Consider the following 115,343-nt stretch of genomic DNA (forward strand, 5'->3'; position numbering starts at 1 on the left):
CACCCGCCCTGCTGCTCAGTTTGTTAAAGAAGCGAAAGGCTTCACTTCTGAAATCACTGTAACTTCCAACGGCAAAAGCGCTAGCGCAAAAAGCCTGTTCAAACTGCAGACTCTGGGCCTGACTCAGGGCACCGTGGTCACCATCTCTGCGGAAGGTGAAGACGAGCAGAAAGCAGTTGAGCATCTGGTTAAACTGATGGCTGAGCTCGAGTAAGTTTACGGGTTCTTTTCAATATCAGTCACAAGTAAGGTAGGGTTATGATTTCAGGCATTTTAGCATCCCCGGGTATCGCTTTCGGCAAAGCATTGCTGCTGAAAGAAGACGAAATCGTCATTGACCGGAAAAAAATTTCTGCCGACAAGGTTGATCAGGAAGTTGAACGTTTTCTGAGCGGTCGTGCCAAGGCATCTGCGCAACTGGAAGCGATCAAAACTAAAGCTGGCGAAACTTTCGGTGAAGAAAAAGAAGCCATCTTCGAAGGGCACATCATGCTGCTCGAAGATGAGGAGCTGGAGCAGGAAATCATAGCCCTGATTAAAGATAAAGGCATGACGGCCGACGCGGCTGCGCATGAAGTTATCGAAGGTCAGGCAACTGCCCTGGAAGAACTGGATGATGAATACCTGAAAGAGCGTGCGGCTGACGTACGTGACATCGGTAAGCGCCTGCTGCGCAACATCCTGGGTCTGGCCATTATCGATCTGAGCGCGATTCAGGACGAAGTGATCCTGGTTGCCGCCGACCTGACCCCGTCAGAAACCGCACAGCTGAACCTGAAAAAGGTGCTGGGTTTCATCACTGATGCAGGTGGCCGTACCTCCCACACCTCTATCATGGCGCGTTCTCTGGAACTGCCTGCCATCGTGGGTACCGGTAGCGTCACTGCTCAGGTGAAAAACGACGATTATCTGATTCTGGATGCCGTAAACAATCAGGTTTACGTCAACCCAACTAACGAAGAGATCGAGCAGCTGCGCGCCGTTCAGGAGCAGGTTGCAACCGAGAAAGCGGAACTCGCTAAACTGAAAGATCTGCCAGCCATTACGCTGGACGGCCATCAGGTAGAAGTGTGCGCGAACATCGGTACCGTACGCGACGTTGAAGGCGCTGAGCGCAACGGTGCGGAAGGTGTGGGTCTGTATCGTACTGAATTCCTGTTCATGGACCGTGACGCGCTGCCAACTGAAGAAGAACAGTTCGCTGCGTACAAAGCCGTGGCTGAAGCCTGTGGCTCTCAGGCGGTTATCGTCCGTACCATGGACATCGGTGGCGACAAAGAGCTGCCGTACATGAACTTCCCGAAAGAAGAGAACCCGTTCCTGGGCTGGCGTGCAGTGCGTATCGCCATGGATCGCAAAGAGATCCTGCGTGACCAGGTTCGCGCTATCCTGCGTGCATCCGCTTTCGGTAAACTGCGCATCATGTTCCCGATGATCATCTCTGTTGAAGAAGTGCGTGCACTGAAGAAAGAGATCGAAATCTACAAACAGGAACTGCGTGACGAAGGTAAAGCGTTTGACGAGTCAATCGAAGTGGGTGTGATGGTTGAAACACCTGCAGCCGCAACAATTGCGCGTCATTTAGCCAAAGAAGTTGATTTCTTTAGTATCGGTACCAATGATTTAACGCAGTACACCCTGGCAGTTGACCGTGGTAATGATATGATTTCACATCTCTACCAGCCAATGTCACCGTCCGTACTGACGCTTATTAAGCAAGTCATTGATGCTTCTCATGCAGAAGGTAAATGGACTGGCATGTGTGGTGAGCTTGCAGGCGACGAACGTGCTACACTTCTGTTGCTGGGTATGGGTCTGGACGAATTCTCTATGAGCGCCATTTCCATCCCGCGCATTAAGAAGATTATCCGTAACACGAACTTCGAAGATGCGAAGGTGTTAGCAGAGCAGGCTCTTGCTCAACCGACAACGGACGAGTTAATGACGCTGGTTAACAAGTTCATTGAAGAAAAAACAATCTGCTAATCCACGAGATGCGGCCCAATTTACTGCTTAGGAGAAGATCATGGGTTTGTTCGATAAACTGAAATCTCTGGTTTCTGATGATAAGAAAGACTCCGGAACTATTGAGATTGTTGCTCCGCTCTCCGGCGAGATCGTCAACATCGAAGACGTGCCGGATGTAGTGTTTGCTGAGAAAATCGTTGGTGATGGCATTGCTATCAAACCAACTGGCAACAAAATGGTTGCTCCAGTTGACGGCACCATCGGTAAAATTTTTGAAACCAACCATGCGTTCTCTATCGAATCTGATAGCGGTATCGAACTGTTCGTTCACTTCGGTATCGACACCGTTGAACTGAAAGGCGAAGGCTTCAAACGTATCGCGGAAGAAGGCCAGCGTGTGAAAGTTGGCGACCCGGTGATTGAATTCGATCTGCCACTGCTGGAAGAAAAAGCGAAGTCTACTCTGACTCCGGTTGTTATCTCCAACATGGACGAAATCAAAGAACTGATCAAACTGTCCGGCAGCGTTACCGTGGGCGAAACCCCGGTTATCCGCATCAAGAAGTAATTCTTGCCGCACAAAGAAATGGCGCCTTCGGGCGCCATTTTTGTTTATGCGGGGAGAATAAGTTCGTCGTAACCTTTCGACTGGGTATAAACCATCACGTCCGTCACCCGGTCACCTGCTTTGCGAATCGCCTCAGCAATGGTTTTGCCTTCGACAATTCCGCTGACCAGTTCCGAACAGAACAGATCGCCCGTCCCTTTCAGATCGGTTTCGACACGAGGGTGCGCGCTCACGGTCACGCTTTCTTTACTCACCAGCACCACGTGGATATTCTCCGGGTCATCGGCCACCGGCGCACTGGTGATCGCAACCCATTTCAACGTATCTGAGAGCAACCCCTGCGCGGCGACAATCGCGCTTTCAGGAGTCCGGCACGGTTTGCCGCTTAACACTTCCAGCTCAAAGACGTTCGGCGTAATCCCCTGCGCCAGCGGCAGCAGGTGCTCCCGATACGCTTCAGGGATATCCGGTTTCACGTACATCCCGCTGTCGATATCGCCGATAACCGGGTCGACCAGCACCAGCAGATCGGGATGCTGCACTTTGATGGTCTTGAGCCACTGGGCCAGCAGTTTTATCTGGCTGGCACTGCCCATATAGCCGGTGGTGACCGCCTTAAGCTCGCGCAGGATCTCGCGCTCGTTCAGGGCCTTAAGATAGCCGCTAAACCACTCGTCGGGGATCACCCCACCGTAGAAGGTATCATAGTGCGGCGTGTTGCTGAACAGCACCGTCGGTACGGCAGTCACGTTCAGACGATGCGTGCGAATATTTGGTACAGCGATACTGTTGCCCACGCTACCGTAAACCACCTGCGACTGCACCGCGACAATATCGGTTTGCTGCGCCCGGGTATTATCCCGGAATAGAATCATCTCCATGACGCTTAAATCCCCGCCCCCTGCGAATAACTCTCTTCACCAAAGACGCCCGTAGAAAGGTAACGATCGCCGCGATCGCAAATAATTGCCACCACTACGGCCCCCGGGTTTGCCTTTGCCACCCGAATCGCCCCCGCTACCGCGCCGCCCGAGCTGACGCCGCAAAAGATGCCTTCGCGCACGGCCAGCTCACGCATGGTATTTTCCGCCTCGCGCTGGTGAAGATCCAGCACCTGGTCCACAAGCTGTGCATTAAAGATGCCCGGCATGTATTCCGCAGGCCAGCGGCGAATCCCCGGAATGCTGCTCCCCTCTTCCGGCTGCAAGCCAACAATGGTGACGGCTTTCTGCTGCTCGCGTAGAAAACGCGATACGCCGGTAATGGTGCCGGTGGTACCCATGCTGGAGACAAAGTGGGTGATGCGTCCGTCCGTTTGCTGCCAGATTTCCGGGCCGGTAGTGGTGTAGTGCGCGTACGGGTTGTCCGGATTGTTGAACTGATCGAGCAGTTTACCTTCACCGCGCTCGGCCATTTCTAACGCTAAGTCGCGTGCGCCTTCCATTCCCTGCTCTTTGGTCACCAGAATCAGCTCGGCTCCGTAGGCACGCATCGCGGCGCGGCGCTCCTGACTCATGTTGTCCGGCATCAGCAGCTTCATGCGGTAGCCTTTCAGCGCGGCGATCATCGCCAGCGCGATACCGGTGTTGCCGCTTGTGGCCTCAATCAGCACGTCGCCCGGCTTGATTTCACCGCGTTTTTCAGCCTGAACAATCATCGACAGTGCGGCACGGTCTTTCACCGAACCCGCCGGGTTATTGCCTTCGAGTTTGACCCAGATTTCGCTGCCGTTGTCTGGTCCCATGCGCTGAAGCTTGACCAGAGGCGTGTTGCCGATGGTGTTTTCGAGTGTATTCACGTTTTTTACTCAATAAAAAAAGCCGGGTGGCGCTTCGCTTACCCGGCCTACAAGACACAGTGATAACTGTAGCAAAACTACGTAATCCTAACCTATCAGGCCGACTCCGCCAGAGCAATATCCTCGCGCGTCTCGATACGCTCATTGCCATGATAAATACGGGCATGCTGCAGGCCCACAAACAGGCGCTCACCCCGGTGCGGCGGCTCTTCGTCACGCAACACCACGGTCAGCGGCTCGGTATACCAGCCCAGCGGCTGTACCACCAATTGGGTGTAGTGACCTTTAGGGCTAGCTTCCAGCACCTGTACCGGCAGCGGTGAATCCAGGCTAGTGCGACGGCTGACGTCCACTTCCCATGGACGCAGGAACAGATCGACAGGCCCCTGATGCGCGGAGGTATAGCCCAGCGGCCAGCGGTGCGCACCCACGTGGAACTGACCGCCGCGAATGGTGCCCTGCAGACGGTTCACCTCGCCCATAAACTCCAGTACAAAACGGGTCGCCGGTTCACGCCAGAGCTGCTCCGGCTCGTCAACCTGCTCAATATTGCCCTGGCTCATGACCACGACACGGTCCGCGACTTCCATCGCTTCTTCCTGATCGTGGGTCACGAAAACGCTGGTAAACTTCAGCTCCTCATGCAGCTGACGCAGCCAGCGACGCAGCTCTTTACGCACCTGCGCATCCAGCGCGCCAAAGGGTTCATCCAGCAGCAGAATTTGTGGCTCAACGGCTAAGGCGCGCGCGAGCGCGACACGCTGCTTCTGCCCGCCGGAAAGCTGGGCCGGGAAACGGTCTGCCAGATGCGCAAGCTGCACCATCTCAAGCAGTTTGGTCACTTTGGCTTTGATGGCTGCCGCATTTGGACGCTCGCGACGCGGCAGCACCGTCAGACCAAACGCGATGTTGTCGAACACCGTCATATGGCGGAACAGCGCGTAATGCTGGAACACAAAGCCTACCTTACGGTCGCGGGCATGCAGACGGCTCACATCGGTACCGTGAAAGCGGATATGTCCGCTGGTCTGATGCTCAAGCCCGGCGATAATACGCAGCAGCGTGGTTTTACCGGAACCAGACGGCCCCAGCAGCGCGACCATTTGTCCGGAAGGGATATCCAGCGAGATATCATTCAGCACCTGCGTGCGACCAAAAGACTTCTTAATATTGGCAATCTCAATGCTCATGATTTCCCTCCTGATGCTGACGTTTTTCCTGATTCTCTAAACGCCACTGCACCACACTCTTCAAAAACAGGGTCAAAATCGCCATCAGCGTCAGCAACGCTGCGGCAGTAAAGGAACCGACGGTGTTGTAGTCCTGTTCCAGTAATTCAATCTGTAACGGCAGCGACAGGGTTTCGCCGCGGATCGAGCCGGACACCACCGACACCGCACCAAATTCGCCAATCGCGCGGGCGTTGGTCAGCACCACGCCATAGAGCAGTGCCCAGCGGATGTTCGGCAGCGTGACGCGACGGAACATCTGCCAGCCGGAGGCGCCCAGCAGCACCGCCGCTTCGTCTTCATGGCTGCCCTGGCTTAGCATCACCGGCACCAGCTCGCGCACCACAAACGGACAGGTGACAAAGATAGTCACCAGCACCATGCCCGGCCAGGCGAACATAATCTGCAGGTTATGCTCATCCAGCCAACCACCAAGCGGACCGTTCGAGCCGTAAAAGAGCAGGTAAACCAGACCGGCAACAACAGGCGACACGGCAAACGGAATATCCAACAGGGTCAGCAGCATCTGACGTCCAGGGAAGTTGAAGCGCGTCACCAGCCAGGCCAGCAGCGTACCGAACACCAGGTTGACCGGCACGGTGATCAGCGCAATCAGCACGGTCAGCCAGATGGCGTGCAGCATATCCGGGTCCGCCAGATTTTCCAGAGCGGGCATAATCCCTTTACTGAATGCCTGGACAAAGATATAGACCGTTGGCACAACGAGAATAAGTGCGGATACCAGCACGCCCGTCCCAATCAGAAACCATTTTGCCCAGTTGATGCGGGGCGCATCGTAACGCTTCAATTGAGTAACTTCCGCCATCAGTGACCTACCACACGTCGACCAAAGCGACTTTGCAGAGTGTTAATCGAGTACAGCAGCAGCAGCGACGCGGCGAGGATCACCGAAGCAATCGCGCTCGCAGCCGGATAATCAAACTCCTGCAAACGCACAAAAATCATCAGCGAGGTCACTTCCGTTTTCCACGCGATGTTCCCGGCGATGAAGATCACCGCACCAAACTCGCCGAGGCTTCGGGTAAACGACAGCGCCACGCCCGCCAGCAGCGCCGGAGAAAGCTCTGGCAGCACAACCTTGCGGAAACTCTGCCAGCGCGTCGCACCCAGCGTTTCAGCCGCTTCTTCGTATTCCGGGCCTAAATCCTCCAGCACCGGCTGTACGGTACGCACCACAAACGGAATGCTGGTGAAGGCCATCGCCACCGCGATACCGAGCCAGGTATAGGTGACTTTGATATCAAACTTTGCCAGCCACTCGCCGTAAAAACCGTTAACCGAGAACAGCGACGCCAGCGTTAAGCCCGCAACCGCCGTCGGAAGTGCAAACGGCAGATCCATCAACGCATCAAGCAGCGTGCGACCCGGGAAACGGTAGCGAGTTAAGATCCACGCCATCAGCAGGCCGAACACGCCGTTAAAAATCGATGCCACAAACGCCGACAGCAGCGTGACCTTATAGGCCGCCACTACCTGCGGGTTGGTGATCACGTCCCAGTACTGGGCCCAGCTCATATCAGAGAGCTGCACCACCAGCGCGCTGAGCGGCAACAGCAGGATCAGGCAGACGAACAGCAGGCTGGTCCCAAGGCTTAAGGTAAAGCCCGGCAGCACGCGTTTTGTCGAGACTGCAAACATTATTTACGTCCCGCCGCCAGCAGTTTGTCTAACTCACCGCCGCTGACAAAATGCGTTTTCATCACGTCAGGCCATGAGCCGAAATGGTCTTCCACGCGGAACAAATCGGTCTGCGGGAATTTATCTTTCAGCTTGTTCATCACGTCCGGGTTGTTCACGCGGTAGTAGTAATCGGTAATGATGGTCTGCGCCTGCGGGCTGTACAGGTAGTTGAGATAGGCTTTTGCCGCTTTCTCGGTACCGTTTGCCTGCACGTTTTTATCCACCCAGGCCACCGGGAACTCGGCCAGGATGTTGGTTTTCGGGATAACCACTTCGAATCCCTGCGCTTCGTATTGTTTACGGATATTGTTTACTTCAGATTCGAAGCTGATCAGAACATCGCCAAGACCGCGCTCAGCGAAGGTTGTGGTCGCGCCGCGGCCGCCGGTATCAAACACTTCGACGTTTTTAAGGAATTGGGTCATGAACTGTTCGGTCTTCGCTTTATCGTTACCGTCAGCTTTATCCGCCGCGCCCCACGCCGCCAGATAGGTATAGCGGGCGTTACCGGAGGTTTTTGGGTTCGGGAAAATCAGTTTTACGTCGGAACGCACTAGGTCGTTCCAGTCGTGGATGTTCTTCGGGTTGCCCTTACGCACCAGGAAGCCCATGGTGGAATAGAACGGCGAGCTGTTGTTAGGCAGACGGCTCTGCCAGTCCGCCGGGAGCAGCTTGCCTTTGTCGTGCAGGATCTGCACGTCAGTCACCTGGTTATAGGTCACCACATCCGCTTTCAGACCCTGCAAAATCGCCAGCGCCTGCTTGGACGACCCTGCGTGGGACTGCTTGATGGTCAGCTTGTCGCCGTTATTGTCTTTCGCCCACTGCTGTTCGAACGGTGGATTAAGGGCGGCAAACAGCTCGCGGGAGACGTCATACGAACTATTCAACAGTTCAGTCGCCTGCGCCTGCGCCACCAGCAGTAAACCTGCCAGTGCCAGCGATCCTTTTTTTAGTACAGTAATGGCCATTGCGCACCCTTATAAATGTGATGACTATCTTATAGTCATAATATTTATAACGAGGTCGAAAGGAGTAACGGTTTTATATACCGTTTGGTGATTTAGAAGCAGAAAAGGGAATAAGGCATTAATCCCCTCTCCCCTTTGGGGAGAGGGTCAGGGTGAGGGGCATTACAGCGCCAGCAGACGCTCAACGGACGGGGCGAAGTAGTAGCCGCCGGTCACCGGTTTCGTGAAGCGCAGCATGGCGTCGCGCTTGCCGTCGGTATCACCAAACATGCTCAGTAACTGCTGTTCAATGTTATACAGGCGCGCACAGTAGGCGCAGAAGTAAAGGCCGTGCGTGCCGCTGGCCGTACCGTACGGCAGGCTCTGGCGGACAATCTTCAGCCCTTTTCCGTCTTCTTTGAGGTCAACGCGGGTCAGGTGAGAAGTAACGGGACGGTCATCGCCGTCGATCTCTTCGTTGGCTTCTTTGGTTCGGCCAATCATCATCTCCTGGTCGTGCACGCTCATGCGGTTAAGCTGCTTGAGGTTGTGCTCCCAGCGCTGCACGAACACGTAGCTGCCACCCGCGTCCACGCCGTCTTTGATCACCGCGACGTCGCGACGAATTTCCTCACCCGCCGGGTTTTCGGTGCCGTCAACGAAGCCGCTCAGATCGCGCTCTTCCACCCAGCGGAAGCCGTGAACCTCTTCCTGCACCTCGATGCTGTCGCCAAAGGCCTCAACGGCAGCCTGGGCTACGGAGAAGTTCACGTCATGACGCAGAGAAAGAATGTGGATCAGCACGTCGTACTGCGTGGCGGGTGCGAGGCCTTTGCCGTAAGGGATAAAGTCTTTTAACTCTTCCGCCCCTTCACCACCGCTCAGCTGACGCCAGACGTTATTGCCAAAGGCAACAACGGCGCCAAGGTGGGCTTCCGGGAATTTAGCCTGGAAGGTCGCCAGTTTATCAACGAACACTTTACTGGCCGCACGCAGGGCATCCACGTCCCCTTTAACGTTGGCTTCAATCCAAATCGCCGCGCGGCAATGTTCTGGCAAAATGCCACTCTGAACCTGAGACATCGCTCCTCCTGAAATAAAGATGCCACGTCAGTGTGGCATTGATGGCGGCTATTATACCCGGATTTCAGCAAGACGGTTTGTTCAGGCGCAAATTACTGCTTCCAGAGTATTTTGCTCACTTTCCAGTTTTTCAGCGTGTCGTCAGATGGCATTAACCCCTCCGGGCCGCTCCACTCACCGGTGAACAGGTAGCTGATGTGCTGGCTGCCTTCAGCCTTACATTCCACCGCAACCTTGTCGTCAGACGGCACGCTGGTGCAGTTGCCGAACGCCTGTTTATACAGTTCGTTAAACGGCGTACCCACTTTCACACCGGTTGCGGTTGGAATGTCTTCATCCATCACCGCAATACGGTTTACCGTGCCTTTATCGCCGTTAATCACCAGCGCCAGCGTGTCGCCCTTCATCGCTTCGAAGTAACGCACGATATTGCCATTTTCAGTTTTCATGCCGCTGCGCAGGCGATAATCGCTGCTCAGGGCATCCTGAATCGCATCCTGATCCAGCGCCGTTGACGCGGTAATTTTTCCTACGCCCTGCTCGGTCACTTCGGTTGAAGAACCAAACCAGTTCCACGGATAGGCTGCAGACCAGTTAATAGAGGAGAGCGTCGAACAGCCGGTTAACGCCAGCGGCAGAGCGCATAAAAGTAAACGCAGCGATTTCATTAAAACGTCCTTTCTGAGTAAATCAACGCTTGTTGGAGTGCGACTTCGACAAAAAGTGCCGAATTAATCATCCTGATGCCTAAAACAGGCGCGAAGGCGTGGATTGGTCAGCAGCCACAGCAGCGCCACGATATCGGCTACGACCAGCGCAATACCGATACCCGTGAGCGGCTCACCGTACCACCAGAGTACCGGCTGCCAGAAGAGCAGCGCAATCTGGGCAAGGATCAGCAGCCAGCGAAGCGCCCCCCAAAAGCGTGGGATCAGATGCCGCCGTCCGCTGACCAAAAACGCCAGCACGGCCGGAATGCCCGGCAGTAATCCAATCCAGAATGCATCGTGATCGGGATAGAAGAGATTCAGCAGCGTGTCGCCCTGCCCGCGCGACGCTCCGGCCATTACAAACAGCACCCAGGTGCGGGCCTGTAGCAGCAGAACGCACCAGAACAGAAAAGGCAGCCTGACGCGGCCCTGCGCGTCATAGTCTGCCGGATGGATCTCAGTACTCTTCATCTTCGATCAAACGCTTGCCCAGGGTCAGTACGTCAGCGTGCTCGTAGCCCAGACGCTCATACATGCCCAGCACCACGTCGTTATCTTCTCGCACCATAATCTGAATTTTCGGACAGCCGCGGGCGATGAGTTTCTTTTCCAGGCGATTGAGCAGCGCATTGGCAATGCCGCGCGCCCGGTATTCCGGATGCACGCCCAGATAATAGGCCGAGCCCCGGTGGCCGTCGTAACCGCCCATCACCGTACCGACAACCTCACCGTTCACTTCTGCGACCAGAAACAAACTGACGTCGTGATTCACCTTACGTTCGATGTCCATTTCCGGGTCGTTCCACGGACGCAGCAGATCGCAGCGCTCCCAAAGGGTAATCACCTCTTCGAAATCTTCCTGGCGAAAAACGCGTATCTCCATGGTATTAACCGCCTTTTTGGGTTTTAAAACAGTGATTATGGCGTGAACCCTGCGTTTAGCCAATAACCGGGGAAAATCTCGCCAAAATTTGGCATAATGTCACTTTGTCACGTATTGAAATGAAAAGTAAAACAATTATCAATAAGGACTGTCGTAACGGTAATCACGATACGATATAACACCAGGATCGCAATTTTTACTATTCAGGCCGCATGAGCACATTCAAACCATTAAAAGCACTCACATCGCGTCGTCAGGTTCTCAAAGCGGGGCTGGCGGCCTTAACGTTAACGGGCATCGCTAAGCAGGCTCAGGCAAAAGACGAGAGCACGCTTAAAACCAGCAACGGACACAGTAAACCGAAAGCCAAAAAGCCGGGCGCGAAGCGTCTGGTGATGCTCGATCCGGGCCACGGCGGCATCGATACCGGCGCCATCGGCAAAAACGGGTCGAAAGAAAAACACGTCGTGCTGGCGATTGCAAAAAATGTACGATCGATTTTACGCAGCAACGGCATTGACGCCCGCCTGACGCGCTCCGGCGACACCTTCATTCCGCTGTACGACCGCGTGGAGATCGCCCACCAGCACGGCGCGGATCTGTTTATGTCGATCCACGCCGACGGCTTTACCAATCCTTCTGCAGCAGGCGCATCGGTGTTTGCGCTTTCCAACCGCGGTGCCAGTAGCGCCATGGCAAAATACCTCTCCGACCGCGAAAACCGCGCGGATGAAGTCGCCGGAAAGAAAGCCACCGATAAAGACCATCTGTTGCAGCAGGTGCTGTTCGACCTCGTGCAAACGGACACCATCAAAAACAGCCTGACGCTCGGCTCGCATATTCTGAAGAAGATTAAGCCGGTGCACCGTCTGCACAGTAAAGGTACCGAACAGGCTGCGTTTGTGGTGCTGAAATCGCCGTCGATTCCCTCGGTGCTGGTTGAAACCTCCTTTATTACCAACCCGGAAGAAGAGCGACTGCTTGGCACCACGGCGTTTCGCCAGAAGATCGCCAACGCCATCGCTTCCGGCATTATCAGCTACTTCAACTGGTTCGATAACCAGAAAGCGCACTCCAGGAAACGTTGATGAAACCCGATGCAAAGCTGGTCAAAACTTTCCTGCTGCAGCTGCAGGATGATATTTGCCGGAAACTGGCCGCCGCAGACGGCGGTGAATTTCAGGAAGATAGCTGGCAGCGCGACGCGGGCGGCGGCGGGCGCAGCCGGGTGCTGCGTAACGGCGGCATCTTCGAACAGGCGGGCGTGAATTTTTCCCACGTTCACGGCGACGCCATGCCCGCGTCTGCGACGGCGCATCGCCCTGAGCTGGCGGGCCGCAGCTTCGAGGCGATGGGCGTCTCGCTGGTGGTGCATCCGCACAACCCGTTTGTGCCGACCAGCCACGCCAACGTGCGCTTTTTCATTGCGGAAAAACCGGGCACCGACCCGGTCTGGTGGTTCGGCGGCGGTTTCGATTTAACGCCCTATTACGGCTTCGAAGAGGATGCCGTGCACTGGCACACTACCGCGCGCGATCTCTGTCTGCCGTTTGGCGAAGACGTCTACCCGAAATTTAAAAAGTGGTGCGACGACTACTTTTATCTGAAGCACCGCGACGAGCAGCGCGGCATCGGCGGACTGTTCTTTGACGATCTCAACACGCCTGATTTTGATACCGCGTTCAGCTTTATGCGCGCGGTAGGCGAAGGCTATACCGACGCCTGGCTGCCGATTGTCGAACGCCGCAAAGACACCGACTACGGCGTGCGCGAGCGTGAGTTCCAGCTTTACCGTCGCGGGCGCTACGTGGAGTTCAACCTGGTGTGGGATCGCGGGACGCTGTTCGGCCTGCAGACCGGAGGTCGCACGGAGTCGATTCTGATGTCGATGCCACCGCTGGTGCGCTGGGAATACAGCTACGAGCCAAAAGAAGGCAGCCCGGAGGCTGCCTTGCGTGAGTTTATTCGGGTTCGGGACTGGGTGTAACTGCCGGATGGCGCTGCGCTTATCCGGCCTACTCAACCCGTAGGTCGGGTAAGCGAACGCGCCACCCGACTCACAATGCTTACAGCGGCTGCGTCTGCGCCTCAACCACCGCCAGCGCCACCATATTCACGATACGGCGCACGGAGGCAATCGGCGTTAACACATGCACCGGTTTCGCCACGCCCATCAGCACCGGTCCTACGGTCACCCCTTCAGAGCTGGAGACGCGCAGCAGGTTATAGCTGATACGCGCCGCCTCCACGTTTGGCATAATCAGTATGTTGGCCGATCCCTTCAGCGGGCTGTCCGGCATGCGTTCGTTACGGATGCTCTCCACCAGCGCGGCATCACCGTGCATTTCCCCGTCAATCATCAGCTCCGGCGCACGCTCACGCACCAGATCCAGCGTCTGACGCATTTTGCAGGCCGCCGCGGATTTAGACGAACCAAAGTTCGAATGCGACAGCAGCGCCACCTTCGGCTCGATACCAAAGCGGCGTACGGTCTCGGCGGCCATCACGGTGATTTCTGCCAGCTCGTCCGGCGTCGGATCGTCATTGACGTAGGTGTCAGCGATAAAGGTGTTGCCGCTTGGCAGCAGCAGCGCGTTCATCGCCCCGGCGGTATGAACGCCGTCGCGATAGCCGAAGATCTCCTGCACCACGCTAAAGTGCTCGTGATAATCGCCGATGGTGCCGCAGATCAGCGCATCCGCCTCGCCGCGATGCACCATGATCGCGCCGATCACCGTCGTGTTGCCGATCACCGCTTTCTGCGCCTGCTCCTGGGTAATCCCGCGACGCTTCATGATCGCGTAGTATTCGCTCCAGTACTCCTTGAAGCGCGGATCGGATTCGTTGTTAACGATCTCAAAGTCGACGCCCGGCTTAATCTGCAGGCCGAGCTTCTGAATGCGCATCTCGATGACGCTCGGACGACCAATCAGGATCGGCTTCGCCAGCCCTAAGGTGATCAGCTCCTGCGTCGCGTGCAGCACCCGCGCCTCTTCCCCTTCCGCCAGCACCACGCGTTTTGCGTCGGCGCGCGCCTGAGAGAAGATCGGCTTCATGAACAGGTTAGTTTTGTAGACGAATTCGGTGAGCTTATCGACGTAAGCGTCGAAATCCTGAATCGGTCGCGTCGCCACGCCGGAGTCCATCGCCGCTTTGGCAACGGCTGGCGCAATTTTCACAATCAGGCGCGGATCAAACGGTTTTGGAATGATATAGTCCGGGCCAAAGCTCAAATCCTGATCGCCGTACGCAGACGCGACCACTTCGCTCTGCTCAGCGTGCGCCAGCTCCGCGATGGCGTGAACGGCGGCAAGCTTCATCTCTTCGTTGATCGCAGTTGCACCCACATCCAGCGCACCGCGGAAGATGAACGGGAAGCAGAGCACGTTGTTCACCTGGTTCGGGTAGTCCGAACGACCTGTACAGATAATGGCATCTTCACGCACCGCTTTCGCCAGCGGCGGCAGGATTTCCGGTTCCGGGTTCGCCAGGGCCAGGATCATTGGCGCACGCGCCATCTTCTTCACCATCTCCTGGGTCAGCACTTTCGGGCCGGAACAGCCGAGGAAGATATCCGCGCCGTCAATAACGTCCTCAAGCGTGCGTTTGCCGTCGTCTTCTACCGCGTACGCCGCCTTGGTTTCCGCCATGTTCGGCTCGCGGTCTTTATAAATAACGCCCTTCGAGTCGCAGACCACAATGTTGTGCTTCTGCATACCCAGCGCCACCAGCAGGTTCATACAGGCAATCGCCGCCGCGCCCGCGCCGGAAACGACCATGCGCACGTCGGAGAGATTTTTCTCGACCACGCGCAGGCCGTTCAGAATGGCGGCGGTGCTGATAATCGCGGTCCCGTGCTGGTCATCATGGAACACGGGAATGTTCATACGCTCGCGCAGCTTCTGCTCGATATAGAAACATTCCGGCGCTTTGATGTCTTCCAGGTTGATACCGCCGAAGGTCGGCTCCAGCGCGGCCACCACGTTGATGAATTTATCGGGATCGAGTTCGTCCACCTCGATATCGAACACGTCGATACCGGCGAATTTCTTGAACAGAACGCCCTTCCCTTCCATCACCGGCTTACCGGCCAGCGCGCCAATGTTGCCCAGCCCCAGCACCGCCGTGCCGTTAGAAATAACGGCGACAAGGTTACCGCGCGCGGTGTATTTGTAGGCCGCCAGCGGATCTTTTTCGATCTCCAGACACGGCGCAGCTACGCCCGGTGAGTAGGCCAGCGCCAGATCGCGCTGTGTTGCCAGCGGCTTGGTTGGGGAGACCTGGATTTTACCGGGGACGGGGAACTCGTGAAAATCGAGGGCACTCTGTTTCAACTGCTCATCCATCTTATTTTTCCTTTCACGTATCGGTCAAAAGGGTGACGAAAGCGATCCTGATGCACACCCTGGTGTGCCGTCTAGTATCGCCTCAGGCCGTCTCCTAAACTTTGAAGGCTGCCAAACTCTCACCATCACACATTAAAAATTGTTATCAATTTATAACAGCCATGTTACCCGTCTCAAAAGCAATGCCTCCCCCGTCTGCTATGCTTTTTTGTTAAGTCCATCATGATTTTCTCAGAAGTGTGAACTAACGCACTCGATTAACTCTTTTATTTCCAAGGAGTAATGACTTATGAACCAGCTAGACGGCATCAAACAATTCACCACCGTGGTGGCAGACAGCGGCGATATCGAGTCGATTCGCCACTATCAGCCGGAAGATGCGACCACCAACCCTTCGCTGCTGCTCAAGGCGGCCGGACTTGCTCATTTTAATCATCTGATTGATGACGCCATTGCCTACGGTAAACTGCGCGGGAAAACGCAGGAGCAGCAGGTCGCCGAAGCCAGCGACAAGCTGGCGGTTAATTTTGGTGCAGAAATTCTGAAAAGCATCCCGGGGCGCGTGTCGACCGAAGTGGACGCCCGCCTCTCTTTTGATAAAGAAAAAAGCGTTAACAAAGCCCGTCGCCTGGTGGAACTCTACCAGGAGCAGGGGATTGATAAGTCACGCATCCTGATCAAGCTGGCGTCCACCTGGGAAGGCATCCGCGCGGCCGAGGTTCTGGAAAAAGAGGGCATTCACTGCAACCTGACGCTGCTGTTTTCGTTTGCCCAGGCACGCGCCTGCGCCGAAGCGGGCGTGTTCCTCGTCTCGCCGTTTGTCGGGCGCATCTACGACTGGTATCAGGCGAAACAGCCGATGGATCCGTACGTGGTGGATGAGGATCCGGGCGTGAAATCGGTCCGTAATATCTACGACTACTACAAACAGCACCGCTACGAAACCATTGTGATGGGGGCCAGCTTCCGCCGTACCGAGCAGATCCTCGCCCTGGCAGGCTGCGACCGTCTGACCATCTCCCCGAACCTGCTTCAGGAGCTTCAGGACAAAGAAGAGACAGTGATCCGCAAGCTGGTGCCGACCTCCACCGTTTTACCAAAACCGAAAGCCATGACCGAAGCGGAGTTCCGCTGGGAGCACAACCAGGACGCGATGGCTGTCGATAAACTGGCGGAAGGCATCCGCCTGTTCGCCGTCGACCAGCGCAAACTCGAAGATCTTCTTGCCGCCAAACTTTAACCTTGCCACGGAGTGAACTATGTCCCGTAAAGAGCTCGCCAATGCCATTCGCGCCCTCAGCATGGATGCCGTGCAGAAAGCCAATTCCGGCCATCCGGGCGCACCGATGGGCATGGCCGATATTGCCGAAGTGTTATGGAACGACTTCCTGAAGCACAACCCGAATGACCCCACCTGGTACGATCGCGACCGTTTTATTCTTTCCAACGGTCACGCATCGATGCTGCTCTACAGCCTGCTGCATCTTTCCGGTTACGACCTGCCGCTTGAGGAGATAAAAAACTTCCGCCAGCTGCACTCCAAAACGCCGGGACACCCGGAGATCGGCTATACGCCAGGCGTGGAAACGACGACCGGGCCACTCGGTCAGGGGCTAGCCAATGCGGTCGGGCTGGCGATTGCCGAACGCACGCTGGCGGCGCAGTTTAACCAGCCGGACCACGAAATTGTCGACCACTACACCTACGTGTTTATGGGTGACGGTTGCCTGATGGAGGGGATCTCCCACGAGGTCTGCTCGCTGGCGGGTACGCTGGGGCTCGGCAAGCTGATTGGATTTTACGATCACAACGGTATCTCCATCGACGGGGAGACCGAAGGCTGGTTTACCGACGACACGGCAAAACGCTTTGAAGCCTACCACTGGCACGTGGTGCATGAGATTGACGGTCACGATCCTGAAGCGGTGAAAAAAGCGATTCAGGAAGCGCAGAGCGTGAAGGACAAACCGTCGCTGATTATCTGCCGCACGGTCATCGGCTTCGGCTCGCCGAACAAGGCGGGCAAAGAGGAGGCGCACGGTGCGGCGCTGGGTGACGAAGAAGTGGCGCTGACCCGGCAGAAGCTGGGCTGGAAATACCCACCATTTGAGATCCCGAAAGAGATCTACAGGGCCTGGGATGCCCGTGAAAACGGTGAGAAAGCCCAGCACGCCTGGGACGAAAAATTTGCCGCCTACAAAAAAGCGCATCCTGAACTGGCGGCAGAGTTTTCCCGCCGCATGAGCGGCGGTCTGCCGGAAGACTGGGACGATAAAATCCAGGCGCTGATTGAAAACCTGCAGTCCAACCCGGCGAAAATTGCCACCCGTAAGGCGTCGCAAAATACCCTGAACGCAATAGGTCCTGTTCTGCCCGAACTGCTGGGCGGCTCGGCGGATCTGGCACCAAGTAACCTGACCATCTGGTCGGGTTCCAAATCGCTCAAAGAGGACATCGCCGGAAACTACATCCACTACGGCGTGCGCGAGTTCGGGATGACCGCCATTGCCAACGGCATCGCCCATCACGGCGGCTTCGTGCCTTACACCGCCACCTTCCTGATGTTTGTCGAGTACGCCCGTAACGCGGCGCGCATGGCGGCCTTAATGAAGGCGCGGCAGATTATGGTCTACACCCATGACTCCATCGGGCTGGGGGAAGACGGGCCCACGCACCAGGCGGTTGAGCAGCTGGCAAGCCTGCGCCTGACGCCGAACTTCAGCACCTGGCGTCCGTGCGACCAGGTCGAAGCAGCGGTGGGCTGGAAGCTGGCGGTGGAACGCCACAACGGCCCAACGGCATTAATTCTGTCACGCCAGAACCTGGCGCAGATTGAGCGTACCCCGGAGCAGGTGAAAAACATCGCCCGCGGCGGCTACATCCTGAAGGACAGCGGCGGCAAGCCGGACGTGATCCTGATTGCGACCGGTTCCGAGGTGGAAATCACGGTGAAAGCGGCGGAGAAACTGACTGCCGAAGGACACGCGGTGCGCGTGGTTTCCCTGCCTTCCACGGATATTTTTGATGCGCAGGATGAGGCGTATCGGGAATCGGTCCTGCCGTCCAGCGTCGCGGCGCGCGTGGCGGTAGAGGCCGGTATTGCAGACTACTGGTACAAATATGTGGGTCTGAAAGGGGCAATTGTCGGGATGCATGGTTACGGTGAATCCGCCCCGGCCGACAAGCTGTTCCCGTACTTCGGCTTTACCGTTGAGAACGTGGTGGAGAAGGCGCTGAGCGTGCTGTAGTGCGGTCTTCGTTGCCGGGTGGCGCTGTCGCTTACCCGGCCTACGGTTCGGTTTTTGTAGGCCGGGTAAGGCGTAGCCGCCACCCGGCACATTGCCACAGGCCGCAAGATTCGCAGGCCGGGTAAGGCTTAGCCGCCACCCGGCACATGGCCACAGGCCGCAAGATTCGTAGGCCGGGTAAGGCGCAGCCGCCACCCGGCACAATGCCACAGACCGCAAGATTTGTAGATACTGTTATGCCACGCAAGCATTTTCCTGATGCAGTGTGGCATCGAACGGGCGTCCTGATTTCAGAACGCCATACGCCACCTGCGCCAGCTTACGCATCATCGCTCCGATTATCAGCTTCGCTCCCTTACCGTTCTTTTCCAGACGCGCCCTGAATCCTTTTCCCCACTCCGTTTTGTACAGCGCCACCATCGCGGGCATATACAGCGCCCTGCGAAGCGAGACATGGCCAGCCTTACTCATCCTGCTTGCCCTGTTTACGCTGCTTCCGGATTCATGTTGCCGCGGTGTCAGCCCTGCGAACGCCGCGAACTGCCGCGCCTGCCCGAACCTGTCCTTCAGCCCCACATACGCCAGCAGCACCGCCGACGTCTTTTCACCGATACCCGGTATGCTGTCCAGCAGTTTTCGCCGGTGCTTCAGGTCCGGGTCGTCATCCGTCAGGTCCTTTATCTGTTTCTCCAGCCGCTTCAGCTCCGCTTCCAGCCACAGAAGGTGCGCATCAATGCTCGGCATCTGCACCTCCCGCGCCGTCTCACGGCGGTTCAGCTCCTGCGTGTGCATGTCCGTCAGGGACTGATGCCGCAGTACCAGCGCCCGCAACGCGCGCTCCACCGGATGCGGTGCCTCCCAGGCTGCCGGACGCTTCTGCCGGCAGAACTCTGCCAGCATACGGGCATCCACGGCATCGGTTTTACTGCGCAGGCCTTCGCTCTGCGCAAAGGCTTTACCCAGAGCCGGGTTGATGATGGATACGGTGAAACCGGCATCGCTGAGGGAAGCCGCGACGTCTTCCATATAGGTGCTGGTCGCCTCCATGCAGATGTGGGCCGGAGCCACATTATGGCTGCGGAGCCACCTGAGCAGCTCCTCGTGACCTTTAGGGGTGTTAGTAAACTTTTTGCTGCGGTGACGGCCATCAGGTCGCAACACATCGACATCCAGCTTAGCTTTGGAGACATCGATACCAATAAAGTGAAGTTCCTGTTCCATAGTGAAACCAACCTTGTGAATGCGGATTACCGGGAAAACCGGTCCATGATACTGTCCGGTTTGTCACTTGTGGAGAAGGGGCAGTCCACTGCAGGGATCTACAACACAGGCTCGAGGCCTAAGGCCGCAAGATTCGTAGGCCGGGTAAGGCGCAGCCGCCACCTGGCACAATGCCACAGACCGCAAGATTTGTAGGCCGGGTAAGGCGCAGCCGCCACCCGGCACATTGCCACAGGCCGCAAGATTTGTAGGCCGGGTAAGGCGCAGCCGGCACCCGGCAAAAAACTATCGCGTGATCCACAGCGTGGGCCAGGCATCTGGCCCGTTCCAGTTATCGCAGCTGGGCTCTTCCGCATAGCGGACCAGGCGGAAGCGCTGGCCGTCAAAACGCCAGCGCGTCTGGATCCCGCAATCCCCAATGCCCCGCCCTAACGCCAGCGTGGTCAGCTCACGCGTTTTCTCATCGAAGCTGGCATTCATCAGCTCCATCTCACTGCTGTCGCTTGAAGGGGTAAATGGCAGACGCAACCTGACGCTACGGGCAGAAAACGGCTTTTTGCGCGAAACTTGCCATGCCAAATCGACGGTGTTATACGCCCCTGCTTCACAGCTGACGATCAACAGCGCTTTGTCATCGGTTAACGCGGTCACGCGGACTTCACGGCGGTTCGGATCAAGCGAGCATTGACTGTTATTCATCCGCCAGGTGCCATAATCCAGCAGGTCGTTCAGCTCTTCATGGGTCAGCGGCGTCGGTGTCGGGTTGACGACCGCCACCTCTTTTAATGCGGGTGCGGGCGGCACGCTCAGCGGCGGACTGTTCCCTTTTTTTATCCAGGCTGTTCTGCTGCCGACGCGTTTTTGCTGGGCGTCGATAAACAGCAGTGCCGCTTTCAGGCCATCCAGTGAAATAACCTGCTTACCACCATGCAACGTCAGGGCGTGCCCTTCCTGAATGTTTTTCAAAAAAGCGGTAATGGTGGCGGCATCGTCAGTCTTCAGATGCCAGGGCGTTAATTGCCAGTGCTGAGGCGAAAGCTTAAGCGGTACGTCATCCAGCAGCAGTCGCGGCGCGATATCTGGCTCTTTCACGGCGGGGGCAGAAAGCCCACCGAGATCGATCCGCAGCGTGGCGTCTGTTTTCGCGCCCGCGCTGCGGCTGAGCGTCATGACCAGACCACGATGTTCACCGGTATTGCGCGCAACACAAAAATTCTGGTTATTGCAGGTGACCTGCCAGTCAGAGAAGGACTGCTGGGCAGGAGCAGCCCACACCAGTGGCGCAGGTAGCACGCAAAACAGGAAGAGAATAAAAACGCAGTAGCGCATGAATGGCACAATCCCGGAAACGAAAACGTCAAACTGGGCAGTATCTTCGTGTCCGAACCGGGCTTGCTCAATCGGATTTATCGGATAGATTTATCTGAAATGTAATCTATCACCGTTCGAAAGAAGGACTCATCATCCCGGTCGTTTGTAAGTACTGCAGCAATATTACGGCCTTACCGTCCCTGATCTCTCCACTTCTCACCATTGCCAGCGCCTGAGAAAACGGCATTTCCAGCACCTCAATATCCTCGTCCTCAACGCCACCGCCCCGGTGAGTACGCTGCGCATCGTTGTATTCCGCAATGAAGAAGTGGACAATTTCCGTCACGCCGCCTGGCGACATGAACAGTTCGAACACCTTTGTCACCTCACCCACTTCGAAGCCCGTTTCTTCAACGGCCTCTTTGCGGATACAAACTTCAGGCTCATCATCATCAAGCAGGCCTGCGCAGGTTTCAATTAATCGTCCGTCAGGATTACCATTCACCCATGTCGCCACCCGGAACTGGCGAATCAATACCACGCTCTGTTTTTCACGGTTGTAAAGCAAAATGGTTGCGCCATTGCCACGGTCGTAGACCTCGCGCTTGTGGCGGATCACTTCACCATTCTTACGCGTTAAATCATAGGTGATGTTACGCAGGACAAAGTAATTTTCGGACAGGATTTTGTCTTTAATAACGTCAATTTTGAGGGTCATACGGGCTCCACGACATAATGAGTGCATTTATACTACGCCGTGGAGCTCGCTTTGTCGCCGGTCGGATTTAGTGCGCCTGCGGCGCTGTTATCTCAAGCCAGTCGAGAATACCCTGCGCCGCATGGCGCCCCTCAGCCATTGCAGTAACCACTAAATCGGCACCGCGCACAGCGTCACCTCCGGCAAAAATTTGCGGGTTGCTGGTCTGGTACCGATAGTGTCCTTCGACAGAGGCAATGATGCGCCCCCAGTCATCCGTTTCCACGCCCTGGGCCTGCAGCCAGGGCATTGCGTGCGGGTTAAAGCCAAACGCCATAATCACCGCATCGGCAGGCAGGACGAACTCACTGCCTGCAACCGGAACGGGACGCCGACGCCCCTGCGCATCCGGTTCACCCAGTTCGGTGCGAAGCATCCGGATACCGTTGACCTTCCCGTCAGGGGCAAGCATCAGCTCGACGGGCTGGACGTTAAATTCAAACGCCGCCCCCTCCTCTTTCGCGTTCTTCACCTCTTTTTTCGACCCCGGCATATTGGCCTCATCCCGGCGATAAGCACAGGTCACTTTGGTAGCACCCTGTCGCAGCGCGGTTCGTACGCAATCCATCGCCGTATCCCCTCCGCCGAGTACCACCACATTCAGCCCCTGCGTGTCGATATACGGCTCCGAGGCGGTCGACGCAAGCCCCATCACATAGCGGGTGTTCGCCGCCAGGAACGGCAGCGCGTCATAGACACCCGGCGCATCTTCATGAGGGATACCGGCCTTCATGGAGCGGTAGGTTCCTACGCCAATAAACAGGGCATCATAATCACGCTGCAGCTGTGTCAGAGCGACATCGCGTCCCACTTCGCAGTTGAGTTCAAACCGGATCCCCATCGCGGTAAATATCTCTCTGCGCCGCGCGAGCAGGGATTTATCCAGCTTGAAGGCGGGAATGCCAAACGTCAGCAATCCGCCGATTTCCGGATGGCGGTCATAAACCGTCACGCTCACGCCGCTGCGCACCAGCACGTCGGCGCACGCCAGCCCTGCCGGGCCTGCGCCAATAATGGCCACCCGCTTGTCCACCGGGAGGACGTCGCTCATGTCCGGCGTCCAGCCCATCGCCAGCGCCTGGTCTGAGATGTAGCGCTCGATATTACCAATGGTCACGGAACCAGACTCATCGCGCAGCGTGCAGGCACCTTCGCATAAGCGGTCCTGCGGGCAAACGCGGCCAGTAATTTCCGGTAAACAGTTGGTTTGATGGGAGAGTTCTGCCGCCCCAGTGATATCCCCCGCGTTGACGCGCGCTATCCACTGCGGAATATGATTGTGCAGAGGGCAGGTCCACTCGCAGATGCTGTGCTCCCCGCAGGTCAGGCAGCGGGACGCCTCACGTTTGGCCTGTTCAGCCCGAAACGGCAGATAGATTTCATTAAAATGACAGGCGCGTTCTTGCGCCGGCAGCTTGTCTGGCTCGCCCCGTGGAGGGGTATTGTGCATCTGCTGTCGTTTGGTTTGCGGCTGAACCTGCTGCACCGCCTCGCCGTGCCACGGCTGCGCTTCCAGTCGCGCGGTGCGCGTGCGCCGCGCTTTCGACAGGTTATCCAGCACGGCGGGTGTGGCAAGCGTGAGCACGTCAGCCGGACAGTTTTCAATACAGGCAGGCCCCTTAGGCCGCGACAGGCAGAGATCGCATTTGTGCGCCGACGCTTTCACGCTCGCGCTATTCAGCGGCGTAACGATGATTTCCATCGTGCCGAACGGGCAGGCTACCACGCAGGCTTTGCAACCAATGCATTTATGTTGATTCACCTGTACGCTGTCGCTGTGCTTGCTGATAGCCCCGTTCGGGCAGCTGTGCGCGCAGGGGGCATTTTCACAGTGGTGGCAGGTAACGGGACTGTTCTTCCCCTCTGATTTGAGGACCGTAATGCGTGGATGAAAATGGTGCTCACTCAGAACATGTTGCTCATCGTTGTGCGCCATCACACACGCGACCTCACAGGCACGACACCCTATGCATTGCTGGCTGTTGGCCATAATAAAACGATTCATAACGACACCTGTTTTTGGTTCAATAACCTTATTCTTTCTATATGTACTGTATTTAGCCACGGTGACGTGTTCAGGCAATGTTCAAATGCCCAGAAAGCCGAACTATCTCCAGTGAACCTGTGGCAGATCAATTTATTCAGGAAGCTGATTTGTGACCGTTAAACGCCCTGTTTCCGGAAGCCTGGCTCGGGCTTTCTTTTCGATGATTGTGTTATCCGTTATGACCAGCGCCATCGCGCTGATGACCCTCGCCAGCAGCCAGCGAGACGCGGAGGCGATTAACATTGCGGGTTCGCTGCGTATGCAGAGCTACCGCCTGGGCTACGAGATGCAGCGCGCCAGCCCGTTACTTATGGAACACCGTGAAGCCTGGCAGCAGACGCTGAGCGCCCCTGCGCTGCGGACGTTAAACCGCTGGTATGTGCCTGACGATGTTAAACAGCGCTACCACCAGCTGCATCTTGCCTGGCAGGAGATGAGCCAGCGCATCGCCAGCGGCGACACCGCATGGTATCAGGCCCACATTGAGGATTTTGTCGGCCGTATTGATGCCTTTGTGCTGGCGCTTCAGCACTACACCGAACATAAAATTCAGCGGGTGATCCTGATGTCGCTGGCAGGCGGACTGAGCATTCTGCTGCTTGCGCTGGCTACGCTGCGGCGGATCCGCCGTCAGGTGGTACTGCCGCTGAACAATCTGGTCGCGGCCAGTGAACGTATCGAACAGGGACAATTTGATACGCCCGCACCGGATACCGCCCTGCCCAACGAGCTGGGCCAGCTTTCCCGCGCGTTTAACCATATGTCAGCGGAACTGCATTCGCTTTATCGCTCGCTGGAGCAATCCGTGGCGGAAAAGACGCAGCACCTGAATGAGGCGCACCAGCAGCTCGAAATGTTGTTCAAATGTTCTCAGGCGCTGAATACCGGACAGATAGACAGCCATTGTTTCAGGCATATTTTGCAGATCGTGCATGAATACACGCAGATAAATTATCTGGCGCTGCGGACCAGTGACGACTGGCAACTGTTCGAAGGAAGCGAAGTCGAAGGTGCGGAACTGCACAGTTTGCCTGTTCTGATGCAGGACACCCTGTATGGCGAACTGCGCTGGCAGAGCGAGACCGGGGGCGTGTCACTCCCGCTGATGAAGAGCGTGGCGACGATGCTGGGGCGCGGGCTTTACTTCAACCAGGCGCAAAAACACTATCAACAGCTGCTATTGATGGAAGAGCGCGCCACCATCGCCCGCGAGCTGCATGATTCGCTGGCGCAGGTGTTGTCCTATTTGCGCATTCAGCTTGCCTTGCTCAAACGCGCCGTACCGGAAGAGAATGCGCAGGCGCAGGCCATCATCACGGACTTCTCGCGCGAGCTTAACAACGCCTGGCACCAGCTGCGTGAACTGCTCACCACCTTCCGCCTGACGCTCAACCACGCAAACTTGCCCGCCGCGCTGCAGGAGTCTCTCGAGGGGTTGCAAACCCAGACGAAGGCGAAGCTGGTTCTCGATTGTCGACTCTCATCCCTGGCGCTGGATGCGCAAAAACAGGTGCATTTGCTGCAGATTGTGCGTGAAGCGGTACTGAACGCCATCAAACATGCCGACGCGAGCGAGATCACCGTCAGTTGCATTACCGCTGCTGACGGTACGCACAGCGTGGCTGTACGCGATAACGGTATTGGTATTGGCGAGGCGAATGAACCGCCGGGCCATTACGGGCTGAACATCATGCGCGAACGTGCGGAACGGCTTGGCGGAACGCTGCGCTTTTCTCAGCCGAAAAATGGCGGAACGGAGGTTATCGTCACCTTCCGCACGCCCACTGCGCTGGCGGGTAAATAACGGTAAAGGGGAAGGCGCAGGGAAAAGCGCATGATAATTTACATTATCTCCTTTATTTCTCCACGTTTGACCTGGGCCTAACCGCTAAAGTTATGCGGGCAATAAACAATAATGACGTGCAGCAAAACGAGGTCACACTTTCATGGCGAATTTCTTCATCGATCGCCCCATTTTTGCCTGGGTACTTGCCATTCTGTTATGTCTGACAGGTGTTCTGGCGATTACATCACTTCCTGTTGAGCAATACCCCGATCTGGCGCCGCCAAATGTGCGGGTCACAGCAAACTATCCTGGCGCATCAGCCCAGACGCTGGAAAATACCGTCACCCAGGTGATCGAGCAGAACATGACGGGTCTCGATAACCTGATGTACATGTCCTCACAGAGTAGCGCCACCGGTCAGGCCACGGTGACGCTGAGTTTTACGGCGGGAACCGACCCGGATGAGGCGGTGCAGCAGGTGCAAAACCAGCTGCAGTCGGCCCTGCGTAAGCTACCGCAGGCGGTGCAGAACCAGGGCGTCACCGTACGTAAAACCGGTGACACCAATATTTTGACCATCGCGTTTGTCTCCACCGATGGCTCGATGGATAAACAGGATATCGCGGACTACGTGGCGAGTAATATCCAGGATCCGCTCAGCCGCATTAACGGCGTGGGGGATATCGATGCCTACGGCTCGCAGTATTCCATGCGCATCTGGCTGGATCCCAACAAGCTTAACAGCGTGCAGATGACGGCTAAAGACGTGACTGACGCCATCGAATCGCAAAACGCTCAGATCGCCGTCGGTCAACTGGGCGGTACACCGTCTGTCGATAACCAGGCGCTGAACGCGACCATTAACTCTCAGTCTCTGCTCCAGACGCCCGAGCAGTTCCGTAATATTACCCTGCGGGTCAATCAGGACGGCTCTGAAGTCCGCCTGGGCGATGTCGCGACCGTGGAGATGGGCGCGGAAAAGTATGACTACCTGAGCCGCTTTAACGGCAACCAGGCATCCGGCTTAGGGGTCAAACTGGCTTCTGGTGCCAACGAAATGGCTACCGCGCAGCTGGTATTAGACCGACTGGACGAACTGTCGCACTATTTCCCGCACGGGCTGGAATACAAAGTCGCCTACGAAACCACCTCCTTCGTTAAAGCCTCCATTGAGGACGTGGTGAAAACCCTGCTGGAAGCGATCGGGCTGGTGTTCCTGGTCATGTACCTGTTCCTGCAAAACTTCCGCGCGACGCTTATTCCCACCATTGCCGTTCCGGTGGTGCTACTCGGCACCTTCGCCGTGCTGTATGCCTTTGGTTACAGTATCAATACCTTAACCATGTTCGCGATGGTGCTGGCGATTGGGCTGCTGGTGGATGACGCCATCGTAGTGGTGGAAAACGTCGAACGTATCATGAGCGAAGAAGGACTCTCGCCGCGCGAAGCAACGCGGAAATCGATGGGGCAAATTCAGGGCGCGCTGGTCGGTATTGCGATGGTGCTCTCAGCGGTGTTTATCCCAATGGCCTTCTTTGGCGGCACCACCGGTGCGATTTACCGCCAGTTTTCCATCACGATTGTCTCCGCGATGGTGCTCTCGGTGCTGGTGGCGATGATCCTCACCCCTGCCCTCTGCGCCACCCTCCTCAAGCCGTTACATAAAGGCGAGCATCACGGGCAAAAAGGCTTTTTCGGCTGGTTTAACCGCATGTTCAACCGCAATGCGGCGCGCTATGAGGCGGGGGTGGGTAAGATCCTGCATCGCAGCGCGCGCTGGATGGCGATTTATGTCCTGCTGTTAGGCGGAATGGTGTTCCTGTTCCTGCGTCTGCCAACCTCCTTCCTGCCGCTGGAAGATCGCGGCATGTTTATCACCTCCGTACAGTTGCCAAGTGGTTCTACCCAGCAACAAACATTGAAAGTGGTGCAGCAGGTTGAAAACTATTTCCACACCAAAGAGAAAGATAACGTTGTTTCCGTCTTCTCCACCGTCGGCTCGGGTCCGGGCGGGAACGGGCAGAACGTCGCACGCATGTTCGTGCGTCTGAAAGACTGGGATCAGCGCGACAGCGACACAGGCTCCTCGTTTGCCATTATTGAACGCGCGACGAAAGCCTTCAGCCATATCAAAGAAGCGCGCGTATTTGCCAGCAGCCCTCCGGCCATCAGCGGTCTGGGGAGTTCCGCCGGGTTTGATATGGAACTGCAGGATCACGCCGGAGCCGGGCATGACGCCTTAATGGCTGCGCGCGATAAACTGCTCGATCTGGCCAGCAAGGATCCACAGCTGACCCGCGTACGTCACAACGGTCTGGATGACAGCCCGCAGCTGCAGGTCGATATCGACCAGCGTAAAGCGCAGGCGCTGGGCGTATCCATTGATGACATCAACGACACGCTGCAAACGGCCTGGGGCTCAAGCTACGTCAACGACTTTATGGATCGCGGCCGCGTGAAGAAGGTCTACGTTCAGTCTGCCGCCAAATACCGTATGCTGCCGGATGATATTAACCGCTGGTATGTGCGTAATAACGCAGGTGGCATGGTGCCGTTCTCCGCCTTCGCCACTTCGCGTTGGGAAACCGGCTCACCGCGCCTGGAACGCTATAACGGCTATTCGGCGCTGGAGATCGTAGGTGAAGCCGCGCCGGGCGTCAGCACCGGTACCGCGATGGATATTATGGAAGAACTGGTGCAGCAGTTGCCAACCGGGTTTGGCCTGGAGTGGACGGCGATGTCTTATCAGGAGCGGCTCTCCGGCGCACAGGCCCCTGCGCTTTACGCCCTGTCGCTGCTGGTGGTTTTCCTCTGCCTTGCCGCACTGTATGAGAGCTGGTCAGTACCGTTCTCGGTGATGCTGGTGGTGCCGTTGGGCGTCATCGGTGCGCTGCTGGCAACCTGGATGCGTGGCCTGGAGAACGATGTTTACTTCCAGGTGGGGCTGCTGACTGTTATTGGCTTATCGGCCAAAAACGCCATTCTGATCGTGGAATTTGCCAATGAGATGAATGCGAAAGGTCAGGACCTGCTAGCCGCAACACTGTACGCTTGCCGCCAGCGCTTACGCCCGATTCTGATGACCTCTCTGGCGTTTGTCTTCGGGGTGCTGCCGATGGCGACCAGTTCGGGTGCCGGTTCCAGCAGCCAGCATGCGGTCGGTACCGGGGTGATGGGGGGGATGATTTCAGCCACGATCCTGGCGATTTATTTCGTGCCGCTGTTCTTTGTGCTGGTGCGACGTCGCTTCCCGTTGAAGGAAAAGCCTGAGTAACCAATGAAATAAAAAGGCGGCTTTCGTAGCCGCCTTTTTATTGTGTGATTCATTCACACTATGGTTATTTTACTTATTTAAGTGCGCTTGCAATTTTTACTGAATGTCATTTACGAAGCATGCCTTCGATAAAATCTTTCCAGTTCCCCAGTTCACGTTCAATCATAACAACCTCTCTTATTATTATGCGCATTCTACGGAAACGTATCATCATTGTGAAGACTATTTAACCAATTGCAGTGATTATACCCCGCTCCCCCCGGTGGATTTATGATAAATATGAACGCACTCCCTTAAATTTTGTGTGACCGCCAGCAATATTTTGAAATAACCATACGAGCAGGTGAGAAGATATTTAACCACTGAGTTTATTAGAGATTTAAACCTGGTAGACATCTATGCTTAAATGATGAAAGAATATTCAGCTTACAGATGTGAGGTGAATTAAGGAGAATTGTAAATCAAGAGAATTCCTGAATGTGTTATATTCCACTTAAGGATATATCTTCGAATTTATTGAACATTCTTTCTGCATAAGAACAAAAGGATTCACTATGGTTGTGATGTACGGCATTAAAAATTGCGACACCATCAAAAAAGCGCGCCGCTGGCTGGAAGCGAACAGCGTGGAGTACCGCTTCCACGATTACCGTGCCGATGGGCTTGATGCAGAATTTCTGCATAGCGCTATCCGCGAATTGGGCTGGGAAGCCCTGCTAAACACTCGCGGCACCACCTGGCGTAAACTGGATGAATCCGTCCGCGCCGGTATAACCGATGCAGACAGCGCGGCAAAACTGATGCTTGAAATGCCAGCTATTATCAAACGCCCATTGCTCTGCAAGCCAGGTCAGCCTATGCTGCTGGGTTTCAGTGAAACCCTTTATTCTGACTTTTTCGTTGAGGTGTAGTCTATGTCATGCCCGGTCATTGAGCTGACTCAGCAGCTTATCCGCCGTCCTTCCCTTAGCCCGGACGATGCAGGTTGTCAGGCATTAATGATTGAGCGTCTGCGTGCCATCGGTTTTACCGTTGAGCGCATGGATTTTGGCGATACGCAGAACTTCTGGGCCTGGCGCGGTCAGGGGGAAACGCTGGCGTTTGCCGGGCATACGGATGTGGTTCCCGCGGGTGATGCAGACCGCTGGATCAATCCACCGTTTGAACCAACCATCCGCGACGGTATGCTGTTTGGCCGCGGTGCGGCAGACATGAAAGGATCACTGGCGGCCATGGTCGTGGCCGCAGAGCGTTTCGTTGCCCAGCATCCTAATCATAAAAATCGTCTCGCGTTCTTGATCACCTCTGACGAAGAAGCCAGCGCCCATAACGGTACCGTGAAAGTCGTTGACGCGCTGATGGCGCGCAACGAACGGCTGGACTACTGCCTGGTGGGTGAACCCTCCAGCACCGAAGTGGTGGGAGATGTCGTGAAAAACGGTCGTCGCGGGTCCATGACCTGTAATCTGACCATTCACGGTGTGCAGGGGCACGTCGCCTATCCACACCTGGCCGACAACCCAGTGCACCGTGCCGCGCCGATGCTGAACGAACTGGTGGAGATCGAGTGGGACAAAGGCAACGCGTTCTTCCCGCCGACCAGCATGCAGATTGCCAACATCAAGGCCGGAACCGGCAGCAACAACGTCATCCCTGGCGATTGCTTTGTCCAGTTCAACTTCCGCTTCAGCACGGAACTGACCGACGAGATGATCAAAGCCCGCGTGATCGCACTGCTGGAAAAACACCAGCTGCGCTACACCGTGGAGTGGTGGGTGTCTGGCCAACCGTTCCTGACGCAGCGCGGAAAGCTGGTGGATGCGGTAGTGAATGCCATCGCACACTATAATGAAATTAAGCCACAGCTGCTGACAACCGGCGGCACCTCTGACGGACGCTTTATCGCCCGTATGGGTGCACAGGTTGTCGAACTGGGTCCAGTAAACGCGACCATTCACAAAATCAATGAATGTGTCAACGCGGCTGATTTACAACTGCTGGCCCGTATGTATCAACGTATTATGGAGCAGCTCGTCGCCTGACGACTGCTTAGAGGATTAGCGAATGGACTGGCTTTCAAAGTACTGGTGGATTCTGGTGTTGGTGTTTCTGGTAGGCGTGCTGCTGAACGTGATTAAAGATCTGAAGCGCGTTGACCATAAGAAGTTCCTCGCCAACAAACCGGATCTTCCGCCACATCGTGATTTTAACGACAAGTGGGACGATGACGACGACTGGCCGAAAAAGGACCAGAAGAAGTAATTGTTAACCCCCCCTCACCCTAACCCTCTCCCCAAAGGGGAGAGGGAACAAAACACCCCTCGCCCCTCTGGGGAGAGGGGCCGGGGGTGAGGGGCGTTTTTTCTCACATAAACTCTACAATATCATCATCATTCGGCTTACCACCGCTGAGCGCTTCGTCGAAGTAGTGCTTCGGCACGGTATAACGCAAACGATCGAGCGCAAACTGCATGCTGCGGTCGTCAATCGCGTGCCCCAGATCGTCAACGATATCCAGCGTGACGTCCCCACCAGCGCGGATAAGCGATTCCTGCGCGGCAACCGCATGTGAAAGCTCAATCACCCGGTCTTCACCACCGTGGATCAAATGAATGGTGGTCTGCGTCGTCACGCAGTCGGGCAACGTTGCGAAACGACCGTTAAAGGCAATCACGCGGGATACCAGCCCCGGCTGCGCTTTCACGCTCTCCAGCGACATAATTGACCCCTGTGAAAAACCAATCAGTGCGGTGGCGTCAGCGCCCACGCCGCTCTGCTGTTGCCAGTAGCGTACGGTGTCAATGAAAGTCGGCATGATGGCATCGATGCGGGCCTGACGGTTCTCTTCCGTCACACCCTGCACCGAAAACCACTGGCGACCTTCAGGGCCGCAAGGCTCTACGCCGCCGATGCTGACAATCAGCGCATCCGGGAAAACCGGCGCAAACCAGCTGCCAATTTGCCCCATATTGACGGCATTATCGCCAACACCATGAAACAGCAGCAGTAACTGTTTTGCCGGTTTTTCAGGGCTTTGAACAACAAAATGGTCGTGTTTCATGGCGATCTCCTTAAGTGATGAGCAGGATTCTACGCCTCTGTGGGGTAATGACCATGCCACTTTACTGATGAAGTCATTGAAAAAATTGCCATTGCATAATATCGTCTTTCAACTGCTGGCAGCGTGTTTCATCAAGACTTTCAAGCGCTTGTGCTGTTTCTTTTCGCAGGTTCGCCAGCAAGGATTTTCGCCCGGCATTATCCGTTTCCCCCGCCAATTTTCCGCGCAAAAGCGGGAGCGGCATGTCCACGTTTAACAGCAGGCGGGTTAACGCGGCAACGGAGGTCGAGAACGCCCGATGCGCAAAGGCAAACCCCGCCAGCTCCTGCCAGTCGTCATTATTAAGGGTAGCTTCCCAGCCCTCTGATACCGGGATCTTTTCGCCATTCCAGGCCGAGAGCACCCGGGCGTCACGTCGCAGACGCTGATGTGCCTGCGCGCACAGCTGATGCCCCGCCTCGCTGAGCGGCAGCAACGCCATCGCGGTGAAGCAGCCGCTGCTCGCTTCGCGGTGGCTGCCTATCCGCACCAGCACAAAGCCGCACTGCTGCCAGAAGCGCCACAGCTCGTCGGTATAGCCAAAACTCACGGAGAGATAATCCTCCCCGCTGGCGCTACGGATAAGCCGACGACCAATACCTTCCCGTTGACGACGGGGATGAACGGCAATACGTGTGATCCGTCGGCCCTTAAGTGTCGCCGCCAGAGGCGAGCCGCCGTGGGCAGCCAGAGACTGCGCCACCAGATTCCCACGAGGCCGACGAAAGCCCGCCCACACCGCGCGGCTAAGCCCAGGGGATAAGCCGCCCTCCTCCACCAGCCAGAGGGCACCGGCGAGGGTTGAGTCGGTTTCAGCAACGGTAAAATGTTGGCCCGGCGCGTCCATCATCCTGCGTAAATCAAGCGGGGAGGTGCGGTAATGCGCGGCACATAACAGCTCATAAACGCCAGCCACAAGCGCCGGATTGCTTTCCCACATCTGCGGCTCCAGCGACGCTAAACGCACGTCACCTTCCGGTTTCTGGTCGATGAGCGCATCGTCAAACAGCAGAATGTCAGACACCACCCGCTCAAGGGGGCACCCGGCCGCCCAGCGAACCGGTGTTGATAAGGTGAAAGACTGCAACCCGCTGAACCGGGCGCAAAACTTCAGCAGGAAACCGCGACCTGTTCCTTCATAACCCTGAACGGTAGTGGTCAACAGAACGCGGGGAAAACGTTCAACCAGCTTTTCAAGAAGCGGTCCCGGAATGGCGGCCGCCTCATCGACAATCAGCCAGTCGGCCTGCAGCGTCGAAGCGAGCAGCGCATCCGGTGCCATAAAGTGAAAATGCTCTCCCGCAAAACGGGCGATGACATCCGTTGCCCCTTTCGCAGGTGCAGTCACGACCGCAGTGCCCTGAATACGCTTTAGCAACATCCCTGCAAGCGCTGACTTTCCGCGTCCACGAGGTGCCGTGACCGCCACGACGCCAGTATTCATGGCCAGGAGTGTGCGCAGGATGTCAGCCTGCTCACGCTGCGGGTCGCCGCTGGCTGGCTGCCAGTCAGGGGTATCAGGAGGAAACGGAGGAAGCGTTAGCGGTTGGTTTTGGCACCACAGAATGGTGTCAGGGTCGGCGGCGATGGTGCGCTGGAAATGGTGCACAAAATGCGGCGTGGCGATAGGCTCGGCGCTGTCGCTCCAGCGAACAGCGTCGCCGTCCGGTGTTTCCGCCCAGACGGAGAAAGGCGGAACCAGCAGCACCAGCAGACTCCCGGCGCGCAGCGTTCCGCTGAGGGCGGCAAAGGCCGAGACGTCGAACCCCGCGCGAGCATCAAAAACCGCGTGCTGGAACTCACGCCCCAGCAGCCTGCTGATGGCTTTCGACGGGTGTTCATCCAGCCAGAGCCAGTCTCCGGGCTGGGCATCGCGCAGAGCCACCGCCTGCGTCAATGTCCAGTCCACATCTCCGCTGAGTACAACCAAACGACGATGACCTTTACGCCTGAGCTGGCTAATCAGATGTTCAAACGGCAACATTACATCGCTTTGCCGAAGGTATTACATTGCGCAGGGTCACCGCTGTCGAAGCCGCGTTTAAACCAGCTGTAACGCTGCTCCGATGTACCGTGAGTGAAACTGTCTGGCACCACTCTGCCCTGGCTTTGCTGCTGGAGACGGTCATCGCCAATGGCCTGCGCGGCATTCAGTGCCTCTTCAAGGTCGCCCGTTTCCAGAACACCCTGCTGTTTCATGCTATTGCCCCAGACGCCGGCGAAGCAGTCTGCCTGCAGCTCCATACGCACGGAAAGACGATTCACCTCCGCCTGGGAGGCATTCTGCTGAAGCTGACGTACTTTAGGCTCGATGCCGAGCAATTTTTGCACGTGGTGGCCGACCTCATGCGCGATCACATAGCCCTGAGCAAAATCGCCGTCGGCACCCAGTTTGCTTTTCATGTCATCGTAAAATGAGAGATCGATATAGACAGTGCTGTCCGCCGGGCAGTAGAACGGCCCCATCACGGACTGTCCGGTGCCGCATCCGGTGCGCGTCGCACCGCGGTACATCACCAGTTTCGGTTGCTGATAGGTTCGCCCCATTTTCTCGAACTGCTGGCCCCAGGTTTCTTCTGTGGTCGCAAGAATAACGGAGGTAAATTTGGCCGCTTCATCTTCGTTCGGGCTGATGGAGCGCTGAGAGTATTGCTGTTGCTGGAGAGGCTCTCCGGTCATCAAACCGGTGAGATCCACGCCGTAATACCCCGCGACCAGCACCACAATCAGCAGGATGATACCGCCCTTTCCACTGGGCAACCGGAAGCCGGGGCCGCCCATTGAAGGTCCGCCGCCGCCACTGCTGCGCCTGTCTTCTACATTGTCACTTTCACGACGCCCTTGCCAGCGCATAACCACCTCGAACTATTCCATTAATAATAGCTATGATCGTAGGCGGTTAATGACAGGATTACCATAGTAAACAAGGGTAAGACGCCAAAGGATACGAATATCCTTTGGCAATTGAGGAGATTAGTCGAGCTTAACGCCTAAACGGTGAGCAACCGCTTCATACGCTTCAATCAGTCCACCCAGGCTCTGACGGAAACGGTCTTTGTCCATTTTATCCAGGGTTTCTTTATCCCACAGGCGGCTGCCGTCCGGGGAGAACTCATCGCCCAGCACCACTTCGCCTTTGAACAGACCGAACTCCAGTTTGAAGTCGACGAGGATCAGCCCTGCGTCATCAAACAGTTTTTTCAGCACGTCGTTCGCTTTGTAGGTCAGCTCCTGCATGCGTGCCAGATTCTCTTTGCTCACCCAGCCGAAGGTTTCGCAGTAGGATTCGTTGACCATCGGGTCGTGCATGGCATCGTTTTTCAGGAACAGGTCAAACAGCGGCGGATTCAGTTCGATACCTTCTTCAATGCCGAGACGCTTCACCAGGGAGCCCGCGGCACGGTTACGAATGACGCACTCAACCGGAACCATGTCCAGTTTTTTCACCAAACATTCCGTATCGGACAATAACGCTTCCATCTGGGTCGGGATACCCGCTTCGGCCAGTTTGCTCATAATGAAGTGGTTGAACTTGTTGTTCACCATGCCTTTACGATCGAACTGCTCAATGCGTGCGCCATCCCCTGCTGACGTATCATTGCGGAACTCGAGCACCAACAGATCCGGGTTTTCCGTGCTGTATACGGTCTTCGCTTTGCCACGATACAACTCAGCTTGCTTCTGCATCTTCATTACTCCTGGTGTGATGATTTGTGTTCAAAACTGGGGATATTATGCCACGCACACGTTTGCGTGGCACGAAAATAAAAAGGGCTGGATTCACCAGCCCTTGTATTTATTTGCTGAATGCCGCCTGGAAGACGGCGACCAGCGCATCATTCTGCGACTGGGTCAGCGTGTGACCTTTCGGATCGATAAACTGCAGGCTACTGCGGTTATCGAGGTCACCTACCTGAATTTTGTAGTCACCAGAGGCAAGCTGCGGATCTTTCGCGCCCAGTTCCTGCCATGCGCTGTCAGACAACGGCTTGTAGGTTGCGGTCATGCTACCGGTTGAACGCGTGCTGTCGGTCACTTTCATGCCCACTTTTTCCAGCGTCGCTGGCAGACGCTGCCAGGTCTGGTTAAACGGTGCACGAACCACCAGCATTGGCAGGCCGGTATCATCCGCCGCGCTCTGCACGTCGAAGGACGAACCACTGCGGTTCTGCGCTGCGTTAGCGGCATCAGTCGCGTTCTTATCCAGACCCGCTGCAATGACGTTCAGCATTTCGGTGCTGTAACGCTGCATGGAGGCAGCATCAGCAACCGGTTTACCCGCCTGCTCCAGGTTTAACAGCTTAACGGTAACCGCCTGCTGATAACCCTGCGGCTTAACGGAGACTTGATAACGACCACGGTACTGCTGATCTTCATCCAGGCGGTTCCACTCGATCCAGTCCGTTGTTAACGTCTGGCTGGCATCATCGCGTTTATCAATCGTGTAGTTCTTCGACTGAATAACGCTGACAACCTGCGGCCACAGCGTGCTGTTGCGGCTGTTTTCAACCATCAGGGATGCCGTATCACCGGTAAACTGGGTACGCGCGCCGCTCACCAGCGCCAGAGGCTGAGCAGGTGGACGAATATCAAGCGCTTTACCGACAAGACCACTGCCGTTAGTGACGGGGATATTATAATCGCCGTTTTGAATCGGCAGGATCATACCAGCCGGTGCGTGAAGTTCAGCAAGCGGCGCCGCATCCAGATAGGATTCATCACCGCTCACCTGGCGCTTGTAGCGCGAGTCCGAACTACAGGCAGCGAGCAGCATAACAAGCGAAACACTCGCAACCTTCGCCAGGCGCGACTTCTGTACTGAATAAGCCATCAAATCTCCCTAAACTTTACAGCAAACCGGCATGCTTCAGCGCGCCAGCGACAATTTCACGACCGTGGTCGGTAATCGGTGTCATTGGCAGACGCAGCGTGTCGGATGCTACAAGTCCCAATTCCTTACACGCCCATTTCACTGGGATCGGATTGGGTTCGACAAATAATTTATTGTGCAATGGCATCAGACGCTGATTAATCACGCGAGCTTCATCAAAATGACCGGCCGCGGCCAGTTTGCACATTTCCGCCATATCGCGGGCCGCAACGTTCGCCGTTACGGAGATCACGCCATGACCACCGAGCTGCATAAAGTCCAGCGCGGTCGCATCGTCGCCGCTCAACAGGATAAAGTCGTCTGAAACCAGCTCTTTGATCTGATGAACGCGGCTTAAGTTCCCTGTCGCCTCTTTAATCCCGATAATATTTTTTACTTTCGAGAGACGGCCAACGGTTTCCGGCAGCATATCGCAACCGGTACGGGACGGCACATTATACAGAATTTGTGGCAAGTCAGTATGTTCTGCGATGGCTTTGAAATGCTGGAACAAGCCTTCCTGAGTTGGACGGTTGTAGTAAGGCGTGACGGTCAGACAGCCAACGATGCCGCTGTCGTTAAAACGTTGAGTCAGGCTGATAGCTTCTGCGGTTGCGTTAGCCCCTGTTCCTGCGATGACTGGGATACGTCCATCAGCCAGCTCCAGGGTCAGCATAACCACATCGCCGTGCTCTTCGTGGCTCAGCGTAGCAGATTCACCGGTAGTCCCTACCGAAACGATCGCCGAGGTTCCATTGGCGACATGGTAATCAATGAGCTTCTTCATGCTTGACCGGCAGACATTACCTTTTTCATCCATCGGTGTAACAAGCGCGACAATACTTCCCGTGAACATGAGCCATCCTCTGTGCGAACAAGAGCCTCAATGTTACGTTTGGAACTGTAATAAAAGCAAGCGACCTGAGGCGCTCAGGCGGTTGTATGCATGTTTTTTTTATGCTTTCCTTAGGAAGACTTAACCAAGCAAAGGAAGAACAGGTTTGACAACCTCATCACAACATTACCTGGTTATCACTGCGCTGGGTGCTGACAGGCCGGGTATCGTGAACACCATCACCCGCCACGTAAGCAGCTGCGGCTGTAATATCGAAGATAGCCGTCTCGCTATGCTTGGCGATGAGTTCACGTTTATTATGCTGCTTTCCGGCACATGGAACGCCATTACGTTGATTGAATCAACCCTGCCGCTGAAGGGTGCCGAGCTGGATTTGCTGATAGTGATGAAGCGCACCACTGCGCGTCCGCGTCCGGCACTGCCTTCCACCGTCTGGGTACAAGTTGAAGTGCCTGATTCACCGCATCTGATTGAGCGTTTTACGGCGCTTTTTGACAGCCATCAGATGAATATTGCCGAACTGGTTTCCCGTACGCAGCCAAGCGATGACCCTGCGCTTCCGGTGCTTTTTATTCAAATTACCGCGCACAGCCCTGCATCACAGGATGCGTCAAATATCGAGCAAGCGTTCAAAGCCCTCTGTACAGAATTAAACGCGCAGGGCAGTATAAGCGTCGTAAATTATTCGCAGCACGAACAGGATGGAGTTGAGTAATGAATCCACTGAAAGCCGGTGACATCGCACCGAAATTTAGCTTGCCGGATCAAGACGGCGAGCAAGTAAATTTGACCGACTTCCAGGGACAGCGTGTTCTGGTCTATTTCTACCCGAAAGCCATGACGCCGGGCTGTACCGTACAGGCCTGCGGTTTACGCGACAACATGGATGAGTTGAAAAAAGTCGGTGTAGAAGTGTTGGGCATCAGCACTGACAAGCCAGAAAAGCTGTCACGATTTGCGGAAAAAGAGATCCTGAACTTCACGCTACTTTCCGATGAAGATCACCAGGTTTGCGAGCAGTTCGGCGTCTGGGGTGAGAAATCGTTTATGGGTAAAACCTACGACGGTATTCACCGCATCAGCTTCCTGATTGACGCTGACGGTAAAGTTGAGCATGTGTTTGACGACTTCAAAACCAGCAACCACCATGACGTGGTGTTGAACTGGCTGAAACAAAGTGCCTGAAAGTGAGTGTCGGGTGGCGGCTTCGCCTTACCCGACCTACAAGGTAAATGCAAAACGGCAACCCAGGTTGCCGTTTCTAGTGTTTTCCCCCTCTCCCCGTGGGAGAGGGCCGGGGTGAGGGCATCAGCCCGCAAAAAAACCTACTGCTCTTCCACCGCTGGCACATCCGGCCACGCGTGCACGACCGCTTTAATCAGCGTTGCCAGCGGAATGGCAAAGAACACGCCCCAGAATCCCCACAGCCCGCCGAAAATCACCACCGATAGAATAATCACCAGTGGATGCAGGTTCACCGCTTCCGAGAACAGCACCGGCACCAACAGGTTACCGTCCAGCCCCTGAATAATCAGGTATACCGCAAAGCAGCTCCAAAACTCAGTGCCCAGACCAAACTGGAACAGCGCAACGCCCACCACCGGAATGGTCACCACAAACGCGCCGATGTAAGGGATCAGGACCGAGAATCCGACCAGCACCGCCAGCAGCAACGAGTAGTTCAGGCCGAAAATCAGGAAGCCAATCCAGGTCGCGACACCCACCACAATCATCTCCAGCACCTTGCCGCGAATGTAGTTGGTGATCTGCTGGTTCATCTCCTGCCAGACCTGCCCTGCCAGACCACGGTTACGCGGTAGAATGCGCCTGACGGCGTTCAGCATCTGCTCTTTATCTTTTACCAGGAAGAAGACCATTAACGGCACGAGCACAAGGTAAACCGCCAGCGTCAGCAGGCCGACCAGCGAGGCCAGAGAGTATTTCACCACCGAGTCGCCCATCGTCATGATGCGGGCGCGCATGTTTTCAGCCATCGCGTCAATAATCCCGGCATCCATCAGCGCGGGATAACGACGCGGCAGCGTGGCGGCGAAATCAGAGAGTTTATTCAACATGCCGGGCATATCACGGATCAGGTAAATCCCCTGCTGCCAGGCAACCGGCATCACCACAAAGGACATCAGTAACAATATGCCGACAAACAGCACCAGTACGATGCTGGTCGCCCAGCGGCGGGAACAGCCGATATGTTCCAGACGCGCGGTGGGCCATTCCAGCAGATACGCCAGCACAATCGCCACCAGCAGCGGCGCCAGCAGGCCGCTAAAGAAGAACAGGATGCCGAACCCGGCAACCAGAATGACCAGCAAAGCAATGGCTTCGGGGTCGCTAAACCGACGCCGATACCACTGCATTAACATTTCGAGCATACAACCCTTCCCTGAATCGAATGGCGGGAGTGAGACGGTGAATTGTATCTAACTGTCACAAAAAAGACTTTCGCTTTTTGTATCACTGTAACGATTCGCAAAAGCCTGATGAATTGGATTTTCTTCATGTCGCAACACGGCTACACTCGCAAGTCAGTGGAGATGAACGATATGCCGGTTCATCGGTCAAATTGACACATCCAAAATACAGGACAGTGGTTATGTTCAGGCAGTTGAGAAAAACACTGGTTGCGACACTTATCGCCGCACTGACTGTCGGTCAGGCTGCACCCGCCTTCGCTGATTCGGCCGACTCGTTGCCGGACATGGGTACCACAGCAGGAAGCACGCTCTCCATCGGTCAGGAGATGCAGATGGGTGATTACTACGTTCGCCAGCTGCGCGGCAGCGCGCCGCTGATCAATGACCCGCTGTTGGTGCAGTACATCAATGGTCTGGGCATGCGGCTGGTCGCGCACGCCGACTCGGTAAAAACCCCTTTCCACTTCTATTTAATCAATAACGACGAAATCAACGCCTTCGCCTTCTTTGGCGGTAACGTGGTGCTGCATTCGGCGTTATTCCGCTATTCCGATAACGAAAGCCAGCTGGCATCCGTTATGGCGCACGAAATTTCGCACGTTACCCAGCGTCATCTGGCGCGTGCGATGGAAGATCAGAAACGTAACGCCCCGCTGACCTGGGTTGGCGCGCTGGGCTCCATTCTGCTGGCGATGGCCAGCCCGCAGGCCGGGATGGCGGCACTGACCGGTACGCTGGCGGGAACGCGTCAGGGGATGATCAGCTTTACCCAGCAAAACGAACAGGAAGCGGACCGCATCGGGATTCAGGTGTTACAGCGTTCAGGCTTTGACCCGCAGGCCATGCCGAGCTTCCTCGAAAAACTGCTCGATCAGGCGCGTTACTCTTCACGCCCACCGGAAATCCTGCTGACGCACCCGTTACCTGAAAGCCGACTGTCGGACGCCCGTAACCGTGCCAACCAGATGCGTCCGGTTGTGGTGCAGTCCTCACAAGATTTCTACATGGCAAAGGTGAGAACGCTGGGGATGTACAATTCCGGGCGTAACCAGCTCACCAGCGATCTGCTGGATGCACTCTCCAAAGGCAACGTGCGGGAGAAAAACGCGGCTCAGTATGGTCAGGCGCTACAGGCGATGGAAGCCAGTAAGTATGATGAGGCACGTAAAGCGCTGCAGCCGCTGCTGGCCGCCGAGCCAAACAACCCGTGGTATCTCGACCTGGCAACCGATATCGATCTGGGGCAGAAAAAAGCCACCGACGCCATCAACCGCCTGAAAGGGGCAAAAGACGTTCGCACCAACCCGGTGTTGCAGCTTAACCTGGCGAACGCTTACTTACAGGGCGGTCAGCCTGCCGAAGCGGCGACCATTCTGAACCGCTACACCTTTAACAATAAAGACGATCAAAACGGTTGGGATCTGCTCGCTCAGGTTGAAGGCCAGCTCGGTAACCGCGATCAGGAGCTTGCGGCACGTGCCGAAGGCTTTGCGCTGGTCGGTCGTCTCGATCAAGCCATTTCTATGCTGAGCAGCGCCAGCTCGCAGGTCAAACTCGGCAGCCTGCAGCAGGCCCGCTACGATGCGCGCATCGATCAGCTGCGCGCTTTGCAGCAACGCTTCAAGCCGTACGAAAAGATGTAATAAGGAAGAAAAAACATGACAGACGCGGTAAAAATCTACCATAACCCTCGCTGCTCCAAGAGCAGGGATATCCTCAACCTGTTGAAATCTAACGGTGTTGAACCAGAGGTGGTGCTGTATCTCGAAACGCCGCCGGATGCACAAACCCTTCGTCAGCTGCTGCACATGCTGGGAATGGGCAGCGCCAGAGAGCTGATGCGCCAGAAAGAAGATCTGTATAAGTCGCTCAATCTGGATGACTCACGTTTGTCAGAGGACCAGCTGGTGCAGGCGATGGTTGAGAATCCAAAGCTGATTGAACGCCCGATTGTGGTGGCAAACGGTAAGGCGCGCATTGGACGTCCGCCGGAAGACGTGCTCGAGATCCTCTAGTCCTTATGCCGCAGCGCTTCCAGAAAGGCCTGCGGCGTACTTTCCCCCAGTTTTTTCTGCGCTTTTCCCCGGTTGTAAAACTCACACAGCGCGATCAGCACCGCGCTTGCGGGTTCATCATTCACGCGTGGAATAATATCGCGTAACGGCACCGCCACCTGAAGCGCATTGTGTTTATGTGGATGCGTTTTCACAGCCACGTTCTGCGCGGTTAGCGTCACCTCAAAGCCAAAAGTCTCAATAGATTGTATATCAGCCGGGCAGGCCTCAAGCAGCGCCTGCGTCCAGGTATTCAGCATCTGAGGCGAGAGTCCCGCATAAAGCCGGGCATAGCACCAGCCGCTCACCGGTTCACGCGCCCAGAGCAGGTGTTGCTCCCCGCCATCGTCCATATGCAGCGACAAAGGCAGATGATGCAGCGTCAGCGCGCGCGGCATAATGCCTACCTTCAGCGCCTTTTTCCCCTGCAACGGAGCCCCTTTTTGTTTTGCAGAGGCCGGTTTGAGGTAGCGATTCAATGTCGCCCGGGAAACGGGGATCCCCAGCACGCCGTTGACCATCTGCAGCAATTCATCTAACGGCGCGCCCAGGACGTCACGCAGGGCATTCACCAGTGCGATCTGCTCTTGTCTCATCACTTTGTGTGTCATTTTCGGTGTCGTCTGGTTATCCGAAACCTGCTCGCGGTTACGCCAGCGCCTGACGGTCGTGACCGAGATCCCAAGCTCAACGGCCAGCTCTCTATCGCTTTTATCTGACTGCTGAAGGTAGCGACGGATACGCGGTGTGGTGGTGGCATTAGCGTGCAGTTTAATTTCCATCGCAACATTTCCGTTAACTAATCATATGAGATTTATATAACATCAGCGATTGCTTTGTGACCGATTTCACCTTTCGCTCGCCGCGCTTCACTGATAATCCACAGACATAACATAAACAACGCCACTCAATCTTGTACGGAGTTCACAATGAACAATGTTCTGGGATTTCTTGAAGCAAAACTGATGCCGCTGGCGGCCAAAACGGCCCAGCAGCGTCATCTCGGGGCCATTCGCGGTGCCTACGTGTCATTCATGCCGTTTATCATCGTCGGCTCTATTCTGCTGGTGATCTCCTCTTTCCCGAATCAAGCCTATCAGCAGTTTATGTCTCAGGCCTTTGGTGAGAGCTGGAGCGCCATTATTGAAATCCCGTTCAACGCGGTGTTCTCCACCATGTCGCTGTTCATCAGCTTCCTGGTCGCCTTCCGCCTGGCGGAACACTATGGCGAGGATCGTATCTCCTGCGGCATCCTGGCGCTGGTCGCCTTTCTCATCCTGACGCCCTTTGTCAAAGTGGCGGAAAACGGCAGTATTACCGTCATTCCGGTGGAGTGGATTGGCAGCAAAGGGCTGTTCGTGGCGATGATTGGTTCCCTGCTGTGGACAGAGCTGTTCTGCTGGCTGAAGCGCAAAAAACTGGTGATCAAAATGCCGGACGGCGTACCGCCAGCGGTGCAGGAGTCTTTTGCCGCGCTGATCCCGGCCCTGCTGGTGATGATTCTGGTGCTGGGTATCCGCATCGTCTTTGAAAACACCCACTACAACACCATCCACCAGTTTATTTACGACGTGGTTGCCACGCCGGTGCGCCACTACGGCACCTCTTACTTTGGCGCGCTGATGACGGTGTTCAGCATCACCATTCTGTGGTCAGTGGGCATTAACTCCGGCTCGATGATCAACGGCATCATTCGACCGCTGTGGATGGAGAACCAGACCGACAACATCGCGGCGATTCAGGCAGGCACAACGCCGCCGCACATTATCACCGAACAGTTTTTTGACATGATCTGGATGGGCGGCGCGGGGGCCACGCTGTCGCTGGTGATTGCGATGCTGATTTTCGCCCGCAGTAAAAACATGCGCGAAGTGGCGCGCCTCGGCGCGGGCGCGTCGGTGTTCAACATCAACGAGCCGATTCTGTTTGGCCTGCCGGTGATCATGAACCCGATCATGCTTATCCCGTTCAACCTGGTGCCGCTGGTGCTGGTTACCGTGCAGTATGCGGCGATGAAAATTGGTGCCGTGGCCGTCACCACCGGGGTGTTTATTCCCTGGACGCTGCCGCCGGTGATCAGCGGCTTTATCGTCACCGGGCACCTGAGCGGCAGCGTCATGCAGCTTCTCAACCTGCTGATTGGCGCCATGCTGTATCTGCCTTTCATGCGTATCCTGGATAAACAGTACCGCGCGGCGGAAATAGCCAGCGTTACGCAAACCGACACCACCCTTGCAAAACAGGAGTAAAGCATGTGGGGAATTATCGCCACCTGGCGAATGGCGCTTGAAGGCGTCACGGAGTCTGCCTCTGCGCTGGCTGCGGGCAAACCTGTCGCTGCGGCGGTGGTGGATGCCGTCGCCGCCGTCGAGGACTTTCCGCTGTATAAATCCGTCGGCTACGGCGGACTCCCCACCGAAAACGGTGAGGTGGAGCTGGACGCCGCCTATATGGACGGCGACACGCTGGCCTTTGGTGCCGTGGGCAATCTGGTGGATATCGCCAACCCGGTGCGCGTGGCGCACGCGCTCAGCCGCCAGCGCTACAACAGCCTGCTGGTCGGCCAGGGCGCGCGGGAATGGGCGCTGAGCCAGGGCTTCGCCGACAAAACCATGCTCACCGAACGCGCCATGCAGCACTACCGCAAGCGCTGCCGCGAAACGCTGGATAAAGGCCTAAGCCCTTACGACGGGCATGACACCGTCGGCATTATCGGCCTCGACAAGCAGGGCTCGATGAGCGTCGCCACCTCCACCAGCGGGCTGTTTATGAAAAAACGCGGCCGCATTGGTGATTCACCCATTATTGGCTCCGGCTTTTACTGCGACAGCGAAACCGGTGCCGCCACCGCCACGGGCGTCGGTGAAGATCTGATGAAAGGCTGCACCAGCTACGAAATCGTCCGCAGGATGGCGCAGGGTATGACGCCGCAGCAGGCGGCAGATTCCGTGGTGTTCGAACTGGAGGACAAGCTGATGTCACGCTTTGGTCGCGTGGGCGATCTCTCCGTGGTGTGCATGAACAACAGGGGCGAATTTGGTGCCGCTACCAACATCAAAACCTTCTCGTTCGTGGTGGCGACAGCTCGCCAGCCTCTCACTGTTTATCGTACCGAGCGACTGCGGGAGAAAACGCACTATCACGCCGTGGACGAAGAATGGATGCAGGCCTACGCCGCGCGGATCCGCGCGCCGATTGAGGAGTCATGATGATTACGTATCAGTTTATCACCGCGCTTTCTGACGCAAAGCCACAGAGCCATTTGATTGCCCGCGCCAGCTGTCACCTTCTGCCGCAAAATGCGCTTATCGAGGAAATGCGCGAGTCTGACAGCATCGCAGATACCCGTTTTGGCTGCGCGCCGTTTGCCCGGATCACCCTGCTGCCCGATGCGCTCTGGCAGGATAGCCTGACTGCAGAATTACTGACGGCGCTGCGCCCGCTGCTGGCCTCGCCCGTCAGCCCCGAGCTGATACTGGACGTGACTGATATCGACGATGTGGTGCTGGTGCAGGTGCTGCGTTTTCTCTTTAATCAGGCGCACAGGCTGAGCGATTTGCAGTTGAAAAAAACCAATGACAAGGTCCGTCTTGAGCGCATCACCGCACTCTGCTTACCCGAACAGCAGGACCGACTGGCGGTCATTTTCCGCCAGCAGCAGGCCATCGCCCACGGCATGGTCGCGGCGCGACGCCTGGCCGATACGCCGTCGGATCGCTGCACGCCGCAGTTTGTCGTCGAAGAGGCGCAAAAGCTCTGTGCCGCCTTCCCTGCCCTACGGTGTGAGGTGTTGGATGAAAAGCAAATCGTTGAGCAAGGTCTGGGGCTGCTGCATGCCGTTGGCAAAGGGGCGACCTGTCCGCCGCGCCTGCTGGCGCTTCATTATGACGGCGTGAATGACGGCCCGGTGCGCTGCTATGTCGGCAAAGGCATTACCTTTGATACCGGCGGCCTGTGGCTGAAGGACGGCGCGGGCATGTACACAATGAAATACGACATGTGCGGCGCGGCTAACGTGCTGGGGCTGATGCTGACCGTGGCAAAGCTGGGATTACCCGTACGCATTATGGGCGTGCTGGCGCTGGCGGAAAACGCCATTGGCCCTGATGCCATGCAGCCAGGCACGGTGGCGACAGCCTGCAGCGGCACCACGGTGGAAATCAACAACACCGATGCCGAAGGCCGACTGGTGCTGGCAGACGCCATCGCCTGGGCCAGCCAGCGCCATCCGCAGGCGCGCTATATCATTGATATGGCGACCTTAACCGGCGCAGTCGTCAAAGCGCTGGGGTATGAATTGAGCGGATTAATGACGCAGGATGAACCGCTGCGCGCGGCGCTGACGCTGGCGGGTAAGCAGAGTGGCGATGAAGTGTGGTCCCTGCCGCTGGACGCCCGGCTGAGAAAACAGACCGACAGCGCCATTGCCGATCTGTGCAACACGCCGACCAACAATGCGGCAATCAGCGCCTCGGCGGCGTGGCTGCTGCATCACTTCTGTCCGCCGACCATTCCGTGGGCGCATCTGGACATCAGCGGCACGGCGCTGTGGCGTGAGAATGGTAAGAGCGTAGCATCGGGAAGACCGATTCCGCTGCTCGTGGAGCATCTGTTGGGGGATCTTTAGCCGGGTGGCGGCTGCGCCTTATCCGGTCTACAAGGGGAGCGCTTTTCGTAGGCCCGGTAAGGCGTAACCGCCACCGGGCAAAAACTCAAAGCTTAAGGATATCTTTCACAAACGGAATGGTCAGCTTGCGCTGGGCAGTAATGGAGGCGCGATCGAGCTGATCGAGCGTGTCAAACAGCGTGCGCATTTCGCGGTCCAGCCGCTTCAGCAGGAAACGGCCCACGTCTTCCGGAAGCTCAAACCCGCGCTGCTTTGCGCGCAGCTGTAGCGCCTGAAGCTTATCTTCATCCGACAGCGGCTGAAGCTTATAGATTTGTCCCCAGTCCAGACGAGACGCCAGATCCGGCAGCCCCAGATTCAGCTGACGCGGTGGACGATCGCCGGTGATCAGCAGTCGGGTTTTACCCGATTCCAGAATGCGGTTGTAGAGGTTAAAGATCGCCATTTCCCACGGCTCATCACCCGCCACGCATTCGATATTATCGATGCAGACCAGCGAGAGGTGTTCCATTCCCTCAAGCACCTCAGGCACGAACCAGGTACGTTTATCCAGCGGCACATAGCCTACCGCATCACCGCGCGCTGAAAGCTCCGCGCAGGCGGCATGCAGCAGGTGGCTGCGCCCCGCGCCTTCGCGTGACCAGATATAGATGTATCCGCTGTGATCCTGGCGCAGCACGTTTTGCAGTGCAGCCAGTAAAGAGGGGTTATCACCCGGCCAGAAACTCGCAAAAGTTTCGTCGTCAGGGAGATAAAGTGGCAAAGAGAGCTGTGCCGGTCCGTTCAGAAATACCTCAACCAGATCTTACATAAAATCGGCAACGAGTTTAGCACGGAACCGGAAGGAGAGAAACGGGCGGATCGTCCGCCCGCTTAAAGGATCAATGTGGTGCTTTTTCGCTATCGTCAGCATCCAGAATTTCTTCTTCAGGGCGCAGAACGGAAATCAGCTTAAAGATCAGGCTCAGGCCTACACCCACGATGGTCGCCAGCGCCATGCCCTTCAGCTCAGCTGCACCAATGTGCACCTTCGCGCCGCTCACGCCGATGATCAGGATAACGGAGGTCAGGATCAGGTTCTGCGCCTTGCTGTAATCCACTTTGGATTCAATCAGCACGCGGATACCGGAGGCACCGATCACCCCGTACAGCAGCAGAGAAACGCCGCCCATCACCGGCACCGGAATGATCTGAATCGCTGCCGCCAGCTTGCCCACGCAGGAGAGCAGAATGGCGATGATCGCCGCCCCGCCGATAACCCAGGTACTGTAGACGCGGGTAATCGCCATCACGCCGATGTTTTCGCCGTAGGTGGTGTTTGGCGTGGAGCCAAAGAAACCGGAGATGATGGTGGAGAAACCGTTGGCAAACATGGAGCGGTGCAGGCCCGGGTCGCGGATCAGGTCACGTTTGACGATGTTCGCCGTCACCACCAGGTGGCCGACGTGTTCCGCAATCACCACCAGCGCGGCTGGCAGAATGGTGAAGATAGCGAACCACTCAAAGCGTGGGGTGTAGAAGGTCGGCAGCGCAAACCAATGCGCTTCGGCAATTGGGGTGGTATCCACTACGCCCATTGCGAAGGAGAGCGCATAGCCTGCCAGCACGCCGATCAGGATCGGGATAATCGCCATGAAACCGCGGAACAGCACGGAGCCAAACACCGTCACGCCCAGCGTCACCAGCGAGATGATAATGGTTTTGGAATCCGGGGACTGACCGTCCGCAGGCAGCAGACCGGCCATATTCGCCGCCACGCCCGCCAGCTCCAGGCCGATGACGGCAACGATTGCGCCCATCGCCGCAGGGGGGAACATCACGTCCAGCCAGCCGGTACCCGCTTTCTTCACGATGAAGGAGACCAGGCAGAAGAGCACGCCACACATAATAAAGCCGCCCAGCGCGACCTCATAACCCAGCGGCAGCAACAGCAGCACCGGGGAGATAAACGCGAAGCTCGACCCGAGATAGGCCGGGATTTTGCCTTTACAGATAAAGAGGTACAGCAGCGTACCAACGCCGTTGAACAGCAGCACGGTAGCCGGGTTAATGTGGAACAGGATTGGCACCAGCACGGTTGCGCCAAACATGGCGAACAGGTGCTGCAAACTAAGCGGGATCGTCTGTAAAAGCGGCGGTCTTTCACTCACCCCGATAGCACGGCGCGTCATAGTGTTTTCCTCTGTGTAGTATTGTTGGTGTTTTATTCAAAAAAAAGCCGACTATCAAAGTCGGCTTATTTATCGTTATTCGATTATTTCGTACCAAAGATCTTGTCGCCGGCATCGCCGAGCCCCGGGATGATGTACCCGTGCTCGTTCAGCCCCTGGTCGACAGACGCGGTATACAGCTCAACGTCCGGGTGCGCTTTTTCCAGCGCCGCAATCCCTTCTGGTGCAGCCACCAGAACCAGCACCTTAATGCTACTGCAGCCTGCATTTTTCAGCAGGTCGATGGTGGCGATCATTGAACCGCCGGTCGCCAGCATGGGGTCAACCACCAGCGCCATACGCTCGTCAATGTTAGACACCAGCTTCTGGAAGTAAGGAACCGGCTCAAGGGTTTCTTCGTTACGGTAGATCCCCACCACGCTGATGCGCGCGCTTGGCACGTGCTCCAGCACGCCTTCCATCATGCCGAGACCGGCACGCAGGATTGGCACCACGGTAATTTTCTTACCTTTGATCTGCTCAACCTGTACCGGGCCGTTCCAGCCTTCGATGGTCACTTTTTCCGTTTCCAGATCGGAGGTTGCTTCGTAGGTCAGCAGGCTGCCCACTTCAGAAGCCAGTTCGCGAAAACGCTTCGTGCTGATGTCATGCTCACGCATCAGGCCCAACTTGTGTTTAACGAGTGGGTGTTTCACTTCCACAATCTTCATTCTCTTTCTCCTCTGAGGTGGCATCCGCAAAAAAATCGCGGGATTATACCGCTTTTTTCGGATTAGACCATACCCATGTTGCTTGACGTGCATCAATCAAAAATGAAAAAGCCGGAGGCTGGGCTCCGGCTTGGGTGCGGGATTCTGCCGGGTGGCGCTAACGCTTACCCGGCCTACGGGACGTGTAGGCACGGTAAGCGCAGCGCCACCGGGCAATTATAGCTGCTCTCCGTTGCTGGCAATGACCTGCTTATACCAGTCGAACGACTTTTTCTTACTGCGGTTCAGCGTGCCGTTGCCTTCATTGTCTTTATCGACAAAGATAAAGCCGTAGCGTTTTTTCATTTCGCCAGTGCCGGCAGAGACCAGGTCGATACAGCCCCACGGGGTGTAGCCCATCAGATCCACGCCGTCTTCCACCACCGCTTTTTTCATCTCGCTGATATGCGCGGCGAGGTAATCAATACGGTACTGGTCGTTCACCGTGCCGTCGCTCTCCTGCACGTCAATCGCGCCAAAGCCGTTTTCAACGATAAACAGCGGCAGCTGGTAGTGATCCCAGAACCAGTTCAGGGAGTAACGCAACCCCACCGGATCAATCTGCCAGCCCCAGTCGGATTTCTGTACGTACGGGTTAGAGACCAGGCTTTTGCTCTCGTCGTAATCCAGCTGCGGATTGTCCGCCGTCGCCTTGGTGGCGAAGGACATGTAGTAGCTGAACCCGATGTAGTCCACGCAGCCCTGCGTCAGCGCCGCTTTATCTTCATCAGTAATATCCAGCGCGAAGCCGCGACGCTCGAAGTAGTTCAGCAGGTGCTGCGGGTACTTGCCGCGCACGTGCACGTCGGTGAACCAGTAGCGTCGGTGCATGGCGTTCATCGCCATCATCATATCGTCCGGCGCGCAGGTCAGCGGATAGATAGGACACATGGCAATCATGCAGCCGATCTGCAGCGACGGGTTAATCTCGCGTCCCGCCTTCACGGCCAGGGCGCTGGCCACCAGCTCATAGTGCGCCGCCTGGAACATCACCGGCTCGCGGTCTTCGCCCGGCGCGTATTTCAGGCCAGAGTTGGTGAACGGCGCAAAGTCTTCGTGGAAGTTGGCCTGGTTGTTGATCTCGTTAAAGGTCATCCAGTACTTCACTTTATGCTGATAGCGCTGGAAAACCACTTTTGCGAAACGAACGAAGAAGTCGATCAGCTTTCGGTTGCGCCAGCCGCCATATTCGGTGACCAGGTGGAACGGCATCTCGAAGTGGGAAAGCGTAATAACCGGTTCTATGCCGTGCTTCAGGCACTCGTCGAACAGATCGTCATAGAATTTCAGACCTGCCTCGTTAGGCTCCCGTTCGTCGCCTTTCGGGAAGATACGCGTCCAGGCAATAGAGGTACGGAAACATTTGAAGCCCATCTCGGCAAAGAGTTTGATGTCTTCTTTATAGCGATGGTAGAAATCGATGGCTTCGTGGTTAGGGTAATTTTTCCCCGACAGCACGCCGTTGGTGATTTCACGCGGCACGCCGTGCGCGCCTGCGGTCATCACATCGGCCACGCTCACGCCTTTGCCGCCCTCTTTCCAGCCGCCTTCAAGCTGATGTGCCGCTACGGCCCCACCCCACAGAAAACCTGCTTTAAATCCTGACATTTGCTTTCCCTCATTCTGCGTTATTTTCTGCAAAAACAATTACAGAAACCGGTTTCAGTTCGATGATGTGCAAAGGGAATACCCGTTGCAAGCAGTTCTCCGAAACCGGTTTCATTTTCGTGAACAGAGTCAAGTTTGGCTGCATCCACGGGGTACACATAAAAAAAGATCCCCACGTCCAGAATAGGCTCGCAAACGTTTGCCTGGACTGTTAGAATTGCGCCGATTTTTCTTACTAGCTATGCAATCGCGTGGGGATTTAAGCCGTGACCAACAAAACTTCTCTCAGCTACAAAGATGCCGGTGTTGATATTGACGCAGGTAATGCGCTGGTTGACCGAATCAAAGGTGTGGTGAAGAAAACCCGCCGCCCGGAAGTGATGGGTGGCCTGGGTGGCTTCGGCGCGCTGTGCGCACTGCCGCAAAAATATCGTGAACCTGTTCTGGTCTCGGGTACTGACGGTGTAGGCACCAAACTGCGCCTGGCGATGGATTTGAAACGTCACGACACGATCGGTATCGATCTGGTCGCGATGTGCGTGAACGATCTGGTGGTACAGGGCGCAGAGCCGCTGTTCTTCCTCGATTACTACGCGACCGGCAAACTGGACGTGGATACCGCTGCCAGCGTGATTAACGGTATCGCCGAAGGCTGTCTGCAGTCTGGCTGTGCGCTGGTCGGTGGCGAAACCGCTGAAATGCCGGGCATGTACCACGGTGAAGATTATGACGTCGCAGGCTTCTGCGTCGGCGTAGTAGAAAAATCAGAAATTATCGACGGCAGCAAAGTGGCCGACGGCGATGTGCTGATCGCGCTGGCCTCCAGCGGTCCGCACTCAAACGGTTATTCCCTGGTACGTAAAATCCTCGAAGTGAGCGGCTGCGACCCGCTGACCACCGAGCTGGACGGTAAACCGCTGGCTGACCATCTGCTGGCACCGACCCGCATCTATGTGAAAAACGTGCTGGAACTGATCGAGAGCGTCGACGTTCACGCCATTGCCCACCTGACCGGCGGCGGTTTCTGGGAAAACATCCCGCGCGTTCTGCCGGACAACACCCAGGCGGTGATCGACGAATCCTCATGGCAGTGGCCAGCCGTCTTCAACTGGCTCCAGACCGCAGGCAACGTGAGCTCTCACGAAATGTACCGCACCTTTAACTGCGGCGTAGGTATGGTTATCGCCCTGCCGGCAAGCGAAGCGGATAAAGCCGTTAAGCTGCTGACGGAAAAAGGTGAAAACGCGTGGAAAATCGGTACGATTAAAGCTTCCGATTCCGAACAGCGTGTGGTCATTGAATGAAAAACATCGTGGTGCTCATTTCCGGCAACGGAAGCAATTTGCAGGCAATCATAGACGCCTGCAAACAGAAGAAAATCAATGGCACCATTCGGGCAGTCTTCAGCAACAAGGCCGACGCGTTCGGCCTTGAGCGCGCGCGGGAAGCGAACATTCCTGCGCACGCGCTGGAAGCCAGCCAGTTCGCCGGACGTGAAGCCTTTGACCGCGAGCTGATTCAGGAGATTGATGCCTACGCGCCGGACGTGGTCGTGCTGGCGGGATATATGCGTATTCTGAGCCCGGCTTTTGTTGAACACTTCGCCGGACGTCTGCTGAATATCCACCCTTCTCTTCTGCCGAAATATCCGGGCCTGCACACCCATCGTCAGGTGCTGGAAAACGGCGACGAGGAGCACGGCACCTCTGTCCATTTCGTCACCGACGAACTGGACGGTGGCCCGGTGATCCTGCAGGCCAAAGTCCCGGTCTTTGAAGGTGACAACGAAGACGACGTGACCGAACGCGTACAGACTCAGGAACACGCCATTTACCCGCTGGTGGTAAGCTGGTTTGTTGAGGGGCGTCTGGAGATGCGCGAGGGCGCAGCCTGGCTGGACGGCGTGAAGTTACCCCCGCAGGGTTATGCGGCCGAAGAGTAATCTGTTTGTATTGCCCGGCGGCGCTTCGCTTGCACGGGCCTACGGTCACGTAGGTCGCGGTAAGCGCAGCGCCACCCGACAATCCCTTCCCCAACCCTCTAAATTCCCCAACAAAAAAATAACTGTCATACTTTTCTGGCACTGTTGGACATATCGTGGAAATGCTCGCCATAATAAGGACGAGACGGATTTACCACGTCCTGTGATTGAACTGGAGTGTGAGCTGTAATGGGTCAGGAAAAGTTATATATCGAGAAAGAGCTAAGCTGGTTAGCATTCAACGAGCGTGTACTCCAGGAAGCGGCAGACAAAAGTAACCCGCTGATCGAGCGTATGCGTTTTTTGGGCATTTATTCCAACAACCTGGATGAGTTCTATAAGGTTCGCTTTGCCGAACTGAAGCGGCGGATCATCATCAGCGAAGAGCAGGGGTTAAATTCCCACTCGCGCCATCTGCTTGGAAAAATCCAGTCTCGCGTCATGAAAGCCGATCAGGAATTTGATGGCCTCTACAACGAGCTGCTGCTGGAAATGGCGCGCAACCAAATCTTCCTGATTAACGAACGCCAGCTCTCCGCAAATCAACAGACCTGGCTGCGCCACTACTTTAAACACTATCTGCGCCAGCACATCACCCCAATTCTGATTAACCGCGAAACCGATCTGGTCCAGTTCCTGAAGGACGATTACACCTATCTGGCGGTCGAAATTATTCGCGGTGAGAATATCAGCTACGCGCTGCTGGAGATCCCGTCCGATAAGGTTCCTCGCTTTGTGAACCTGCCGCCGGAAACCCCGCGCCGTCGCAAGCCGATGATCCTGCTGGATAACATCCTGCGCTACTGCCTGGACGACATCTTTAAAGGCTTCTTCGATTACGATGCGTTAAATGCCTATTCGATGAAGATGACCCGCGACGCCGAATATGACCTGGTGCACGAGATGGAAGCCAGCCTGATGGAGCTGATGTCCTCCAGCCTCAAGCAGCGTCTGACAGCCGAGCCGGTCCGCTTCGTCTATCAGCGCGATATGCCGGACGCGATGGTTGAAATGCTGCGCGAGAAGCTGACCATCTCCCGCTACGACTCGATCATTCCCGGCGGGCGCTACCACAACTTTAAAGACTTTATTGGCTTCCCGAACGTCGGCAAAGCCAATCTGGTGAACAAACCGCTGCCGCGCCTGCGCCATCTTTGGTTCGATAAATTCCGTAACGGATTCGACGCCATCCGCGAGCGCGATGTCCTGCTTTACTATCCGTACCACACCTTTGAACACGTGCTGGAGCTGCTGCGTCAGGCGTCGTTCGACCCGAACGTGCTGGCGATAAAAATCAACATTTACCGCGTAGCAAAAGATTCCCGCATCATCGACGCGATGATCCACGCGGCGCACAACGGCAAGAAAGTGACGGTCGTGGTCGAGCTGCAGGCACGATTTGACGAAGAGGCGAACATCCACTGGGCGCGCCGTCTGACGGAAGCGGGCGTGCACGTTATCTTCTCCGCGCCAGGGCTGAAAATTCACGCCAAGCTGTTCCTGATCTCCCGTAAAGAAGGAGACGACGTGGTGCGTTACGCCCACATCGGTACCGGGAACTTTAACGAGAAAACCGCGCGTATTTATACCGACTACTCGCTCTTAACCGCCGATGCGCGCATCACCAACGAAGTGCGTCGGGTATTCAACTTTATCGAGAACCCGTACCGTCCGGTCAGCTTCGACTACCTGCTGGTGTCACCGCAGAACTCGCGCCGCCTGCTGTACGATATGATCGACAAAGAGATCGCCAACGCGCAGAACGGGTTATCGTCGGGCATCACGCTGAAGCTCAACAACCTCGTCGATAAAGGTCTGGTGGACAGGCTATATGCGGCGTCCAGCTCCGGTGTACCGGTTAATCTGCTGATCCGCGGTATGTGTTCGCTGATCCCGGAACTGGAAGGCATCAGCGACAATATTCGCGTGATCAGCATCGTTGACCGCTATCTGGAACATGACCGAATCTACATTTTCGATAATGCTGGCGACAAGCGGGTTTATCTTTCTTCTGCAGACTGGATGACGCGCAATATTGATTACAGAATTGAAGTAGCGGCTCCGCTGTTGGACCCGCGCCTGAAACAGCAGATCCTCGATATTATCGAGATTTTGTTTAGCGATACGGTGAAAGCACGTTATATCGACAAAGAACTCAGTAATCGCTATGTACCGCGCGGCAATCGCCGAAAAGTGCGGTCACAGCTGGCGATTTACGATTACATCAAATCACTCGAGCAACCCGATTAACCTATGCCGATAAATGATAATACGCCACGACCGCAGGAGTTCGCCGCGGTCGATCTTGGTTCAAACAGTTTCCACATGGTCATCGCCCGTGAGGTGGATGGTGCGTTACAGATCATCGGTCGTCTGAAGCAGCGCGTGCATCTGGCCGATGGTCTGGACGCGCGCAGCATGCTCAGCGAAGAGGCGATGGAGCGCGGCTTAAACTGCCTGTCGCTGTTTGCGGAACGCCTGCAGGGTTTTTCACCCTCCAGCGTTTGCATCGTGGGAACGCATACGCTGCGTCAGGCGTTGAATGCGCCGGAGTTTCTCAAGCGCGCAGAGAAGGTTATCCCCTACCCGATTGAGATCATCTCCGGTAACGAAGAAGCGCGCCTGATTTTTATGGGCGTTGAGCATACGCAGCCGGAGAAAGGCCGCAAGCTGGTGATCGACATCGGCGGCGGCTCAACGGAGCTGGTGATTGGTGAAGACTTCGAGCCGCGTCTGGTGGAAAGCCGCCGCATGGGCTGCGTGAGCTTCGCGCAGATGTATTTCCCGGGCGGCACCATCACCCGCGAAAACTTCCAGCGCGCGCGCATGGCCGCTATCCAGAAGCTGGAAAACCTGGCGTGGCAGTATCGCATTCAGGGCTGGAACGTGGCGCTGGGCGCATCCGGCTCGATTAAAGCCGCCCATGAAGTGCTGCTGGCAATGGGTGAAAAAGACGGAATTATTACCCCTGAGCGTCTGGTTCTGCTCACCGAAGAAGTGCTGAAGCATAAAAGCTTCGACGCCCTGAGCCTGCCGGGCCTGTCCGATGAGCGAAAATCAGTCTTCGTACCAGGGCTTGCGATCCTGTGCGGCGTGTTTGATGCGCTGGCGATTAAGGAACTGCGTCTTTCAGACGGCGCGCTCCGTGAAGGCGTGCTGTATGAGATGGAGGGCCGCTTCCGCCATCAGGACATTCGCAGCCGCACCGCGCAGAGCCTGGCGAACCAGTACAACATCGACCGCGAGCAGGCGAAGCGCGTACTGGAAACCACGGAGCAGATGTACGATCAGTGGCAGGAGCAGAACCCTAAACTTGCGCATCCGCAGCTTGCTGCGCTGTTGAAATGGGCCGCGATGCTGCACGAGGTGGGGCTGAACATCAATCACAGCGGGATGCATCGCCATTCGGCCTATATCCTGCAAAACAGCGATCTGCCCGGCTTTAATCAGGAGCAGCAGACCATGATGGCCACCCTGGTGCGTTACCACCGTAAAGCCATCAAGCTCGACGATCTGCCGCGCTTTACGCTGTTCAAGAAAAAGCAGTTCCTGCCGCTTATTCAGCTGCTGCGTCTGGGCGTGCTGCTGAATAACCAGCGTCAGGCGACGACGACGCCCCCAACGTTAAAGCTGAAAACAGACGACCACCACTGGACGCTGAGCTTCCCGCACGACTGGTTTAGCCAGAACGCGCTGGTCCTGCTGGACCTGGAAAAAGAGCAACAGTACTGGGAAGCTGTCACCGGCTGGCTGCTCAAAATTGAAGAAGAGAGCGCCGACGTCGCCGCGTAATGTCTCAGGCGTCTGCCTGAGACGCCTCCTCTTCAGGCAAGGATTCAAGAGCAACCGGCTTGCCGATCAGATAACCCTGTACATAATCGATACCTAGCGCGTATACCGCGCTACGTATCTCTTCAGTTTCCACATACTCCGCCGCCACCAGCATGTTCTTCATTCGCGCCAGATGGCAAATCGACGCCACTATCTGATAATCCAGACTGTTGTTGACGATGTTGCGAATAAAGCTGCCGTCGATTTTGAGGATGTCGGCGTCCACGCTTTTCAGCCGCGCATAGCTCGCGTAGCCAGTACCAAAATCATCAATCGCAATGCGCACCCCCATTTTTTGCAGCTGCCGGAGGATATGTAGCGCCTGCTCCGCATTGCAGAAGGTGCTGCACTCCGTGACTTCAAAAATTAGCTGCCACGGCTCAATGGCGTATTTCGCCAGCAGGCGACTCACCTCGATCGGGAACTGTACCCGACACACCGTTGGAGGAGCCAGATTAATGGCAAAACGCTGGCCGGGCAGCCTTTCGCGATGCGCGGCCAGGAAGCGCAACGTATGCTCAAGCACCCACAGGTCCACCCGCGAAGAGAGCCCAAACTCCTGGGCGACGGGCAGGAATTGATCAGGCGAGATCAATACACCGTTTGCGTCTGCCATCCGCAGTAAGACTTCATGATAGCTATCACCACGCAGGCCGCGGACAGGCTGAGCGAGCAGCGTGAATGCGTCGTTATCGAGCGCCTTTTGCAGGCGGCTCATCATCGCGACTTTATCCTTCAGGCTGCGCTGCAGATGGACGGCACCACGCTGCTGAAGGTTTTCCGGATGGTTAGAGGAAAGCGACAGATCGGCCACCACACCCAGCTCACCCAGCACCAGATAGAGATGGTTAACCGGTGAGCGGACATAGCAGTAACTGACGCCCACCTGAGGCTGCAAGGGCATGCCGTCCCAGAGAAAGCGGAACTGCTTGATATGTTCATCCAGAGTATCAATACGCTGCTGATGCGACTCGGCGTTGAGCCTCACCGCCAGGTCGCAACCGGTCAGATGATAGACCCGCTCATTGTGCTGAAGTGTGCCATTAATCCAGTGCGCCAGCTGCTGCTTGTACTGAATGCGCAGTAGTACACCGTAGTTGCGCCCCAGCACTTCCAGCTCAGGGATACGCAGCAAGCACAGCGCAGACCAGGGGTTTTTAGCAAGCTCGCGCGACAGCGCGCGCAGGTTGGGCATGTGCACCACAGGGTCGAGCAGCGCCAGCCTGCGGGATCGCGTATTCACGGCACGCTGGCATGTCGCCAGCATCGACATATAAATCACCACAAACGAAAAGACCAGATAGCTGGATGAGGTAATGGCCAGCTGAATGTCATAGGCCTGGTGCAGCGGAATGTAGCGGTAGAAAAAGTGAATCGACACCAGCAGCACCGGCGTCCAGATTATCGACATCAGCTTATAGCCAAAACGCATTGCTCCCCAGAGCATCACGGGCATCAGTAACGATAAGGTGTAGTTAGTGCTGAAAATTGAGCTGTTTTCATTCATCGGCAGCAGCAGCAGCGAAAGCAGCCCAACCAGTGCGATAGTCCAAATCAACAGCTCAAGGACCGTCACTTTTTTGTCAATCTGGACGCGGATTTGGGACATAAGCCCGTTAAAGTAGCGAGGATGGCGTATCAGGCGAATGAGCAGATAGCTCAGCGGAACGCCGGTCAGTCCGCTGACCAGCAGCGCCTGATAGTTAATGAGCGTTCGAATGTTAAGGGGGTTTAATCCCGCGAGGCTCTGACGGCTCTCATAAATGCCAAGATAAACCGCAAACTGAAACAGCAGCAAAAACAGTGTTGCCGGACAGAAAACCTGCCAGAAAATGCGCTGCGACATCAGCCGTATATCCCCATAGGCCGTCATATTGCGTCGTGGGGCAAACACGCGGTAACCGCCCCAGCTGAGCACCAAAGGGATGATAAAATGGAATATCCCAGCGACCGTTTCAAACATCCCAACAGACGCGTAGTAACGGAAAAACAGCGCCAACACGATCCCGGGAAGGGCTTCCAGACCAAAAAACATCATCAGTGAAAGCAGGAAAAAGAGAGGCAGATAGTAAAGTGTCACAATACCGTCGCCCAGTTGCGCGAAGGTATTTACCATACTGCAAACAGGCAACAGCGTGATGGGTAATATAAACGGCAGAGCCCACCAGCGATCTTTATTTTTTTTCAGGAAAGGGAGAATTTTCATAGATGCCCGTTTAAAACCCTTTCGCTCCAGAGGGTATAAGAAGACAGGCATCCAACCTGACATACTCGTCGTCCGGCAATGTACGGAACGGACGCAGTGGAGGAGGGATTTTAATTATCGGCGCAGGGAAACCGTTGACATAAATCAAACTAATATATTCAAATAAATCTTTCTCAGATTTTTTGAGACTCTTTTTCCTGAACTTATCAATACGATAAATAGATATATTATTTTTAATAACATGAGTTAATGTAAACATTGACGGTTATTTACATATCGCAGAATTGACCCTTTCTTCCCGCTGTGCCTTAATATCCGCATCGCCCGGAAGGGTATACCCAGGAAAAACACAGTGAGTCAGGCCACGCGTATGCACAAACGACACCGATTTAACACCCGGATGACCCGCATCATACTGCTCATCAGCTTCCTGTTTTTCTTTGGCCGCTTTGTTTACTCCTCCATCGGCGCCTGGTATCACCACCAGGACAAAATCCAGTCGCAGCAATCCAGCCTGACCGTCGAAACGCCCGAACGCTAGCGTTCCGGATGCTGTTGTAGGATCCGAATAATGCCTGAAATTCCTTTGCTAAGGATCTTATCCTGACGCATCACCACAGCCAGCTGCCGTTGCAGTACGGGCGAAAGAGAACTGACGCATAATCCTTCACGGTCTGCCCTCTGCTCCACCGCCATTTTCGGCACGATGCTGTAGCCAAGCCCCGAACGCACCATCCGTTTGATAGCCTCAATGCTGCCGAGTTGCATAGCCGGTGCAATCGTTAAACCACTTGCCTCAAACCAGCCGTCAATCAATGCCCGGGTTCCGCTGCCCGACTCAAAGGCAATCAGCGGTTGCGTATGGAGTGCATCAGGCCTTAAGTCTGTAAACATCGCCTGCTGCTCCAGCGACGCGATAAACACGAATTCTTCGTCCATCACTGGCATCACGTCCAGCGCCCTCCCGCTGACGGGCAGCGTCACCAGTCCCATATCGAGTCGGTTTTCTTCAATGGCGCGAACAATATCGAGCGTATTGCCCGTCGTCACGCCTACGCGTAAAAGCGGATAGTCACTGCGCAGTTGCTGCAGCAATGGCGGCAGAAGATGAATACAGGCGGTCGCGCCCGTGCCAAGCGTAATGGTACCGCTGACATCGTGATTGAACGCGCTAACGGAACGAAGGGTTTCATCGACGGCCTGTTCGATGCGCTCACCGTGTATCAGCAAGGCTTGCCCGGCAGCCGTTGCTTTAATCCCCCGCCCGGTACGCTCCACCAGACGCGTTTGCAGAAACTGCTCCAGCTGGCGTATTTGCAGACTGACGGCGGGCTGGGAAATACCCAGCACATCCGCCGCCGCTGAAAAGCTGCCGCGCTGGATCACCAGACGGAATGTCGCGAGATAGCCCAGATTAAGCGTCGTCATTCAAAGTTTCTCTTATACCGCGCATAAGGTTTCTGACCTGCCAGCACAATACCGCGCTCGCTATGCTCTGGACAACTGCATAACGGAATGAAAGACAATGGAAACACCTGCCCTGCCTCGCCACCTCGCCCTCACTGCCGGGTGCAATCAGCTCATCAACTGGGGGATCTCGTTTTATATGCCCGGCACTTTTGCGCTGGCGATTTCAGCCGACCGGGGTTGGTCGTCACCGCAGATTTACCTTGGCCTGACGCTGGCGATGCTGGTGATGGCGGCGGTTTCGCCGTTTGTCGCCCGCCTGCTGGCGCGCTTTGGCGGCCAAAAGACGGTGATGAGCGGCACGCTGCTGATTGCCGCTAGCTGCGCAGGGATGGCGTATACCCAGACGCTGTCTGGCTGGTACTGCGCCTGGCTACTGTGCGGCGTCGGGATGCGCCTGTCGCTGTACGATGCGCTGTTCGCCGCGCTGGTGAATCTCTACGGACAGCAGGCGCGAAGAACGATCTCACGCGTCACGCTGGCGGGCGGGCTGGCTTCCGCCGTCTTCTGGCCGCTGGGCGATGGTCTGCTTAAGGTTATGAGCTGGCAGGAGGCGCTACACGTCTATGCTCTCTTCGGCCTGCTGAGCGCGATGCTGATTCGAACGCTTCCCCACCAGCGGTTGACGGTAACCGCGAAAACCGCCGCGCCGCCTCAACGCAATGAACGACATAACGGCTGGCTTTATGCCGCCTTCATTGCCCTCATCACCTTTGTCTCGAACGGCACCTCCACCCATCTGCCGGAGTTTATCGCCAGCTTCGGCCTGCCGGTCGCCATCGGCATGCTGTGGGGGATCGGCCAGACGGCTGCTCGCTCGCTGGAGGTCATGGCGGGTGCCCGCTTAACCCCCGTCAAACTCACGCTTTTCACCGCGCTCGCCATGCCGCTCTGCTTTCTGGTTGGGCTAAGCAGTTCCCAGTTTGTCTGGTGCGCAGCCGGGTTTGTGCTGGGTTACGGCGCCATCAACGGGCTGGTCACCATCGTGAAAGCCACGCTGCCGCTGGAACTGTTCAGCACCGAAAGCTATGCCCGCCGCACCGGCATGCTGCTTATCCCCGGCCAGCTGACGGCGGCAGCCTCACCGTTTGCCTATGCGTGGCTGAATAAAACGCTGGGGATCGCAGGCGCAATGTGGGTATCAACGGGGCTGACGCTGTTGATTGCCGGGCTGGCGATAGCGATTGTGCGCCGTCCCGGCAGGCAAAGTGTATCGCACTGTATCCAGAGCACCACGCTGACAAACGGGTACAAAACGTCGCCTCCGGCAAATATCTCCGATACATAAAAATGGTTTTCTTTCCCTGTCGCCATTCATAACCGGAGGAAAGACCGATGATTCGTCGTTATGCACTTATACCCTTGCTTGTCCTGGCATCTGTAGCACATGCCGAGGCCGCACCGCTGGACAATCTTAGCGCCGCCGATGTCAACGGCCCCGCCGCCGTTGCCCCACTGGAACACCCGCAACCGCCCGCAAAATTGATCGTCGATCCCCCGCTTGCCGGGCCGCTGAGCAAAGGCGCGGTGTTTATCCAGTACCGTGCCGAAAACCTGCGCATCGAGCCGGTATTCGGGCCCGACGCGCTCAAGGTCACCCCGCACATCGGGCACATTCACGTGGTGGTGGATGACGCACCGTGGCACTGGGCGGACGCCAGCGGCGAGCCTGTGATCCTGGTGGGGCTGCCCGCCGGTAAGCACAAGGTGACGATTATTCTGGCCGACCCGACGCATAAGCCGCTCGACCACAAAACCCTTGAATTCACCGTACCGCCCCACGCGGCGGTCCACCATTTTTAAGGAGTCTGAAGATGAAAGCACTGTCTGTACTGACGGCAGGCCTGCTGGCGCTTTCCGCCAGCGCCTTCGCACAGAGTAAAACCAGCGTTGTGCTGGTGCACGGCGCGTTTGCCGACGGCAGCAGCTGGAATAAGGTGATTACCCTGTTGCAGAAACAGCACGCCGAGGTCATTGCCGTCCAGCTCCCGCTCACGTCGCTCAACGATGACGTTGCGGCCACAAAGCGGGCCATCGCCCGCGCGCAGGGGGACGTGGTGCTGGTGGGTCACTCCTGGGGCGGCACCGTGATTAGCGAGGCGGGCAACGATGCGCGGGTGAAATCGCTGGTGTATGTGGCGGCGTTCGCGCCGGATTCCGGCCAGTCGACGGCAGATCTGGCAGGAAGCTACCCTGCACCGCCGGGCAGCGCGGACATTGCTAAAACGGCGGACGGCTATTTATACCTGCCAACTGACGCCGTCAGGAAGGATTTCGCGCCGGATGTGAAGCCTGATGAACAAACCACAATCGCGGCCACGCAGGGGCCAATTAAGGCCGATGCGTTTGGTGAAAAGGTGACCCACGCGGCGTGGCATGATAAACCGAGCTGGTTTGTGGTCAGCAACAATGACCGAATGATCAACCCCGATCTTGAACGGGCGATGGCAAAGACGATCCATGCGAAAACCGCCGAGGTGACGGCAAGCCACGTGTCGATGGTAAGCCAGCCGGAGGCTATCGCCCGCACGATTGAGCAGGCCTGGCGGATGCGGTGAGCGCAATTTTTGCCCGGCGGCGCTGCGCTTGCACGGGCCTACGGTTTCGTAGGTCGGGTAAGCGCAGCGCCACCCGACAAAAAAAGCCGTTTCGTAGGCCGGGTAAGCGCAGCGCACCCGGCAAAAAAAGCCGTTTCGTAGGCCGGGTAAGCGCAGCGCCACCCGGCAACAAAGGCTGCTTCAGTCCCTGCTAGCGCCGGGATAATCCCGATTAATCCACGCGTGGTCCTCTTCCCAGGTGAACATCCATTTGCGCACCGGCCCGGCCATCACGTTGAGGTAATAGCTGTCATACCCTGCCATTGTCGCCACCGGATGGTAGCCCTTCGGCACCATGACCACGTCACGGTTATAGACCGCCATACACTCATCCAGCGTTCTGTCGTCGGTGTAGACGCGCTGCATGCAGAACCCCTGTTCCGGGTTGAGGCGATGGTAGTAGGTCTCCTCCAGATACGTCTCCTGCGGCGGGTTATCCGTGTCGTGCTTGTGGCTCGGATACGAGCTGGTGCAGCCCTCGTTGGTCCACACCTCCACCACCAGCAGGCTGTCGGCAGGCTTATCTTCCGGCAAAATATTATGCACGTAGCGCTGGTTGTGACCTTTGCCGCGCGCTTCGCCGGCGATATCCTGCGGCGCAATCAGTCGCGTCGGATACGTGCCTTTGCCGGGGGCGGCGCAGACCGCCAGTTCCAGCCTCGTCAGGGCCTTCACCTGCACCGTCTCCTGCGGAGTGACGTACACCGCCCAGGGCTTAATGCGCTCGAACGGGCTCATCCGCTCGCCGATGTCGTTAAACCGCGCGGAAGGCGTGCTGATGGAGGCGCGTCCGGCGACCAGCACCAGGCAGCGCTCTTCGCTGACGGCGGGCAGCGTCAGCGTCTGCCCCTCCTGCAGCTCATACGCCTCGAAGCCGACATAGCCCCACCCTGCGCTTTCCGGCGTGACGGACTGGGTGCGCCCCTCCGCGTTCGGCTGTTGCCAGCGTGATAACAGACGTGACATGTCCCCTCCTCAAATCAGTCCGGCATCGCGCGCCAGGCGGCTCAGGTTGTTATACCCCAGACGGGCGTAGGTCAGCGGATGGGCAATCGCCGGATCCTGCTCCGCCTCCACCACCAGCCAGCCGTGATAGTCCTGCGCTTTCAGCAGCCGCATAATCGGCGGGTAATCGACGCTGCCATCGCCCGGCACGGTAAACACGCCGCTCAGCACCGCATCGAGGAAGCTGGTTTTGCGGTTTTTCACGTCCGCCAGCACGTCGGCACGCACGTCTTTGCAGTGAACATGGTTGATGCGCGACGCCCAGCGCTGCGCCACCGCCAGCGGATCGGCTCCGGCAAAGGTCAGATGACCGGTATCCAGCAGCAGTCCAACCTCTTCGCCGGTGTGGGTCATCAGGTTGTCCACGTCCTCGGCAGATTCAATCACCGTGCCCATATGGTGATGGTAGGCAATCTGCACGCCCTGCTGCTGGGTGTAGCGGGCAAATTCGGTGAGCTTCTCGCCATACTCCTTCCAGCGCGCCTGCGGGAAGCGCGGGCGCAGATGCACCGGGGTCTGCTGCTCGCCGTGAATGCAGCCGCTCACTTCCGCAAAGACCAGCACCTTCGCTCCCAGCTCGCGCAGCAGCGTCAGGTGGGACTGCACGGCGGCAATCTCCTCCTCCACGCTGCGTTCCAGCAGGCGACCGGAGTACCAGCCGGAGACCAGCTGTAGGTCGTGGCGCTGCAGGATGGGGCCAAGCAGGCGCGCTTCGCGTGGGAATTTATTGCCCAATTCGAAACCGGCAAAACCGGCCTCTTTACCTTCGCTCAGACAGGTCTCCAGCGACGTCTCCGCGCCAAGAGAAGGCAGATCGTCGTTCGTCCACGTCAGCGGGTTAATGCCTAATTGCACACTCATTGTCGTCTCCATTATGCGTGTCCGCGCTCGCGCCACCAGGCGATAAGCTGCAGGTAGTTGTCCCGGATGCGCGCCACCAGCTGCGCATCGTCAATATCGTGCTTCAGCCACGCGCGAGAGGCATCGCCAAACAGCGTGCGCCCCACGGCAAAGCCTTTCACTACCGTCTGCCCCGCTGCGGCTCTGAAGTCGGCGCGCAGCTGTTCCGCCGGGGCGTCCAGGCCGAGGATCACCACCCCGCGGCAGTGCGGATCGCGGCGTTCGATGATCTCGCTCAGCGCCATCCAGCCTTCAGCGGAGAGCGGCGGCAGTTTCCACCAGTCGGGGTAAATGCCGAGGTTGTAGAAGCGGGAGATGGCGCGCAGGTAGAGCTCGTCGCTGCGCGGCATGGTCGCGGGCAATATCACCTCCAGCAGCAGCTCGTGCCCGGACTGGCAGCACGCGTGGTACACCTCGGCAATTTTCTGCTCCTGCTCCAGGCGCAGGCCGTGGGCATCTTCCGGGTGGAAAAAGACCAGGCACTTCACCACGTGCTCCTGCGGCCAGCTGATAAGCTGGGTGCCGATGTTGCCATGCTCCATCTCCAGCGGACGCGAGCCCGGCAGCTCGATGGGGCGCCCAATCCACCACCCTTCCCCGGTGATCGCGTTCAGCGCATCCTGACCAAAGGTGCCGTCGCACAGCAGACCTGCTTTGCCCTCCAGCCCGGCGCGGCTCGCCGCCTCGCGGCTGGCCTGCAGGATCAGCTGCTTCAGCGCCGGAATGCGCTTAAGCGACGCGCCGCACTGCATCGCCATATCCTCAAGCTGGCTGCGGTGGTCGAAGGCCATCACGCACAGCTCCGGCCATTCGCGGCGGCGAGTGGTCACCCGGTGGAGATGGTTAAGATGCGGGTCAAGATCCGGGCGCGGCACATTCTCGGCGCGGGAGAGATAGTCATCCAGCTCGATTTTGCTCGGCATCGCCGGGGCGCAGCCGTGGCGCGAGACCACCAGCGCGCCGCAGGCGTTAGCGTAGCGGCACGCCTGCTCCCAGCCTTCGTCGTTCAGGTAGCCGCGCAGCAGGCCGGACATAAACGCGTCCCCCGCCCCGAGGACGTTCAGCACCTCCACGCGCACGCCGGTCACCGTCAGGCCGTCGTCCAGCCGGGGCGGAATGGCGTCGGTATAGACCGAGCAGCCGAGCGCGCCGCGCTTGCAGACCAGCGTTGCTTCACTGACGGCGCGCACCTGCCCCAGCGCCTGCAGGGTATCCGTGCTGCCGCCCGCAATGTGAAACTCCTCTTCGGTACCGACAATGACGTCAAAGAGGTGCAGCACCTCCTGCAGCTCGCGGGTGACCTTATCGGCGGCGATAAAGCGCGTTTCGCCGTCGCCTAAAGCGGTCAGCCCCCACAGCACCGGACGATAATCGATGTCCAGCACCGTACGAACGCCATGGCGGCGAGCAGAGCCCAGCGCCGTCAGCACCGCGTCGCGGGTCTGAGGATGAGAAAGGTGAGTCCCGGTGATGGCAAGACACCGTGCGGAGGCAATGTAGCTTTCGTCCACATCGCTGGCGGTAATCGCCATGTCCGCGCAGTTATCGCGATAAAAAATCAGAGGAAAGGTGTCCCGGTCTTTAATGCCGAGTAGCACCAGCGCCGTGAGGCGGTCTTTATCAGTAATCAGATGGCTGGTATCGCAGCCCACCTGGTTAAGCTCTTCCCGCAGGAAGCGGCCCATATGTTCATCGCCGACGCGCGCCAGCATCGACGAGCGCAGGCCCTGGCGCGCGGTGCCGTACGCCACGTTGCCGGACGAGCCGCCGAGGTATTTGGCGAAGCTCGACGCATCTTCCAGACGGGCGCCAATCTGCTGGCTGTAGAGGTCTACCGCCACGCGGCCCATGCATATCACATCAAACTGCTTTTCCACGTTGAACCCTCTTCAGACAATGTCGTTCACGTTCAGCCAGCGGCCTTCCCGGTGCGAGAGTGCAATCGCGTCCAGCACGCGAGACACCTTCCAGCCCTCTTCGAAGTCCGGCCACATCGGCGCGTCGGCGGCAATCCCGTCCACCAGGTCGCGCACCTCCACCGTTTTTTGATCGTTAAAGCCAATCCCGTGGCCCGCCCCCATGCAGAACGCGCCGTAGTCCGGGTGCGCCGGGCCAACGAGCAGCGTGCGGAACCCCTGACGGTTCACCGGATCGTCATGCAGATAGAGCTTCAGCTCCGCCATGCGCTCCTGGGTGAAGCTGATGGCGCCTTTCGTTCCGGTAATGACGTACGAAAGCCCCATCTTGCGGCCGCAGGCGACGCGGGAGGTTTCAATCACACCCTGCGCCCCGCCCGCGAAGCGCACCATCGCGTGGGCCTGATCCTCGTTTTCGACGGCAATCATCTCTGACGATCCGGCCTTCGCCGGGCGTTCCGGGACCACGATCTTCAGATCGCCGCAGACCTGCTCAATCTCCCCCACCAGGTACTGCGCCATATTGACGATGTGCGCCGCGAGATCCCCCAGCGCCCCCAGCCCGGCGGTCTCTTTAAAGCAGTGCCAGTGAATGGGCGACAGCGGGTCGGCCATATAGTCTTCGTTGTGGGTGCCGTAGAAGTGGATCACCTCACCAATCTCGCCGCGCGCGATAATCTCCTTCGCCAGCTGCGCCGTCGGGTTCTTCATGTAGTTGAACCCCACCAGCGTTTTCACCCCTGCCCGCTTCGCGGCGTCGACCATCTGGCGTGCATCGTGGGCGTTAAGCGCCAGCGGCTTCTCCGAGTAAACGTGCTTGCCGTGGCGGATCGCCTCCAGCGCCATCTCTTTATGCAGATGGTTGGGTGAACAAATATCCACCACGTCAATGGCCGGGTCGGCCACCAGCGCCCGCCAGTCCCCGGTGGAGCGGTTGAAGCCAAACGCCTGCGCGCGCTCTGCCGCCAGCTCCGGCGTGACTTCCGCCACCATCTCGCGCACCAGCCTGCCGCGCAGGTTGAACACCGTCGGGGCCTGGGCATAGGCGATAGCGTGTGCCTTGCCGATATACCCGGTGCCAATTAATCCAATACGAACCTCTTTCATTGCGATCCTCACAGTGCGCCGCGACGGCTCTTGGCATAGGTATCGAATGCCACCGCCAGAACGATAATTAATCCGGTGATAATCTGCTGGTAGTAGGCCGAGACGTTCATTAACACCAGGCCGTTAATCAGAATCCCCATGATGATGGAGCCGATAATGGTGCCGCCGATGCGCCCGTAGCCGCCCATCAGCGAGGTGCCGCCGATCACCACCGAGGCAATGACGCGCAGCTCAAAGGAGATCCCGGCCACCGCCTCGGCGCTTCCCAAACGCGCGCTCAGGATGAAGCCCGCCAGCCCGGCCAGACAGCCGATCAGCACGTAGACGCTGACCAGCACGCGCTTCACGTTCACCCCCGCCAGGCGTGCCGCCTCCGGGTTGCCGCCGATGGCGTAGACGAAGCGGCCCCAGCGGGTTTTATGCAGCGCCAGATAGCCGCCGACGGCGACGATGGCGAAGATCCAGATAGGAATAGAGATGCCGAGCAGCTCCCCGCGTCCCCACCAGCGGTAGCCAGGGTCGAAACCGGCAATCGGCGCACCGTCGTTGATCACCAGCGTCAGGCCGCGCCAGATGGTCATGCCGCCGAGGGTGACAATAAACGGCGGCAGGCGCAGGCGGGTGACGCCCAGGCCGTGCAGGAAGCCAATCGCCGTGCCCATGGCCAGACAAATCCCCAGCCCGATCAGCCAGCTCATGCCGCCCCAGGCGTTCGGGTCGACGGTGGTAAAGTTGTCGCCTTTGATCACGTACGCCGCGGTCATGGCGCACACCGCCAGAATGGAGCCCACGGAGAGGTCGATCCCGGCGGTCAGAATAACGAAGGTCATCCCCACGGCCATGATCCCGTAGATGGACACTTCGGTCAGGATGTTGAAAATATTGCGTTCAGAGAAAAAGTTGCTGTTCTGCGACTGGAAGAAGATCAGCAGCAGGATCATGAAAATCAGCACCCCGAAGCGCTCGAAGAAGGCGATGGGATCGATGCGACCGGCGCGTTTGACCGGGACCTGCGTTTTAGAAATCATCTGCGTCATGAGAAACTCCGTTATGCCGCGTTCAGGGCGTTGTGGTTGATGGCCATCATCGTCATCAGCCGTTCTTCGTTAGCGTCGTCACCGTGGATCTCGCCGGTCACCCGACCTTCGCTGAGGGTGATGATCCGGTCAGACACCGCCATCACTTCAGGCAGATCGGAGGAGATCACGATCACCGCCACGCCCTTTTTCGCCATATCAAACAGCACCTGGTGCACTTCCGATTTGGTCCCCACGTCGATACCGCGCGTCGGCTCATCGACGATAAGCACCCGCGGGTTGAGCGCCATGCAGCGCGCGAGGATCACTTTTTGCTGGTTACCGCCTGAGAGTTTGCGCACCTCCTGCGCGCTGTTGACCATTTTGATCTGCAGCGCCTGGCGGTAGGACTCAATCAGATCGTCCTCTTTGCGGGTGTTCACGAACCAGCGCCACTGCAGCAGCGAGGAGAGGCAGGAGAGCGACAGGTTGTCGCGAATCGACAGCCCCAGCACCGCCCCCTCTTTTTTGCGGTCTTCCGGCACCAGCGCCACGCCGTGGTCGAGGGCATAAAGCGGGTCACGCGGCTGGTACGGCACGCCGTCCAGCTCAAAGCTCCCCGAGGTAAACGCGTCTGCACCAAACAGGCAGCGGGCCACTTCGGTACGTCCCGCGCCCACCAGCCCGGCAATGCCTAAGACTTCCCCGGCGTGGACGTGGAAGCTGATGTCGTGCAGGGCGATGCCGTGCGGATCCAGCGGCGGCTTTTCGCGGCTCAGCCCCTTCACCGCCAGGCGGACGGGTTTGTCTTCATGATGCGTTTCGCTGGCAGGGCGGCGATTAAAGGCCACGTCGCGTCCGACCATCAGGCGGATCAGCTGCTCTACGTTGGTCTCCACCACCGCGCCGGTGCCGGTGAAGCGGCCGTCCTGAAAAACGGTGAAGCGGTCACAGAGCTGGAAAACTTCGTGCAGCCGGTGGGTAACGTAAATAATGCTCACGCCGCGGTTTTTAAGCTCCCGCACCACGCGGTGCAGGCTTTCCACCTCGCTGTCGCTCAGCGCGGCGGACGGTTCGTCCATAATGATTAGCCTGGCGTTGAGGGTCAGCGCCCGGGCGATCTCCACCATCTGCTGCTGGGCCACGCTCAGACGGGCGACCGGCGTGGTCGGCGCAACGTTCAGCTGCAGGTAATCGAGAATGACCTGCGCCTCCTGGTTTACCGCCTTTTCATCGACGATCAGGCTACGTTTACGCGGCTCGCGTCCGAGAAACATGTTTTCCGCAACGGTCATGTTGGGCAGCAGGTTGAATTCCTGATAGATAGTGATAATGCCCTTGTTCTGGCGCTCCACCGGGGAGTCATCCACCGGCAGCGTTTCGCCGTTGAACCAGATATCCCCGCGCGTTTGCGGCTGCGCGCCCGCGAGCGCCTTCAGCAAGGTGGATTTCCCCGCACCGTTTTCCCCCAGCAGGGCGTGAATTTCTCCGCTGCCGACGGTCAGTTGAGCGCTGCTCAGCGCCCAGACGCCGGAAAAGCTTTTTGCCAGGTCGGTCACTTTCAGTAAGGGTTGCAACATCAGTCTGCTCCTCCTCATGATGAGCCGCCAAAGGCGGCTCGGGACATATTAATTACCGGCCTCACCGATACGCTCAGCCTGCTGCAGGTTCTCTTTGGTGATCAGGGTCGGCGGGTAGTCGGCCCCGGTGATGGCTTTTTTCTCGCGCACGTTGGCCACCAGCTGGCTCATCGCCGTCTTCACCGCAAAGCCCGGACGCTGATCCGCCGTTACCGCCAGCCAGCCGTCGCGCACGCGGGCCAGCGCTTCCGGCACCGCATCAAACCCGGTCACGAGGATTTCGCCCGGCTTCACGCCCTGGCTCTGCAGCGCTTCAATCGCGCCCAGCGCCATATCGTCGTTGGCGGAGAGGATCACCTGCGGGCGTTTCGGCAGCGAAGGCAGCACGCTTTCAACGATGCGCATCCCTTCCGAACGCATCCAGTTGCCGGTCTGATCGGCGACAATCTTGTACTTATCCCCGCCCGCCTTCAGGCTATCGCGGATCCCTTTGGTGCGTTCGATGTTAGAGGAGGAGCCCGGCTGGCCGGTCAGCAGAATGATTTCCGCACCGTCGGGAAATTTGGTTTTGACGAAGTCGCCAATTGCCTGGCCGCCTTTGTAGTTGTTGGCGCCAAAGTGCGGCACCTTCTTCTGGCTGTCGACGGAGCGGTCAAGGGTGACGATCGGCAGCTTCGCATCCTGAATTTCATCCACCGCGCTTGAGACCGCGTTCACGTCGTTCGGGGAGACGATAAAGCCCTGCGCCCCGCGGGTGATGGCGTTTTCCAGGTCAGCCACCTGTTTTGGTGAGCTGCCCTGCCCGTCCAGCACCTGAAGCTTCACGCCCATCTCTTTTGCGGCTTTCACCGCCGTACGCTGCATGTGAACTTCAAACGGCATGGCCAGATTTGGCGTACTGAAAACAATTTGCTCGTTTTCGGCGAGGGCGGCCCCGGACGTCATGGCGATGAGGGCGGCTACGATCAGTTTTTTCATTATTATGTCTCTCTGTGTAGGGTTGTGGTGTTTAGAGGACGATCTCACGCTGGCTACGCAGTGACTCCAGCGCTTTATCCGCAAGGTACAGCGCACGTTCACCATCATCGCCGCTGCAGTCAGGCACCGCTTCGCCGCGCAGGACCGCAACAAAGTGTTCCCATTCCGCGGCGTAAGCGGATTTGTAGCGCTGCAGGAAGAAGTGTTCCGGCAGCGCGCTGGTGCAGCCCTGTTTGCCGTAGTGCTGCACCTGGTTTTCCAGAATATTGCCCGCGCACAGCAGCCCTTCGGAGCCGTGCAGCTCCAGGCGCTGGTCGTAGCCGTAAGATGAACGGCGGCTGTTAACGATGGTCGCCATCGCGCCGGAGGCGTATTTCAGAACGATAAACGCGGTGTCGATATCCCCCGCCTCGCCAATCGCCGGATCCACCAGGTTACTGCCCTGGGCATACACCGACACCGGCTCTTCGCCCATGATGAAACGGGCCATGTCAAAGTCATGAATGGTCATATCGCGGAACATGCCGCCGGAGACGCGCACGTACTCAGCAGGCGGCGGTGACGGGTCGCGGGAGATGATCAGCAGCGATTCCGGTTTGCCGATGCGCCCGGCCTGCGCGTCGGTTTTCACGCGGCGGAACTGCGGGTCGAAGCGGCGGTTAAAGCCGATGAACAGCGGCACGTCGTACTCTTTGACCACCTTCAGGCAGTCGCGCACGCGGGCGAGGTCAAGGTGTACCGGCTTTTCGCAGAAGATGGCCTTACCGTGGCGGGCGGCCATTTCAATCAGGTCCGCGTGGGTATCGGTGGCGGAGGCGATCAGCACGGCATGAACGTTAGGGTCGGTCATCGCCTCAATCAGGTTCTGCTGGCGGGCCTGATACTGCGTGGCGAGACGGGTGGCAAATTCCTGATTCGGGTCAACCACGGACCAGAGCGTGGTCGCGCCGTGGCTGGCGATGTTAGCTGCATGTACCTGGCCAATTCGGCCAGCGCCCAGTAAAGCAATGTTAAACATAACGGCTCCCGGTGTTGGTGAATGCTGTGAACTAACGACTCTATAAATAAAACATTTATTTCATTTTTATAAATAGTGAAAATTATGTTTTTGAGTGTGGGTTAACACTTTTGAGATGAATGAGATAAATTTTGTTATCAATCTCACAACATCGCGGGAGATGTGCCCCTCACCCTAACCCTCTCCCCAAAGGGGAGAGGGGACGGTACGGCGCGGTCTTTTCTCCCTCTCCCCTTTGGGGAGAGGGCTGGGGTGAGAGGAAAAATAAAAATGAAATGAAAATTTCGTAACGGCGGAAAAACTTAATACTGACGGGCTTTTTTCACCTGCGCCTGCGTTTGCTCCGCGGCCTCACGCACGGCAGACGACTTCGCCACCTGCGCATCACCGGTTCGCCACCACGAGGCATAGTCGTGGGTCATGGTCTTCGGCAGCACCTTGATGTCCAGCAGCGTCGGGCCCGGATGCGCGCGTGACGCCTCCAGCGCCGCCAGCAGGCTTTGCTCATCGTTCACCCGCCACGCGCGGCAGCCATAGCTTTCCGCGTTTTGCGCGAAGTCGACCTTCACCAGCGGCCCGTCAAGCCGCCCGCTTTCCGGGTTGCGATGGCGGTTTTCCGTGCCAAAGCTGCCCATGCCGTGCCCCATCTGCAGGTTGTTAATGCAGCCGAAGCTGGCGTTATCAAACAGCAGAACGGTGACTTTAATGCCCTCCTGAACGGCGGTTTGCAGCTCGGAGTGCAGCATCATGTAGGAGCCATCCCCCACCATGGCGTACACCGGCAGTTCGGGTCTGGCGAGCTTCACGCCGATGGCTGCCGCAATCTCGTAGCCCATGCAGGAGTAGCCGTACTCCAGGTGATAGCTGTCCGGCGTTTTGACCTGCCAGAGACGCTGTAAATCGCCCGGCAGCGAACCAGCCGCACCCACCACGACGGCGTTATCTTCAATATGCTGGTTGATCAGCCCCAGCACCCGCGTCTGGGTCAGGCGGGTGTTGAGCGTCTCGCCGTACTCCGCCAGCTGCGCATCCAGGTGCCCCGCCACTTCAGGCGCGTCGTCAGGACGCCACTGGCGATCCCAGAGGCGGCGGCACTCGTCGCGCCAGGCGGATTTGACTTCGGCGATCGCCTCTCCCCAGCCGCTGCGATACTCGCCAAGCGCGTGGGTCAATGCCTGGAGCCCGGTTTGAGCGTCGGCAATCAGCGCCGTGGCGTCCAGCTTCAGGGCGTCAAACTCGGCCACGTTCAGCAGCAGGAATTCGACGTCCGGATGGGAAAAGAGCGCCTTGGAGCCGGTGGTAAAGTCGGTCAGGCGCGTGCCGATGCCAATCACCAGATCAGCCTGCGGGGCGAGCTGGTTGGCCGCCATCCCGCCCGTCACGCCTACGCCACCGAGGTTAAGTGGGTGGTCACTTACCAACGCCCCCTTTCCGGCCTGGGTTTCGGCAAACGGCAGCTGCAGCGTCTCGACGAATTCGCGAAACGCCTTATGCGCGCCGGAGTAGCGCACGCCGCCGCCGCACACCACCAGCGGGCGACGCTTGCGGGCAATCAGCGCCCGCGCCTGCGCCAGGCGCTGCGGGTCAGGCGGACGGCGCTCGATGTGGTGTACGCGACGCGCGAAGAAGCTTAGCGGGTAATCCCAGGCTTCCCCCTGCACGTCCTGCGGCAGGCAAATCGTCACCGCACCGGTATCTGCCGGGTCAGTAAGCGTTCGCATCGCGCTTAACATGGCGCTCATGAGTTGCTCCGGGCGGTTGATGCGGTCCCAGTAGCGGGAGACCGGACGGAAGCAGTCGTTAGTGCTGATGCTGAGATCGTGATACTGCTCGATCTGCTGTAGCACCGGGTCCGGCTGGCGGCTGGCGTAGATATCGCCCGGCAATAGTAAAAGCGGGATGCGGTTCGCCGTGGCGGTGGCCGCCGCCGTGACCATATTGGCGGCCCCCGGCCCGACGGAGGAGGTGACGGCAAAGATGCGCTGACGGCGGTGCTGTTTGGCGAATCCCGTCGCCATGTGGGCGATGCCCTGCTCGTTGCAGCCCTGCATCACCTGCAGATGGCCGGGGTCCTGCTCCAGCGCCTGGCCGATACCCAGCACGTTGCCGTGCCCAAAGATGGTGGCCACGCCCTCCACGAAAGGCGCTTCGTGGCCATCCACGCTGACGTACTGTTGATTAAGGAACCGGACCAGCGCCTGGGCCATGGTCATACGTTCGGTTTGCATAACGCCTCCTGTCAGCCCAGCGTCGGCATGGAGAACGCAGCGCCTGTCTCCTGCTGCATTTCCGGCCAGCGCGCGGTGATGGTTTTCATTCGGGTGTAGAAACGCACGCCGTCGCTGCCGTGGACGTTGAGCGCGCCGAAGATGGAGCGCTTCCAGCCACCGAAACTGTGGAATGCCATCGGCACCGGGATCGGCACGTTGACCCCCACCATGCCCGCCTGCACCTCTTCGCAGAAGCGGCGCGCGCAGCCGCCGTCGCGGGTGAAGATCGCCGAGCCATTACCATATTCATGGCGGTTAATCAGATCCACCGCGCTGGCGTAATCTGCTACGCGCACCACAGAAAGCACCGGGCCAAAAATCTCTTCTTTATAGATGGTCATCTCCGGGGTGACGTTATCGAACAGCGTCGGCCCGACAAAATAGCCCTGCTCGTGGCCCTTCACGCTGAAGCTGCGGCCGTCCACGCGAAGTTTCGCTCCCTGCGTTTCCCCACTCTCGATGTAGCCCAGCACCTTGCTGCGGTGCGCGGAGGAGATGAGCGGCCCCATTTCGTTTTCCGGCGTCTGGTCGAGACCCGGCCCAACGCGCAGCGCGGAAATCTGTTTTTCCAGCCGGGCGCAGAGGTCATCGGCGGTGTTATCCCCCACCGCCAGCACTACCGAGAGCGCCATGCAGCGCTCACCCGCCGCGCCGTAGGCCGCGCCCATGATGGCGTTGGTCGCCATCTCCATGTCGGCATCCGGCATTAAAATGCAGTGATTTTTCGCGCCGCCCAGCGCCTGACAGCGCTTCCCGTGGGCGGACGCGGTCTGGTAAATGTATTCGGCAATCGGCGTGGAGCCGACAAAGCTCACCGCCTGCACGCGCGGGTCGGTCAGGAGGACGTCAACGGACTCTTTATCCCCCTGCACCACGTTGAAGACGCCGTCCGGCAGGCCAGCCTCTTTCAGCAATTGCGCCAGCGCGAGCGCCAGAGAAGGATCTTTTTCCGACGGTTTCAGCACGAAGGTATTGCCGGTCGCCAGCGCAATCGGGAACATCCACATCGGCACCATCGCCGGGAAGTTAAACGGCGTGATCCCGACGCAGACCCCAAGCGGCTGCATCAGCGAGTGGCTGTCCACGCCGGTACCGACGTTCGCCGAGTGTTCGCCCTTTTGCAGATGCGGAATACCGCAGGCAAACTCCACCACTTCCAGGCCGCGGGTCAGTTCGCCCACCGCGTCGGAGAAGACCTTGCCGTGCTCTTCGCTGATGAGGCGGGCCAGGCGCTCCATGTTCTCCTCCAGCAGCGCCTTAAAGCGGAACATCACGCGCGCGCGCTTAAGCGGAGCATGACGCGCCCACGCCGGAAACGCCTGCTGCGCGGCGGCGATCGCCTGCTCCGTTTCCTGTGCCGTACTCATCACCACCTGGCGTATCTGCTCGCCGGTGGCCGGGTTGAAGATCGCCTGAACGCGCTGGCCTGAACCGGTGACACATTCGCCGTGAATAAAATTCGCTACCGTCTCCATCCTTAACCTCTCGCTGTTGATACGTGACTGTGACCTGAACACTGTGTACTGGACACTATATATGAAACAAATATTCCATTTTAAGTTGAAATAAAATAAATGATGATTATTGTGATCAAGGATGGATTTTTATGTTAACAGCCAGCACCACTGACGCCGCATGCGCTATTAAGGGATTTCGGGCGAGGAAATGACTGAATTTTCTGTTTCATTTTTGCTGCCAGATGGATGGCCGACATTTAAAAGACGCGGTTTTGCGTTTAGAATCATCAGACTGTATTTGGGGGATAAGATGACGACAGCAACCAGCCTGAACGAACTGCAGCAGCAAATCCGCGATCGCTACGATAGCCTGAGCAAGAGGCTGCAGCAGGTCTCCCGCTACGTGCTGGATAACACCAACAGCGTGGCCTTCGATACGGTTGCCGTCATTGCCGAGCGCGCCGACGTGCCGCCCTCGACGCTGATCCGCTTTGCCAACGCCTTTGACTTCACCGGCTTCAACGAAATGAAACAGCTGTTTCGCATGAACCTGGTGGAGGAGACCGCCAGCTACAGTGACCGCGCCCGGCTGTTCCGCGAAATGGAGAGCGAGGCCGTGCCGGAAACGCCGCTCGATATTCTACAGGAATTCGCCCGTTCAAACGCCCAGGCGCTGCAGCAGCTGGCCGCCCGCGCCGAACCGGAAATGCTGGAGCGCGCGGTACAGCTGCTGGCAGATGCCGACACCATATACATCGCCGGACTGCGTCGTTCCTTTAGCGTCGCGGCCTACCTCACCTACGCCCTGAGCCACCTGGAGTGTCGCCCTATCCTGCTCGACGGCATGGGCGGGATGCTGCGCGAGCAGATCAGCCGCATTAAGGCGCGCGACATCGTAGTGTCGATCAGCTTCTCGCCGTACGCGGAAGAGACGGTGATGGTCAGCGAAACTGCCGCCAGCGTCGGCGCGCGACAGATTGTGATTACGGACAGCCAGATAAGCCCGCTGGCAACATTCAGCGATCTCTGCTTTGTGGTGAAAGAGGCGCAGGTGGATGCGTTCCGGTCTCAGTCGGCAACGCTGTGCCTGGTGCAGTCGCTGGTGGTGGCGCTGGCGTATCGGTTGGGTGAGGGGAAGTAAGGAAATAAAAACCCCCCTGCACAGGCAGAGGGGTTTGGGGTTAATTCAGCGGGAAATTACTCCCACTCAATCGTAGCCGGTGGCTTACCGCTGATGTCATACACCACGCGGGAAATACCGTTCACTTCGTTGATGATGCGGTTAGACACGCGGCCTAAGAAGTCATACGGCAGGTGCGCCCAGTGCGCGGTCATGAAGTCGATGGTTTCCACCGCACGCAGGGAGACAACCCAGTCGTACTTGCGGCCATCGCCCATGACGCCGACGGAGCGAACCGGCAGGAACACGGTGAACGCCTGGCTGACCTTGTTGTACAGGTCAGCTTTGTGCAGCTCTTCAATGAAGATAGCGTCCGCGCGACGCAGCAGGTCGCAGTACTCTTTCTTCACTTCGCCCAGCACGCGCACGCCCAGACCCGGACCCGGGAACGGGTGACGGTAGAGCATGTCGTACGGCAGACCCAGTTCCAGACCGATCTTACGCACTTCGTCTTTGAACAGTTCGCGCAGCGGTTCAACCAGGCCCATCTTCATCTCTTTCGGCAGGCCGCCCACGTTGTGGTGAGATTTGATGACGTGTGCTTTACCGGTTGCGGAAGCCGCAGACTCGATCACGTCAGGGTAGATGGTGCCCTGCGCTAGCCACTTTACGTCTTCCAGCTTCAGCGCTTCTTCGTCGAACACTTCCACAAACACGCGGCCGATGATCTTACGTTTCGCTTCCGGATCGTTCTCGCCTTTCAGCGCGTCCAGGAAGCGCTGCTCGCCTTCCACGTGAACGATGTTCAGACCGAAGTGGTCGCCGAACATGTCCATAACCTGCTGGGCTTCGTTCAAACGCAGCAGACCGTTGTCCACGAACACGCAGGTCAGGTTTTTGCCGATGGCGCGGTGCAGCAGCATCGCGGTCACGGAGGAGTCCACGCCGCCGGAGAGGCCGAGGATCACCTTGTCATTGCCAACCTGCTGGCGAATACGCTCAACGGCGTCGTCGATGATTTTTGCCGGAGTCCACAGAGCTTCACACTGGCAGATGTCACGCACGAAGCGCTCCAGCATGCGCATACCCTGACGGGTGTGGGTCACTTCCGGGTGGAACTGCACGCCGTAGAAGCGTTTTTCTTCGTTCGCCATGATGGCGAACGGGCAGCTTTCGGTGCTGGCAACGGTCACGAAGTCAGACGGGATGGCGGTAACTTTGTCGCCGTGGCTCATCCACACGTCCAGCAGCGGCTTGCCGTCTGCGGTCAGGGAGTCTTCGATACCGCGCACCAGCGCGCTCTCGGTCACAACTTCTACCTGTGCGTAGCCAAACTCGCGCTCGTTGGAGCCTTCTACGTGGCCGCCCAGCTGCATTGCCATGGTCTGCATACCGTAGCACACGCCGAATACCGGCACGCCAGCTTCGAACACGTACTGCGGCGCGCGCGGGCTGTTCTCTTCGGTAGTGCTTTCCGGGCCGCCGGACAGGATGATGCCGCTTGGATTGAATTCGCGAATCTGTGCTTCCGTGACATCCCACGCCCACAGCTCACAGTAAACGCCCAGTTCACGTACGCGACGCGCCACCAGCTGAGTGTACTGAGAACCGAAGTCCAGGATGAGAATGCGATGTTTATGAATGTTTTCCGTCATTGACGCTAATTCCGAGGCAAGTGAAACAGATTAAATAAATCGCCCGACACGAGGTCGGGCGAAGAAAAATCAGGAGCCCAGACGATAGTTCGGGGACTCTTTGGTGATCGTCACGTCGTGAACGTGGCTCTCCTGGATACCCGCACCACTGATGCGTACGAATTCCGCTTTAGTACGCAGCAGGTCAATGGTACCACAGCCGGTCAGACCCATACAGGAGCGCAGGCCGCCCATCTGCTGGTGAATGATCTCTTTCAGACGGCCTTTATAGGCAACGCGACCTTCGATACCTTCCGGTACCAGTTTGTCAGCGGCGTTATCGGTCTGGAAGTAACGGTCAGAGGAACCTTTGGACATCGCGCCCAGGGAGCCCATGCCGCGGTAAGATTTGTAAGAACGGCCCTGGAAGAGTTCGATTTCGCCCGGGGATTCTTCGGTACCGGCCAGCATGGAGCCTACCATCACGGCAGCGGCGCCCGCAGCGATCGCTTTGGCGATGTCGCCAGAGAAGCGGATACCGCCGTCAGCGATAACTGGAATACCGGTGCCTTCCAGCGCTTCAACCGCGTCAGACACTGCGGTGATCTGCGGAACGCCCACGCCGGTCACGATACGTGTGGTACAGATAGAGCCAGGGCCGATACCCACTTTCACCGCGCTGCAGCCAGCGTCTGCCAGCGCGCGAGCGCCTGCGCCAGTTGCAACGTTACCGCCGATGATCTGCAGGTCAGGGTATTTGGCACGGGTATCACGAATACGTTGCAGAACGCCTTCGGAGTGGCCGTGAGAGGAGTCAATCAGTAGGACGTCAACGCCCGCAGCAACCAGTGCGTCAACGCGCTCTTCGTTACCCGCACCTGCGCCAACCGCAGCGCCGACGCGCAGACGGCCATGCTCGTCTTTACAGGCGTTAGGCTTACGTTCTGCTTTCTGGAAATCTTTAACGGTGATCATGCCGCGCAGGTGGAAGCTGCTGTCAACAACCAGCGCTTTTTCAACGCGTTTTTCGTGCATTTTTGCCAGCACCACGTCGCGGGTTTCACCTTCGCGAACGGTGACCAGACGCTCTTTTGGCGTCATGTAAACGCTGACAGGCTGGTTCAGGTCAGTCACGAAACGCACGTCACGACCGGTAATAATACCGACCAGTTCGTTCTCTTCGGTCACAACCGGGTAACCGGCAAAGCCGTTACGTTCGGTCAGAGCTTTCACTTCGTGCAGCGTGGTGGTTGGCAGAACGGTCTGTGGGTCAGACACGATGCCGGATTCATGTTTCTTCACGCGGCGAACTTCTTCTGCCTGACGTTCGATAGACATGTTTTTGTGAATAAAGCCAATGCCACCTTCCTGTGCCAGGGCGATAGCCAGGCGCGCTTCAGTCACGGTGTCCATTGCCGCAGAGAGCATAGGAATGTTCAGGCGAATGGTTTTCGTCAACTGCGTGCTGAGATCGGCAGTATTCGGCAGAACGGTGGAGTGAGCGGGAACGAGGAGGACGTCGTCAAACGTCAGTGCTTCTTTAGCGATACGTAGCATGGGCAATATCTCTGACCTGGGTGGTTAAATATTGCCGTGGCATTATACAGAGCGTAACCGATTGCATCTACACTTTTTTGAAAAAATGCTTGCGATCGCCTCTCAGCAGGTTACTATCGACTGAATAACTTGCTGATTTAGAATTTGATCCCGCTCACATGTTATCCTCTCAATCCCCCTCAATTTATACTGTCAGCCGCCTGAATCAGACGGTGCGTTTGCTGCTTGAGCAGGAAATGGGGCAGGTCTGGATCAGCGGTGAAATCTCTAACTTCACGCAGCCCTCCTCCGGACACTGGTACTTTACCTTAAAAGACGACACCGCCCAGGTGCGCTGCGCGATGTTCCGCAACAGCAACCGCCGCGTGACGTTCCGCCCTCAGCACGGGCAGCAGGTTCTGGTTCGCGCCAATATCACCCTGTATGAGCCGCGCGGCGACTATCAGATTATCGTCGAGAGCATGCAGCCTGCGGGCGAAGGTCTGCTGCAGCAGAAGTACGAACAGCTTAAAACCAAACTCTCTGAGGAAGGTTTGTTCGACCAGCAGTTCAAAAAACCGCTGCCCTCACCCGCCCACTGCGTTGGGGTGATCACTTCGAAAACCGGTGCAGCGCTGCACGATATTTTACACGTGCTTAAGCGTCGCGACCCTTCCCTGCCCGTCATCATCTACCCGACCGCCGTTCAGGGTGATGATGCGCCAGGGCAGATAGTTCGCGCCATTGAGCTGGCTAACGCCCGTCAGGAATGTGACGTATTAATCGTCGGGCGCGGTGGCGGCTCGCTGGAAGACCTGTGGAGTTTTAACGACGAGCGCGTGGCGCGGGCAATCTTTGCAAGCCTTATCCCTGTGGTGAGCGCCGTCGGCCACGAAACGGACGTGACGATTGCCGATTTTGTCGCGGATCTGCGCGCGCCTACGCCGTCCGCGGCGGCAGAAGTGGTCAGCCGCAACCAGTTGGAATTGCTGCGTCAGATTCAGAACGGACAGCAGCGTCTTGAGATGGCGATGGATTACTTCCTCGCCAACCGGACCCGCCGCTTTACTCAGCTTCATCACCGCTTGCAGCAGCAGCACCCGCAGCTGCGCCTGGCGCGTCAGCAGACCGTGCTGGAACGTCTGCGTCAGCGCATGAGCGTTGCGGTGGACGCGCAGCTTAAGCGCGCGGTATCGCGCCAGCAGCGCGTGACGCAGCGCCTGAACCAGCAGAACCCGCAGCCTAAAATTTATCGTGCGCAAACGCGGATCCAGCAGCTGGAGTATCGTCTGGCGGAGACTGTCCGCGCCCGACTAAGCACCACCCGCGAACGCTTTGGCAATGCCGTGACCCATCTTGAAGCGGTCAGCCCCCTCTCCACGCTGGCGCGCGGCTATAGCGTGACGACGGCGACGGACGGCCAGGTGCTGAAGCAAACCAAACAGGTGAATACCGGCGATGTGCTGACGACGCGTCTTTCCGATGGCTGGGTAGAAAGCGAAGTGAAATCAATTAAACCGGTGAAAAAGACCCGTCAGCGTAAAACCGGATAATTCTTCGCCGGTTACTTACTATACTGCTGCTATTCCCTTTTTTAATAAGGAGAGCAGCATGCCCCATCTTCATAGCGTTATTCCCCCTTATATTCTTCGTCGTATTATCGAAAGCGGTTCCGAGCCGCAGCAGCGCTATGCCCGTCAGACTTTAACCCATGTCCAGACGCTGATGGCCCATATGCCGGGCAAACCTGCCGCGCCGCACGTGAATAAAGCCGGACAGCTGGAGCGCGATATTTACGACGCGAAGCAGACCCAGGAGCTGCCGGGTACGCAGGTGCGTTACGAAGGCCAGCCTTCAAACGGCGATGTGGCGGTGGATGAAGCCTACGATTATTTGGGTATTACTCATGATTTCTTCTGGAAAGAATATCAGCGTGATTCGCTCGATAATAAAGGGCTTATTTTGACCGGCACCGTTCACTATGGCCGGGAATATCAGAACGCCTTCTGGAACGGTCAGCAGATGGTTTTCGGCGACGGCGACGGGGAAATATTTAACCGCTTTACCATCGCCATTGACGTGGTAGCGCACGAGCTGAGCCACGGCGTGACCGAGGCCGAGGCCGGGCTTATCTACTTTGAGCAGTCGGGCGCGCTGAACGAGTCGCTGTCGGACGTATTTGGCTCGCTGGTGAAGCAATACCATCTGAAGCAAACCGCCGATAACGCTGACTGGCTCATTGGCGAAGGGCTGCTGGCGAAAGGGATCAACGGCAAAGGGCTACGCTCGATGTCTGAACCCGGCACCGCCTATGACGATCCTCTGCTGGGCAAAGACCCGCAGCCTGCGCACATGAAAGATTTCATTAAAACGCGCGAGGACAACGGCGGCGTGCATCTGAACTCCGGCATCCCCAACCGGGCATTTTATCTGGCCGCGACGGCGATCGGCGGCTACGCCTGGGAAAAAGCGGGTTATGCCTGGTACGACACGGTTTGCGATCGCAATCTGGCGCAGGATGCGGATTTTGAGGCCTTCGCAAAACTGACGATAGCGCACGGAGAGAAACGCTCCGGTGGCGACGCTGGTGCGGCCATTAAACAAGCCTGGGAACAGGTGGGAGTGTTGTAAATGCAGGTTCCGGAACTGACGGATGACGCCGTGGTTGAGCTGGCCCGGGAAGGCGGCGTCGCTTTTATTCCTAAGCTGAGCGGACAGCGCACCATCGCGCTCTCCTCGCTCAATGAGGCCCAGCGCCAGCGCCTGGTGAGCATCCTGGAGCAGGCTTTTCCACGCGGCCAGCCGCCAGGACAGGCCTCTTCACCCGGCAGCGGCGACCAGCGCTATTTCCGTATCCAGATTATCTGGACCGGGCAAAATCAGGCGCACTACGCCGATATCATCGTGCTGGTGCCCGAGCAGGAAGCGCCCGAGTCGCTGGTCGAACTGTGGCAGAAAGGGGAAGGCTGCGTGTGCGATTAACCTTAGGCCCGAACAAACTCCACGCGTTTTTTAGAGATAAGACCGTGGCCGTTCTGGCAGAAATAATCCACCGCGCCGCAGGCCTTGAGTACCTGAAGCGGCTGGTGGCAGTCAGGACAGCGTGCTTCGAGGGGAATATCTTTATTGCAGCTGTCGCAGTGCGCGATACCGTTTTGCGGCTCAAGCTCTGCGTGGCAGTCCGGACAGGTAATCGACATGCTCTCTCCTGTTAAGTTGGGCCGGGACAGGATAACTGCCCCGGCAGGCTGAATAGTATCAGGCTTCCGTAGCCGGTTTAGTTTGCGCATTTTCCAGCATGCGGCGCACCGGGACAATGAGAACGATCAGTACAGCGGCACAAATCAATAGCGCGATGGAGCAGCGCGCAAAGAGATCCGGCAGCATATCCAGCTGGTCGGCCTTCACGTGGCCGCCAATCAGGCCCGCTGCCAGGTTACCCAGCGCACTGGCGCAGAACCACAGCCCCATCATCTGACCGCGCATTCTCTCCGGCGCCAGCAGCGTCATGGTCGCCAGGCCAATCGGGCTGAGACACAGTTCGCCGAGCGTCAGCATCAGGATACTGCCCACCAGCCAGAACGGCGATACGCCCGCCCCACCGTTGTTCAGCACATTCTGTGCGGCCAGCATCATCAGGCCAAAGCCTGCCGCGGCACACAGAATACCAATAACAAACTTGGTGATGCTGCTCGGGCGAATGTTCATGCTCGCGAGCTTCGGCCATGCCCAGCTGAACACCGGGGCCAGCAGGATAATAAACAGGGCGTTGATCGACTGGAACCACACCGCCGGAATTTCAAAATCGCCGATCATGCGGTTAGTGTAGTCGTTGGCAAACAGGTTGAACGACGTTGGCTTTTGCTCAAACGCAGACCAGAAGAACGCGGCGGAGACCAGAAGGATAAAGCAAACCAGCAGTCGGGCACGCTCTTTGCGATTCAGACCCGCGAAAATGAACAGGTAGATAAAGTACAGCGCAACGGACGCTGCAATCACGTAGACCAGCACGCTGGCAACTGCCACCGGGTTAATCACAATCACGCCCTGCGCGATCAGCGTCACGATAACTGCCACGCCGACGGCCAGCGCTACCAGCCATGCGCCCACGCCATTGCGCTTCACTACCGGGCTGTTCCAGGTGGAGTCGAGACCGACTTCGCTGTCATAGCGTTTCATTGCCGGAACGGCAAACACGCGGAAAATAATCAGCGCCACCAGCATCCCGATCCCGCCGATACCAAAGCCCCAGTGCCAGCCGTGAGTTTTAATCAGCCAGCCGGAAATCAGCGGTGCGATAAACGAGCCCATGTTGATGCCCATATAGAACAGCGAGAAACCGCCGTCACGACGCGCATCGCCTTTTTTATACAGCGTGCCGACCATCACCGAGATACAGGTCTTGAACAGCCCAGAGCCCAGCACGATGAACATCAGGCCGATAAAGAACAGGTTGTCGCCCATGATTGCCGAGAGCGCAATCGACAGGTGACCGAGCGCAATCAGGATCGAACCGTACCAGACGGCTCTCTGCTGACCGAGCCAGTTATCGGCCAACCAGCCACCCGGCAGCGCGGCCAGGTACATGGTACCGGCAAAGATACCCACAATCGCCGAGGCGTTTTCACGCGCCAGCCCCATGCCGCCGTCATAAACGGTCGCCGCCATAAACAGGATCAGTAGCGGGCGAATGCCGTAAAAAGAAAAACGTTCCCACATCTCGGTGAAGAACAGTGAACCGAGTGGATACGGATGGCCGAAGAACGTTCGGCTCTCTTTTGGATTAACAGAGGATTGCATAATTCTCCCGAAAGGTATGTGTCGTGCTTGTAAACACCAGCAAGTACGCCGGTCAGTTACGTATCCGACCGATTTTTTACATGTGGCGAAAAATTAGTTAACCATTTGATAACCAGACGCTAGTTTTGTCCAGTACTGGACCCCGGACTTTAAGACGAAAATTCGATGATTGTCTACTTTTCTGGATTTAAAGATGGTTGGAAGTGAATAGTGATTGACTTCACACAGGGTTAGCAATCGCTGTGAAAGCGCGAAAAAAAACCCGCGACAGAGGCGGGTTTTAGTGAGATCGGCAATGTTTATTTGCTTTTCTTAATGTGCTTAATCAAACGCTTGCGCTTACGCATCTGGTTCGGCGTCAGTGTATTACGCTTGTTGGCGAACGGGTTTTCCCCTTCCTTGAACTGGATACGGATAGGCGTGCCCATCACGTCCAGCGATTTGCGGAAGTAGTTCATCAGATAGCGTTTGTAGGAATCCGGCAGGTCTTTCACCTGGTTGCCGTGGATCACCACGATTGGCGGGTTATAACCACCGGCGTGAGCATATTTCAGCTTCACGCGACGACCGCGCACCAGCGGCGGCTGATGGTCTTCTGCAGCCATATTCATGATGCGCGTCAGCATCGCGGTGCTCTGACGACGGGTAGAGCTGTCGTAGGCTTCGCGAACGGATTCGAACAGGTTACCCACGCCGCTACCGTGCAGCGCAGAGATAAAGTGCACGCGCGCAAAGTCGATAAAGCCCAGACGGAAGTCGAGGGTCTCTTTCACCTGCTCGCGCACTTCGTTGCTCAGGCCATCCCACTTGTTGACCACGATAACCAGTGAGCGCCCACTATTGAGGATAAAGCCGAGCAGAGAGAGATCCTGGTCGGAGATACCTTCACGCGCGTCGATGACCAGCAGCACCACGTTGGCATCTTCAATCGCCTGCAGCGTTTTGATAACGGAGAACTTTTCCACCACATCGGTGATTTTCCCACGCTTACGCACGCCCGCGGTGTCGATGAGGACAAACTCACGTTCATCGCGCTGCATCGGGATGTAGATACTGTCACGGGTGGTGCCCGGCATGTCGTAAACCACGACGCGCTCTTCACCCAGAATACGGTTAGTAAGCGTAGACTTACCTACGTTTGGACGACCGACAATAGCCAGCTTGATCGGAAGATCCTGCGGGTTGAAGGTGTCTTCAGGCTCTTCTTCGCCTTCTTCAGCTTCTTCAAACTGCGCCCAATACTCAGCGTCTTCGTCCACTTCTTCCGGCGGGTTCACTTCGTCAACCCATGGCAGTAGCACGGTTTCCAGCAGGCTGGTGACGCCACGGCCATGTGATGCCGCAATCGGGTAGATATCCCCCAGGCCTAAAGACCAGAAATCCGCAACGGCCTGATCGGCATCAATACCGTCAGTTTTGTTCGCCACCAGGAAAGTCGGCTTTTCGCGTGAACGCAGGTGTTTGGCAATAGCGGAGTCTGCAGGCATCAGGCCAGCGCGCGCATCCACCATGAACAGCACCACGTCTGCTTCTTCAATCGCCAGCAGAGACTGTTCCGCCATGCGGGTTTCAACGCCGTCTTCTGTGCCGTCGATACCACCGGTATCGATACAGATGAACTCGCGTCCTTCCACCTCTGCACGACCGTACTTACGGTCACGCGTCAGCCCCGGAAAATCCGCAACCAGCGCATCACGGGTGCGTGTTAAACGGTTAAAAAGAGTGGATTTTCCAACGTTAGGGCGCCCGACAAGCGCGACCACAGGTACCATGTTTGAAGCCTCATAAAATTCAAATAAACGTCGCTTTTGCGGCGTTTTTAAAAATGTCAAAACGGCTCCTGAGTGAACAGGAGCCGTTTAGTATACTACAACCGCCGGGTAATTAACGCGTGATCGCGTACAGCGTGCCGTCTTTTGCCTGAATCAGCAGTTTGCCGTCAGCTACTACCGGATCGGTCAGGAAACCAGAACCGTCAACTTTTTGCTGTGCAACAAAGCGACCGTTTTCTGGATCAATCCAGTGCATATACCCTTCGCTGTCACCGACCACCAGGCTGCCGTTGTACAGGGCTGGCGCGGTCAGCAGGCGGTGCAGCAGATCGCTCTGCGTCCACAGCGTCACGCCGCCTTCAGTGCTCAGCGCCAGCAGGCGATCGTTCTGGTCAACCATATAGATGCGGTTACCGTCAACGATGAAGTCATTCACGGATCCCAGCTCACGTTTCCACATGATCTGGCCGCTGCGCAGATCCAGCGCGGTCAGGTTGCCGTTATACGCCAGCGTATAAACAACACCGTCAACAATGACCGGGGTGGTGTCCACGTCGCTCAGACGGTCGATTTCTGTTGAACCGGTCGCCTGGGAGATACGCTGCTGCCAAATCATCTGGCCCTGCTGCATCAGTACCGCGCTCACACGGCCGTTATCACCGCCAACAATCGCAGCACCGAAAGCCGTCGCCGGGGCGGATTCTCCACGCAGAGACAGCGCTGGCATATCCAGGTTAACGGTCCATTTCACCAGGCCGTCCGCTTCGTTCAGCGCCTGCAGTTGGCCGTTGCTGGTATGGATCAGCACCAGACCATCACTCACCACAGGACGAGACAGAGACTCACCGGCAACGGTCGTTTGCCATGCAACAGAACCGTCGCTGGTGTTCAGCGCATAAACCTGCGCTTTTTCGCTTCCCACGTAAACGTGACCGCCAGCGACGGTCAGGCCGCCGGAAAGCAGCGCAGGTTTACGTGAGAACCAACCGTCTTTTTCCGCCAGGTTAACGGACCAGACTTCTTTCCCGTCATCGGCGTTTACCGCTTTTACGGTACCTTTACGGTCAGCGGCATAGACAACGCTGTCCGCATACGCCGGATGCAGGTTGGAGTAGAAATCGCCAATCCCACTGCCCACGGAGACGTCCCACGCGGTGGATGGGGTAAACTGGTTTTCAACCGTTGGCAGCGGGGACATTTTTACAACATCTTCTTCGCCACTGAACAGTGAACAACCACTCAATAACGTAACAGAAAGCAGTCCTGGCAGAAGTAATTTACGCAATTGCATCGGGTCCCTCTCAGACGGACAAATTATTTATTTTCATCTGCATCATTTCGCTCAGCGCAGGTGAAGCTTTGCTCTCTACGCCAGCTTGCCACGCTTTACGCGCGCCCGCTTTGTCACCTTTGCTCAGCAGTGCTTCACCGCGCAAATCAGCAACGATGGCAGCAAAACCGTCGCCTTTGATGGTATCGAGCGTTTTCAGCGCGTCATCGGCTTTTTTCTGCTGAACCTGGATACGTGCCAGACGCAGGTTGATCACTGCTTTCAGGTTTTCATCGCTTGCAGCAGCAAGACCCTGTGACAGTTGTGCAGCGGCTTTGTCCAGTTCGTTTTTATCAACGTACTGCTGAGCCACTTCCAGCGCAGTCAGCGCGCCGTAGGTGTTTTTGTTGTCAGCCGCAAATTTCTCCGCAGCCGTCAGCGTTTGCGGCTGATCGGCACGAATTGCGCTAACGGTGTTTTCGTAGCTCAAAGACGAACCGCGAGCGGCATCAGCCTGATGGTTGTTCCAGTAGCGCCAGCCTACCAGCGCACCGACACCCAAAATAACCCCAACAACCAATGCTTTGCCATTTTCAGCAAAGAAGCGTTTAATCGCGTCGACCTGGTCGTGTTCGTTCTCGTACATTTCCACGCAGTCTTTCTCCTTAGCCCAATAGAGTGCGCAAGTGCGCCGCAACGCCGTCCTGCGTTACCGTTGTTTGCTCACCAGAGCGCAGGTCTTTCACTACCACTTCGCCGTTAGCCACTTCGGACTCGCCCAGCACCAGTGCAATACTTGCGCCCCACTTATCGGCACGAGCAAACTGTTTTTTGAAGTTGCCGCCGCCATGGTTGGTCATCAGCTTAACGCCCGGCAGCGCATCGCGCACGCGTTCGGCAAGCTGCATCGCCGCAGACTGCGTATCCGCACCTGAGGCCACCAGGTATATATCGACAACGGAATCTGCTTTAAATTCCGGATTAACTGCCTGAACCAGCAAAACAAGTCGCTCAAGACCCATCGCGAAGCCAACAGCAGGCGCTGCACGGCCACCCAATTGCTCAACCAGACCATCATAACGGCCGCCCGCACATACGGTACCCTGCGAACCGAGGCTGGTAGTTACCCACTCAAACACGGTGCGGTTGTAGTAGTCCAGACCGCGCACCAGGCGCTGGTTCACGGTATAGGCAATGCCTGCCGCTTCAAGCAGCTTGCACAGGCCCGCGAAGTGTTCGCGAGATTCTTCATCCAGGTAGTCACCCAGCGCAGGCGCATCGTTCAGCAGTGCCTGAACGTCCGCGTTCTTCGAATCCAGAACGCGCAGCGGGTTGCTGTACATGCGACGTTTGCAGTCTTCGTCCAGCTTCTCTTTATGCTGTTCCAGGAACGCCACCAGCGCATCGCGGTAATTAGCGCGAGCTTCCAGAGAACCGATAGAGTTCAGCTCAAGGGAAACGTGCTCGGCGATACCGAGGGCGCGCCACCAGCGGGCGGTCAGCATAATCAGTTCGGCGTCAATGTCCGGGCCCTGCAGACCAAAGACTTCCACACCCAGCTGATTAAACTGGCGATAACGACCTTTCTGCGGACGTTCGTGGCGGAACATCGGGCCGATATACCACAGACGCTGCTCCTGATTGTACAGAAGACCATGTTCGATGCCGGCGCGTACGCAGCCCGCCGTACCTTCCGGACGCAGGGTCAGACTGTCGCCGTTGCGGTCCTCAAAGGTATACATCTCTTTTTCAACCACGTCGGTGACTTCACCAATCGCGCGTTTGAATAACGGGGTCTGCTCTACAATCGGCAAACGGATTTCGCTGTAACCGTAGCTGCCGAGCACCTGTTTCAGTGTGCCTTCAATGCGCTGCCAGATGGCGGTTTCGCCAGGCAGATAATCGTTCATGCCGCGGATGGCTTGAATGTTTTTTGCCACGTTTATTCTCTTTCTATATACAAAAAAAACCCAAAGAATGGGTTCAATCATACATGGGAAGCTCGCGGCTTCCCATCACGTTATTTTTCAACCTGCTGAACGTTGATGCGTTGCGTCTCGTCCATCATGGCGGCTTTGGCACGAATGCGTGCTTCGAGCTGGTCGATCATGTCACTATTATCCAGACGATCTTTACGAACGCCATCTTCATAGAGACCACTTTTCTTGTTACCGCCGGTCACGCCCAGTGTTGACACCAGCGCTTCACCCGGACCGTTCACCACGCAGCCGATGATGGAAACGTCCATCGGGGTAATGATGTCTTCCAGGCGCTGCTCCAGCGCATTCACCGTACCAATCACGTCGAACTCCTGACGTGAGCAGGTTGGGCAGGCAATGAAGTTGATCCCACGCGCGCGAATGCGCAGTGACTTCAGGATATCGAAACCGACTTTGATCTCTTCCACCGGATCGGCCGCCAGCGAGACGCGCAGCGTATCGCCGATCCCTTCAGAGAGCAGTAGACCCAGACCGATCGCAGACTTCACAGAACCGCTGCGCAGGCCGCCCGCTTCGGTGATCCCGAGGTGCAGAGGCTGGTCGATCTGCTTTGCCAGCAGGCGATAAGACTCTACAGCAAGGAACACGTCGGACGCTTTTACGCTGACTTTGAACTGATCGAAGTTAAGACGATCGAGATGATCGACGTGACGCATGGCGGATTCGAGCAGCGCCTGCGGCGTTGGCTCACCGTATTTTTCCTGCAGATCTTTTTCCAGGGAACCGGCGTTAACGCCGATGCGGATAGGAATATTTTTATCGCGGGCGCAGTCCACTACCATGCGGATACGCTCTTCGTTACCGATGTTACCTGGGTTAATACGCAGGCAGTCGACGCCATATTCAGCGACTTTCAGTGCAATGCGGTAGTCGAAGTGAATATCAGCCACCAGCGGAACGCTGACCTGCTGCTTGATAAGTTTGAACGCTTCGGCAGCATCCATCGTCGGGACGGAGACGCGAACAATGTCCGCGCCTACACGTTCTAATGCTTTGATCTGATTGACCGTTGCTTCCACATCCGTGGTGCGCGTATTGGTCATCGACTGGACGGCGATGGGTGCCCCGTCCCCGATTGGCACATTCCCAACGTAAATCCGTTTCGATTTTCTACGTTGAATCGGAGCCTGGTTATGCATGAAAAATCTCCCGCGTTGCCCGTCTGTTACTGTGCTGCTGATTGTTCGGCATTAACGGTAAGACGCGCAACCTGGTTAGTTCTGATAAAGCGGCTCAGGTCGACAGGTTTTCCTTGATACTGGATCTGTACCGCTGCCGGAGCGCCGATTTTAAGTTTGTAAGGTGCCTGACCCGTTAGGTTTAATGTGCCATCTTTACGCTGCAGGCCGCTGAACAGCTTTTTGCCTGTTGCGTCAGTCACTTCCAGCCAACAATCCGCGGTAAAATTCATCACCAGCGCGTTAGGATCGACAGCCGGTGTCGCAGTGGCTGCCGGGTCGGTAGGCAGTGGCGCCGCAGCAGTATTATCCGCTGACGCCGTCGCCGCAGGGGCGGTATCCACATTGGCCTGTGAAGGAGACACAACCGCGTTCTGATCCTGCGCCTGCGTGGCTGATGCGGTGTCAGACGGGGAGGCTGGAGCCTGAGCGGTATCGGTCGCTGCTGTTTGCGGCTCGCTGGACGGTGCCGCGCTATCTGTATTCAACGGCACGCTCTGTGCATTGTCATTACCGGATTGATTAAGCTCGGCAGAAGACTGATCGGCCATGGTGGTGATCTCTTCCTGCTGCGCCTTGTGGTTTTGCCACCACCACGCACCGGTCAGACCAACCACCACAAACAGCACCAGCCAGGTAAAGCTCATCAGCCAGCCATCACGTTTTTTACGGCGTTTCCCTAAAGAGAAGGTCTGCATCGGCGCAACTTTTGCTGCACGGACCGGTGCCTGCTTCTCCATCATCGGCAGTAATTCTTCTTCGGGGATATGCACCAGTTTTGCGTAAGAGCGGATATAACCGCGCAGAAATGTTGAAGCCAGATCGGCAGGCGCCTTATCTTCTTCAATATCGCGAACCGTGGAAACCTTCAGGCACAAGCGTTCTGCAACAGCTTGCTGGCTGAGTCCGAGTTGTTCACGGGCGTTGCGAAGACGAACGCCAGTGGAGAGTGCTTCATTTTGGTCGTGAGTGGCTTCAGTATTCATTCGCTACAACTACTGGTACGTGAAAAATAAGGGTTCAGGTGCCGGTGAGTCACAATGCCACCCGCACCGCGAAAATTCTGGTCAGTTAACCTTGAACAGACAGTATAAGACTGTCAGCCGGTAGATGACAGTGCAGCTCTGCCCGCCTGGCTAAACTGTTGTTACGTCGTTACATACTGCCCGAAAGTCATATGAAACGCACCGTAATTATTAATCAAACATCACGAATCTGACTGATTATTCAGTCAGATTATGCTTCACGGCGCAGATCATGCGCCGTGACTGCATAATAATCAAACAGCTTTGACCGCGATTGTCTCGCCCTGCATGCGTTTACGCAGCGTCCGTTTGGTACGGTCAATCACATCACCCGCCAACTGTCCGCATGCTGCATCGATATCATCACCACGCGTTTTACGCACGATGGTGGTGAATCCGTACTCCATCAGCACTTTCGAGAAACGATCGATACGGCTGTTCGAGCTACGGCCATAAGGCGCGCCCGGGAACGGGTTCCATGGGATCAGGTTAATCTTGCACGGCGTATCTTTCAGCAATTCTGCCAGCTCATGCGCATGCTCGGTACCGTCGTTGACGTGATCAAGCATCACGTACTCGATGGTGACGCGGCCCTGGTTGGCATTCGATTTCTCCAGGTAGCGGCGCACGCCAGCCAGGAAGGTTTCGATATTGTACTTTTTGTTGATCGGCACAATTTCGTCACGGATCGCATCGTTTGGCGCGTGAAGGGAGATAGCCAGCGCAACGTCAATCATGTCGCCCAGCTTGTCCAGTGCAGGCACAACGCCCGAAGTAGACAGCGTGACGCGGCGTTTGGACAGACCAAAACCGAAGTCGTCGAGCATGATTTCCATCGCCGGAACCACGTTGGTCAGGTTCAGCAGTGGCTCTCCCATCCCCATCATCACCACGTTGGTGATTGGGCGGGTACCGGTCACTTTCGCTGCACCCACGATTTTCGCCGCGCGCCACACCTGACCGATAATTTCAGACACGCGCAGGTTACGGTTAAAGCCTTGCTGCGCGGTAGAGCAGAATTTGCACTCCAGCGCACATCCTACCTGAGAAGAGACGCACAGCGTGGCGCGGTCATCTTCCGGAATATAGACAGTCTCAACGCGCTGATCGCCGACGGCAATCGCCCATTTGATGGTGCCATCAGACGAGCGCTGCTCTTCCACCACTTCCGGTGCGCGGATTTCAGCCACTTCTTTGAGCTTATTGCGCAGGACCTTGTTGATGTCTGTCATGTCATCAAAGTTGTCGCTGCAATAGTGGTACATCCATTTCATCACCTGATCGGCACGAAACGGCTTCTCACCCATATCTTTGAAGAACTCGCGCATCTGCTGACGGTTCAGATCCAGCAGGTTGATTTTTCCATTTTTATTTGGAACCGCAGGAATGGCGACTTCGGAGGTATTCACTAATTCAGACATAATTTTATCCGGCCTCGTTGTTACACGTTATGGCCCATGGAGGGTTGAAAAGAAACGCCCCGGAAAGCAGTCTGCTCGTCCGGGGCGTTGCATTGTACAAAGTCTGACGCAGGGATGCCACGTTTGCACGCGGCATTTACGAAAATATTAACGAGTGCGAGCGCACACTTCGCCTTCTGCGAAGAAGAATGCGATTTCACGCGCAGCAGATTCAACGGAATCAGAACCGTGGGTGCCGTTCTCGGTGAAGCTGTCTGCGTAATCAGCGCGCAGCGTACCCGCCAGCGCGTTGTCCGGGTTGGTTGCACCCAGCAGATCGCGGTGACGCTGAACAGCGTTTTCGCCTTCCAGTACGGATACCACGATTGGGCCGGAGGTCATGAACTCTACCAGGCCGTCAAAGAATGGGCGACCTTCGTGCTCAGCGTAGAAACCACGAGCCTGTTCAACGGTCAGGTGCAGCATTTTAGTACCAACGATCTTAAACCCTGCTGATTCAAAGCGAGCGAAGATGCTGCCAATAACGTTTTTTGCCACCGCGTTTGGTTTGATGATGGAAAAAGTACGTTCAATAGCCATGATAACCTCTGTCAATGTTCTGTTGTTTTGCATACCTGAGTATGGTGTGGCGCGGATTATAATGAGCAATAGCGCCATTGCCTATGGTTCCGCATAACATTTTTTTAAAATGAGACGAAGATTAGCAACAGTCCGGGTTTCTCATGTCGTGTTGATGGTGAAAACAGAGCGGACACAGCTTTTCATCCGGCGTAAATGACCAGAAATGACGGTGGCACGTCAGGCAAATGGCTTCATATGCCAGTATGGCCACGTTTTTCGCCGTCCCTTCTGTTTGCGTCACTTTTATCGCCGCATGCTGGCATACTGCTTCGCAGCCGCCGCAGCCGGTGCAATTTCCGGTTTCCACGACCAGTTCAGCGTTCTCAAACCGAATCGCGTTTTCCGTACAACTCCGCCAGCACGCGCCGCACAATACGCAGGATTCGGCATCGAGAGCTATCTCTGCCTCGCTAAACCCAGAAAACGCCCTGCGCAGTTCACGTTGACCGGGCACGACGCTACAGATCCGGACATCCTCACGGGGAACGTGTATCAGCGCACGGCGGGCGATATTAATCTCGTTGACGGGTGTAAGTTTAAACGCCCATGCCGCTTCACCGCGTCGACGAAGCACAAGATTAAGCCGGGCAATCGCCAGCAGCCAGTCAGGGTACTGCTCCACGTCGATACTGATAAAACGAGCATGGTGCTGCGCGTGCCAGAGCAGCAGCTCATTCACTCCTGGCGCACGATCAGTAAAAGGCCCAACAAGCGTATCGCCACACAGAAAGCGTTTTCGCGGCGTGATGCCGGTGATGGCCTCAGTGGGGCAGACAAACAGGCAGTTACCGCATTCAATACAGCGGCTCTCATCAATCGAGATATCTGCGTCCGTAAAAGAAAAAGCCTGAGCAGGACAAACGTCTGCGCAGGTGCAACAGGAAGCGTGGCGAAAACGGTGACGGACGCACGCATGCGTCACGTCCATCGCCGGGGCAAACGTCAATCCGCCCATCAGCCAATACTGAAGAAAACGAAGCGCAGCATCAGCTCACCCGCAATCAGCAAGGCGCTGCCCAGCAGCATCGTGCCTCGCGCCGCTTTTAACCCTCCCGCAGCAAAGCAAAGCATGCCGACAACAGACACACACCAGCTCAGCAGATGCATGGTGCGTAATTTTTCCAGCATCTGTAATGGCGCGTGAGGGAAGGTCACCACAGTGTTGTCCATAGCAGCGATGTCGGCCAGCCAGACGGGCTGCATCACCAGACGCACAAGCACCAGCAGCGTGATAATGACCACCGCCGCACGCAGAGTAGCCTGGGAACGCATCCCAACCGCCATGCAGGCTGAACCGATAATCCCCACCGAGCCGATAAACAGCACCAGCGTGTTGATATGCTGCCACGTAACCACGGACGCATGCATGTAGATCTGCGCCATGCAGAACACATCCACCAACCCGACAAAGCCCGCCATCGCCAGAAGCAGCCTCCAGCCTGGCTTTTTGGCGAACATCAGCAGCGTCGCGAGACCCAGCGCCGCCAGGTAAAGGCTGGCAAAGATAACCTCACGGCTCAGCCAGGAGCTGGAGACGTGGCGTAGCGCGTTGAGAGCATTTAGCGGATAGCCCATGTGCAGCGCCGAGGCGAGCAACCCGAGGCTTGCGAGCACAAACGCCCCGGCAGCAGGCAGAAGCGCGCTACGTTGCGAAGCATGCGCCCCACCGAACGCCAGCCAGAGCGTCACGCCTACCGAGCCCTGCAGGAACAGCGTAAAAATCAGCAGCGGTAACTCATGCATGACGTTTCCCCTCTTTCTCTGCACCCTGATGCGCTTTGATCACCAGATTCGGTTTTGTGATGGAAGAATCAGGCAAGCCTTTCACGTCACAGACCGCACCATACTTCGCCCGCAGTTCATCAATCGGCCCGAACTTAATTGCTTCGAGTGGACAGGTTGCCACACAGACAGGCTGCTCCCCCTTCGCCTGGAGATCCACGCAGAAATCGCATTTTGACATCTGCCCGGTTTGCTCGTTGAGCTGTGGCGCGCCGTAAGGGCATGACCATGCGCAGTAGCCGCAGCCGACGCACTTATCTGTATCAACGCGCACAATGCCGTCTCCCGGCCGCTTGTGCATCGCCGTGGTCGGACAGTTTTTAGTGCAGATGGGATCTGCACAGTGGTTACAGGAAATAGAGAGCGTGTAGGCAAACACGTTGTTGCTGACGCCGCCCTGCCCGGTTGGGATGAAATTCCCGCCGTTGACTTCGTACACGCGACGGAAACGACGTCCGACCTCAAGGTTGTTTTTATCTTTGCATGCCACCTGGCAGGCCTTACAGCCCGAGCAGCGTGATGAGTCGATATAAAAGCCCAGCTGTTTGTCGCTCACCGGCGCGTAGTGCTTGAACTTACTCATGCTTTTGCTACCTCCACCAGCATGGTTTGATGTGAATTCCCTTTCGCCAGCGCGGTAATGCGGGCCGAGCTGAGCACGTTCGCGCAGCCGCCTTTATCCACCCCCCGCTCGTCCGGCTGCCACCAGGCGCCCGCCTGCATGGCTACAACACCCGGAATAATGCGCGGCGTCACCTCCGCGGGGATCTCACAGATGCCGCGCGCGTTATGAATACGCACGGTATCCCCCTGTGCAATGCCGCGCTTCTGCGCGTCCTGAGGGTTAATCCACAGCTTTTGCTGCTGCGCCTCAATTAACCACGGGTTGGCGTACTGGGTAGAGTTGGCGCGGTTTTTCCCTTTCCAGGTGATCAGCTGGAGCGGGAATGTTTTCGCCAGCTCGTCTTCCGGCCCTTCATGGGCAGGCACGTAGTGCGACAGCGCCGGAATTTCCGGGTGCTGCATGTCGTACAGACGCTTTGAGAAGATCTCAATTTTTCCGGACGGCGTCGGGAACGGATGATTTTGCGGATCGCGAATATTGTCTTCAAAGGCGACGAACGGCGCACTTTTGAACAGGTGCTGACGCGTCTTCTGTAGCGTCGCGAAGTCCGGCAGGTTCTCATCCGGCATGGACAGCCGCGTCTGCTCCCAGATGTGCTCTATCCACGCCTTTTCGTCACGGCCTTCGCTGAATGCCGGTTCGACGTCAAGCTTAGCAGCGACCTCCCGCAGCCAGTCGTAGTCTGAACGGCGTTCAAATTCAGGTTCAATCAGCTTTTCAGACAGGATCAGATAGCTTGCCGTGCCCCAGGTTTCGCCGATATTCCAGCGTTCCATGAAGCTGGTTTCCGGCAAAAGCAGGTCGGCGTATCTGGCGCTCGGCGTCATAAACAGATCGCTTGCGACGATAAACTCGATTTTCGACTCGTCTTCCAGGACACGGGTTGCCTGATGAAGATCCGGATTCTGGTTAGCCAGATAATTGCCCGCCAGCGAGAAGAGGATGCGGATATTGCTGTCCAGCTTTTCGGCATCCTTCAGGCCGACTTCCGCGGTTACCTTAGAGGCATCGTCGGCGGCCTGCACCCAGTTCATCACCGAAATTTTGGCTTTGACCGGGTTGTCCGGCATCTCTGGCCCGGCCGCAAATTTGCGGTTTGCGCAGCCGCCATAGCCTGCCGCCCAGCCGCCTTTCACCCCGACGTTACCCGTTAGCGTGGCCAGTAACGTCGAGCCGCGCGCGGTGCGCTCGCCGCAGTTATGACGCTGCGGCCCCCAGCCCTGGATCAGCGCAGCGGGCGTCGTCGTGGCATAATCGCGCGCCAGCTGACGAATGGTCTGTGCAGGCACGTGGGTGATTTTCTCTGCCCACTCCGGCGTTTTCTCCACGCCATCTTTTGCACCGTTCAGGTAAGCCACCAGGGATTCATTGGCCGGAACACCTTCTGGCATGGCGTCTTCGTCAAAGCCCAGGGTATAGCGCTGAATAAAGTCGCGATCGTGCAGGTTCTCCGTGACGATCACGTACATCATCGCGTCCATCAGGGCATTGTCCGTTGAGGGAAGCAGCGGGATCCACTGGTCGGCAAGCGAGGACACCGTATCGGAATAGCGTGGGTCGACAACAATAAAGCGGGTACCGTTTTGCTTCATTTTCTGGAAGAAGTAGTTGCTGTGCCCAAAAATCGTTTCCGTCGGGTTATGTCCCCAGAGGATGACCAGTTTGGTGTCCAGCAGCGTGTCCAGCGAGCTGCCGCTGGCGGCGGTGCCGTAGGTATAGGGCGTTGCCGCTGCGGTGTTGCCCATACTGACCGAGTGATAGCTTTCGAGATAGCCGCCGGTTAAATTCAGCAGACGACGAACCATTTTATCGCCGGAGAACGTTCCTCCAGAAACGGCCGTGCCAACATGCACATAGCGCGAGGACGCACCGTATTTTTGCGTAATGGTTTTTAATTGATTCGCAATAAGCGTTGTGGCTTCATCCCAGGTAATACGCTCGAATTTTCCTTCGCCACGTTTACCCACGCGTTTCATTGGATATTTAAGCCGATCGGGATGATAAACAAATTTCCGATACGAGCGTCCACGAACGCAGGCGCGCATCACCGGCATCTGAAGATCCAGTTCATTATCCGGACGGGTGGAGATTCGTGTGACCACACCGTCGCTGACGTGCGCCCGAATATCGCATTTCCCGCCACAGTCAAAGGTGCTACAGGTTTGAATGACTTTTTCTTCGGGTGCGTCCACTGCCGCAGGCACTGTTGTCGTCTGCGCTTTTCCGGCTTTTACCACAAACGGCAGAGCGGCGAGCGCGGATCCAGCCTGAATAAAGTGACGCCGGGAGAGAGTGGGATTAAGACTCTCTCTCAGCTTCTTATTTTTTTTCATTGCTCGTTCCTTCAAATAAAAACGCATTCTCGTTTTTTTTCAGAACCGAACATTGATAATTATCAAGCCAACCCTTCTGGCTTATTTTAATAAGCCATTTCGAAATTCACCGTCGCTATTTGGCCTGTTTCATCCATTACTATTAATTGATATTCCCCTGGCAAATATAATTTCAGTGAATATTTATAATAATGCCCCTCTAAAGGTTCGCCATTTAAAAACCACCATCGCTGCCCTTCTCCACCGCTGGTTGAGAGAGAAAGCGTTATTGTTGTCTCACCCGGAAGACGCTTGATGACGGCCCCCTCCCTGACCCCTGACAGCATAAGCGGCGCGATATTGCTGTTATCCAGAGGCGGGCAAACCGTTGATGCTGCCGGGAGCCGCGCCGCTCTTTTTTCCGCAGCGGGCAGCCACGGCTCCAGCGGCAGCGGCCAGACATCCAGGACTTTTTCTGTAGCATCCGGGCAATCTGCGGCCACGCGTTTGCCCGTTTTATCCAGCCAGACCGGGAAGCGAATACCGCGTATGCCTTCCTGTTCGGGCAGGAGCAGCGTGGGCGGTTCACTGCCTTCGAGCAGCCAGGTCGACAGGCGACGTCGACAGTTTTCGCTGCCTTCTGGCAGCGACTGCCCGCCCGGCCAGCAGATCACGCCCCGCCCGACGCTCACCGGACGCGGATCGCGCGGCAGGCGGGCTTCGTCTACCGTTGAGCGCGACTGAAGCAGGTTATTGACCTGATTTAACAGCGGAACCGCGCTGGCAAACCCAAACTGTCCCGCCACGGGCGTGCCGTCCGGTCGTCCGGTCCAGATGCCTATCACGTAACGAGCATTCAGACCGATGGCCCAGGCATCGCGGTAGCCGTAGCTGGTGCCGGTTTTCCACGCCAGAGGCGCAACCTGCGGTAGCGCATTATCCGGTAGCGGCTGCGCTTCATTGGCCAGAATACGGCGAATAATCCACGCCGAACCTGGTGACAACAGCGGACGTTCAGTCAGAGGATCGCCTGGCTGCAGGCGCAGCCTTCCCGCTTTACCGTGTCGGGCAAAGGCGCTGTAGGCCGCGGCAATATCCGCCAGCCGTGCGCCTGCCCCGCCGAGGATCAGGGAGAGATTTGGCTGCGCCCCAGCGGGCAGGATCAGCGGCAAGCCCGCGTTACTGAGCATCCCGGCAAACCGTTTTGGCCCGTAGGCTTCCAGAACCTGTACTGCGGGCAAGTTGAGGGAGCGCACCAGCGCTTCACTCATGCTGACCGGTCCGTGGAACCCGCTGTCAAAATTCCCAGGGCGATAATCACCGGTTTTTCTGGGAACGTCCTGGAGCAGCGAGGCGGGATGGATCAGGCCATCGTCCAGCGCCATACCGTAGATAAAGGGCTTTAACACCGATCCCGGGGATCGGATCGCATTGACCATATCCACGTGGCTGAAACGACTGTCATCGTTAATATCCACCGATCCGACCCAGCCGCGCACTTTCATATCCGTATGATCAACGACGATCATCGCCAGCGAGCTACGCGCAGGAAGTCGGGACTTCCAGTTCATCGCCAGCTCTTCCAGCTGCCGCTGTAGCCGGGCATCCAGCGTGGTGACTATTTTCGTGTCGCGGCTTTTGCCGAGCATCATGCGCGCAAAGAGCGGTGCCAGCTGCGGCATCTGTCGGGGAGCCAGCCACACCGATTCTTCCCGCGATTCTTTGACCTGCTTCGCGGACCAAACGCCCTGCGTCACCATGCGGTCGAGGACTTTGTTGCGCGCCGCTTCAGCCCGTTCAGGCCAGCGGTCCGGACGTAAGCGGCTGGGTGCCTGCGGCAGCACCGCCAGCAGCGCCGCTTCGGAATAGCTGAGCTGCGATGGCGGTTTGCCGAGATAAGTCCAGCTTGCAGCCCCAACGCCCTGTAGCGTACCGCCAAAGGGGGCGCGGTTGAGATAGAGGGTGAGGATCTCGCGCTTGGAAAGATGCCACTCCAGCTGCATCGCCCGCCAGAGCTGGCGAACTTTGCCGCCAAAGGTACGCGGGTGCGGGTCCAGCAGACGCGCCACCTGCATGGTGAGCGTGCTGCCGCCTGAGACAACTTTGCCGGAACTGAGATCCTGCCAGGCGGCGCGCAGAACAGAGAGCGGGTTTACGCCCGGATGTTCCCAGAACCAGCGATCTTCATACTGGATCAGGGCCTCAAGGTAGCGCGGAGAAACCTCTTCGATGGTAACCGGGTAGCGCCAGATACCTTCACTGTCGGCGAAACGCCAGAGCGGTATGCCCTTCTCATCCACCACAACACGCGCGGGGTTAACCTCTTTCAGAGGCAACGGCCACAGGCGGTCGGCGACGATAATCAGCCCCCATAAAACGAGAAGCGCTCCCGCCAGCCAAAGCCAGCGGGAGCGTGTCAGACGAGCTATCTGCATATTACGGAACAACAATCAGCGGGCCACTGGCCGCACCCGTTGCCCGCCACTGCGGAACGTACATTGACTCCACCATCGGCACCGGCACCTGGTAGGTTCCCGGCGTCACGGCGCGCGCCAGATAGACCAGCGTGACCGGCTGACCTTCGTTTACCGGCACGGCAGCCACAAAGCGGTCATCGCGGAATTCCATATGCTGAATATCCGCCTGCTGCATCTGGCTGAGGAGATTCTGCACTTCGCTGCCGCTGTCCTGCAGGCTGGCGCTGCTGTTCGCCAGGTTCTGGTTTTCCAGCTCCAGACCTGCCGGGAGAAGATCCACCACCAGCGCATCCGGCACGTTCTGGCTGGCTTTGACTTCCAGCCATACCAGCACCAGTTCACCGCTCTTCAGTGAAGAGAGTGACTTCGTGCTGCCATCCGTTGCCAGAATATGGCGTTCAACCTGCAGCACGTTAGACGTTGGCTGAGGGGCATATTCCGGATAACCGGTGCTGTCGAGGCGTACCCACAGCGGCGTTGTCCCGGTATTGGTGACCTGCAGTGCGCCAAGCTGGTCGCCGTTAACGTTTTGGATCTGCGATTTATCGCTGCTCAGCGCTTGTTCTGAAAGACTGGTCGTTGCCTGCCACGACCCCGACAAGGTTTGCAGCGAACGTCCTGCCAGGAACAGCGCATTGCTCTCCTGCGTTGATAGCCAGCGCTGGCTGAAGGCCTCTTCAGACAGAGCATTCAGCAGCGTATTCTGCGCATCCGGCAGCAGCTTGTACTCTTCAAGAAGAGAGAGCATCAGCGCGTTATCGCGAAGCTGGCTGCCGTAATCGGCCATCCAGTTTTTGCTGTCGTTGCGCGGTGTTTTGAGCGCCAGATCCAGCGCCTGCTGGCTGCGTGGAGCATCGCCCATCAGTTTGAGCGCCATGCCCAGCTGCATCAATGGCAGACCGGATGCTGCCTGACCGTGGCGATCCCAGATTTCGCGCAGCGCGCCGAGCGGTGCTTTTTGCTGACGCGCCAGTACCAACGAAGCATAAGCCTGCACGGCGAACTTGCTGGCCTGAGTATCGTCACTGTAGCGGATGGACATCATGCCCGGATCCTGCAGATAGCGCAGGAGTCGGTTATTAGCGTTGTTCACCGCATCGGCAGGAACGCTGTAACCCTGCTCGCCTGCACGCACCAGAAAATCGGTGACATACGCGGTCAGCCAGTACTCTTCCGGACCATTTTTATCCCACAGGGCGAAACCACCGTCTTCACGCTGCATCTGCAGCAGACGGGAGATACCAATATCAATCGCTGCACGGCGCTTGTCGTCCGTATCACCTTTAATGCCAAGCGCCGAAAGCTGCGCCGCGTTGGTGTAGAGCGACGGGAACAGGCCACTGGTGGTCTGTTCCAGGCATCCGTACGGGTAAGCCTGCAGTTCACGAATGTAGCGCGCCAGATTCAATGGCGGTTTGCCGCTCAGCAGCAGTTGCCCCTGCAGGGTGGCAGGAGAAAAACCGTTGAGATGCTGCGCCGGTGCGGTCCAGGACTCTCCCGGGTTCAACATCGCGCCAGTGTTTACCGTCTGTGCCGGGAATGCAGGACGCACGCCGATTTTCGAGCTCTTCTGCTGCGGTGCGAAAGTCTCACCCGGAAGCTGCAGACCGGTTACCTGAGCCGTCACTTCACCGTCACCATAGCCCTCCAGCGCACGCACCGGAATAAAGATCGTACTGCGCACCCCCGGAGGCAGTTGAACCGGCTGCGGCTGTGAGCCTTCCAGCGACACTTTACCCGTTGTGGTTAAGGCCACGTTCAGCGTTTGCGGCCGGTCGGTCAGGTTGGTGAGGTCCAGCGTCAGCCGCGAAGTGTCTCCGCTTGCCAGGAAGCGTGGGGTATTAAGCTCGGTAATAATCGGCGCGGCGACAACCACCTTACTTTCACTGCTGCCGAAATCATCTTCCGTCCAGGCTTGCGCCATTAGACGCAGCTCACCGTTAAAGTCCCCAATCGGCAGCGTAACAGTGCCCTCCCCGTTGGCATCCAGCGTGACCGGCTGTGCCTGTTGGGCAATAATGGTGACGTGGTTCACCGGCGGTTTGCCGCCGCGCTTGAGTTCATCTCCATCACCACCGAAGCGCAGCGCGGCCATACGTCCCTGCCCTTCAATGACCTGGCCGTAGATATCGTAGATATCCGCGCCGTAGCGCTTCTGGCCGAAGAAAGCCTGCCACGGATCCGGCGTAACGTAGTCGGTAATGTTCAGCACGCCGCTGTCCACCGCCGAGACCAGGACGTTCACTTTCTGCGGCACGGCCCCCTCTTTCACGCTGGCTTTTACCTTCACAGAGAGCGTCTGGTTCGGACGCATTTTTTGCGGATTATCCAGCGCAATATTCAGACGGCGATTTTCGTCGCCCATCGGCAGATGCAGAAGTCCAACCGCACGTTTCGGCGTGGCGGATTTGGATTTATCGCCAGGACGCACCACCAGCGTGCTGAGATAGAGATCGTGACGTTTCCAGGCTTTATCTACCGGAATGGAGAGATCCAGCCCGTTTGCCGGTACGTCGATCTCTTTCCACCACAGCGGCCCTTCGCTGGATTCGATCATCGCATAGCCTTTGCCCGCAGCCGGCGCGGCAATGTGCAGATTGATGGTATCGCCAGGCTGATAGGCTGGCTTATCCAGCTTCAGCGTCACGCGGTCAGGGCGCGCAGCCCCGGTGCCGTCGCTGTTATCCTGCCAGCTGTAGCCCGCCCAGAAACGCACGCTGCTGACCATCTCATCAGGCGCTTTCACTTCCAGACGGTATGAGCCCCACTCCACCGGGAAGGTGACTTTACCGGTTTCATCGGCCTTAAGGCTAAGCTCCTGCTCGCCTTCGACCAGGTCTTTCTGATCAAACTGAGACTGCCAGCCTTCGCTCTCCGACCAGTTCCAGAAGTAGTCCCGACGCTCGCGGATCAGGCGAACCTGCAATCCGGAAACCGCTTTTTTCGCTCCGCTGGCATCGGCATAGACGATGTCGAAGCTGGCGTTGCCGTTCTCGTCGACAATCGGTTGGTTGACGGTAGTGTCGGTGCGGTAGTCATAAACGGCCTTGCTGGCAAACTGCGGACGAATCCCCGGCAATTCCGCCGCAGGCCAGATAGCCTGCTCAGCACGACGCGTCACCGGACGACCGCCCGACTCCAGCAGGCTGGCCTGCAGGATCAGCTGCAGCGGAGAGTGCACCTCTTTCCACTGGCTTTCGGTGCTGACCTGTCCACGCCCCTGTTCGTCGAGCGTAAGCTGCACTTCATCCAGACTGCGGCTCAGGTTTTCCTCGGCGATATCGCCAAACTGGAAGCCCGGCAGCGTAGCCACCGCCTCACGCAGCGGACGCAGGTACAGCTGGCCCTGCAGCGAATTGCCATTAGCTGGCGCACCGTACAGGTAGTACCCCACCACGTTAAAGTCGACATTATCCTGCTGTGATACCGGGGCTTTTTGCCCGGTCAGGTTGAGCGCCATACGCTCCGGCATAAAATCTTCAACGTTGAAGCCCCACAGCCGCTGCAGGTTGTCGCCGGTGTTAGCGCGAATATGCCACATACCGGTCTGCGCCCCGCTGTCCAGCGGATAGTTAAAGCGATAGAGTCCGTTCTCTGGCTTGACGACAATCGTACGTGCGACCTGCCCATCCGGACGCAGCACGTCAAGCTTCACGGGCTGATCGGGAAGTGGTTTTCCGTCGCTGTCGCGCAGGAGACCGTTGAGGATCACCGTTTCACCCGGACGATAGAGATCGCGCGGGCCAAACATGAAGAACTGCTTGCTGTAGCCGGGGCTACCGGCGATATCGAACTCCGCCAGGTCGAGCGCAGGCAGCTTGAGATCGAGCAGAGTGGTCTGGCCGTCTTTACTGGCCAGTATCAGCGCGGCCTCTTTGTCGGTTTCAAGCTTCGCATGGCCGTCAGCATCGCTGTTGGCTTCGGCAAGCGTCTGGCCTTTGTCATTCAGCAGCGTAACGGTCACGCCGGACTGCGCCGCACCGTTTTCCAGGCTCTGGGTGAAGATGTCCAGGCGGTTATGATAACGGTGAGCGGACAGTCCAATATCGCTTAAGGTAAAGAGCGTTGCGGCGTTGCTGTAGTTGTAGTGCCCGGCCTGGTTCATGACCGCGATATAAACGCCAGACTGCTGGAGTGGTTTAATATCCTTCAGGGGCAACAGCAATTTTTCGCGCGTATTGCGCGCCGGATTAAGGTCGAATCGACCGGTGTAAACCAGCTCCGCCATCTTCAGCAGGTTATCGGATTCCCAGTTGGTCAGAGAATTGCGGTATTCCCACTGGCTGACAAAGGAAGCCAATGACTCCGGCTTCACACGATAGAAGTTCACGTCCACGTTGTTAACGTTGAGCGCCATCACCGGCAGGCCTTCCACCACTTTACCCGGCAGCAGTGAGCCGCGGCTGGCAAAACCGACCGTCGGTTCGACATCCCGGGTGGTTAAGGCTTTTTCATAATCGATACCAAAGGTCGCTTTATTCAGCGCCTGCAGGTCGCGTTCAACGGTGACAACCAGGTTGCGGTTAGGCTCCAGATGGCGCAGTCGAAGCTCTTTCAGATTAGGCGCAAGTTCCCACGCCCCGTCAACCTTGCCGCTTTTCTTATCCACGACATGCACTGTTTTCGCGAAATCCTGATCGGGGTTCAGCGGAACAGAAAAGGTCAGCACCAGCGTGGCGGCACCATCGAGCTGAACTTCAGAGGTATCCAGCAACGTCAGCGCTTTTCCCTGACTCTGTGCGGCAAGCTTAGCCAGCGTTTCAGCATTGGGCTTTTCCGCGGCTTTCGGTGTTGATGCGGTGGATGCCGCGGGAGCCGCAGCCTGAGATTTATCGTCGCTGTTATCACAGCCGACAAGCGTAAACGTGGTAAGCAGCGCAAGAGAGAGCGCGGCTAAGCGAAACGGTTTCATCCTTTGTCCCTGGCCTGAGGGGGCCTGTTGGTCGTCGTCCGGATAAGTATTATCCGCAAGTTTGATTAATTCAAAAAGTCCAATTTTAGAATCTGGAAAGCGCCTCGCAGAATGGCATCACGCCGATACGCCGTGATGGAACCGCGATCACAGCACTAAACGTCACATGTTACCTTTCACGTCATTTGTTTTTAAAACAATAAGATAGCTGGATAAGCGTGCCTGAAGACTGCTAGTTTTATGACCATGACGCACCCCGAGTGCGCGGTTCAATAAGAGAGATAGCCATGAAACGAGCCGTGAACGCCCTGCAAAATTTCGGAAAATCATTGTACGGACCGGTACTTATCTTACCGATTGTCGGTCTCTTTATCGCCTTTGGGAACGTGCTGGGTAACGGCAATCTTGCCGAGTACCTGCCGTTTCTTGGCCATCCTCTGATTCAGAATATCGGCCAGCTCATCGCGAAATCTGCCGTATCGGTGCTGGTTAACCTGGCGCTGGTGTTTGCCGTCGGTATCCCGATTGGTCTGGCAACGCGCGATAAAGGCTATGCCGCGCTGATTGGGCTGGTCACCTTTGTGGTGTTCATCAACGCCATGAACGTCACGCTGCAGCTACAGGGCGCGCTTGCGCCTGCCGACCAGATGAAGGCCGCCGGGCAAAGCATGGTGCTGGGCGTGCAGGTGCTGGAGATGGGCGTTTTCGCCGGGATTCTGACCGGCGCGCTCTCCGGGTATCTGTACAACAAATACTCCGGCGTACAGTTTAACGGCGCGATGGCGATTTACTCCGGCCACTGTTTTGTCGCTATCGTCATGCTCCCCGTCTCCATGCTGCTCGGCGTGGTGATGAGTGAATTATGGCCCTTTGCCCAGCACGGCATTAGCGCCATGGCGCTGGCTATTAAAGGCTCCGGGCCGTTTGGCGTGGCCATCTACGGTTTCCTTGAACGCATCCTGGTGCCAACCGGCCTGCACCATCTGGTTTATACCCCGTTCCTCTACACCGAACTCGGGGGCACGCAGGAGGTGTGCGGCGCAACCTATCAGGGCGCGCGTAATATTTACTTCGCCGAAATGGCCTGCCCGGACGTGAAGCAGCTCAGCAGCACCGTGGTGTGGGATGCGCGCGGTATCAGCAAAATGTTCGGTCTGCCTGCCGCTGCGCTGGCGATGTACATAACCGCGAAGCCGGAGCGTAAAGCCATTGCGAAAGCCATTTTGATCCCGGCGGCGCTGACTTCGCTGCTGGTGGGCGTGACCGAGCCGATTGAGTTCTCCTTCCTGTTCGTCGCCCCGCTGCTCTTCGTGGTGCACGCGGTGCTGACCGGCATCGGCATGATGCTCTTCTCACTGCTGGGCGTTCACGCCATCGGCGCCAACGGGATTATCGATTTCATCCTCTACAACCTGCCGCTCGGCACGGAGAAGTCCAACTGGCCGATGTACCTCCTGGTCGGGCTGATCATGTTCGCCCTCTACTTCGTGGTGTTCCGCTTCCTGATCCTGCGCTTCAACATGAAAACGCCGGGCCGTGAGGATGACGATAAAGAGACGCGCCTTTACAGCAAGCAGGAGTACCAGGCCAAAGGCAATAACGACGGGCTGGGCGAGTCCATCGTGGTGGGCCTGGGCGGCCGGGAAAACATTGAAGTGGTGGACAACTGCTACACCCGCTTACGCGTCACGGTGAAGGACGTCGCCATCATCGACGAGCCGCGGCTGAAGGCGACCGGCGCGAAAGGGATTATCAAACAAGGTAACAACGTTCAGGTGGTCTACGGGCTGCATGTCAAAAAAATGCGAGAAGCCGTTGAGACGTTTCTCTGAAAGGAGCTAAAGATGTTTACACCCCCATTTATCCTGTCGATTGCCGGCGGCGGTAGCACCTACACGCCGGGCATTGTGAAAAGCCTGATGGTGCGCCTGCAGGATTTCCCGCTGGCCGAAATCCGCCTCTATGATATCGACGAGGCACGGCAGAACACTATTGCGCCTGTTGTAGAGAAAGTCATTCGCGACCACAGCCAGAGCATTAAATTTACCGTCACCAGCGATCCGGAGGTGGCCTTCAGCGGCGCGCATTTCATCTTCGCCCAGATGCGCGTCGGCCAGTATAAAATGCGCGAGCAGGATGAGAAGATCCCGCTGCGCCACGGTGTGGTCGGTCAGGAGACCTGCGGACCGGGCGGCCTGGCCTACGGACTGCGTACGATCCTGCCGATGGTGGAGCTTATCGATCTGGTCGGTCGCTACGCGCATGAAAAAGCCTGGATCGTGAACTACTCCAACCCGGCGGCGATCGTCGCGGAGGGCGTGCGCCGCCTGCGGCCAAATGCGCGGGTGCTGAACATCTGCGATATGCCGGTGGCCGCGATGCGCAATATGGGGGCGATTCTGGGTGTCGATCGCCACAAGCTGGAAGTGGACTACTTCGGCCTGAACCACTTCGGCTGGTTTACCCACGTGCTGGTGGACGGCGAAGATAAGCTGCCCGAGCTGCGTAAGCATATCGCGAAGTTTGGCCTGCTGACGGAAGATGCCGCCAAAACCGACCCGCAGCACTCGGATCCGTCGTGGGTGAAAACCTGGCGCAACATTAAGCCGATCATGGACAACTTCCCGGAGTATCTGCCGAACCCGTATCTGCAGTATTACCTGATGCCGAACCAGATTGTAGAGCATCAGAACCCGGACTATACCCGCGCCAATGAAGTGATGGACGGGCGCGAGAAAAAGCTGTTCGCCGCAGCCGAAGAATACAAGCGCACCGGGATCCTGCCGGATGCCTTCCACGTGGGCGTCCACGGCGAGTTTATCGTCGATGTAGCCTGTTCGCTGGCGTTCAACCTGCGCCAGCGTCATCTGGTGATGGTAGAAAACCGCGGCGCGATCGCCAACCTGCCTTACGATGCCGTGGTAGAAGTGCCCGCTTATATCACTTCCGAAGGGCCGGAGCCTGTCCGCATCGGTCAGGTGCCGCTGTTCCATCAGACGCTCCTGCAACAGCAGCTCGCGTCTGAACAGCTGCTGGTAGAGGCAACTATCGAAGGCAGCTATGAGAAAGCCCTTCAGGCGTTTACCCTGAACCGCACCGTGCCGACCATGGCGCACGCGAAAGCGATTCTGGATGAGATGATCGAGGCCAACCGCGACTACTGGCCTGCGCTGCAAAAAGCCTGGCAAGACGGCGAAGCGGTGAAAAAATAAGGGGTTGCTCGCGAGTTGAACGTGGTTTGCTTGTCGGTGTCAGAAAAAACACCGACAATCCTTTTTTACGGAAAAGAATGGAGGCAACCCATGTCCACCTCATATTTTGTCGCTGCCGACTGGCTGATTGAGCACGGCGACGATCCGGAAGTTCAGATTATCGATGCGCGCATGGCCCCTCCGGGCCAGGAGCATCGTGACGTTCCCGCTGAATACCGCGCAGAGCACCTGCCTGGCGCGGTATTTTTTGATATCGAAGCCCTCTCCGATCACACTTCTCCCCTGCCGCACATGCTGCCGCGCCCGGAAGCGTTTTCCGTGGCGATGCGCGAGCTGGGCATCAGCAAAGATAAGCATCTCGTTGTCTATGATGAAGGTAACCTCTTCTCCGCGCCGCGTGCGTGGTGGATGCTGAAACAGTTCGGCGTGGAAAAAGTCTCGATTCTTGCCGGCGGGCTGGCGGGCTGGAAGCGCGACGAGCTGCCGCTTCAGCAGGGCGACGTGACGCTGCCGGAAGGCGAATTCGATGCCACGTTCGACGCGCACGTGGTGAAACGCCTGACCGACGTGCTGGTCGTGAGCCATGAAAAAACGGCGCAAATCGTCGATGCCCGTCCTGCTCCGCGCTTCAATGCCGAAGCGGATGAACCGCGTCCGGGGCTGAAGCGCGGACATATTCCGGGGGCGCTGAACGTGCCGTGGGGCGATCTGGTGTTTGAGGGCGAGCTGAAAACCACCGACGAGCTGCGCGCCATTTTTGAGCGTGCAGGTGTGGATTTACATCGTCCGATTATTGCCAGCTGCGGCTCCGGCGTCACGGCCTGCGTAGTGATCCTTGCGCTCGCCACGCTCGGCGCGAACGACGTCACGCTTTACGACGGCGCCTGGAGCGAATGGGGTGCACGAGACGATCTGCCTGTCGAACCTGCGAAATAATGGATAACCGCCTGGCCACGTTGTTAACGCGCGGGGCATCGCTGACTCGCGCGGAGTATCGCGTCCTCGCCCACCTCACGGAGCATCCGCTGCTGGTGGGCAACATCACGGTGCGCGAGCTGGCGCAGGCGACGTTTGTTTCGACCGCCACCATCATGCGGCTGTGTCAGAAGCTGGGGTTCAGCGGCTTTAGCGAGTTTATCTGGCACTGCAAGCAGCTGCTCTCCGACACGCCGCATATTGCCGCTCAGGGGCAATCCCTTCCTGAACTCCCGGCGCTGTTTAATCAATTTATCGCCAACTATCAGCACACCTTCCAGTGGGTCACGCAGGAGAAGCGCCAGCAATTTGCCGGGCTGCTGCGGCAGAAAGAGAGCTTCTTTCTCTACGGTGCCGGTTTTTCTTACCTGTTTGCGGAGTACCTGACCAAGAAGCTGCAGGTGCTGGGCAAAACGGCGTTTATCTCCGGGCCGGGAGACAGTCGGAATATTTTTCTCAGCAATGCCGCACGCTATCAGGTTTTTATTGCCGTCTCGCGCAGCGGCGAAACGGAACAGGTGCTGGATAAAGCGCGGATTGCCAAAAACGTCGGCATGACGATAGTTGCCTTTACCCGCGCCTCGGCCAACACGCTGGCGGGGATGGCGGACGTGCACTTTGCCCTCTATGACGAAGCGGTACACTTCGCCGCCGAAGCCGCAGGCGTGACGTCGTTTGAGTCGAATCTGGTGCTGCTGATGGATTTACTGCTGCTGGAAGCAACGGGGTGATATTCACCCCGCTGTCATCAGATGATGCGGTTGGTTTTGAGATCGCGCAGGAAACCGCCCCAGCGACGCTCGTAGAACGGCGTGATGTGCTCGGTAATAAAGTGGCTGATGCCCTTCTCACCGTTTTTCACCTGGCAGATATCAATCGGCTCATCGCCCGGTAGCGTGTCGGTCGCCACGCTTCCCGCCGCCTGAATGATATCCTCGATATCGCCATCCGCCTCAATGCCAATCAGCAGTACCGGATGCTCGTCCGCGCGCTCTTTAATGGAGCAGAGAAACGCACGCCTGACGGGCTTGAGCGTTTTGAACAGCGTGGTCAGGGAATCGATCATCTGCGCGGGCGGCTCGGCCACTTCAGACAGCAGCAGCGTTTCGCCCCCTTCCAGCACCTCCTGGGTGCTGAGCGGATTTCCCTCTTCGCCCATCAGGTGGCTGATTTCACGCGGCGTGAACTCTTTTCCGGTCGGCAGCTTCGCGTTGAGGAACAGCGTCTGGCCCAGCGTCATTTCAAACAGGGTACGCACCGGCATTACCACGAACGCCTGTTCGTCTTCTACCGCTTTTTGCAGCGCTTCCAGCGAGGTGAAGAACGGGATCACCGACGTGCCGTCGTCTTTCTCCCAGTGCAGCAGATCCAGCGCGCTGTCTTCGACAACCTGTTCACCTTCCGCCGCGGTGCCCGGCACCCAGACGGTGGATTCCAGCAGCGTGCGGAAAAAAGCCGGACGGTGGGCGGGCTCGGTCGCCGCCTGCTCCAGCAGGGTTTCTAATTCGTTTTTGGTTTCGGACATAACAATCCCAGATGTCGAATTTCCCCCTCACCCCAGCCCTCTCCCTCAAGGGAGAGGGAGCAAACCATCCCCTCTCCCCGTGGGAGAGGGTTAGGGTGAGGGCAAAGAGCCTTACTCAGCCGTCAGCAGGTTCGCCACGGTACGCACGCCCAGGCCGGTCGCACCCGCGGACCACTGCTCAACCGCTGCTTTACGGTATGTTGCGGAGCAGTCGATGTGCAGCCAGCCTTCATGGTAGTTCTCAACGAAGTGAGACAGGAAGCCTGCTGCGGTGCTTGCACCCGCCGGGTACGCCGCGCTCGCGGTGTTGTTCAGCTCGGCAAAGTTAGACGGCAGCTGGCTGCGGTGGAACTCGGCCAGCGGCAGACGCCAGAACGGCTCGTTTTCCGCAGCGGCGCTTGCCAGCAGGCGAGCGGCCAGCTTGTCGTCGAAGCTGAACAGCGCATGGTAGTCGTTACCCAGCGCGGTCTTCGCCGCGCCGGTCAGGGTCGCCATGTCGATAATCAACTCTGGCTTCTGCGCAGAGGCGTCGATCAGGCCATCGGCCAGCACCAGACGGCCTTCGGCGTCGGTATTCATCACTTCGACGTTTTTGCCGTTGCGGTAGCGAATGATATCGCCCAGCTTGAAGGCGTTACCGCTGACCATATTGTCCGCGCAGCACAGGTACAGCTTCACGCGCTTGTTCAGACCGCGGGTGATGGCGAATGCCAGCGCGCCGGTGATAGTTGCCGCGCCGCCCATGTCAGACTTCATGGAGTCCATGAACGCGCTCTGCTTCAGGCTGTAGCCGCCGGTGTCAAAGGTGATGCCTTTACCCACCAGGCAGGCAAAGACCGGCGCTTCTTTATCGCCGGTTGGGTTGTAATCCAGCGCCAGCAGGACCGGAGGACGCTCAGAACCACGGCCCACGGTGTGGATGCCCATGTAGTTCTGCTCGCGCAGGTCTTCACCTTTGGTGATGCGGTAGGACATTTTATCGCCCGCCACGCCGCACAGCAGGTCAACGGCGCGCTGCGCCAGCTGCTCAGGACCTAACTCTTCCGCCGGGGCGTTGATGGTGTCGCGCACCCAGTCGATAATTTTCAGGCGGCTTTCCAGCTCTTTCTGACCGGCTTCGTCGAGGTTCGCCCACTCTATTTTGCGGGTGCCTTTCGGGCCTTTGTAGCCTGCCCAGAACGCCCAGCTGCGGTCGGTGTCCCAGCCTTCGCCTTCCAGAGTGACATGTTTAATGCCCAGGCCGTCAATTTTACGGGCTGCGCGCTGGATCAGGCCCAAATCATCGTTGCCCGTCAGGTGCAGGGTAATACCGTCGTTGTTGATACTCCAGGTGGCTTTTTCGCCCCAGCGCGCATCGGCTGACTGCGTAGAGAGCGTAATCTTCATCGCTTCGGTCATTTTATTTATCCTTATTAGCAAACGGGCCGCCTGAAGGCAGCCCGTTAAGTGATTTACTCTGCTTCATCTAACCAGACTAACAGAATCGCCTCCAGAATTTTTTCATTGGATGCGTTTGGATCGTCGTCGAAATCCTCTAAATCGCAAATCCACTGATGCATATCGGTGAATCGTACGGTCTTCGGATCGAGATCCGGGTTCGCGTCGTAGAGCGCTTCGCCGATTTCACGGCTGTCTGTCCACTTCAGTCCCATATCAATGCTCGCGTGCGTGGTTGATGGTGTAGCGTGGGAATTCCACGACCAGATCTTCATCGGTCACCGCGGCCTGGCAGCTCAGGCGGCTGTCTGGCTCCAGACCCCATGCTTTATCCAGCATGTCGTCTTCGTCTTCGGTGCTCTCGGCGAGAGAGTCGAAACCTTCACGCACGATGCAGTGGCAGGTGGTGCAGGCACAGGATTTTTCACAGGCGTGTTCCACTTCGATACCTGCACGCAGGGCAACATCGAGAATGGTTTCACCGGTCTTCGCTTCCAGAACAGCGCCATCCGGACAGAGGTCCGCATGAGGCAAAATTACAATCTTTGGCATATTAAACCTCGTCCACGGACTGGCCTTTCAGCGCGACGCGGACAGATTTGTCCATGCGGCGAGCAGCAAAGTCCTGGGTTTGTTTATCAACGTTTTTAATGGCTTCTTCTATTGCGTCAGCGTCATTGCCTTCTGCAACAGCGCTTAAATGCGCGGCAGCGTCGTCAATCACCTGGCGCTCAGCGGCGCTTAACAGCGCGGCATCGGCAGCGAGCGCGCCGTGCAGGCTCTCCAGCACGCGTGCGGCTTCAACTTTCTGTTCAGCCAGCATACGCGCCTTCACATCCTGCTCGGCGTAGCTCATTGAGTCCTGAATCATGGAGGCGATTTCGCCATCGGTCAGACCGTAGGACGGCTTCACCTGGATAGACGACTCCACGCCGGTGGATTTTTCCATCGCCGTGACGCTCAGCAGGCCGTCCGCATCCACCTGGAAGGTGACGCGAATATGCGCCCCGCCCGCCGGCAGCGCCGGGATACC

The 115,343-nt window shown here is 57.2% G+C and carries 98 protein-coding genes (2 of these 98 running past the window's edge); 35 read left to right on the forward strand and 63 right to left on the reverse strand.

Annotated features, from left to right (window positions below):
• The 3 genes in view from ptsH to crr are tightly spaced (at most 44 nt apart) and all read left to right on the forward strand, a layout consistent with a single transcriptional unit that may run on beyond the window.
• Nucleotides 1-214, forward strand: the 3' portion of a protein-coding gene (gene ptsH / locus N2K86_RS15715; protein WP_000487600.1) for a phosphocarrier protein Hpr. It extends 44 nt beyond the left edge of the window; the window shows 214 of its 258 coding nt (coding positions 45-258); the start codon falls outside the window, past its left edge; it ends in the stop codon at nt 212-214.
• Between the two features lie 44 nt (nt 215-258).
• Entirely contained in the window at nt 259-1,986 is a 1,728-nt protein-coding gene (gene ptsI, locus N2K86_RS15720; protein ID WP_221550928.1) for a phosphoenolpyruvate-protein phosphotransferase PtsI, read from the forward strand.
• A gap of 40 nt (nt 1,987-2,026) precedes the next feature.
• Nucleotides 2,027-2,536 carry a PTS glucose transporter subunit IIA gene (gene crr / locus N2K86_RS15725; protein WP_003861316.1) on the forward strand — a complete coding sequence of 170 codons (510 nt, stop codon included), beginning with the start codon at nt 2,027-2,029 and terminating at the stop codon, nt 2,534-2,536.
• Nucleotides 2,537-2,580: 44 nt separating this feature from the next.
• Here crr and pdxK read toward each other — a convergent pair whose 3' ends face one another.
• The 10 genes from pdxK to N2K86_RS15775 form a co-directional block, all read right to left on the reverse strand.
• A complete protein-coding gene (pdxK, locus tag N2K86_RS15730; protein WP_260659221.1) occupies nt 2,581-3,417 on the reverse strand; it encodes a pyridoxine/pyridoxal/pyridoxamine kinase in 837 nt (278 codons plus the stop codon).
• Nucleotides 3,418-3,422: 5 nt separating this feature from the next.
• Nucleotides 3,423-4,334, reverse strand: coding sequence for a cysteine synthase CysM (gene cysM / locus N2K86_RS15735; protein ID WP_260659222.1), 912 nt, complete (start codon nt 4,332-4,334; stop codon nt 3,423-3,425).
• Nucleotides 4,335-4,429: 95 nt separating this feature from the next.
• Nucleotides 4,430-5,524, reverse strand: coding sequence for a sulfate/thiosulfate ABC transporter ATP-binding protein CysA (gene cysA / locus N2K86_RS15740; protein ID WP_260659223.1), 1,095 nt, complete (start codon nt 5,522-5,524; stop codon nt 4,430-4,432).
• Nucleotides 5,514-6,389: a sulfate/thiosulfate ABC transporter permease CysW gene (cysW, locus tag N2K86_RS15745; RefSeq protein WP_260659224.1), complete on the reverse strand. Its 876-nt coding sequence runs from the start codon at nt 6,387-6,389 to the stop codon at nt 5,514-5,516. The genes cysA and cysW overlap by 11 nt, the downstream gene beginning before the upstream one ends.
• Complete coding sequence (gene cysT, locus N2K86_RS15750; protein ID WP_260659225.1) at nt 6,389-7,222, reverse strand: sulfate/thiosulfate ABC transporter permease CysT; 834 nt, start codon at nt 7,220-7,222, stop codon at nt 6,389-6,391. The genes cysW and cysT overlap by 1 nt, the downstream gene beginning before the upstream one ends.
• Nucleotides 7,222-8,235 (reverse strand): sulfate ABC transporter substrate-binding protein, encoded by a 1,014-nt coding sequence (locus N2K86_RS15755; protein ID WP_260659226.1) that lies wholly within the window; start codon nt 8,233-8,235, stop codon nt 7,222-7,224. The genes cysT and N2K86_RS15755 overlap by 1 nt, the downstream gene beginning before the upstream one ends.
• 162 nt (nt 8,236-8,397) lie before the next feature.
• Nucleotides 8,398-9,297, reverse strand: a complete 900-nt coding sequence (locus N2K86_RS15760; protein WP_260659227.1) for a Dyp-type peroxidase — start codon at nt 9,295-9,297, stop codon at nt 8,398-8,400.
• Between the two features lie 92 nt (nt 9,298-9,389).
• Nucleotides 9,390-9,965, reverse strand: a complete 576-nt coding sequence (locus N2K86_RS15765; protein WP_260659228.1) for an RpoE-regulated lipoprotein — start codon at nt 9,963-9,965, stop codon at nt 9,390-9,392.
• Nucleotides 9,966-10,028: 63 nt separating this feature from the next.
• Nucleotides 10,029-10,478: a DUF2919 domain-containing protein gene (locus N2K86_RS15770; RefSeq protein ID WP_045325900.1), complete on the reverse strand. Its 450-nt coding sequence runs from the start codon at nt 10,476-10,478 to the stop codon at nt 10,029-10,031.
• On the reverse strand, nt 10,465-10,890 hold the full coding sequence (locus tag N2K86_RS15775) for a GNAT family acetyltransferase (RefSeq protein ID WP_003861292.1): 426 nt from the start codon (nt 10,888-10,890) through the stop codon (nt 10,465-10,467). The genes N2K86_RS15770 and N2K86_RS15775 overlap by 14 nt, the downstream gene beginning before the upstream one ends.
• Nucleotides 10,891-11,102: 212 nt before the next feature.
• Here N2K86_RS15775 and amiA point away from each other — a divergent pair, with 212 nt between their 5' ends.
• Nucleotides 11,103-11,978 (forward strand): N-acetylmuramoyl-L-alanine amidase AmiA, encoded by an 876-nt coding sequence (amiA, locus tag N2K86_RS15780; protein WP_042718951.1) that lies wholly within the window; start codon nt 11,103-11,105, stop codon nt 11,976-11,978.
• Nucleotides 11,978-12,877 (forward strand): oxygen-dependent coproporphyrinogen oxidase, encoded by a 900-nt coding sequence (gene hemF, locus N2K86_RS15785; RefSeq protein ID WP_260659229.1) that lies wholly within the window; start codon nt 11,978-11,980, stop codon nt 12,875-12,877. Before amiA ends, hemF begins: the two co-directional genes overlap by 1 nt.
• Nucleotides 12,878-12,956: 79 nt before the next feature.
• Here the strand turns inward: hemF and maeB are convergent, their stop codons facing one another.
• Nucleotides 12,957-15,236: an NADP-dependent oxaloacetate-decarboxylating malate dehydrogenase gene (maeB, locus tag N2K86_RS15790; protein WP_260659230.1), complete on the reverse strand. Its 2,280-nt coding sequence runs from the start codon at nt 15,234-15,236 to the stop codon at nt 12,957-12,959.
• 289 nt (nt 15,237-15,525) lie between these two features.
• On the opposite strand from maeB, the gene tal reads away from it, so the two are divergent.
• Nucleotides 15,526-16,476 (forward strand): transaldolase, encoded by a 951-nt coding sequence (tal, locus tag N2K86_RS15795; RefSeq protein WP_260659231.1) that lies wholly within the window; start codon nt 15,526-15,528, stop codon nt 16,474-16,476.
• 19 nt (nt 16,477-16,495) lie between these two features.
• Entirely contained in the window at nt 16,496-18,484 is a 1,989-nt protein-coding gene (gene tkt / locus N2K86_RS15800) for a transketolase (RefSeq protein WP_260659232.1), read from the forward strand.
• A 234-nt stretch (nt 18,485-18,718) separates the two neighbouring features.
• Here tkt and N2K86_RS15805 read toward each other — a convergent pair whose 3' ends face one another.
• The 4 genes from N2K86_RS15805 to aegA form a co-directional block, all read right to left on the reverse strand.
• Nucleotides 18,719-19,705, reverse strand: coding sequence for an IS110 family transposase (locus tag N2K86_RS15805; RefSeq protein ID WP_260659233.1), 987 nt, complete (start codon nt 19,703-19,705; stop codon nt 18,719-18,721).
• A 285-nt stretch (nt 19,706-19,990) separates the two neighbouring features.
• A complete protein-coding gene (locus N2K86_RS15810) occupies nt 19,991-21,034 on the reverse strand; it encodes a DUF1176 domain-containing protein (protein WP_260659234.1) in 1,044 nt (347 codons plus the stop codon).
• Between the two features lie 109 nt (nt 21,035-21,143).
• Nucleotides 21,144-21,734, reverse strand: coding sequence for a GDP-mannose pyrophosphatase NudK (gene nudK, locus N2K86_RS15815; RefSeq protein WP_260659235.1), 591 nt, complete (start codon nt 21,732-21,734; stop codon nt 21,144-21,146).
• A 67-nt stretch (nt 21,735-21,801) separates the two neighbouring features.
• Nucleotides 21,802-23,778, reverse strand: a complete 1,977-nt coding sequence (gene aegA / locus N2K86_RS15820; RefSeq protein WP_313771633.1) for a formate-dependent uric acid utilization protein AegA — start codon at nt 23,776-23,778, stop codon at nt 21,802-21,804.
• A gap of 151 nt (nt 23,779-23,929) precedes the next feature.
• Between aegA and narQ the strand changes: the two genes are divergently transcribed.
• Both narQ and acrD read left to right on the forward strand, forming a co-directional pair.
• Entirely contained in the window at nt 23,930-25,624 is a 1,695-nt protein-coding gene (gene narQ / locus N2K86_RS15825) for a nitrate/nitrite two-component system sensor histidine kinase NarQ (RefSeq protein WP_260659236.1), read from the forward strand.
• Nucleotides 25,625-25,766: 142 nt separating this feature from the next.
• The gene (acrD, locus tag N2K86_RS15830; protein WP_260659237.1) at nt 25,767-28,880 is read left to right on the forward strand and encodes a multidrug efflux RND transporter permease AcrD; all 3,114 of its coding nucleotides are present in this window, start codon (nt 25,767-25,769) and stop codon (nt 28,878-28,880) included.
• A gap of 106 nt (nt 28,881-28,986) precedes the next feature.
• Here the strand turns inward: acrD and ypfM are convergent, their stop codons facing one another.
• Nucleotides 28,987-29,046, reverse strand: coding sequence for a protein YpfM (gene ypfM, locus N2K86_RS15835; protein WP_015572204.1), 60 nt, complete (start codon nt 29,044-29,046; stop codon nt 28,987-28,989).
• Nucleotides 29,047-29,434: 388 nt separating this feature from the next.
• Here ypfM and N2K86_RS15840 point away from each other — a divergent pair, with 388 nt between their 5' ends.
• The 3 genes from N2K86_RS15840 to N2K86_RS15850 are packed head-to-tail and all read left to right on the forward strand — an operon-like array spanning nt 29,435 to nt 31,142.
• Nucleotides 29,435-29,791 carry an ArsC family reductase gene (locus tag N2K86_RS15840; RefSeq protein ID WP_260659238.1) on the forward strand — a complete coding sequence of 119 codons (357 nt, stop codon included), beginning with the start codon at nt 29,435-29,437 and terminating at the stop codon, nt 29,789-29,791.
• A 3-nt stretch (nt 29,792-29,794) separates the two neighbouring features.
• Nucleotides 29,795-30,922, forward strand: coding sequence for a succinyl-diaminopimelate desuccinylase (gene dapE, locus N2K86_RS15845; RefSeq protein ID WP_260659239.1), 1,128 nt, complete (start codon nt 29,795-29,797; stop codon nt 30,920-30,922).
• Between the two features lie 22 nt (nt 30,923-30,944).
• Nucleotides 30,945-31,142, forward strand: coding sequence for a YpfN family protein (locus N2K86_RS15850; RefSeq protein WP_014171111.1), 198 nt, complete (start codon nt 30,945-30,947; stop codon nt 31,140-31,142).
• A 103-nt stretch (nt 31,143-31,245) separates the two neighbouring features.
• On the opposite strand, the gene ypfH is transcribed toward N2K86_RS15850, so the two are convergent.
• The 6 genes from ypfH to dapA form a co-directional block, all read right to left on the reverse strand.
• Complete coding sequence (ypfH, locus tag N2K86_RS15855) at nt 31,246-31,941, reverse strand: esterase (protein ID WP_260659240.1); 696 nt, start codon at nt 31,939-31,941, stop codon at nt 31,246-31,248.
• A 73-nt stretch (nt 31,942-32,014) separates the two neighbouring features.
• The gene (locus N2K86_RS15860; RefSeq protein WP_260659241.1) at nt 32,015-33,964 is read right to left on the reverse strand and encodes a tRNA(Met) cytidine acetyltransferase TmcA; all 1,950 of its coding nucleotides are present in this window, start codon (nt 33,962-33,964) and stop codon (nt 32,015-32,017) included.
• Nucleotides 33,964-34,833 (reverse strand): KPN_02809 family neutral zinc metallopeptidase, encoded by an 870-nt coding sequence (gene ypfJ, locus N2K86_RS15865; protein ID WP_221550957.1) that lies wholly within the window; start codon nt 34,831-34,833, stop codon nt 33,964-33,966. The genes N2K86_RS15860 and ypfJ overlap by 1 nt, the downstream gene beginning before the upstream one ends.
• A gap of 120 nt (nt 34,834-34,953) precedes the next feature.
• Nucleotides 34,954-35,667, reverse strand: coding sequence for a phosphoribosylaminoimidazolesuccinocarboxamide synthase (gene purC, locus N2K86_RS15870; protein ID WP_010433825.1), 714 nt, complete (start codon nt 35,665-35,667; stop codon nt 34,954-34,956).
• Between the two features lie 109 nt (nt 35,668-35,776).
• Nucleotides 35,777-36,811 carry an outer membrane protein assembly factor BamC gene (gene bamC / locus N2K86_RS15875; RefSeq protein ID WP_010433828.1) on the reverse strand — a complete coding sequence of 345 codons (1,035 nt, stop codon included), beginning with the start codon at nt 36,809-36,811 and terminating at the stop codon, nt 35,777-35,779.
• A 16-nt stretch (nt 36,812-36,827) separates the two neighbouring features.
• Nucleotides 36,828-37,706, reverse strand: coding sequence for a 4-hydroxy-tetrahydrodipicolinate synthase (gene dapA, locus N2K86_RS15880; RefSeq protein ID WP_010433831.1), 879 nt, complete (start codon nt 37,704-37,706; stop codon nt 36,828-36,830).
• 145 nt (nt 37,707-37,851) lie between these two features.
• Here dapA and N2K86_RS15885 point away from each other — a divergent pair, with 145 nt between their 5' ends.
• Both N2K86_RS15885 and bcp read left to right on the forward strand, forming a co-directional pair.
• A complete protein-coding gene (locus N2K86_RS15885) occupies nt 37,852-38,421 on the forward strand; it encodes a glycine cleavage system transcriptional repressor (RefSeq protein ID WP_221550958.1) in 570 nt (189 codons plus the stop codon).
• On the forward strand, nt 38,421-38,891 hold the full coding sequence (gene bcp / locus N2K86_RS15890; protein WP_260659242.1) for a thioredoxin-dependent thiol peroxidase: 471 nt from the start codon (nt 38,421-38,423) through the stop codon (nt 38,889-38,891). The genes N2K86_RS15885 and bcp overlap by 1 nt, the downstream gene beginning before the upstream one ends.
• 140 nt (nt 38,892-39,031) lie before the next feature.
• Here the strand turns inward: bcp and N2K86_RS15895 are convergent, their stop codons facing one another.
• Nucleotides 39,032-40,096, reverse strand: coding sequence for an AI-2E family transporter (locus N2K86_RS15895; RefSeq protein WP_260659243.1), 1,065 nt, complete (start codon nt 40,094-40,096; stop codon nt 39,032-39,034).
• Nucleotides 40,097-40,317: 221 nt separating this feature from the next.
• Here N2K86_RS15895 and bepA point away from each other — a divergent pair, with 221 nt between their 5' ends.
• Both bepA and arsC read left to right on the forward strand, forming a co-directional pair.
• Nucleotides 40,318-41,781, forward strand: coding sequence for a beta-barrel assembly-enhancing protease (gene bepA / locus N2K86_RS15900; RefSeq protein ID WP_260659244.1), 1,464 nt, complete (start codon nt 40,318-40,320; stop codon nt 41,779-41,781).
• Nucleotides 41,782-41,796: 15 nt separating this feature from the next.
• Nucleotides 41,797-42,153: an arsenate reductase (glutaredoxin) gene (arsC, locus tag N2K86_RS15905; protein WP_260659245.1), complete on the forward strand. Its 357-nt coding sequence runs from the start codon at nt 41,797-41,799 to the stop codon at nt 42,151-42,153.
• On the opposite strand, the gene N2K86_RS15910 is transcribed toward arsC, so the two are convergent.
• Nucleotides 42,150-42,974 (reverse strand): XRE family transcriptional regulator, encoded by an 825-nt coding sequence (locus N2K86_RS15910; protein ID WP_260659246.1) that lies wholly within the window; start codon nt 42,972-42,974, stop codon nt 42,150-42,152. The genes arsC and N2K86_RS15910 overlap by 4 nt on opposite strands.
• 147 nt (nt 42,975-43,121) lie before the next feature.
• Here N2K86_RS15910 and celB point away from each other — a divergent pair, with 147 nt between their 5' ends.
• From celB to N2K86_RS15925, 3 genes are read left to right on the forward strand one after another with little or no spacing between them, the layout of a single operon-like run.
• On the forward strand, nt 43,122-44,441 hold the full coding sequence (gene celB, locus N2K86_RS15915; RefSeq protein WP_260659247.1) for a PTS cellobiose transporter subunit IIC: 1,320 nt from the start codon (nt 43,122-43,124) through the stop codon (nt 44,439-44,441).
• Between the two features lie 3 nt (nt 44,442-44,444).
• Nucleotides 44,445-45,401, forward strand: a complete 957-nt coding sequence (locus N2K86_RS15920; protein WP_260659248.1) for a N(4)-(beta-N-acetylglucosaminyl)-L-asparaginase — start codon at nt 44,445-44,447, stop codon at nt 45,399-45,401.
• On the forward strand, nt 45,401-46,819 hold the full coding sequence (locus tag N2K86_RS15925; RefSeq protein ID WP_260661706.1) for a leucyl aminopeptidase family protein: 1,419 nt from the start codon (nt 45,401-45,403) through the stop codon (nt 46,817-46,819). Before N2K86_RS15920 ends, N2K86_RS15925 begins: the two co-directional genes overlap by 1 nt.
• A gap of 85 nt (nt 46,820-46,904) precedes the next feature.
• On the opposite strand, the gene N2K86_RS15930 is transcribed toward N2K86_RS15925, so the two are convergent.
• The 4 genes from N2K86_RS15930 to N2K86_RS15945 all read right to left on the reverse strand — a co-directional run bounded on the left by N2K86_RS15930 (nt 46,905) and on the right by N2K86_RS15945 (nt 51,347).
• Nucleotides 46,905-47,606: a DnaA inactivator Hda gene (locus N2K86_RS15930; RefSeq protein WP_211438414.1), complete on the reverse strand. Its 702-nt coding sequence runs from the start codon at nt 47,604-47,606 to the stop codon at nt 46,905-46,907.
• 94 nt (nt 47,607-47,700) lie between these two features.
• Nucleotides 47,701-48,990: a uracil permease gene (gene uraA / locus N2K86_RS15935; protein WP_260659249.1), complete on the reverse strand. Its 1,290-nt coding sequence runs from the start codon at nt 48,988-48,990 to the stop codon at nt 47,701-47,703.
• Nucleotides 48,991-49,073: 83 nt separating this feature from the next.
• Nucleotides 49,074-49,700, reverse strand: a complete 627-nt coding sequence (gene upp, locus N2K86_RS15940; protein ID WP_154128364.1) for a uracil phosphoribosyltransferase — start codon at nt 49,698-49,700, stop codon at nt 49,074-49,076.
• Between the two features lie 216 nt (nt 49,701-49,916).
• Nucleotides 49,917-51,347 (reverse strand): 6-phospho-beta-glucosidase, encoded by a 1,431-nt coding sequence (locus tag N2K86_RS15945; protein ID WP_260659250.1) that lies wholly within the window; start codon nt 51,345-51,347, stop codon nt 49,917-49,919.
• 266 nt (nt 51,348-51,613) lie between these two features.
• Between N2K86_RS15945 and purM the strand changes: the two genes are divergently transcribed.
• The 4 genes from purM (at nt 51,614) to ppx (ending at nt 57,120) form a co-directional block, all read left to right on the forward strand.
• Complete coding sequence (purM, locus tag N2K86_RS15950; protein ID WP_260659251.1) at nt 51,614-52,651, forward strand: phosphoribosylformylglycinamidine cyclo-ligase; 1,038 nt, start codon at nt 51,614-51,616, stop codon at nt 52,649-52,651.
• Nucleotides 52,648-53,289, forward strand: coding sequence for a phosphoribosylglycinamide formyltransferase (gene purN / locus N2K86_RS15955; RefSeq protein ID WP_260659252.1), 642 nt, complete (start codon nt 52,648-52,650; stop codon nt 53,287-53,289). Before purM ends, purN begins: the two co-directional genes overlap by 4 nt.
• Nucleotides 53,290-53,517: 228 nt before the next feature.
• Nucleotides 53,518-55,578 (forward strand): polyphosphate kinase 1, encoded by a 2,061-nt coding sequence (ppk1, locus tag N2K86_RS15960; RefSeq protein ID WP_238458772.1) that lies wholly within the window; start codon nt 53,518-53,520, stop codon nt 55,576-55,578.
• 3 nt (nt 55,579-55,581) lie between these two features.
• Entirely contained in the window at nt 55,582-57,120 is a 1,539-nt protein-coding gene (gene ppx, locus N2K86_RS15965; RefSeq protein ID WP_238458771.1) for an exopolyphosphatase, read from the forward strand.
• Between the two features lie 4 nt (nt 57,121-57,124).
• Here ppx and N2K86_RS15970 read toward each other — a convergent pair whose 3' ends face one another.
• Complete coding sequence (locus tag N2K86_RS15970; protein WP_260659253.1) at nt 57,125-59,365, reverse strand: sensor domain-containing phosphodiesterase; 2,241 nt, start codon at nt 59,363-59,365, stop codon at nt 57,125-57,127.
• 352 nt (nt 59,366-59,717) lie between these two features.
• Between N2K86_RS15970 and N2K86_RS15975 the strand changes: the two genes are divergently transcribed.
• Entirely contained in the window at nt 59,718-59,906 is a 189-nt protein-coding gene (locus N2K86_RS15975; RefSeq protein ID WP_260659254.1) for a YfgG family protein, read from the forward strand.
• Here N2K86_RS15975 and N2K86_RS15980 read toward each other — a convergent pair.
• On the reverse strand, nt 59,903-60,793 hold the full coding sequence (locus tag N2K86_RS15980; protein WP_260659255.1) for a LysR family transcriptional regulator: 891 nt from the start codon (nt 60,791-60,793) through the stop codon (nt 59,903-59,905). The two genes, N2K86_RS15975 and N2K86_RS15980, sit on opposite strands and share 4 nt — an antisense overlap.
• A gap of 97 nt (nt 60,794-60,890) precedes the next feature.
• On the opposite strand from N2K86_RS15980, the gene N2K86_RS15985 reads away from it, so the two are divergent.
• Genes N2K86_RS15985 through N2K86_RS15995 form a run of 3 tightly spaced genes read left to right on the forward strand, consistent with a single transcriptional unit; the run spans nt 60,891 to nt 63,390 of the window.
• The gene (locus N2K86_RS15985) at nt 60,891-62,120 is read left to right on the forward strand and encodes an MFS transporter (protein WP_260659256.1); all 1,230 of its coding nucleotides are present in this window, start codon (nt 60,891-60,893) and stop codon (nt 62,118-62,120) included.
• A 47-nt stretch (nt 62,121-62,167) separates the two neighbouring features.
• Nucleotides 62,168-62,635 carry a DUF6130 family protein gene (locus N2K86_RS15990; protein ID WP_260659257.1) on the forward strand — a complete coding sequence of 156 codons (468 nt, stop codon included), beginning with the start codon at nt 62,168-62,170 and terminating at the stop codon, nt 62,633-62,635.
• Between the two features lie 11 nt (nt 62,636-62,646).
• Nucleotides 62,647-63,390: an alpha/beta fold hydrolase gene (locus N2K86_RS15995; RefSeq protein WP_260659258.1), complete on the forward strand. Its 744-nt coding sequence runs from the start codon at nt 62,647-62,649 to the stop codon at nt 63,388-63,390.
• 180 nt (nt 63,391-63,570) lie between these two features.
• Here the strand turns inward: N2K86_RS15995 and iolB are convergent, their stop codons facing one another.
• The 10 genes from iolB to N2K86_RS16045 all read right to left on the reverse strand — a co-directional run bounded on the left by iolB (nt 63,571) and on the right by N2K86_RS16045 (nt 76,694).
• The gene (iolB, locus tag N2K86_RS16000; protein WP_260659259.1) at nt 63,571-64,395 is read right to left on the reverse strand and encodes a 5-deoxy-glucuronate isomerase; all 825 of its coding nucleotides are present in this window, start codon (nt 64,393-64,395) and stop codon (nt 63,571-63,573) included.
• A gap of 9 nt (nt 64,396-64,404) precedes the next feature.
• The gene (gene iolE, locus N2K86_RS16005; protein WP_260659260.1) at nt 64,405-65,295 is read right to left on the reverse strand and encodes a myo-inosose-2 dehydratase; all 891 of its coding nucleotides are present in this window, start codon (nt 65,293-65,295) and stop codon (nt 64,405-64,407) included.
• An 11-nt stretch (nt 65,296-65,306) separates the two neighbouring features.
• A complete protein-coding gene (locus N2K86_RS16010; protein ID WP_260659261.1) occupies nt 65,307-67,211 on the reverse strand; it encodes a bifunctional 5-dehydro-2-deoxygluconokinase/5-dehydro-2-deoxyphosphogluconate aldolase in 1,905 nt (634 codons plus the stop codon).
• Between the two features lie 12 nt (nt 67,212-67,223).
• Complete coding sequence (locus N2K86_RS16015) at nt 67,224-68,357, reverse strand: Gfo/Idh/MocA family protein (protein ID WP_260659262.1); 1,134 nt, start codon at nt 68,355-68,357, stop codon at nt 67,224-67,226.
• An 8-nt stretch (nt 68,358-68,365) separates the two neighbouring features.
• Nucleotides 68,366-69,394 carry an ABC transporter permease gene (locus tag N2K86_RS16020; RefSeq protein WP_260659263.1) on the reverse strand — a complete coding sequence of 343 codons (1,029 nt, stop codon included), beginning with the start codon at nt 69,392-69,394 and terminating at the stop codon, nt 68,366-68,368.
• 11 nt (nt 69,395-69,405) lie between these two features.
• Entirely contained in the window at nt 69,406-70,953 is a 1,548-nt protein-coding gene (locus N2K86_RS16025; RefSeq protein WP_260659264.1) for a sugar ABC transporter ATP-binding protein, read from the reverse strand.
• 48 nt (nt 70,954-71,001) lie between these two features.
• Nucleotides 71,002-71,931, reverse strand: a complete 930-nt coding sequence (locus N2K86_RS16030) for a substrate-binding domain-containing protein (protein WP_260659265.1) — start codon at nt 71,929-71,931, stop codon at nt 71,002-71,004.
• Between the two features lie 31 nt (nt 71,932-71,962).
• Entirely contained in the window at nt 71,963-72,949 is a 987-nt protein-coding gene (gene iolG / locus N2K86_RS16035) for an inositol 2-dehydrogenase (protein WP_260659266.1), read from the reverse strand.
• Between the two features lie 302 nt (nt 72,950-73,251).
• On the reverse strand, nt 73,252-75,177 hold the full coding sequence (gene iolD / locus N2K86_RS16040; RefSeq protein WP_260659267.1) for a 3D-(3,5/4)-trihydroxycyclohexane-1,2-dione acylhydrolase (decyclizing): 1,926 nt from the start codon (nt 75,175-75,177) through the stop codon (nt 73,252-73,254).
• 11 nt (nt 75,178-75,188) lie between these two features.
• Nucleotides 75,189-76,694 (reverse strand): CoA-acylating methylmalonate-semialdehyde dehydrogenase, encoded by a 1,506-nt coding sequence (locus N2K86_RS16045; protein WP_260659268.1) that lies wholly within the window; start codon nt 76,692-76,694, stop codon nt 75,189-75,191.
• Between the two features lie 292 nt (nt 76,695-76,986).
• On the opposite strand from N2K86_RS16045, the gene N2K86_RS16050 reads away from it, so the two are divergent.
• Nucleotides 76,987-77,817 (forward strand): MurR/RpiR family transcriptional regulator, encoded by an 831-nt coding sequence (locus N2K86_RS16050; RefSeq protein WP_008502123.1) that lies wholly within the window; start codon nt 76,987-76,989, stop codon nt 77,815-77,817.
• Nucleotides 77,818-77,873: 56 nt separating this feature from the next.
• On the opposite strand, the gene guaA is transcribed toward N2K86_RS16050, so the two are convergent.
• The gene (gene guaA / locus N2K86_RS16055; protein ID WP_260659269.1) at nt 77,874-79,451 is read right to left on the reverse strand and encodes a glutamine-hydrolyzing GMP synthase; all 1,578 of its coding nucleotides are present in this window, start codon (nt 79,449-79,451) and stop codon (nt 77,874-77,876) included.
• Nucleotides 79,452-79,520: 69 nt separating this feature from the next.
• The gene (gene guaB / locus N2K86_RS16060; protein WP_010433923.1) at nt 79,521-80,987 is read right to left on the reverse strand and encodes an IMP dehydrogenase; all 1,467 of its coding nucleotides are present in this window, start codon (nt 80,985-80,987) and stop codon (nt 79,521-79,523) included.
• A 158-nt stretch (nt 80,988-81,145) separates the two neighbouring features.
• Here guaB and xseA point away from each other — a divergent pair, with 158 nt between their 5' ends.
• From xseA to N2K86_RS16075, 3 genes are read left to right on the forward strand one after another with little or no spacing between them, the layout of a single operon-like run.
• Complete coding sequence (gene xseA, locus N2K86_RS16065; protein ID WP_260659270.1) at nt 81,146-82,519, forward strand: exodeoxyribonuclease VII large subunit; 1,374 nt, start codon at nt 81,146-81,148, stop codon at nt 82,517-82,519.
• A gap of 58 nt (nt 82,520-82,577) precedes the next feature.
• Complete coding sequence (locus N2K86_RS16070) at nt 82,578-83,597, forward strand: M4 family metallopeptidase (RefSeq protein ID WP_260659271.1); 1,020 nt, start codon at nt 82,578-82,580, stop codon at nt 83,595-83,597.
• Nucleotides 83,598-83,948 (forward strand): protealysin inhibitor emfourin, encoded by a 351-nt coding sequence (locus N2K86_RS16075; RefSeq protein WP_006811517.1) that lies wholly within the window; start codon nt 83,598-83,600, stop codon nt 83,946-83,948. It abuts the gene before it with no gap.
• A gap of 2 nt (nt 83,949-83,950) precedes the next feature.
• On the opposite strand, the gene N2K86_RS16080 is transcribed toward N2K86_RS16075, so the two are convergent.
• The 16 genes from N2K86_RS16080 to N2K86_RS16155 all read right to left on the reverse strand — a co-directional run bounded on the left by N2K86_RS16080 (nt 83,951) and on the right by N2K86_RS16155 (nt 107,161).
• The gene (locus N2K86_RS16080; protein ID WP_260659272.1) at nt 83,951-84,166 is read right to left on the reverse strand and encodes a zinc ribbon domain-containing protein; all 216 of its coding nucleotides are present in this window, start codon (nt 84,164-84,166) and stop codon (nt 83,951-83,953) included.
• Nucleotides 84,167-84,224: 58 nt separating this feature from the next.
• Nucleotides 84,225-85,766 (reverse strand): peptide MFS transporter, encoded by a 1,542-nt coding sequence (locus N2K86_RS16085; RefSeq protein WP_260659273.1) that lies wholly within the window; start codon nt 85,764-85,766, stop codon nt 84,225-84,227.
• Between the two features lie 299 nt (nt 85,767-86,065).
• Nucleotides 86,066-87,538 (reverse strand): ribosome biogenesis GTPase Der, encoded by a 1,473-nt coding sequence (der, locus tag N2K86_RS16090; RefSeq protein ID WP_260659274.1) that lies wholly within the window; start codon nt 87,536-87,538, stop codon nt 86,066-86,068.
• Between the two features lie 112 nt (nt 87,539-87,650).
• On the reverse strand, nt 87,651-88,829 hold the full coding sequence (bamB, locus tag N2K86_RS16095; protein ID WP_010433943.1) for an outer membrane protein assembly factor BamB: 1,179 nt from the start codon (nt 88,827-88,829) through the stop codon (nt 87,651-87,653).
• A gap of 10 nt (nt 88,830-88,839) precedes the next feature.
• Nucleotides 88,840-89,460: a YfgM family protein gene (locus N2K86_RS16100; RefSeq protein WP_260659275.1), complete on the reverse strand. Its 621-nt coding sequence runs from the start codon at nt 89,458-89,460 to the stop codon at nt 88,840-88,842.
• 13 nt (nt 89,461-89,473) lie between these two features.
• Entirely contained in the window at nt 89,474-90,748 is a 1,275-nt protein-coding gene (gene hisS, locus N2K86_RS16105) for a histidine--tRNA ligase (protein WP_108416723.1), read from the reverse strand.
• Nucleotides 90,749-90,828: 80 nt separating this feature from the next.
• Nucleotides 90,829-91,947 (reverse strand): flavodoxin-dependent (E)-4-hydroxy-3-methylbut-2-enyl-diphosphate synthase, encoded by a 1,119-nt coding sequence (ispG, locus tag N2K86_RS16110; RefSeq protein ID WP_008502138.1) that lies wholly within the window; start codon nt 91,945-91,947, stop codon nt 90,829-90,831.
• 26 nt (nt 91,948-91,973) lie between these two features.
• Entirely contained in the window at nt 91,974-92,972 is a 999-nt protein-coding gene (gene rodZ / locus N2K86_RS16115) for a cytoskeleton protein RodZ (protein WP_260659276.1), read from the reverse strand.
• A 293-nt stretch (nt 92,973-93,265) separates the two neighbouring features.
• Nucleotides 93,266-94,432 (reverse strand): bifunctional tRNA (adenosine(37)-C2)-methyltransferase TrmG/ribosomal RNA large subunit methyltransferase RlmN, encoded by a 1,167-nt coding sequence (locus N2K86_RS16120; protein WP_089597809.1) that lies wholly within the window; start codon nt 94,430-94,432, stop codon nt 93,266-93,268.
• 147 nt (nt 94,433-94,579) lie between these two features.
• Nucleotides 94,580-95,011 (reverse strand): nucleoside-diphosphate kinase, encoded by a 432-nt coding sequence (gene ndk, locus N2K86_RS16125; protein WP_010433958.1) that lies wholly within the window; start codon nt 95,009-95,011, stop codon nt 94,580-94,582.
• 121 nt (nt 95,012-95,132) lie between these two features.
• On the reverse strand, nt 95,133-96,008 hold the full coding sequence (locus tag N2K86_RS16130) for a 4Fe-4S binding protein (RefSeq protein WP_260659277.1): 876 nt from the start codon (nt 96,006-96,008) through the stop codon (nt 95,133-95,135).
• Complete coding sequence (locus tag N2K86_RS16135) at nt 96,008-96,796, reverse strand: dimethyl sulfoxide reductase anchor subunit family protein (RefSeq protein ID WP_260659278.1); 789 nt, start codon at nt 96,794-96,796, stop codon at nt 96,008-96,010. Before N2K86_RS16135 ends, N2K86_RS16130 begins: the two co-directional genes overlap by 1 nt.
• Nucleotides 96,789-97,418 carry a DMSO/selenate family reductase complex B subunit gene (locus tag N2K86_RS16140; RefSeq protein ID WP_260659279.1) on the reverse strand — a complete coding sequence of 210 codons (630 nt, stop codon included), beginning with the start codon at nt 97,416-97,418 and terminating at the stop codon, nt 96,789-96,791. The genes N2K86_RS16135 and N2K86_RS16140 overlap by 8 nt, the downstream gene beginning before the upstream one ends.
• A complete protein-coding gene (locus N2K86_RS16145; RefSeq protein WP_313771634.1) occupies nt 97,415-99,793 on the reverse strand; it encodes a DMSO/selenate family reductase complex A subunit in 2,379 nt (792 codons plus the stop codon). The genes N2K86_RS16140 and N2K86_RS16145 overlap by 4 nt, the downstream gene beginning before the upstream one ends.
• An 86-nt stretch (nt 99,794-99,879) precedes the next feature.
• Nucleotides 99,880-102,207 (reverse strand): peptidoglycan glycosyltransferase PbpC, encoded by a 2,328-nt coding sequence (gene pbpC, locus N2K86_RS16150; protein WP_260659281.1) that lies wholly within the window; start codon nt 102,205-102,207, stop codon nt 99,880-99,882.
• A gap of 1 nt (nt 102,208) precedes the next feature.
• Entirely contained in the window at nt 102,209-107,161 is a 4,953-nt protein-coding gene (locus tag N2K86_RS16155; RefSeq protein ID WP_260659282.1) for an alpha-2-macroglobulin family protein, read from the reverse strand.
• Between the two features lie 287 nt (nt 107,162-107,448).
• On the opposite strand from N2K86_RS16155, the gene N2K86_RS16160 reads away from it, so the two are divergent.
• From N2K86_RS16160 to N2K86_RS16175, 4 genes are all read left to right on the forward strand, one after another.
• Nucleotides 107,449-108,993, forward strand: coding sequence for a PTS transporter subunit EIIC (locus N2K86_RS16160; RefSeq protein ID WP_260659283.1), 1,545 nt, complete (start codon nt 107,449-107,451; stop codon nt 108,991-108,993).
• Nucleotides 108,994-109,005: 12 nt separating this feature from the next.
• Nucleotides 109,006-110,373, forward strand: a complete 1,368-nt coding sequence (locus N2K86_RS16165; protein WP_260659284.1) for a 6-phospho-alpha-glucosidase — start codon at nt 109,006-109,008, stop codon at nt 110,371-110,373.
• A gap of 90 nt (nt 110,374-110,463) precedes the next feature.
• Complete coding sequence (gene sseA / locus N2K86_RS16170) at nt 110,464-111,309, forward strand: 3-mercaptopyruvate sulfurtransferase (RefSeq protein WP_260659285.1); 846 nt, start codon at nt 110,464-110,466, stop codon at nt 111,307-111,309.
• A complete protein-coding gene (locus tag N2K86_RS16175; protein ID WP_260659286.1) occupies nt 111,309-112,079 on the forward strand; it encodes a MurR/RpiR family transcriptional regulator in 771 nt (256 codons plus the stop codon). The genes sseA and N2K86_RS16175 overlap by 1 nt, the downstream gene beginning before the upstream one ends.
• Before the next feature lie 17 nt (nt 112,080-112,096).
• Here the strand turns inward: N2K86_RS16175 and sseB are convergent, their stop codons facing one another.
• From sseB to hscA, 5 genes are all read right to left on the reverse strand, one after another.
• On the reverse strand, nt 112,097-112,873 hold the full coding sequence (gene sseB, locus N2K86_RS16180) for an enhanced serine sensitivity protein SseB (RefSeq protein WP_109081522.1): 777 nt from the start codon (nt 112,871-112,873) through the stop codon (nt 112,097-112,099).
• Between the two features lie 111 nt (nt 112,874-112,984).
• Entirely contained in the window at nt 112,985-114,271 is a 1,287-nt protein-coding gene (gene pepB / locus N2K86_RS16185; protein ID WP_260659287.1) for an aminopeptidase PepB, read from the reverse strand.
• 53 nt (nt 114,272-114,324) lie between these two features.
• Complete coding sequence (gene iscX / locus N2K86_RS16190; RefSeq protein ID WP_003860650.1) at nt 114,325-114,525, reverse strand: Fe-S cluster assembly protein IscX; 201 nt, start codon at nt 114,523-114,525, stop codon at nt 114,325-114,327.
• Between the two features lies 1 nt (nt 114,526).
• Complete coding sequence (gene fdx / locus N2K86_RS16195) at nt 114,527-114,862, reverse strand: ISC system 2Fe-2S type ferredoxin (RefSeq protein WP_003860652.1); 336 nt, start codon at nt 114,860-114,862, stop codon at nt 114,527-114,529.
• Between the two features lies 1 nt (nt 114,863).
• Nucleotides 114,864-115,343, reverse strand: partial view of a Fe-S protein assembly chaperone HscA gene (gene hscA / locus N2K86_RS16200; RefSeq protein ID WP_260659288.1) — the end only. It continues 1,371 nt past the right edge of the window; 480 of the gene's 1,851 nt are visible here — the last part of the coding sequence; its start codon lies beyond the right edge, outside the window — the gene reads right to left on this strand; its stop codon occupies nt 114,864-114,866.

This window comes from Enterobacter mori (genome assembly GCF_025244905.1).
GTDB classification, from domain to species: domain Bacteria; phylum Pseudomonadota; class Gammaproteobacteria; order Enterobacterales; family Enterobacteriaceae; genus Enterobacter; species Enterobacter mori_A.

Coding starts and splice junctions, on each gene's coding strand:
- ptsI (WP_221550928.1), top strand. CDS start 259: ATGATTTCAGGCATTTTAGCATCCCCGGGTATCGCTTTCGGCAAAGCA.
- crr (WP_003861316.1), top strand. CDS start 2,027: ATGGGTTTGTTCGATAAACTGAAATCTCTGGTTTCTGATGATAAGAAA.
- pdxK (WP_260659221.1), bottom strand. CDS start 3,417: ATGGAGATGATTCTATTCCGGGATAATACCCGGGCGCAGCAAACCGAT.
- cysA (WP_260659223.1), bottom strand. CDS start 5,524: ATGAGCATTGAGATTGCCAATATTAAGAAGTCTTTTGGTCGCACGCAG.
- cysW (WP_260659224.1), bottom strand. CDS start 6,389: ATGGCGGAAGTTACTCAATTGAAGCGTTACGATGCGCCCCGCATCAAC.
- cysT (WP_260659225.1), bottom strand. CDS start 7,222: ATGTTTGCAGTCTCGACAAAACGCGTGCTGCCGGGCTTTACCTTAAGC.
- N2K86_RS15755 (WP_260659226.1), bottom strand. CDS start 8,235: ATGGCCATTACTGTACTAAAAAAAGGATCGCTGGCACTGGCAGGTTTA.
- N2K86_RS15760 (WP_260659227.1), bottom strand. CDS start 9,297: ATGTCTCAGGTTCAGAGTGGCATTTTGCCAGAACATTGCCGCGCGGCG.
- N2K86_RS15765 (WP_260659228.1), bottom strand. CDS start 9,965: ATGAAATCGCTGCGTTTACTTTTATGCGCTCTGCCGCTGGCGTTAACC.
- N2K86_RS15770 (WP_045325900.1), bottom strand. CDS start 10,478: ATGAAGAGTACTGAGATCCATCCGGCAGACTATGACGCGCAGGGCCGC.
- N2K86_RS15775 (WP_003861292.1), bottom strand. CDS start 10,890: ATGGAGATACGCGTTTTTCGCCAGGAAGATTTCGAAGAGGTGATTACC.
- amiA (WP_042718951.1), top strand. CDS start 11,103: ATGAGCACATTCAAACCATTAAAAGCACTCACATCGCGTCGTCAGGTT.
- hemF (WP_260659229.1), top strand. CDS start 11,978: ATGAAACCCGATGCAAAGCTGGTCAAAACTTTCCTGCTGCAGCTGCAG.
- maeB (WP_260659230.1), bottom strand. CDS start 15,236: ATGGATGAGCAGTTGAAACAGAGTGCCCTCGATTTTCACGAGTTCCCC.
- tal (WP_260659231.1), top strand. CDS start 15,526: ATGAACCAGCTAGACGGCATCAAACAATTCACCACCGTGGTGGCAGAC.
- tkt (WP_260659232.1), top strand. CDS start 16,496: ATGTCCCGTAAAGAGCTCGCCAATGCCATTCGCGCCCTCAGCATGGAT.
- N2K86_RS15805 (WP_260659233.1), bottom strand. CDS start 19,705: ATGGAACAGGAACTTCACTTTATTGGTATCGATGTCTCCAAAGCTAAG.
- N2K86_RS15810 (WP_260659234.1), bottom strand. CDS start 21,034: ATGCGCTACTGCGTTTTTATTCTCTTCCTGTTTTGCGTGCTACCTGCG.
- nudK (WP_260659235.1), bottom strand. CDS start 21,734: ATGACCCTCAAAATTGACGTTATTAAAGACAAAATCCTGTCCGAAAAT.
- aegA (WP_313771633.1), bottom strand. CDS start 23,778: ATGAATCGTTTTATTATGGCCAACAGCCAGCAATGCATAGGGTGTCGT.
- acrD (WP_260659237.1), top strand. CDS start 25,767: ATGGCGAATTTCTTCATCGATCGCCCCATTTTTGCCTGGGTACTTGCC.
- N2K86_RS15840 (WP_260659238.1), top strand. CDS start 29,435: ATGGTTGTGATGTACGGCATTAAAAATTGCGACACCATCAAAAAAGCG.
- dapE (WP_260659239.1), top strand. CDS start 29,795: ATGTCATGCCCGGTCATTGAGCTGACTCAGCAGCTTATCCGCCGTCCT.
- N2K86_RS15850 (WP_014171111.1), top strand. CDS start 30,945: ATGGACTGGCTTTCAAAGTACTGGTGGATTCTGGTGTTGGTGTTTCTG.
- ypfH (WP_260659240.1), bottom strand. CDS start 31,941: ATGAAACACGACCATTTTGTTGTTCAAAGCCCTGAAAAACCGGCAAAA.
- N2K86_RS15860 (WP_260659241.1), bottom strand. CDS start 33,964: ATGTTGCCGTTTGAACATCTGATTAGCCAGCTCAGGCGTAAAGGTCAT.
- ypfJ (WP_221550957.1), bottom strand. CDS start 34,833: ATGCGCTGGCAAGGGCGTCGTGAAAGTGACAATGTAGAAGACAGGCGC.
- purC (WP_010433825.1), bottom strand. CDS start 35,667: ATGCAGAAGCAAGCTGAGTTGTATCGTGGCAAAGCGAAGACCGTATAC.
- bamC (WP_010433828.1), bottom strand. CDS start 36,811: ATGGCTTATTCAGTACAGAAGTCGCGCCTGGCGAAGGTTGCGAGTGTT.
- dapA (WP_010433831.1), bottom strand. CDS start 37,706: ATGTTCACGGGAAGTATTGTCGCGCTTGTTACACCGATGGATGAAAAA.
- bcp (WP_260659242.1), top strand. CDS start 38,421: ATGAATCCACTGAAAGCCGGTGACATCGCACCGAAATTTAGCTTGCCG.
- N2K86_RS15895 (WP_260659243.1), bottom strand. CDS start 40,096: ATGCTCGAAATGTTAATGCAGTGGTATCGGCGTCGGTTTAGCGACCCC.
- bepA (WP_260659244.1), top strand. CDS start 40,318: ATGTTCAGGCAGTTGAGAAAAACACTGGTTGCGACACTTATCGCCGCA.
- arsC (WP_260659245.1), top strand. CDS start 41,797: ATGACAGACGCGGTAAAAATCTACCATAACCCTCGCTGCTCCAAGAGC.
- N2K86_RS15910 (WP_260659246.1), bottom strand. CDS start 42,974: ATGGAAATTAAACTGCACGCTAATGCCACCACCACACCGCGTATCCGT.
- celB (WP_260659247.1), top strand. CDS start 43,122: ATGAACAATGTTCTGGGATTTCTTGAAGCAAAACTGATGCCGCTGGCG.
- N2K86_RS15920 (WP_260659248.1), top strand. CDS start 44,445: ATGTGGGGAATTATCGCCACCTGGCGAATGGCGCTTGAAGGCGTCACG.
- N2K86_RS15925 (WP_260661706.1), top strand. CDS start 45,401: ATGATTACGTATCAGTTTATCACCGCGCTTTCTGACGCAAAGCCACAG.
- uraA (WP_260659249.1), bottom strand. CDS start 48,990: ATGACGCGCCGTGCTATCGGGGTGAGTGAAAGACCGCCGCTTTTACAG.
- upp (WP_154128364.1), bottom strand. CDS start 49,700: ATGAAGATTGTGGAAGTGAAACACCCACTCGTTAAACACAAGTTGGGC.
- N2K86_RS15945 (WP_260659250.1), bottom strand. CDS start 51,347: ATGTCAGGATTTAAAGCAGGTTTTCTGTGGGGTGGGGCCGTAGCGGCA.
- purN (WP_260659252.1), top strand. CDS start 52,648: ATGAAAAACATCGTGGTGCTCATTTCCGGCAACGGAAGCAATTTGCAG.
- ppk1 (WP_238458772.1), top strand. CDS start 53,518: ATGGGTCAGGAAAAGTTATATATCGAGAAAGAGCTAAGCTGGTTAGCA.
- ppx (WP_238458771.1), top strand. CDS start 55,582: ATGCCGATAAATGATAATACGCCACGACCGCAGGAGTTCGCCGCGGTC.
- N2K86_RS15970 (WP_260659253.1), bottom strand. CDS start 59,365: ATGAAAATTCTCCCTTTCCTGAAAAAAAATAAAGATCGCTGGTGGGCT.
- N2K86_RS15980 (WP_260659255.1), bottom strand. CDS start 60,793: ATGACGACGCTTAATCTGGGCTATCTCGCGACATTCCGTCTGGTGATC.
- N2K86_RS15985 (WP_260659256.1), top strand. CDS start 60,891: ATGGAAACACCTGCCCTGCCTCGCCACCTCGCCCTCACTGCCGGGTGC.
- N2K86_RS15990 (WP_260659257.1), top strand. CDS start 62,168: ATGATTCGTCGTTATGCACTTATACCCTTGCTTGTCCTGGCATCTGTA.
- N2K86_RS15995 (WP_260659258.1), top strand. CDS start 62,647: ATGAAAGCACTGTCTGTACTGACGGCAGGCCTGCTGGCGCTTTCCGCC.
- iolB (WP_260659259.1), bottom strand. CDS start 64,395: ATGTCACGTCTGTTATCACGCTGGCAACAGCCGAACGCGGAGGGGCGC.
- iolE (WP_260659260.1), bottom strand. CDS start 65,295: ATGAGTGTGCAATTAGGCATTAACCCGCTGACGTGGACGAACGACGAT.
- N2K86_RS16015 (WP_260659262.1), bottom strand. CDS start 68,357: ATGAAAGAGGTTCGTATTGGATTAATTGGCACCGGGTATATCGGCAAG.
- N2K86_RS16020 (WP_260659263.1), bottom strand. CDS start 69,394: ATGACGCAGATGATTTCTAAAACGCAGGTCCCGGTCAAACGCGCCGGT.
- N2K86_RS16025 (WP_260659264.1), bottom strand. CDS start 70,953: ATGTTGCAACCCTTACTGAAAGTGACCGACCTGGCAAAAAGCTTTTCC.
- N2K86_RS16030 (WP_260659265.1), bottom strand. CDS start 71,931: ATGAAAAAACTGATCGTAGCCGCCCTCATCGCCATGACGTCCGGGGCC.
- iolG (WP_260659266.1), bottom strand. CDS start 72,949: ATGTTTAACATTGCTTTACTGGGCGCTGGCCGAATTGGCCAGGTACAT.
- iolD (WP_260659267.1), bottom strand. CDS start 75,177: ATGCAAACCGAACGTATGACCATGGCCCAGGCGCTGGTCCGGTTCCTT.
- N2K86_RS16045 (WP_260659268.1), bottom strand. CDS start 76,694: ATGGAGACGGTAGCGAATTTTATTCACGGCGAATGTGTCACCGGTTCA.
- N2K86_RS16050 (WP_008502123.1), top strand. CDS start 76,987: ATGACGACAGCAACCAGCCTGAACGAACTGCAGCAGCAAATCCGCGAT.
- guaA (WP_260659269.1), bottom strand. CDS start 79,451: ATGACGGAAAACATTCATAAACATCGCATTCTCATCCTGGACTTCGGT.
- guaB (WP_010433923.1), bottom strand. CDS start 80,987: ATGCTACGTATCGCTAAAGAAGCACTGACGTTTGACGACGTCCTCCTC.
- xseA (WP_260659270.1), top strand. CDS start 81,146: ATGTTATCCTCTCAATCCCCCTCAATTTATACTGTCAGCCGCCTGAAT.
- N2K86_RS16070 (WP_260659271.1), top strand. CDS start 82,578: ATGCCCCATCTTCATAGCGTTATTCCCCCTTATATTCTTCGTCGTATT.
- N2K86_RS16075 (WP_006811517.1), top strand. CDS start 83,598: ATGCAGGTTCCGGAACTGACGGATGACGCCGTGGTTGAGCTGGCCCGG.
- N2K86_RS16080 (WP_260659272.1), bottom strand. CDS start 84,166: ATGTCGATTACCTGTCCGGACTGCCACGCAGAGCTTGAGCCGCAAAAC.
- N2K86_RS16085 (WP_260659273.1), bottom strand. CDS start 85,766: ATGCAATCCTCTGTTAATCCAAAAGAGAGCCGAACGTTCTTCGGCCAT.
- der (WP_260659274.1), bottom strand. CDS start 87,538: ATGGTACCTGTGGTCGCGCTTGTCGGGCGCCCTAACGTTGGAAAATCC.
- bamB (WP_010433943.1), bottom strand. CDS start 88,829: ATGCAATTGCGTAAATTACTTCTGCCAGGACTGCTTTCTGTTACGTTA.
- ispG (WP_008502138.1), bottom strand. CDS start 91,947: ATGCATAACCAGGCTCCGATTCAACGTAGAAAATCGAAACGGATTTAC.
- rodZ (WP_260659276.1), bottom strand. CDS start 92,972: ATGAATACTGAAGCCACTCACGACCAAAATGAAGCACTCTCCACTGGC.
- N2K86_RS16120 (WP_089597809.1), bottom strand. CDS start 94,432: ATGTCTGAATTAGTGAATACCTCCGAAGTCGCCATTCCTGCGGTTCCA.
- ndk (WP_010433958.1), bottom strand. CDS start 95,011: ATGGCTATTGAACGTACTTTTTCCATCATCAAACCAAACGCGGTGGCA.
- N2K86_RS16130 (WP_260659277.1), bottom strand. CDS start 96,008: ATGGGCGGATTGACGTTTGCCCCGGCGATGGACGTGACGCATGCGTGC.
- N2K86_RS16135 (WP_260659278.1), bottom strand. CDS start 96,796: ATGCATGAGTTACCGCTGCTGATTTTTACGCTGTTCCTGCAGGGCTCG.
- N2K86_RS16140 (WP_260659279.1), bottom strand. CDS start 97,418: ATGAGTAAGTTCAAGCACTACGCGCCGGTGAGCGACAAACAGCTGGGC.
- N2K86_RS16145 (WP_313771634.1), bottom strand. CDS start 99,793: ATGAAAAAAAATAAGAAGCTGAGAGAGAGTCTTAATCCCACTCTCTCC.
- pbpC (WP_260659281.1), bottom strand. CDS start 102,207: ATGCAGATAGCTCGTCTGACACGCTCCCGCTGGCTTTGGCTGGCGGGA.
- N2K86_RS16155 (WP_260659282.1), bottom strand. CDS start 107,161: ATGAAACCGTTTCGCTTAGCCGCGCTCTCTCTTGCGCTGCTTACCACG.
- N2K86_RS16160 (WP_260659283.1), top strand. CDS start 107,449: ATGAAACGAGCCGTGAACGCCCTGCAAAATTTCGGAAAATCATTGTAC.
- N2K86_RS16165 (WP_260659284.1), top strand. CDS start 109,006: ATGTTTACACCCCCATTTATCCTGTCGATTGCCGGCGGCGGTAGCACC.
- sseA (WP_260659285.1), top strand. CDS start 110,464: ATGTCCACCTCATATTTTGTCGCTGCCGACTGGCTGATTGAGCACGGC.
- N2K86_RS16175 (WP_260659286.1), top strand. CDS start 111,309: ATGGATAACCGCCTGGCCACGTTGTTAACGCGCGGGGCATCGCTGACT.
- sseB (WP_109081522.1), bottom strand. CDS start 112,873: ATGTCCGAAACCAAAAACGAATTAGAAACCCTGCTGGAGCAGGCGGCG.
- pepB (WP_260659287.1), bottom strand. CDS start 114,271: ATGACCGAAGCGATGAAGATTACGCTCTCTACGCAGTCAGCCGATGCG.
- iscX (WP_003860650.1), bottom strand. CDS start 114,525: ATGGGACTGAAGTGGACAGACAGCCGTGAAATCGGCGAAGCGCTCTAC.
- fdx (WP_003860652.1), bottom strand. CDS start 114,862: ATGCCAAAGATTGTAATTTTGCCTCATGCGGACCTCTGTCCGGATGGC.